Here is a 115,343-nt window from a genome sequence, read left to right as displayed (position 1 = left end):
ATTGCCGCGCAGGAACTGCGCGCCCCGCACTTCCAGTGTTGATCGCGTCATGATGATTTCAGATTCAAAATATTGAGAATAGCGTCTGCCGGCAAGGTGTTATTCGGTACCCAGGTAGTTTCTCCCTGAACAGGCCAGCCTGTCCACCTCATCGAGTTGAGCTCGGCTTTCCAGCCGGCAGTTGCTGTGGCGATGAACGGGGCCTCCTCAGCCAGGATCTCCTGTGCTTCGACAGCCAGCTTCTTGAATTCATCATCCGTGCTTCCCGGTGGGAATTCTCCAAGCTTGACGCCGATCTCATCGAGACGCTCGTTCTTGAAGAACATCTCGTTGCCGTCATTCTTTTCTCCAGGCGTTCCGACGCGCGCCGAGTCAAAGTGCGTAACGACGTCCGTGATCTGCAGACCCTGCGTCGGGCTCGAGGACATCATGCCGTAGTCGCCCGATTCGACCAGCTGAGAAAATGGCTGGTCAGCCAGCTGGTTGATTCCCACTGTCAGGCCGAGGTTCTGCTTCCACTGGTCAGCTAGGATCTGCGCCGTCAGCACCCATTCGGTGTAGGGCTGGTAGACATCATATTGCAGCGTGTAGGACTGTCCGTCTTTCACCAGATTGCCGTCGACAACCTCCCATCCGGCGTCAGCCAGATCTTTCTTGGCGGCTTCGACATCCAGCTTTGCTTCCTGACCACTCGCGAGGATATCTCCGTACACGCGGGGGTCAAGACCAGCCTTCGTCGGCACTGAGTATCCAACGTTGACAGCCTTCGCGGCAGCTTCCAGGTCAATCGAATCGCGCAGCGCACGCCTGACTGCGGGATCGTCGTACGGTGCTTTCATCGTGTTGAAGACGATTCCGTCGCTGGTGCCCACCGGGTAGAAGGTATAGCTGAAGTGCTCGGGGTCCTTGCTGACGTATTCTTCATCAGCGTTTTCCCACCCGGCCGTGCCGTAGTCAATTGTCCCCTTCTTCAGGGCGTCCTTAGCGGCGTCAGCACTCATGGCCATGATCTTCACGGTCTTGACGTCAGTGGATGTGTCACCCCAGTAGTCGTCGCGCATCTTCAGTGTCAGCTGCTGAGGCGAGAAGGAATCAAGGACGAGGGGACCCGTCCCGATCGGCTCAGGGTTGGTGAAGGTAGCCGGATCCTCGTCTTTCCACACGTGCTCCGGAATGATCTGGCGCTTTGCGAATGAAACCAGGTCAGCGAACGCCGGTTCGTCGTACACGACCTTCACATGAGTGTCGTCGATAGCGCTGACTTCCTTGAATGGGTAGTACGCCTTGGTCTTTCCGTCGATCACGAGCTGCCAGGTGAACGCCACATCCTTCGCGGTGAATGGTTCACCGTCGCTCCACGTCGCATCGTTACGCAGGGTGAATGTCAGTTCTGTTCCATCCTCATTGAATTCCCATGATTCAGCAAGGAAGGGAAGAACCTCACCGGCCTTGGTGCGATCAAGACGAACCAACGGCTCGTAAAAGAACGCTGTGCCCGGCGTAACCGCAGTTGCTGTCGGGGAGAACAGGTTGAAGTTCTGACTCCAGGTGGTTCCGCCCCAGCCGGCAATCTTGACCTCGGAGCTCGATGCGTCTCCGGAGGCACTCGACGATGCCCCGTCTCCCTTGTCGAAGGAGCACCCGACGCCGGTCAGCGTCACCGCTGACAACAGGCCGACTGCCAGTGCTCGTCTCCATCTCCTCATCATTGTGTGACCTTTCTGGTACGTAGTTGGATTTCTTTCATCGCTTTTTCGTTCTCTTGACTCGCCTGCTCGGATCCGGTGCAGCGCCAATCAGAACCCGCGTATAGTCGTGCTCAGGTTCGTGCACAATCTGTTCGGTCTGGCCCACTTCAACCAGCTTCCCGTGGTACATCACGGCCATCCGGTCAGACAGGTATCGCGCACTGGCAATGTCGTGCGTGATGTAGAGGATGGACACGCCACGTTCATGACGCAGCTCATCGAGCAGATTCAGCACACCGATTCGTATCGACACGTCCAGCATCGACGTGGGTTCATCTGCCAGCAGCACAGACGGCTCCACAGCCAACGATCGCGCGATCGAGACGCGTTGCCGTTGCCCACCGGACATGGAACTGGGATACCGGTCGATGAACTCTGAGGCAGGAGTCAGATGCACGATCTCCAGCAGTTCCAACGTTCGCTGCTCAACTTCCTGCCGACTAGTGGCGCGGCCATGCAGTTTCAACGCTCTGCCGATGATGTGACGCACCGTCTTCAGGTTGTTGAGCGAGGCAAACGGGTCCTGGAAGATCATCTGCACCTGCCCGTAGTACTCAATAGGCCTGATGCGGTTCGGCCCGCTGAGGTTCACCGTCTTGCCGTGCAGCAAAATCTGCCCGGAATCGATGTCACCGAGGAGGGCAAGGGCACGCGCCAGCGTCGTTTTTCCAGAACCCGATTCACCGACGAGGGCGACCACTTCGCCCTTGTGCAGCTCGAGGCTGACATGATCGCAGGCAGTGACAGTGCTGCGTCCACCTGATTGTGCCTTGCCTTCAAAGGTGACGGTCACATCTTCAGCGGCGAGAACCACTTCAGTTTCGGGCATGGTCGTTCCTCCTCTCCACCATGACGGGGCAGGCCACTGAGCGTCCGCCTCCAAGATCAATCAGAACTGGCGGCTTTTCCTCGCACCGCGCTTCTCTGAATTCACAGCGCGGCGCAAAGGGGCAGCCTGGTGGCAGATTCAACAGGTCGGGAGGGGTGCCAGGAATCTCGTGGAACTTCCGCTTGGGCTGGGTCAACGAGGGGAAAGCATCCCGCAGACCACGCGAATACGGGTGGATCGGGTCATCTGCCAAGTCCTCGCCATCAGCAATTTCAATGAGCTTGCCGGCATACATGATTGCGATGCGATCAGCGATCTCGAGGAGCAACGACAGGTCGTGCGTCACGAAAATGACCGAGAATCCCAGCTTTTCCTGAAGTGCCAGAATCTCGTCGAGGATCTGGCGCTGCATGACGACATCGACGGCAGTGGTCGGCTCATCCATCACGATCAGTTCTGGATCGCATGCCAGCGCCAGCGCGATCAGTGAGCGCTGCCGCATCCCTCCGGACAATTCATGCGGGTAACGTGTCATGGCGTCAGGGCCAATGCCAACATCTTCCAGCAGCGACACTGCGCGTTCCTGGCGAGCCTTCTTATCCATCCTGGGATTATGGACTGCCAGCACGTCATCGAACTGTTTGCCCAGACGCATCACCGGGTTCAGGCAGGCCATCGCCGACTGCATCACGATTGACAGATCAACCCACCTCAGGGGGCGGATCTGGTCCTCACTGGCACGCGCCAGATCGATGGCCTTTCCGTCTGGGGAATAGTAGCGAATTGCGCCAGATGCGATAACGGCGGGCGGTTTTTGCAACCTCATTATCGCTGTCAGAAGCGTCGATTTTCCGGAAGCTGATTCACCAGCCACGCCCAGGATCTCGCCTCGATGCAGCGTGAAGCTGACGTCGTTGCATGCCCGCGCATCGGCGTCAACACCAAGATAGTCGACGCACAGGCTGTCAACTTCCAGCAGTTTCACTGGCTCTGTCATGAGGTCACCGTCCCTGTATCTGCGCTCCACATCACGGGCTGATCGCTGGATCGAATCTCTCGGTCACGTTTCCTGTTGAACTTGCGGGTGATGCTCGTCAATCGTGCGTTCAGTGAGGGGTTCGTGATTTCATCCAGACCGAAGTTCACCATTGCCGTCGCAAAGCCGATCAGGGCGATACAGATACCTGGAGGCAGGAACCACCACCACATGCCGCGCAGCAATGCGCCCTGCTGTTGTGCCTGCCCGATCTGCATGCCCCAGGACATTCCGTTTGTATTTCCAATACCTAGGAATGCGAGGGAGGATTCAGCGAAAATGCCAGCCACCAGAGCACGCAGGAACATTGCCGAAATGATGCCGCCCAGGTGAGGCACGATTTCGACCATGACGATTCGCCACCTCTTTTCTCCGATTGAACGCAGAGCCGCAGTGAAGTCTCTGTTGCGAAGAGAAAGCGTTTGCGAACGGATGACTCGCGCACCACCGGGCCACTCCAGGAAGCCGATAATCAGGGCGATCATGACGATCCCGGCATTGTTGATGTAGCCGGCGATGATGAACATCAGTGCAAGGCTTGGGAGGGTCATCAGCACGTTCACGAAAGCCATCGTCACCTTGTCGATCAGGCCGACTGAGTATCCCGACCATGTTCCGACCAGGACAGCGATCACCGTTGCCAGAAGACCGGAAATCAAACCGACGAATACCGATCCGCGCGCGCCTTTCACCGTCTGCGCAAATACGTCCTGTCCGGCAAGGTTCGTGCCCAGAAGGTGCTCGCTGCTTGGCGCTGACCCCATGTTTTCGTAGTCAACGGCTGCCGGGTCCAGGTTCATCACTGTGGTAATGAACAGTTCACCGAAGATCGCAACGATCAGGAAGAAGATCAGGATAGAAATTCCGACCTGTACTTTGCGGCTTGAGAGAAATTGCTTGAGCATCAGTTCTCCCTCGTTCGAGGATCGAGAACCACGTACAGGGAATCTGCAACGAAGTTAGCGATCAGGACGGCAAAAACAATCATGAGGAAGATGTTCTGCATGACTGGATAATCCTTCGCGAGGATCGACTGCAGCAGCAGGTAACCGATCCCGGGGTAGGTGAAGACGATTTCACTGAGGACGACACCACCCACGATGCCTCCCATTGCCATGGCCAGATTCGTAATATTCGGCAGGAGCGCGTTACGCGCCGCGTAGCGGAACAGCACGGTTCGCTCGGGCAATCCCTTTGCTTTTGCCAGCGTGACGTAGTCTTCCGAAATCGTGGTCACCATCATGTTTCTCATCGAGAAAAGCCATCCGGCAAAACCGATCAGGATGAGGGTGAATGCGGGCAGTGCGCCATACCGCAGCACGCTCATAACGAAGTAGAAGTTATTGATGTCGAAAGGAACATCGGGGTCATATCCACCTGCACCAGGGAACCAGTTCAGCTGGAAGGAAAAGACCCACAGCACGACCATCGATACCCAGAATGCTGGGAATGATGAGAACAACGTTGAAGCGGGAGTGAGGATGTTGTCGAGGCGCGATCCCGGGTTCCAGCCGACGATGGCTCCCAGAGCAGTTCCCACGAGCCAGGCGAGTAAAGTTGTCACACCTACCAGCAGGACGGTCCACGGCAACGCACCACTGATGAGTTCTCCCACGCTGGTCGGGTATCGCATGACGGAGATACCGAATTCGCCGTGCAGGACGTCCCAGATGTAGGTCAGGAACTGTTCCACGATGTTCTTCTGCGGATCACCGTAGAGGGAATACATCGACTGAACCTGTTCTGCACTGAGCTTGGTTCCCGTTTGTTGTTCGATCTGGCGGGTCAACGTGACCACCGGATCGCCGGGCATGAAGCGCGGAATGGCAAAGTTCAAGACGACTGCCACAAAAGCAGTGACGACATAGAATCCCAGGCGTTTGAGCAGATAGACCAGCCCGGTTGGACTGTGTCGTTGCCGTGTCTTTTCCGCAGCGGCAACTTCTTCCACGGAAGCGACTCCTTCTAGAGACATCGGCACCCTCCCTTGGGATACGTAGTCGATTCTTCACGCTACAAGTTGTGAATATTACTTATATAAGATCTTGAGATAATAGCGCGGCTCAGTTCAGTAGCCGTTATTTCACCTGGTTGTGATTGAAATAAGCAACAAGGTGTTCAGGAAGTTCGGGGATGTGGCGCGGCTCGTTCCCCTCGCGCAACGAACTCGTTGCCTGGATGCCGGCAGCCACCGCGTACCATGCTCCCAAAGGCGATGTGTCGGTCACCGCGTCGTGGGCAACGAATCGGAGGAACTCGTCAACAATCAGCTTGTCGGCATCTCCATGCCCCTTCTCATCACCGATGATGGGGAACTGCTCGTCACCATCAGGGTTATAGATCGTGCGCTTATTCCACAAGCTGATGTGCCCGCCCTCGCCGTCACCGAAGTTTTCCAGACGCCCTTCGGTGCCGATCACCGTGTAGTTTCGCCAGTAATCGGGCGAGAAGTGGCATTGCTCGTATGAGGCCAGGACACCAGATTCCATTCGCATCAGCATCATGGACACGTCTTCGACATCGATAACGGCGTTCAAGCCCTTTTGGGTCATGGGCGGCCAATTGTCGAGGGAATACCAGTCGTGCATGAGCTCGTTGGAATGATCGCCGCGGTCGGTGATCTTGTCGTATACCATCAGGTCGCCCATTGCGACGACGTCTGTCGTGTGAGAGTCGGCCAGCCAGTGCATCACGTCAATGTCGTGTGCGGCTTTCTGCAGCAGCAGCCCCGTGCCGTGCTCACGCGTGGCGTGCCAGTCCTTGAAGTAGAAGTCGCCGCCTGCGCCCACGAAGTGTCGGCACCAGATCGTCTTGACTTCACCGATTCGCCCCGCGCGGATCAGATCACGCATGGTGCGCACGACGTTCATGTGGCGCATATTGTGACCGACGTACAGCTTCGATCCAGTTTCATATGCCGTCTCCAGGATGCGTGTGGCATCGTCAAGGTGGATGGCGAGCGGCTTTTCAACGTACACGTCGATTCCTGCCTTGAGCAGTTGACACGCGATGTCGGCATGGGTGTCATCTGGTGATGTCACAAATGCAACGTCAACGTCGCATTCAATGAGCTCGTCGACTGCTTCGCATACGGCAATCGAGTCCGGGTCCCGCTTGAGCTGTTTCTCGACGCGTTCGCGGCGCTGCGGATGCGGTTCACATGCTGCGACGATCTGCGCCGGAACACTGGCATTTTCGGCTCCCAGAGCCAGAGGGGCGCGGGCCCCGATCCCCACAACGCCGACTCTCAGTGGCGCAGATGAACTGGATGTGTGCTGAGTCGTCAACGTCGTATGCCTCCTGTTGAGTTGAGCTGACAGAATTGAGTGAAGGTGATGGAGCGTGGGCAGCTGCGAGGACCCTTCCCCGAAGAGGTGGCGATCTGCGTCCAGCAGTGCCCATGCGACGGCGCCAATTGAGGCGCAGGCCGTGCCGTAGGGAGATTCTTCGATTCGAAGATCCGGTGCGGATTCAGGGCGCAGACTGGCAAGTTTCCCCTTGATTGCTGCCATGACTTGCGTGGAGTTGGCGGGAAGGCCTGCAATGACGATGGTTCGCGGATCGACCACCACCCCCAGCGGTCCGATTATGCCGGCCAGTCGTTCGCCCCATTGGGCGTAGGCACGTTCGAGGGAGGCTCTGTCCTGCGGTGAATCCTGGGTGCCGACCTGATTGCGGGCAACGGATTCCTCCACGAGGGGCGCGTCCACCACGTCTGTGATTTCACCGGCATTGAATGAACAGCCTCGGTGGAGTTGTCCTTTGAGGATCAGCCCCGTGTGGATGCCCAACTGGCAGTTCACGAACAGCAGGTCATCATCGGCGGCAAGTTTTCCGTCGCTGACGCGAGTCACAAATTCACCCATTGCCGCAGCGTTGATATCATTTTCGATTCGAACCGGGCATCCCAGATCGCGGCGCAGGGCATCACCGAATGGAAAACCAGCCCACGATGGGATCAGGTCTGAACGAACAATCGTGCCCTGGGCATCAATGACACCTGTGGTGGAGACGACGCAGGCGTGAACGGGTCCCCATTGGGGCCGCAGCTTTTCAATGAAGCGGGTGATGAGCGCCTCTACCTCGCGGTAGCGTTCCTGCCCGCTTTGCGCCTTCAGCTGAGCCACGCGCGATTGGATGATGGAGCCGGACATGGAGATCGCGCTGATGGCCATTGTCCGTTGAAGCAGATCCACGCCCACAGCGAATCCTGCGTGGGGCGCCAGAGTGAATACGCGTGCCGGCCTGCCACCGTCAACGACGCTGCTTTGCTCAACGATCATTCCGCGTGCTGCCAGGCCTTCCAGGATCGGCGTCACGGTCGGTCGCGTCACGCTGCAGGCTTGAGCGAGCTGGGAATGGGTGGCGCCGCCTTGACGCAGCACGTTGATTACGTCCAGGGCACGCCGGTCTCCGCGCTCTGAACTACGCCGAGTGCTCATACTGCGTCCTCACTGCCTCATTGCCACGTCTTTCATGGGCATTATTGCGATGGACGTTCGCCCATCTCCCTTATGAAAGCCACTAATAAAAGTGAATATTAGAACGTGGGACCCATCGTGTCAATCCCACGACGCCTCGAGCGTGCACCTGCCCCGGATACGTTTGAACGCTCAGCGATCAGACAGATAATGCACTCAGAGGCCTTTGCAGGCATCCGGGCGACGAGTCCCGCGCAAGTGAGCCGCTGCCACCAGCTGCAAAGAGGAGGACATATGTCTCACGTTCAGCACATCGCCGGCCGGTACGCCGATATTCACAAATGGCAAGAAGACCTGCGTGCTGACCTTCACCGCCATCCCGAAGTGTCGATGGAAGAAGAACGCACCAGTCAGACGATCATTGACGAGGTAACCGCCCTGGGCCTTGATGCCACCCGAGTGGGCCCGACCGGCGTGGTGAGCGTCGTTGCCAACGGTGACGGGCAACCCGTGCTGGCACGCGCACACATGGATGCGCTACCCGCGCGCCCCTGAATCTGAGTACTACGACCAGTTCCCTCTGACCGTCAACGACCGCGACACGCATGATCGCGTCCGAACACCGTTCGACGCGTTCTTTGAGGACGGCGTTGTGGGTGATGGCGATCCGGTGACAGCGTCGGAGGACTTCTCCCGCATTCCCGGCGCCTGGGATGCGTCGTACCTGTACTGGAATGTGACGGGAACCGTGGATCCGAGCACCAGCACGCATGCCCTGCGCTGCCTCAACCGCGCTGTGACACCTCAAGCGTGGGATAGAACGACTCCCATCCGCCGCAGGATCGAGCCTTCTTGCCTGCTTCAACAATGAGCCCATGAAAGTGGGCCAGTTCAGGTGTCGTGAAGTCACCCTCGTCAATGAGGGGCTGAAGAGTGCGACGCGCGGCTTCATAGCTGCGAGGCACGGCCCACCCGGCGGCGCTCAGGAACCGGCGCGCATACAGGTCCCAGATGAATACGGGACGCTCATAGCCGTACAGCACGATGTCGTCGGCGGTTTCAGGGCCGATCCCCTTCACGTCGATGAGGCTCGCGCGCAGTTCGTCGGTCGGCAACCGCGTGTGGGACGCGTCGTCGAGGAACCAGCGTGCTGCACGGATGAGGGTTTCGGACTTGGCGCGCATGAAGCCGCTGGGACGGATCAGGCGCTGCAGGTCGGCAGATGCAGTGGTCGCCAGTTTCTGCGCCTCGAGCAGGCCGGCTTCGCGCAGATTTGCCAGAGAATACTCCACATTGCGCCACGCCACATTCTGCGTCAGGACAGCACCCACCACGATCTCGAAGCGGGTGTCGGCCGGCCACCACTGACCGGCGTCAATGCGCCTGCACAGCGCGTCAAAAAGCGCTCGCGCCGAGGGAGCGGCCGATGTCACTGCTCCTCCGTTGCATGAGAGACAGGTGCGACCAGTGAGCTGATCAGGTCAGCAATGGTGGTGTTGAGCTCGTCCAGCGGGCTGGATCGACGCCATACCAGGTTGATGGAGCGGTAGGGGCGCGGCGGGCAGAACTCGCGAAGAACCAGACCGTCGGGTTGCGCGATCGGAGGGATCGTCGCCAGCCGAGGCAGCAGCGTCACTCCGCTTCCGGCTGCGACCATGTAGCGCAGCGTCTCGAGCGACGTGGCGCGGAAGGCTGACTGGCGGGCACCGACTTTTTCGCAGATGCTGACCGTGCTGCGACGCATGCAGTGTCCTTCTTCAAGCAGAATCACCTCGTGACCGGCCAAATCGCCCAAGTCAACGGGCGTGGTTTGCTCGCCTAGGGCTGACGTGCTCGAGGTTGCCAGCACGAAATCCTCGTCAAAAAGGTGCGCCACGGTCAGGCCCGACTCCGCAGACGTATCCGCCAGAACAGCCGCGTCAATTCTGCCGGATGCAAGCGCGTCCATGAGTGCGAGGGATTTTTCCTCGACGAAATGGGCGGTCAGGTCTGGCAACGCTTTCCCAAGTTCGGGCGCAAAGCGCGGCAAAAGGTAGGGTGCAATCGTCGGGAATACGCCGATGGTGACGGTGGCGGCCAGAGAATTCGATCCGCTGCGACCGACCTGCTCAATGTGGTCCAGGTCAGTGAGGATGCGACGCGCATAGTAGACAACGTCACGGCCAACCGGGGTGATCAGCACCTGCTGCGTTCCGCGTTCAACCAGCTGGGCTCCCAATTCCTCCTCCAGCTTCTTGACCTGCGCTGACAGCGTCGGCTGCGAAACGTGAGCACGCTGAGCAGCACGCGTGAAGTTCCGCTCCTCATCCAACGCGACAAGATACTCCAGGGCCCGAACGTTCCTCACCTTGACGCACTCCTTCCTGATGTGTGATCCGCTGAGCAGGCGGTGGATCCCCATCACCAACATGGCGAGCCCGAATCGCCTGGCTCAGTTCCTGCTCAGCGTGATCACATTTTTCGCTGCCGCCTGGTCGCGACCTAGTCGTGGTGCGGGGCGCGAATCAGGTAGTTGAACGCACTCAGTGCGGCGGTGGCGCCGGAGCCGAATGCCGTCACGATCTGCTTGTATGGTTCATCTGTGCAGTCACCGGCAGCAAAAATCCCGAGCACGTTGGTCTTTCCTTCGCGATCTGTCACAACCTCACGCCGGTCGCTCAGTTCCACCTCTTCGGGAAGCCACTGCGTGTTCGGAACCAGGCCGATCTGGATAAAAATGCCGTCCGTGTCGACCGAGCGCGTCTCGCCGCTTGCACGATCTTCATATGCCAGGGCAGTCACTTTCTGACCGTCACCGATCACTTCAGTGGAGCGTGCTCCGACAATGACATCAACATTGTCGAGGGCGTCCATCGCATCCAGTAGCACTCGGTCAGCTTTGAGCTGATCCAGGAATTCGACTACGGTGACGTGGCGCGCGACGCCGGCCAGGTCGATAGCCGCTTCGATACCGGAGTTTCCGCCGCCGATCACAACGACGTCCTTGTTCTTGAACAGTGGACCATCGCAGTGCGGGCAGAAGGACACGCCCTTATTGCGGTATTCCTCTTCGCCGGGTACACCCAGAGTTCGCCACGTCGCACCGCTGGCCACGATGACGCTCCTGGCGCGCAGGTGCCCGCCTGAACGTGTCACCACGGTATGCAGCGGATAGTCTCGCGAGTTGTCGTCAGCACTGACCGCAGCGATTTCAAGGCGATCCGCCCACTGCGGCACGTACACATCGATGTCGTACTGGTTGATGTGTTCAGTCAGATCGGCAGCCAGCTGAGAACCTGTTGTGTGCACCTGAGAGATGGCGTTTTCAATACTCTCGGTTTCCACCACCTGGCCACCGCGGTGATCCATCACCATTGCGGTGCGGATACCCTTGCGAGCGGTGTAGATGGCAGCTGACGAGGCGGCCGGCCCTCCGCCGACAATCACCACGTCGTAGGGTTCTTCCTGATTCATCTGGTCAACCGCGGCCTGGGCGCCGCCCTCGTCCAGCATGGAAACGAAGTCGTCGAGTGTCGTGCGACCGGAGGAAAACATCTCGTCGCCCTCGAATGTGACGGGCACACTCATGATTCCGTGGTTTTCGACCTCGCTTTGGAAAGCGCCGCCTTCAACTGCGGTGTGGCGAATCGAGGGATTGATGATGGAGATCGTGTTCAGTGCCTGCACGACTTCCGGGCAGTTTTGGCACGTGAGCGACATGTAGGTCACGAACTCGCGCGGGCCTTTGATGCGCTGAATGGCCTGGCGTTGCTCGTCGGAGATCTTGGCGGGGTGACCGCCGACCTGCAGAAGCGCCAGGACAAGTGAGGAGAATTCGTGACCCAGTGGCAGTCCCGCGAACCTCACCTCGACATCCGTACCGATGCGGCGAACGGCGAAGGATGGTGTGCGAGGGTTTGCCTCGTCGGTGAGGGTAATGTTCTCACTCTTGGCAGCTATTTCCTCCAGCAGCTCCCGTACCTGCGCCGACAGATCGGAGTTATCCAGGCTTGCAGCGAGTTCAATCGGCGCTACTACTTTGGTCAGCAGCTGCGACAGTTGGGCGGAAAGCTGGTCATTCAAAACTGGCATGGCGTTACGTGCCTTTCACAAAATTGCGGACGCGGGAGGGCAGGTGTCGCCCTCGTGATGCGCCAATCCCGCACCGACGCGTTCTCACGTGCGGCGAGAACTTACGTGTGCGGGATGGCGTGACGTTCAGTGATGCGGGTCAGATCTTGCCGACGAGGTCCAGGGACGGAGCCAGCGTCTCTTCGCCTTCTTCCCACTTCGCGGGGCACACTTCGCCCGGATGCGCGGCGACATACTGAGCTGCCTTGACCTTGCGGATCAGTTCGGCTGCGTTGCGGCCGATTCCCTCCGAGGAGACCTCGAAGAACTGGATAACGCCGTCTGGATCGATGAGGAAGGTGGCGCGGTCAGCCAGGCCGACGCCTTCGCGCATGTTCTCGAAGTTGTTGGTCAGTTCACCTGACGGATCACCGATCATGTAGTACTTGATCTTGGCGATTGTGTCGGATGCTTCGTGCCATGCCTTGTGCGTGAAGTGCGTGTCGGTGGACACGGAATAGACCTCAACGCCCAGTTTCTGCAGCTCGTCGTAGTAGTCCGCCAGGTCGCCCAGCTCGGTCGGACACACGAAGGAAAAGTCAGCTGGGTAGAAGAAGAAAATGGCCCATTTGCCGAGGACATCCTGTTCGGTCAGTTCAACGAATTCGCCCTCTTTGAACGCTGTGGCCTTGAAGGGGCGGATCTGGGTGTTCATCAAGTTCATGGTTCTCCTATCCGAGTTTCGCCAACCGCTCACGCACATGACGAGCATGTCGAACGGTTTCTCACAACACTCTCAGTATAGACCAAACCAATGCAACTTACCACTTCAATAGATTTCCTCTATCACATGGTGTACGACCGCTAGTGCGGGAGGTCTGATTAGCTGCAATGCAGCGACGGGATAGCGTAACGCTGTACAGGAATGGCGCGATGCACCGCCAGGATGGATACGTCCGTATAAGACAAGCAGGCGTCTGCGCACATTCCCCTAGATCTTCGGGATCTTCGTGCACATACCCCTAGATCTTCCGCCAATTGTGCACATACCCCTAGTTCTAAAGCCCACCACGCCTCTCGAAATTTCCATCATGCGTCCTGACCAGCGAAAACAGAAAACAGTACGCAGACGGGAGGCTTAGATCTAGGGCTTCGTGCAAAAAGAAGCGTAGATCTAGGGGATTGTGCAGCTGGAAAGTTTAGATCCAGGGGGTTGTGCACGCTGAGCGTGATTTTCAGACCCGCAAACTCACCAGGCTTTGCCGGGTCGGCGACTCTGCCGGGCACACTGCACTGCCGAATCGGCAACTCCATCGGACGCGACGCGCTACCAGGACGACATCAACATGAGCGATGCAGCGCCGAAGCAGCACCGTTATTGGGCGCGACGAGACTCCAGAACCGCGTCCAGATCGAACGCGACATCCGCCTGAGCGGCGACCTCTTCAGTCGAACGCATCTGCTGACCGGAAGATGAGCTCGCGTGGATAGGACGCCCTCGGACATCGGAAGGAACCTGAGGGATGCCTCGCAAATCAGTATCGGCGTGCACCACTCGGCCAGTAATCTCCTGGCGTGATGCGTAGGTCGGTGCAGGGATGCGCTGGACGGACCATGCGCGCTGCGTCTGGGCGACATCGCGGGTCGCCTGGTCGAGTCGTGCGTCCTCGTCATCAACACTGTGAGACGCCTGCGCCTCGTCGTCGACACGTTGGATTTCGGTCGACGCGTCGGCTCCAAGGGCTTCATCCGGCCCCTCGTCGGTTGCCGTTTCAGACGCAGGAGCATGCTCCACAGTCTCGGAGGCGACGGGCGAAGGCGAGGAATTGCGGCGTGCCGAGGTGCCACGCGTCAGCTCCATAATCCGCTTTTCTTCGGCTTCACCAACGCGCTGGGAACGAATGGCGCTCCAGCGTGACACGCCAAGGCCAGCAGCAAGTGCCGCCGCGGGAATCAAAACCCATGCCCATGACATCGTGGTCAGCGCTGCAATCAGCATCATCAGCACAGTGATTGCTGCACACACCCCACTGAGGATCATTCGGCGCTGACCTGCTGCCTTCTCACTGGCAATACGTGCCGCGCGGCGTGCACGCAGGCGCGACAGTTCGCGGGTGCGCACATAGTCTCGTTGCGCGTGGGTCGTCCCGTCGGGTCGACGTGCGGATCGCGATTCGTCAGCCATGGTGTCTCCTCGATGACCACGAAGGTGAGCAGGTTGTTGGGTGGCCGGCAGCGCCGGGCGCGCGTGGTAGTCATCCGCTCCAGCAGCATCATCGGATTGCAGCGCCTGATGCGCCAACAACGGTGTCGAGCCGCAGTGCGAATTGGCGGTGGATGAAGTATCGCCACTGTGATGGCGCAGTGCCGATTCCTCATCAATCAGACGCATCCTGGGCGAGAATCGGTCAGCCTCGCGGGACTGAGTGATCGCCGTGCGTCGGTCAACAAGGTGCGGCACAATCACGACGATCGTGATCGCGATTGCCATCACAACAATGATTCCACCGTACTCCACGTATTAACGCTACGGCACGGGCTGCCAAAAACAGGTTCTGACGCGCGCGCCGGCGCCAAATGAGAGGCGAATCAGGTCAGCGTCAGCGGCATTTTCCACACGGATTGGACGATGCCGCCCTCGGGCCAGGATTCCGTATCCAAAGCGAAGCTGACGTGATCAGCCCACCTGCCCGCAATGCACATGTAACGCTTCTTGTAGCCCTCTTCACGCAACCCGATTTTTCGGCACAATCCCAAAGATCGATCATTTTCCGGCCGGACGTTGACCTCCACCCGGTGCAAGCCCAGCTCACCGATCATCAGGTCGATGACGCCAGCCACGCACAGCGCACCCAGCCCCACCCCAGCGGCTTTCCTGACCATCCAATAGCCGAGGACGCCCTGACACATCGCCCCCCACTGAACATTGGAGACGGTGATCAAACCCAGCGGTTGACGGTCGCATTCGACCATCATGACAAGGCTCGTTCCGCGCTTTTGCTGCCTGTCGACCTGGCGCTGATAGGTCCAGATGTCGGGGAGTTCCTCTGTCGATCCGACCGGCAGCGTCGCCTCCCAGGGTTTGAGCCACGCAGAATTCTCGGCACGCGCTTTCTCGATGCGAAGATGATCGCTACCGTAGGCCGGACGGATCACAACACTGTCCCCGAGCTTCACGGCGCTATCACGCCCCGTTCGCGCAGCGCTCCCCGTCGCCCCGATTCTCGAGGCACTGCCATGCGGCCTGATCAGAGCGCGACCCACAGGATCGTCGATGCGAATCGTCAGCTCATCGGGGTGGCGTCCCCAGATCCGCGGCCTGCCGAACAGCATTAATCAAGCACCATGCACTGCAGGGCGTCACCGGCACGCACATTCGTGACCTCTTCGGGCACGACCGCCAGTGCGTTCGATTCAGCCAGTGCGGACAGCAATAGCGCTGCAGGTGATCCCATGATTTTGGCCTGGTATCCGGTTCGAGGCGACCCCGTCAGGCGCACGCGGACAAATTCGCGTCGCCCTCGTGGTGAATACCATGAGCGATCCACGCGAGCCTGCACGCTCGGCCTGCTCAGTGTCGTCCATCCCTGCATCTGTCGAAGGGCAGGACGCACATATACTTCGAAACACACCTGCGCGGATACAGGGTCACCGGGCAGGCAGAAGATCGGAGTCGCGTCATCTTCGTCACCGACGGTTCCAACTCCGAGGATATGCCCGGGCCATGCGGCCACATTGTCAAAGCGCACCGTGCCCAGCGCGCCGAGCACTTCGCGCACCGTATCGCCTGAGCCATACGAGATGCCGCCGGTCGTGATGATGAGGTCAGCGCGAACCAGCTGGTCCTGGATCGTTTCGCGCAGTGCCTGACGGCCATCAGGAACGGCTGCCACGCGGAAGGTTTGAGCACCCGCATCCGCCACAGCGGTGGAAAGGGCATGCCCGTTGGCATCGAACACCGTGCCGGGTCGTGCCTGTTCACCCGGCTCCACAAGCTCGTCACCAATCGACAGGATCACCACTCGTGGGCGTGGATGCACTGTCACTCGTGAGCGCCCCACGCCGGCCAGAAGCGCTACCTGGCGTGCACCTACACGCGTGCCGTGACGCAGAACCACGTCCCCCTCGACCACGTCTTCGGCGCGACGCCGGATGTTCTCACCGCGCGCCGGCTGGGTGCGCACGGTCACTTTAGCCATACCGCGATCCGTAAAATCCAGTGCGATCACCGCATCTGCACCTGTGGGCACCGGCGCTCCCGATGCAATGCGGATGGCAGTTCCCGGCACCAGCGCGGCCGGGTCAACATCTCCAGCCTTGACTTCCTCGGTGACCGGCAGGGTCACCATACTGTCCGGGCGCGCCCCTTCGAGGTCAGACGATCGCACGGCGTACCCGTCGCATCCGGCCAGATCCGCTACGGGAAGGTCGAAGCGGGCCTGCACGTCTTCAGCCAGCACGCACGACACGGCATCAGCGAGCTGGACATCCAGCGGCGGCTGCTGGCCAACAGTTGACAGGCAGTCTTGGTAAAACTCTGCGACCGAACGCATTCAAGTTGTCCCTTTCAGTGATGCTTGGGTGACGTGCTGTCAGACTTGTCGAGGGCGTCCCCCGGCTGTGTTGCCATGAGCTCTTCCAGGAACGAGCGTACTCCGGGTCCCAGTTCCGGGTCCTCCAGCGCCAGTTCAATGGAGGCGGTGAGGTAGCCGAGTTTGTCTCCGGTGTCGAAGCGGCGGTCATCCAGAACCAGGCCAACTACGCCACCTCCTTCTTCGGCTGGCACGTCGATGAGTCGGGCATATGCGTCGGTGAGCTGGTATTCACCACCGTGACCGGGTTCGATATTTTCCAGTTCCGTGAAGATACGCGGATTGAAGACGTAGCGGCCCACCACGGCGTATTCGCTGAGCACCTCATCGACCGGGGGCTTTTCGACAACCTTGTTGAGGCGGAACAATGTGCCTTCCTCAATGTCGATGGGCAGGCCTTCCGGAATCGGCATCGGGGTGACGTCAACAGAAGCATAAGCGGTTGCCTGTTCGGGTGTGACACGCATGAGTGCGACAACCGATCCGCCGATCGCCGTGCGGATCGCGAGCATTTTCTCCAGCAGGCGGGACTTTGGGTGCATCAAATCGTCCGGCAGCATGACGGCAAAAGGATTGTTACCAACGTGGAAGCGTGACTGAAGGACGGCATGTCCCAGCCCCAGCGGATGTCCCTGGCGCACAGAGTGCATGCGCGCGAGGTGCTCATATTCGCGCACGATCTTGAGCAGTGATTCCTTGTGAGAGGCCTCCAGTGCCGCCTCCAGGCCGGGATCTGCGTCGAAGTATTCCTCGATGGCATCTTTGCCGGTGCGAGTGATGATCAGCATGTCTTCAATGCCGGCTCGAGTGGCTTCGCGCGCAATATATTCAATGGATGGTCGGTCAACGACCGGCAGCATTTCTTTGGGCACAGACTTCGTTGCCGGCAAGAATCTCGTTCCGCGTCCAGCTGCTGGGATCACGGCGTGACGCACGCGCGCGTGACGAGTGGGCTCAGTTTCGCTCATGTCTGCCACAGTATCCTAAGTAGGAGATGTTCAGTGCTCAGGAGGGGCCATGTTGCACGAAAAAGCTCCACTTCGCGCCAGAATTCGCGCCCAGCGGCGTGACAGGCGCGCCCGGTGGGATGCACTCCCTGCCCGCGAAGCCGATGAGTTGCGCCGGCGGGAGCAACGCGGACTGGTCCGCTCGTGGCTGCAGGCCTGTCACGCGCTCGGAGTGGGGTGTCCTCACCTCCCGGCACTGTTTGTTCCAACCACCACCGAGCCGGATGTCTCAGCCATCGTCACTGAATCGGGTCACTGCTTCCTGCCTGTTGTCGTTAACCGGCAGGGGCGTGCACTGGACGAACCTGCGTGGGGCTGTATTGATTTTCCTGATGCCAGCACATCTGCCTGGTCATCATTGACGACTGACCGTCTGGCAGCAGTCCTCGACCAGCCTTCTGCACGCTGGCCTGCCCAGCCTCATCTCTCCGATGCGCCCTATGCCGAACTTCCTGACAGCGTCGACATTGTATTGCTTGCGGGCCTGGCCGCCGACCTTTCGGGCACGCGCCTGGGCCAGGGCGGCGGGTGGTATGACCGGGCCTTAAGTAGGTGGAACACGGATCACGCTGAGAGATCGCCGCAGGAAAGCGCACTGCCTGTGAGGCGCCGCGCTCCACTGGTCATCGCACTGTTCGATGAAGAGGTGTGGGATACAGGCACCTTGCCTGTCGATCCTCACGATGTCGCCGTAGACGCGATTGTGACACCCACACGCATGGTGATGCTGACTCGCTGACGTCCGCGACACAGCCCCACCTGTCAGTTCACATACCTGATGACGACGCAGAGCAGGCATCAAAAGTGGCACAATCAGCCTATGAGCTTCCACCCACTCAGCAGTGAGCCGGCGCCTGCCTCGTCCCCCCTGCCCAAGCGCGCCGATATCCGGCCTCGCGACGTGGAAGCTTGCTACGCGCACCTGGTTGACGTGCTCGACGGTGAGGTTGATCGTACGACAGGCGCCCGCGCGCGCTATTCCACAGACGCCGGCAACTATCGCGTTCCGCCGCAGTTCGTTGTCTTCCCTCGTTCAACCGAGGACGTCCTGGCGGTGTGCGAGGCGTCGCGACGCTTCTCCATTCCGTTGACCAACCGTGGGGGTGGCACGTCATGTGCTGGCAATGCGTGTGGACCGGGCATCGTCATTGACTTTTCGCGCCACCTGAACCGAGTGCTGTCGATCGATCCGCAGGCGCGCACGGCCGTGGTGGAGCCGGGCTGCGTGGAATCCACCCTGCAGGAAGCTGCCCGCAAGTACGGACTGCGTTTCGGTCCGGATCCGTCCAGCCAGAACCGGGCAACGATCGGCGGCATGGTGGGCAACAATGCGTGCGGGCCTCACGCAACCGCCTGGGGACGCACGTCAGACAACATCGTCTCCCTCGACGTCATCGATGGACGAGGCAGACGCTTCACCGCTTCCACCAGCCACTCTGACCTCTCACAGGTGCCTGGACTGGACACGCTGATTGATTCCAATCTGGCGCTCATCCGCACGGAACTGGGGCGTTTCGGCAGGCAGGTGTCGGGTTATTCGCTTGAGCATCTGACCCCTGAGAAGCATCGCAATCTGGCGGCGATGCTGGTGGGCACCGAGGGGACGCTGACCACAATCGTGTCGATCACCGTCAAGTTGGTGGAGATTCCGCGAGCGCCCGTGCTGGTGGCGTTAGGGTATCCGGACATGATTGCTGCAGCTGACGATGTACCCACAATTGTGCGCTGTGAGCCGCTGGCTGTCGAAGGGATGGATTCGCGCCTGGTGGACGTGGTACGAGCTCACCGCGGACCCGGAGCCGTGCCGGCGCTTCCCAAGGGTGACGGGTGGCTGATGTGCGAGGTGTCGGCCGGAAACGAAGAGGAATCGCTGGCACAGGCTCGCAGACTTGCGGCCGCATCTCATGCGGTCGATGCGGCGATCTATCCTCCGGGGGATGATGCCACGCGACTGTGGCGCATCCGCGCTGATGGTGCGGGATTGGGTGGGCGCACTCCCCCATCTGAGACGTCAGCGACCGGTGAACAGGCATGGCCCGGTTTTGAAGATGCTGCGGTGCCACCGGACCGCCTCGGAGCCTACTTGCGTGATTTCACGGCACTGATGGATGAGTATGACATTGACGGGCTGCTGTACGGGCATTTCGGAGATGGCTGCGTGCATGTGCGTCTGAACATGCCACTCGAGACCGGGGCTGGGGTGGCGCATTCGAGGCGTTTCCTGGAGGAGGCGGCTCAGGTGTGCGCCAGGCATGGCGGCTCAGTTTCCGGTGAACATGGGGATGGGCGTGCACGCACGGAACTGCTGCGCTTCATGTACTCCCCGGAACTGATTGACCTGTTCAACAACGTCAAGGCCCTGTTCGACCCCGATGACCTGCTCAATCCCGGTGTTTTGGCCTCACCGACCAACCAGATCGACAAGCTCGATGATTTCCTGCGGCGCCCTCGTGCACGCTCGTTGCCAGCGGCGGGAGGCTTCGCCTTCGGGGAAGACCACGGTGATTTCACTCAGGCGGTTCATCGCTGCACAGGTGTGGGCAAGTGTCGCGCGACGATTGACGGCACGTTTATGTGCCCGTCGTGGAAGGCGTCGCATCTGGAAAAGGACGTGACCCGAGGGCGGGCGCGCACACTCCAGGACGCTGCCAATGGGCAACTGGTCCAGTCAATCACCTCACCGGAGGTGCTCGAAGCGCTCGACCTGTGTCTGTCATGTAAGGCCTGTTCGTCGGATTGCCCGGCAGGTGTGGACATGGCCAGGTACCGCTCTGAGGTGCTCTTCCGTAAGTACCGTGGGCACCTGCGTCCGCTGTCCCACTATGCGCTGGGCCGCCTGCCCCTGTGGACGGGCCTGAGCGCCCGCATTCCGGGTGCATCCGCCCTGGCCAACGCAGTGATGGGAGTAGATGCGATTCGCCGGGCTGCATTCGCACTGCTGGGCATGGATGCACGCAGACCGATGCCCGCCCTTCAGTCCGGAACTTTCCAGCGATGGGCCAGGCGGCGGCACCTGGTTGCAGATGCGCCTCCGTCAGCAGTGCCGCCGAGTGCCGAGCGGCTTGCTGAGACAGCATCGCCTGCTTCCTCGTCCGCTTCTGAAGCCCGACGCTTCGCAGTGGTGTGGGCCGATTCGTTTTCACAGACGCTTGACGACCGGGGCGCGCGTGCAACGGTTGCGGTGTTGCGTCAGAACGGTTTCGAGGTGATTATTCCTCCCCATGCGTGCTGCGGCCTGACGTGGATCACGACGGGGCAGCTGACTGGGGCGAAGAAGAAACTGACGGCTTTGCTGGACGTTCTGGCACCGTTCGCTGTAGCCGGCATTCCAATCGTTGGTGTGGAACCGTCATGTACGGCAGTCCTGCGTGATGATCTGCTGGATCTGCTGCCAGATGACCGGCGCTCAGTGCCGGTGTCGCGCGCTGTGCATACTCTGGCTGAAGTGCTGGCCACTGTTCCGAAGGAGGAGCGTGTTCTGCCTGATTTACATGGCACGACAATTGTGGCGCAGCCGCACTGCCACCATCATTCGGTGATGACGTGGAGCGCAGATCGGGCGCTGCTGGATTCACTGGGTGCCACCGTTGTCCAGCTAGATGGCTGTTGCGGTCTGGCCGGTAATTTCGGCATGGAAAAGGGGCACTACGATATGTCGGTCGAGGTGGCGCGCACCTCACTGCTCCCTGCCCTCAATGCGTATCCAGATGCCGTGTATCTGGCGGATGGTTTCTCGTGCCGCACTCAGGCCCAGCAGCTCGCTGACCGAGGCGGCATGCATCTGGCAAGCTTGCTGGCATCGCAGATCTAAAACCGCCTTGCGCCTCGCCACTCAGCGTCACGTTAACTGAACCAATCAGCACATGTGCCGTCCTGCCACCACACCCATTGACATGCCGATCATCGGTAAATTATTATCGTTTATCGATAACTATGTGATGCTTGAAGGAGGCACACTCATGAAACCGCATACCATCATTGCCCGCGTGGTTCTGGTGATCTTCGGCCTCGGCATTGTCTTAAGTTGGCTGCTGCTCTGGTCAGAAAGCGACTACAGCGCCGCCTACTGGCCGGAAATGGCACACCTGCAGTACCCGATCCTCGTCGGCTCGATCATCGCCACGCTTCCATTCCTCGCCATCCTGATCATCGCCTACCAGTTCCTATTGCTCGTTGAGCGCCGCACAGTCTTCACGCACCGGGCATTAACGCTGATTGGCCGCGCGCAGTGGGTGTGCATCGCCGCCACGATCTACTACGTGAGCGCGACCATCTGGTTCATGTGCGTCAGCCCGCTCCAGCACATCTCGATCCTTCTGATGGCGATCTTCATGGTGACGCTCAGCGCAGGCGGCACTGTTTTCTTCCTGGTCACCGGACACATTTTCCGCGCTGCGATTGCTGCGTGGGATGAGAATCAGCTGACGGTGTAGCCATGAGTATTCACGTCACGTTGGACCGCATCTTGCTGGAACGCCGCATCACGCTCACCGACCTGTCGAAACGCGTCGGCATCACATTGGCGAACCTGTCGAACCTGAAAACCGGCAAGGCCCGCGCCATCCGCTTTTCCACTCTGAACGCACTGTGCGAGGCGCTCGACTGTCAGGTGAGTGACGTGCTCGAATACTGCCCCGACACACCCGCCCCACCATCAGATTCCGACAATTCCTGACGCGGATGCCAGATCTGCGCGGGCCTGGCATCGACGCGAATCCCGCCTGCCATCACTCCCCGCTCGCCGCCGACAATGATTGACGAGGGCGACGCTGCCACATCACCATCTGCTGTGTGTGGCAGGACAACCGCCTGCCGTCCGCCGATGAGCATGCCGGTGGACAGCGCTTCAGCCGTCATGCCGTCTGCGCAGATCACCGTTGCCGAACGGGCAAGGATCCGGGCGGGCATGCCGCTGCGCGGGTCGATGACATGGTTGAAACGCTGCGCATGGTCGGGCGCCACGTCCACGAGCGCTCCTAGGTTGTCACCCGAAGTGGACAGTGACATGCGGTCAGGCAGTTCCACGTATCCAAGCCACGATGATTCACTGCTGCGCGGGTCGCGTATCCCCACGCGCCACGGTGTGCCGTCGGAGCGCCTTCCCAAGGCGGCAATGGAGGATGTTCCGATCGACACGAGCGCGGCACGGGCACCAAGTCGCGCACACAGATCCCGAGCCTGATCAGCACTGGCACCTTTCGCAATCGCGCCCAGGTCAATGCGTGCGCCGCCCTTCAGGCGTGCCCGCGATGCCGCCGGGTCAACGTCAAGCATCCCCGGTGAGCACAGTGGCAACACCTCGGCCAGCGCGTCGCTGCCCGGAGTGGTTGCGCTCTCCGTGCTCGTGGCAGCACCTGCGCCGGCGACAAGAGCTGCCAGCGCACCTGCCGGGTCCCACAGCTGACGCACCGGCTCAATCAGCGGGTTGAAACAGCCTGACGTGACGTCGATCAGGTCCTTGACGCGTGCCAGTAATGCGCACGTCGCCGGATCCACATCCACCCACTGTCCGCACGCAGTGTTCAACCGTGTCACATCGGAGTGCGCCGAAAAACGCGACCAGAGCCGCTCATGGCGTGCAACAAGTTCGCAGACAGCTTCCGTCATCTGCCTGGCGGAGCCGCCCTCGACAATGAGATCGACGCGCGTGCCCATCGCGGGAAAGGACATGCGCCACGATGAGTCGCGCAGATCAACAAGCAGCTCGGGGCCGGGTGAATCAGTTGGAGAACTCGTCGAGCTGGTCATCGTCGCTGAAGTCCAGGCCCGGCACGTCGATCTGGTCGGCCGCATCCTCCCCGGACTGGGTTTCCACTCCCTGAGCGGTCTGGATGGCTCGGATTGCCGCCTGCATGAACTGACTGTGCGCAACAGTGGCGCCTGAAATGACATCAACTTCGTTGGGGTCGTTCGTGGCCGTCAGCTCGTCGGAATACTTGTTGAACGCCTCCACCGCTTTCTGGGCGCGCTTATAGTAATCCTTGTTGCCCACTTCACCGGCGCTGGTCGTCCCGTAGTTCTGGTCCTTGAGCTCGCCGTCCTTCATGCGGGTTTCATAAGAGGTGGAGGTGATCTTGCCCCCTTCCACCGTGATATGAACAGTGCCGATGGCTCCCTGTTCGTCAGGATTGGATTCCCCGGTGTACTCTCCGTCATTCATGGGAAGTGACATGTCCACCGGTGGGATCGACGGGCCGCACGCGCTCAGAATCATCATGCCGAGCCCGCCGAGCGACCCCATGGTGACAAGTCGTGAAAACTGTGAAGACGTCATGTTAGTCATCTGCGATTCATCTCATTGCTGACAGTGTTCGGGCGCCTCAGGACGCATCGTCACGGGGTTCAGGGGTTGGAACCTTTTCTTTCACGTCGCGACCCGTTGCCAGGTTCCCCGACGCCGCGCCTGCAGCTTCCGCATTGTCCCGGTCGTGGTCGTGCCACGTTTCCCTGGCGACTTTACCGTGATCCAGGCGGATTTCCCGCTGGCCACACGAAGCGACGAGGGCGTCGTGAGTCACCACGATCAGCGTGGTTCCATCGGCATGAAGCTGACGGAAAATATCCAGCACGATCTGTTCATTGTGCTCATCGAGGTTACCGGTCGGCTCATCAGCCAGCACCAGTTTCGGGTAGTTGATCAGGGCCCTGGCCACGCACACGCGCTGCTGCTCGCCGCCGGACAGCTGTCGCGGCAGGTGGGTGGCGCGATCGGCCAGTCCCACCCGGTCCAGTGCCGCCAGCGCTTCCTTTTCGTTGGGCACCGAGTGGTAGTACTGGGCGACCATGACATTTTCGAGGGCGGTCAGGTGCGGAATCAGGTGGAACTGCTGGAAAATCAGGCCGATGGTCTGGCAGCGCACGGTCGTCAGTTCGGAGGCGGTCAGCTCGGAAATGTCGCGCCCGTCGAGCGTCACGGTGCCTTTGGTGGGGCGGTCCATGCATCCCACGATGTTCATCATCGTGGTCTTGCCTGACCCGGACGGGCCCACAATCGACAGCCACTGCCCTGTCGGCACGCTCAGCGACACGTCATCCAGTGCGTGCAGGTCGCCGTAGATTTTCGAGACGTGCTCAAGTCTGAGCAGGTCGTCCTTCACCTGTGATGTCATTGTTTCTCCTTATTCTCCGCGCAGCACCAGTGCAGGGTCAACGTCGAGGGCGCGACGCACTGGAATCAGACATGCCAGCGTCGCGATGATCACTGATGCGAGCACAGTAACCACTCCCATCAGCGGGTGGAATGCGATTGTCCGGTGGAAGACGTTCAGACAGATCACGATCGCCAGAAGGTAGCCGAGCACCGCGCCGATCGCACCGCCCAGAATGCCGAGCATGATGCCTTCACCAAGAAATTCACGCACGATTGATTTCGAGTGAGCTCCCAGAGCTTTGCGCAGGCCGATTTCATTGCGTCGTTCCGCAACCACAGCCATCATCGTGGTGGACACGCCGATCATCGTCAAAGCCAGCACGATGATCGTGATCATTCCCATCAGCGAGCGCAGCATCGTCAGGACGCCCTCGTCAGAATGGGTCAGTCGGGTCACTGTCGAGGCCTTCACGCCGTCGACTGCGTCATTGATTTGCTTGGCGAGGGCGGAGACGGCTTCCGCCTGCCCGGCAACCGAATATTCAGATACGCCGTAGCTTGTGTCCTTGCCGGTCAGCTGCGACATGTCGGCGGTGCTCATGAACAGGAAGCCGTCTTCTGATCCACCTGTTTCAAGGATTCCGGACACTGTCAGTGAGATGTCGCGTGTGTCGACCGGATCGGGCGCCTGCCCCTTGCCGTTGCCTGGGGCGACCGGAGCGGTCGGCTTGTTCTGCGTCAGCTGTTCGATCGCGTCCTTCTTTGTGGTCGGCGCACCGGACTGAGCGCTTTGCGGCTGGTCTCCAACGTAGATTCCGTCCACGTTCTTCGACGGGTCGTATCCGGGCATCTCGCTGTTCTTCATGATCGTGCCGTCGGGCATCATGTGGGAGCCTTCGGGGATCTCAGGGGCCCCGCTCATCGCTGTGGTGCCCGGAGCGGTCGATGCGTCCTGCCCGCCGGACTGGGGGGCAGCCGAGGAGGCGCCTTCGGCGAGCTGCGACACGGTGATCGAGTCGCCCACTTTGGCATCAATGGTGGAGGCGATTTCACGGCCGATGAGCACCTGCCCGTCGGCTGAGGGCCATTCACCTTCGATGTACCAGTACGGGTTGATTGCCTTGACAGCATCAATGTCGGTTCCTGCCGCCACGTACGGCTGGTCGTTGATGGACACCGGCTGGTAGTCGAAAGCAGCTGAGCCAACGAGCGTTGAATCCGACGATTTCACCACTTCGTCAATGCGGTTGATGGTCTGGTCAGTCAGGTTGTCGTTCTTCTCGGAGGGGACGACCACGAGGTTCGCGCCGTACAGGCGCATTTCCTGCGCCATCTGGCTGGGCACGTCAATGGCGATGGCAGCCAGTCCCGACAGGGTCGTGGCGCCGATGGCAACAGCAAGAACTGCGATCAGCACGCGGGATCGACGACGCAGGATCGAGGATGTGACCATGCGCCAGTACATTTTTCTCTTATTCACCGACTATCACCTTCCGTGAAGCACTTCTGCCGGCCGCAGCCCCAGCAGGAAGCGTATGGCAGGAATCGAGCCTGCCAGCACCACGATCGTCACAAGCACTGCAACGATTCCGGCCACTACGGGCGCAACTGCGATGGAGGAGGAAAAGACGGTTCGGCCGATGATCTGGGCGAATCCGATGCCGGCGAAGTATCCGGCGACGCCGCCCACCAGGCCGACGATCGTGATTTCTGCCAGCAGCATGCGCACAACGGCGTTGTCTTTCGCTCCCACTGCTTTGAGCAAGCCGATTTCGGGAGCCCGTTCCATCACGTTGGCAGTCACCAGGTTCGCGATCGCCAGTGCCGATCCGGCCAGTGACAGAACCGTCACCAGCAGCATCAGCATCTGGGTCTTCTCCATGATGATGCCTTCAGATTCTGAGACCTGACGCACCGGCCGCGCCACGGCATCTGTCATGGCTTCTTCGATCTGGTAGGCAATGGAGGACACGTAGGCGGTGCAGTACCAGGTTTCCCTCTCAGTCAGCGACAGGGATGCAGGGTTCTTGGCGGCTTTTCGTGCCAGGTCGTTGTCAGGGGTGGTCAGAGCCGACACTTCAACAGATCCGACGGCGCCGGGCTTGTCCAGGAATGTCTGAGCCAGATGCAGGGGCGCGTAAATCTGGGAGTCTTCATCTCCATCTGAGGTGAAGATACCGGAAATGGTGACGTCCTGGCTGTGTCCGCGTGCTGACAGCGGGATTGTCTGCCCGACGCTCCATCCTTGAGTCTGCGCCAGTTTCGAGCCGACGATGACGGAGTTGTCGTCTCCGTCCTGGGGCCACGCGCCGTCCATTGTCCACCATCCACGCAGGTTGGTCAGGCCGGTTGTCACCGTGTCGCCTGTGGGGAGTTTGAGATCGTGACTGAACCATGTGCCGGTCAGTTCAATGCTGTCATCGGTGGATGACTGGCCGGTTGTTGTCACCGGTACGGACAGCAGCGGCGAAAAGTCAACGATGTTGTAGGTCCAGAAGATGGTCTTGATGTTGCCGAGCTCGTCTTCCTGAAGGAATGCTTCCTGTTCAACCGGAGTGTCAAACTGATACAGATCCTGGACCACGGCCGCGCCTTTGGGGCGCACCACAATGTTGGCGCCGTAGTTTTTCAGCTCCTGGTTGATCTTGTCGCCCACGTCGAACATGACTGACAGCATGGATGTCGCAACCGACGCGCCGAGCGCGACAGTCAAGGCAATCATGAGGTGGCGGCCACGCTGACGGAACAGTGCTCCTTTGAGCATTCTCAGAAACATGTTGTCACATCCTGACTTCGTTCACCGTGATGTCGAATTATGTGCACGCAATGGGGCGCTGAACAGCAGATCATGCGAAGACGCTCGCTGCAGCTTCAAGTTGGGCGATGGGCACCGACAGCGTGCCGTTCGACACTTCATAGTCAATCGGGATCGGGTTGCATCCACCCTTGAATCCGATCGTGGCGATGTTCATGGCCACTTCGCACAGCTTGCAGATGACTTTGCCGTCTTTTTCGTAATACCCGGTCGGGCCGCAGATCTCGCACGCATCCAGGCCCACCCCGAAGGAGGATCCGGCTTTCTGGATGACGATGAAACGCACTTCAATGCCTGTTGACGTGGTGTAGGCGAATCGGTGCAAATGCCCATCTGAGACTTTATCGAGCTGCACGACTGCCTGGTCACCTGACACTTCAAACGGTTCAGGTTGGGACAGTTCAACGGTTGCCGAACTGATTGCAGCCCCAATAGTCAGCACGGCACCTGCTGCCGCACATGCCAAGAGGGAGCCGGCAGACAGGCGGCGCCACGACTTTGCTTCAGCCAGGCGGAGGCGACGCACAGCAGGGTTCGGACCGTCCTTGGGCAACGATCGCGACCGGATCCACACCAGGATTGAGGCCACTGCGACCAGTGCGGTGGCCACCAGGGTGATGGCATCTTCGTGGTTGATGGTCCACGCGATGGATTCGAAGATCGCGCCGGGCAGGTGAATGATCCGCTTGGCCTGCAGGATGCGGACGATAAGGATCACGTGTGTCAGTGTCAGGATACCGACACCCACTGTTGACATGATCGGTGCCAGCAGGGCACCGCGTTCGCACAGTTTGCGCACACCCACGGCCAGCAGGGCGACCAGGGCGACGCCGATGAGGTATCCGACGATGTTCTTGACGGTGTCGGTGGACACCAGGGACGTGTTGGGAGAGACGAAGGTTCGGATCTGAAGGAGCGCGGTGGGGGCCACCCGGAAGGTCGCCATGGCTGCATATGCTGCAGCAACCCACAGCGCTGCGCGGCGCTGCGTTGAGCTTGCCTCAACGCCTTTTCGAGCACGACCCCGTACCCGCCACACCATCACGAGGGTCACAGCGGCCAGGATGACTGTGGGAATCAGCGCCCAGAACGTGATGTCCTGGCGGTTGATCTGACGCGGAATCAGCAGGTGCACGATGGTCAGTACACCGCCGAGGGCGACTCCCGCAAGCGCACCCCAGATAATGGAGCGGTATCCAGGTTTGCGGCCTTTTTGGCCTCCCCCCATGCTGGGTACTGCCGCGCTGAGAGCACCAAGGGCGAGTGCCAGCAAGAGAGTGGTGGAGACTATTTCAACAATCTGCTGAATCATCAATCAACCTTTCATTGACGCACCAAGCTGGGGCCGGGTGCGCAAGCACCCTGCCCCAGCTCATACGTTTAACAAATGGTGCAGGTCAGGCTCACCATTCGACAGCGGTTGGATCCCACTGGAAGTTCTTGAACGTTGCAACCAGCGGCTCAGTCCAGTAGCGGCCGGTCACACCAGTGGTCTTGTCGACGTGCAGCATCCAGCCGTCCTTTTCAGGAGACTCGATGGTGATTTCAACGTCGTAGGTGCCTGCATCCAGCTTGGGCAGGTTCAGGCCGTAGTGCGGGCCGTCGTTGGCAACCATCGGCATGAAGGCGCCTTCCTGCACGACATCCTTGGTGCCTGCCTTGTACAGCTTGTAGGTCACGGTCAGGCCGGGGATGAAGTCGCCGACGCCGTAGCCCAGGTCGTTTTCACCAGCTGCAATGTCAGCTTCGAGGTGCATGGATGATTCCTCTTTGGGAACACCCATCTGAGGCTCCATGTCAACGGGCTGGAAGTAGACGCCGCCGACCTTCACGCGGTCGTTGTCCAGGTAAATGTCATCGCCGAGCGGGTTTTCCTGGAAGCCTGCGTCTTCACCTGGGGCAGCCGCTGCGTCGCCACCAGCGCTTTCAGCAGCGTCGCCTGCAGCGGACTGAGTGGTGGAGTTGTCAGAGGCGCCGCTCTCATTGGTTGATCCCTGCTGTGAGCAGGCACCGAGCGTACCGGCAACAACGAGTGCAGTCAGAGCAGCACCGACTTGACGTAAACGAATTTTCATTGAACTGTCTCCGTTTTATCTTCAGATGGGGTGGCATTATCGGCTGCAGCCTGCGCCCGATTACGTCGGGAGCCCCAAACGAACAGGCCGATAATGATCAGGAGAACGAGACCTTGAGCAGCCAGGTTCTCGACTCTGGGATAGATTCCCAGAAGATCTATGGTGGGCGCCCCGTTGATTGGTGTCAGCGGGAACACGTCAGCTTCCTGTAGCTCCTTGATACCGGAGCCGGTGAATGTGATCGCCATGATCGCCAGCAGAATCGATGTGACGATGAAGAATGGTCGCAGCGGGATTCTGACAGCCAGCAGTCGGATCATCAGGTAGACGATAACCAGGCACACAGCGCCTACGCCCAGACCGACCCACACGTAATGCACCTGGTTGCCAGCTTGGGCGATGACAGGAAGGTAGAACAGGATTGTTTCTGCGCCTTCACGGAAAACCGCGAGGAATGCGATGAAGGCCAGTGAGAACAGGGAGCCCTGCGACAAGGAGCGCTCCGTCTTCGACTTGATGAACCGATCCCAGGCCGCCTGGCTTGACTTGCCGATCATCCAGTTGGACACCCAGATGAGCATGGCCACAGCCAGCAGTGCTGTGAGGCCTTCGATGAGTTCTTGGTTATGTCCGGCAAGTGCCGTGATGTTGCTCAGCAGCACAGCCAGCACAATGGAGCACACGATGGCGACTCCGGTGCCGGCCCACACGACTTTGGTCTTGTCACCGTGGCCCGCTTTGATCAGGTAGGCGATGACAGCGCCGACAACAAGGATTGCCTCGAAGCCTTCACGCAAGATGATGAGGAAGGCGGGCAGGAATGCGGACAGCCACGGGCTGCTTTCGGTCGCACCTGTTCCTTCGTACCCATCGAGGGTGTTGGCATCTTCACGAATGTAGTTCTTCAGCGTGGTGGCGTGCTGGTCGACAACGTCAGCATTGCCATCGTTCATCGCCTTTTTCAGCAGCGAGAATTCCATCTCCACTGTCGACACGCGAGTGCCGGAGATACGCGCCATGACCTGCTTTTCAAATCCGAGAGTTTCGTATCGCTGGTAGTACGCCACGTTCACGGTGTCCTTGCCAGCTTCAATGTCACCGTTCTTGAAGTGGTCCACGGCCTCATCGAGGATGCCGTTCATTTCCTTGGCGACCTGGCCCCACGGTCCGGGGCTGTATGACTCGCCGTCGGCTGAGCCGCCGTCAAGGGTTGCCGCGTCTTCAACCAGCATGGTCTTGAGGGTGTCGGCGTGCTGAGTCACTCCCGCATCGTCACCGTCACTCATGGCTTTCTTCAGCAGCGAGAATTCCATCTCCACTGTCGACACGCGTGCACCGGAGATACGCGCCATGACCTGCTTTTCAAAGCCAAGCGTCTCATAGCGCTGGTAGTACGCCACATTGACGGTGTCTTTACCGCCTTTTGCGTCGCCTCCCTGGTATTTCTCCACTGCGTCGTCCAGAATCGAGCCCATCTCTTTGGCCACGGAGCTCCATGAGTCGTGTGCCGGTTGTTCTGCTGAGATGAGTGTGGATGCTGGGGCTGGTTGCGCATGAGCGGGCAGTGCCAGCATTGCCATAAGGATTGCCATTAACGCTACGACGCATGCCACACCGACTAGGCGCTGTGGCTCAATGCGATGCTCGAGTCGAGCTGTGCTCACGATGTGAGCCTCCCTTATTTCGTAAGTTAAGCTTCCGACCGCTGGCGACAAGACCAATCGACGTGCCTGACTTTTCTTCTTTGCTGCTCAACGCAGTATAACTTAGGTGCCACTAACTTTACTAGCATCGTGCTCAGTCTCATTGGTTCCGTTTTGGCAACAGAACAGCCATTTTTGCGACACTTCAGGATTTTTTGTCTTTTCGTCACACCGGCATGACTTCGCTCACCATTGAGCAGTCGAAGCACATCGACGAGGGCGCCCGCTGGCCCCGCCCCCGGCCATGTCACTCCAGGACAAGGAGCGCACCATGCCCTGGATTCAGCCTTCACACGTGCACAACTCACTAAATCTTCTGCGCCCACATACACGACTTACTTAATCCTCTGCGTACACATGCACAACTCACTAAAAAGTCTCCAATTTTTGCACAATCCCCTTGATCAACAGTGGATAGGGACGCCCTCGATAATCCAAATACCCCGTGACCTGCGTGTTTGAAAATCGGCCGAAATGGCGAGGCGTTAAATTTAGTGAGTCGTGCAGGCCAAAGGGCCAATTTTGGTGAGTCGTGCAGGCCAAAGGGCCAATTTTAGTGAGTCGTGCATCTGGGGCGCTTAGTTTTAGTAAGTCGTGCACCCCGGCGGCCCGCCACACCACCGGCCCGCCACACCGCCACGCGAAAACGCGAAGGGCTGTACCCGGCAGTGATACCAGGTACAGCCCTTGCAGCTGATGCACCGACAGACAGCTCATCGACGCGGCCGACGCGGCCGGCGTGACGGCGCTGCCTGAACAGGTGCGGCGCGGATCAGTTCTCTTCGGAGGCCACCGCGGCGCGGCCTGCTTCCAGACGCGCAACGGGGACGCGGAACGGGGAGCACGACACGTAGTTCAAGCCCACTTTCGAGAAGAAGTGGATGGAGGCCGGGTCGCCGCCATGCTCGCCACACACGCCGAGCTTGATTTCCGGCTTGGTGGAACGGGCACGCTCAACGCCTTCACGCACCAGGGCACCCACACCGTGCTGGTCGATTGTCTCGAACGGAGAGACGCCGAAGATGCCGGCATCGATGTACTCGGGGAAGAACACGCCTTCCACGTCATCGCGCGAGAAGCCCCAGGCGGTCTGGGTCAGGTCGTTCGTGCCGAATGAGAAGAAGTCGGCTGCGTGTGCCAGATCCTCAGCGGTCATGGCTGCGCGAGGCAGCTCAATCATGGCGCCGATTGTCACACCCGACAGGTCAACGTTCTTGTCCTTGGACACCGCTGCGATAATCTCTTCAGCCGATTCGCGGATCAGCTGAAGTTCACGCTCGGATGCGACCAGCGGAACCATGACCTCCGGATGCGGGTGCAGCCCGCGTGCAACAAGTTCGGCGGCAGCTTCGCACAGTGCGCGGATCTGCAATTCGAACAGGCCTGGCAGGTAAATGCCCAGGCGGACGCCACGCAGACCCAGCATCGGGTTGTCCTCATGCATACGGCGCACGGTGGCCAGCATCTTCTCATCAGCTGGATCAACCGTCTCGCCCTTGGCCTTGGCCACGGCAAACTTGATTTCCATGCTGGTCAAATCCGGCAGGAACTCATGCAGCGGCGGGTCAATCAGACGCACCGTCATCGACTTGTCATCCATAACCTCGAGCATCTCGAGGAAGTCCTGCTTCTGCAGTTTCTCCAGCTCATCGAACGCATCCTGACGATCCTTCGATCCGGCTTCAGACAGGATGGCGCGCTCAACCAGCGGGCGACGATCACCCAGGAACATATGCTCGGTGCGGCACAAGCCGATACCTTCCGCTCCGAACTCGAGCGCGCGACGTGAGTCTTCAGGAGTATCCGCATTGGCGCGCACATGCAGGCGACGTACCTCGTCAGCGTGCACCAGAATTCGGTCAACAGCTGCAATCAGCTCACGCATATCCGCATCATCGCCAGCAACCTCCAGGCCCGCCTCCAGTCCGTGCGACAGATAGGTCGTCACAGGTGAATCCGAAACCGGAACGTCACCAAGGAAAATTTCACCGGTGGATCCGTCGATGCCGATCGTGTCTTCAGAGGTGAGAACATGACCATCCACCTTGACGGTTCCGGCGGCGGCATCAATATCCAGCGCGTCAGCGCCCACCACAGCGGTCTTGCCCATGCCACGTGCCACAACAGCTGCGTGAGAGGTCTTGCCACCACGGGCGGTCAGGACACCCTCGGCAGCAACCATACCGGGAAGGTCATCAGGGTTCGTCTCACGACGAACCAGCACACACTTCACTCCATCGCGGGCCGCAGCTTCAGCCTGAGCGTTGTCAAAGACAATCTTTCCGACTGCCGCACCGGGAGATGCAGGCATGCCGCGGGCGATCAGTTCCTTCTGTGCGCTCGCATCAAACTGCGGGAACATCAACTGAGTGAGCTGGTCACCGGTAACGCGGCCGAGGGCTTCGTCGCGGGTAATCATCTTCTCGTCAACCAGCTGGGTGGCAACACGGAAGGCGGCGGCGGCAGTGCGCTTGCCAACGCGGGTCTGCAGCATCCACAGCTTGCCGCGCTCGATGGTGAACTCAATGTCACACAGGTCGCGGTAGTGAGTTTCAAGCTTGCGCATGATGGCACGCAGTTCCTGGTACGACTTGGGATCGCGCTCTTCCAGGGCTGACAGCTGCAGAGTGTTACGAATGCCGGCCACGACGTCTTCGCCCTGAGCGTTCGGCAGGTAGTCGCCGTACACGCCTGAGTGTCCGGTGGAAGGGTCGCGGGTGAAGCACACGCCCGTACCGGAGGTGTCACCCATGTTGCCGAACACCATGGTGCAGATGTTGACGGCGGTGCCCAGATCATCCGGAATGCGCTCGCGACGACGGTAGATGCGTGCACGCTCCGTGTTCCATGAACGGAAAACAGCCTCGGTGGCCATGTCCATCTGAGTGCGAGGGTCCTGTGGGAAGTCTTCGCCGGTGGCGTCACGCACGATCTTCTTGAATGTGTCAACCAGCGTGCGCATGTCCTCTGCGGTCAGGTCAACGTCGGCCTCAACGCCGCGTTCCTTCTTCAGTGAATCCAACGCGTCGGAGAACAGATCACCATCGATGTCCAGCACCGTCTTGCCGAACATCTGGATCAGGCGGCGGTAGGAGTCCCATGCGAAACGCTCTGATCCGGAAACTTTCGTCAGGCCTTCGACTGATTCATCGTTCAAGCCAATGTTCAGTACTGTTTCCATCATGCCGGGCATGGAGAATTTCGCGCCTGACCGGACCGAGACGAGCAGCGGGTCATCGCCTGCTCCGAGTTGGCGGCCCATGGTGTCTTCAACGCTGCGCAGTGCTGCGGTCACCTCGGTCTCGAGGGTGTCTGGCACGCTTCCATCTTTCAGGTAAGCCCGGCAGGCTTCGGTGGAAATCGTGAATCCAGGCGGAACAGGCAAACCCAGTCGCGTCATCTCAGCGAGGTTTGCGCCCTTACCCCCGAGCAAATCCTTCATGGACTTGTTGCCCTCGGAGAAATCGTAAACATACTTGACCATCGAGGTCCTCATCTCTCGTTTCTCTCGTGACGCACCCGTCCTCGGGCGCCTTCGTGCCAACTCTACCAAAACTGGGACCTTGGTCACCGCGCGCAGGCCTTGAAAGCGCTGAAAGCTTCCACAATTCGCCAGAAGAATAATTCCGTCCGCTCACCGCCTCGCCCACCGGCTCCTCATTGGCGAGGGCGACCGCGCATCTGCGAAGGGGCTGCCAGGGCGAAAGTGGACGAATGCTCGGGTGCCTCAGGGAGATCTCAGGGCTTTCCCCGATAGCGCTCAATGCCTGTTATCAGGTGGAATGGTTCCATGAATGAACAGGTCACAACGGGTTACTCTCGCAGGGTTTTCAGCCGAGACACTCAGCATCGTTTTCTCGGAGGTGTATGCGCTGGTATCGCCCGATACCTTGGTTGGGATCTGATCCTTGTGCGCCTGCTGTTTATCGCAACGCTGCCGCTTCCGGGGTCAGGCATCATGCTCTACCTCATATTGTGGTTCGTCATGCCTGCCGATGATGAGGGCGTCGCTTACCCGAGTGACATTCCTGTCACTGCCGATGCTCCCCACTAGAGCCATCACTGTTGACTGTGGGGCGAGTTGATGGTGATCGACCGTTCTCCAGCACGAAGTGTTGCGCCAATTGGGACAGCCTGACGATTTCCTCGCTCCAGTTCAAACACTGAACCGTCAGGTAACGTGACCGACGTGCCGTTCGCAGAAAAAGCATCCTCCACCCACACTCCGCCGGGAGCAGGACCCAAGCGCAGATGAGTGCGAGACAGTGAGCGTGTTGAGTCCTCGACAGTGACAGCACGTTCACTCGGTGACATCGTGACAGGTGCGCGTCCAATGACTGTCGTACCAATCACTGCTTCTTTCTCACCTGAATCGAATACCAGCCATATTTCAGCGTTCTTCTGATCATGCTGCGTGTTAGGCTTCGGCGTGCCGGCTCGATCCGGCTGCTCCTCCGGTGCAGGTGCAGGTGCAGAAGTGTCGTCACTATTCTCTGGCTTCTCGACTCCGGCGGCAGACTGGCTAGCCAGCGGAACTGCAGCCGAATTTGAAGCAATCGGCTCCGGATGAGCCACGTCAGGAGCAGGTTGCGCTGGCGCTGCTGGTGGAACGATAACGGAGAAGCCATCGGGCTGGGCTGGCTGGGCCGGTGTCACCTCAGGCTGTGCCAGTGGGTCGGGTGCTTCCTGGGGATGAGCCTGGCGCGGAGCCAACGACGGTTCGGGCTGTGACGGAACGGCAAAGGATCCCGCACCTGTCGGTTTCAGCCCGGGAGATGACAGGCTCGGCATCCACATGCCAAACGAGCGCTGGCTCTGCTGTGAACCAGCCTGCTCCTGTGGTTGCGGCTGAGGTGCCGGTGGCATCGACGGTCCGGGGACTCGCGCGTCACCCTCGTCCATCGGGTGCGACGAGGGCGAGGCTGGCCCAGTCCAACCGGTGTTCTCCGATGTCAGTGTGTGAGTAGTCTGCCGGCCATAGGCGTCGGGGGCCGTTGTCGGGCGCCTGAGCGGTGAGCGCAAATCAAGTGTCGCCGTACCCGCGAGCGAATCAACCCAATCGCGGCCATCTTTGCCCAGCCACACCACGATCACAGGCCCGATAACCGTGACGTGCAGTAAACCGATGATGGCGCTGCGAATTCCCTGACGTTTAAGTCCCGGTGCGTGATCCGTACCCGCTGCGACCGCGACGGTACGTGTGGCCAGTGCTCCCAAGGTGCGTCCGGTACGGGCGCGCACAAGCGTCAGAACCAAGAACAGTTCCAGCACGATAGTGCCGACGAAGATAAGAGACGGTCGGATGAACCAGGCAAGCGCTGCACATGCCCAGATTGCCAGCAGGTCGATCATGTACGAGCCGACCCGCAGGTTTCGCGACGCCGGGTTACCACTGGAGGTGGGGGCGCTTCTTTGCGAGGAGGGACGTGATTGCGTTCCGCGCGGTATCTGCGCGCGCATCGGACTTTGAGCTGGTGCAGTGGAAGGAATAGACGTCATAGTTACGATGCCACCTGTCGAATCACGTCAAATAAACCGGTAGAGAATACGGCGCACGGCAAGATGAACACCAGTGAAATTGACTGGGCAATGTCTCCGACCCGGCCGAGGAAAGCGGCGCCCTCGTCACGGCGTGAGACCAGCATGGCCGCACATACCACTGCGATGCCGCTGATTGCCAGCATCCCGCCAACGCCAAGAGGTCCTGCCACCTGCTGCCCCGTCGGGGACATGATGAGCGCGCCCGCCAGAGCCGTTGCGCATACGCGCGGGCCGATGCGAAATGCCTTCGAACGCGTATTGCGGGGCGTAAGTGAGAGGGCAAGAATTGCGCACACAACCGTCGCAGTGCCGACGCGTCCGTGCCACGAGGTCAGGTCAACTCGACTCGCCACCATCGGAATCGTGACACAAACCGCCACACAACAGATGATGACCAGCGTATCCAGAATCCCGGATGCCTCCCGCACGGTGCGCTCCACACGCGCATGCGTGATCCGCGAGGGTGATGCCACTTTCGCTTGACGCACCGCAGGCGCTGACGTGGTGACCAGTGGGAGGTCCAGGAGCTGCGTTTCAGGAATCCGCACCGCTGTCTGAGGCACAATCGCCAGGGCCAACACCAGCAACGCCAAGCCGATCGGCATGATCGTGGACCACGGAATCTGGAACGCCGTGGTCATGGACAGCACAGCAGCTAACACACCGAAAGCAACAGCGCTGGCCGCCGCCGAAGGCAGGCGAGTCGTCAGCCAATACAGAAGCGATACTCCAAACGCAACCCAGCACAGCATCGGGGGCGCAAGAACGATGGAAACGGGGGCCTGCGGAGGAAGCAACGCCAGGGATGCCACGCCGATGAAGAAACTCAGCGCCAGGCAGGCTGCGGTTCCCGCGTGCAGACGCCCTCGGAAAATCAGGGGAAGAGTCAGGAGGATCGACACGATGCCGGCACCGATGCGCACGCCCTGTGGAATCATGGCCGACCGTGCCACCAGGGGGGCGATAATGCAGGCCGCTTCAAGCCCAACGACGGCAATCATGATGCCCACGATGCCCAGCAGTCTGTTGAACCAGGGGGCCTCGGCGTATTCACGGGCCCTGACTTGCGCCCGGTCGGACGCTAGTCCACTGGCGACCGACAGAATGGTGCCGGACGGAAGATCTCGTCCCAGCGCTTGAGAAGGGGACACCAACCTGCCGCTCGGCAGCGTGATGCGGACGTCGCCCGTCGACGTATCCACATTCATCATCGCAAGCAAGCCTGACACCGTCGTGCCGACAGGGACGGCGACATCTGACCGGGTACCAGCCTGCTCGATAGTGGCCTGCGCAACCGATGTCATAGGCTGTCCTGTCCTTCGAGCTGGTGAACCTCTCGTTCTATCCCCACAATCAAGATAATATGAGATGCGCATGTATTTCATGTCAAGACCACCATTTGAGGTGAAAATATGGCAGAAGAGGACGCATCCCCAGACCGGGTCAGCTCGCCGGAGCTGCCTACGGGTACGATCCCGATCGAGGGGCCTCCGGATCAGGTTGAACCGCCTGGTATGGGAAATGTCCTGATGACGGTTGTCCCGATGTTCGGATCGATGGGTGTCATGATCTTTATGGTCATGAGTGCGAACAACAACCCGCGCATGCTCATGATGGGCGGCGCCATGGTTTTCGCGATGCTGTCCATGGTCGGTTTCAATATCTACCGCCAGATCGGCGGGCATCGCCAAAAAGTGGTGACAACACGCCGGGAATACCTCGCCTACTTGTCGGAGATGCGCCAAACCGTCCGCACTGCTGAGCGCAAACAGCGCGCCTATATCCGCTGGCACTTACCCGACCCGCTGGCTTTAACGCTGATTGCGCAGGACCGCGCCCGCCTGTGGGAACGAGCCCCAGGGGATGCTGACGCGCTCAACATGCGGATTGGCTCATCGACACAAGCACTCTCAATGGATCTTGACGTGCCTGAGCTTCCTCCGATGGCCAACCCCGATATCGTCTGTCATAGTGCGCTCAACCGGTTCGTGGAGACGTTTTCCAACATTGATCATGTGCCTTTCGGCGTCATGATCGGAGAATTCTCCCATATTGAGGTTGCAGGGCGGCACGATGTGGCCCGCGCGCAGGCACGTGCCATGCTGTGTCACCTGCTGACATTCATCGGTCCAGGCGCCCTGAAAGTCGCCGTCTTGTGCTCCGAGGAGGCACGCCCGCAGTGGGAGTGGGTCAAGTGGGCCCCGCATGCGCGTTCATCAGAGGAGCGGGACGCCCTCGGCCCTGCACGAATGATCACCAGCGACTACGCCGAACTGGAAAACCTGCTGGGTGAGGAGTTCACCACGCGTGGCACGTTCCGACCACGTGACGAAAACGTGCAGTGGCCGCACCTCGTGCTGATCGTCGACGATGCGAACATGCCGTCACAAACGCGCCTCGGGTCACTCGAAGGATGTCTGGGCGTCACCGTTATCAAGGTTCTCGAAAAGTGGGGACCGCTCGTCTCACGCAGCACGATGCGCCTGCTGATTCACCCGTACGAACACAAGGATCCTGCCGATCGGCGAGTCATGGAAGTCGTGCTGATGGATCAGCGCCCCATCGTTGCCCGACCCGATGAGATGAGCATCGAGCAGGCTGAAGCACTGAGCCGACGCACCGCATTTTGGAGCGAAGGCGAGAAACGTTCCGCCGACAAACCTGCCGGCCGCTCAGACCCCGCACGTTCGGAAGATCTGATGACGCTGCTGCACCTGCCGGACGTGCGCGACTTCGATCCAGATAAGGAATGGAAGTACCGCACCGGGCGCGACTTGCTGCGTGTTCCGTTCGGTGTGACGCCCGAGGGGATCCCCGTCCTGCTGGACATCAAGGAATCAGCTCAGCAAGGTATGGGCCCGCATGGCCTGCTGATCGGTGCGACTGGTTCAGGTAAGTCCGAGGTGCTCAGGACCCTGGTGCTGGCAATGGCGCTGACCCACTCCCCTGAGCAGCTCAACTTCGTGTTGGTTGACTTCAAGGGTGGCGCGACGTTCTGGGGAATGGGCAAGCTGCCGCACGTGTCGGCCGTCATTTCCAACCTGGAGTCGGAACTGTTCCTGGTTGACCGTATGCAGGAGGCCCTGCGCGGCGAAATGGTGCGACGCCAGGAGCTGCTGCGAAAGGCCGGCAACTACGCCAACGTCACGGATTACGAGGCAGATCGGCGCGCCGGTAAACACGAGTATCCGCCGATGCCGGCACTGTTCATCATCCTCGACGAGTTTTCCGAACTGTTGTCGGCCAAACCTGACTTCATTGATCTGTTCGTACAAATCGGTCGTCTGGGGCGATCCATGTCGATCCACTTGCTGCTGGCCTCTCAGCGCCTGGAAGAAGGCCGTCTGCGCGGGCTGGATTCGCACCTGTCCTATCGCATGGGCTTGCGTACATTCTCCGGTCAGGAGTCACGTTCCGTGCTGGGTGTGACGGATGCGTATGAGCTGCCATCGATTCCAGGTGTCGGATATCTGAAGACCGGTACTGATCAGATGGTGCGTTTCCGCGCCTCGTATGTTGCCGCTCCCCCGCCGGCACGTTCCCACGCTCCACGCTCAGGCGAGCAGGCCGGCTCCCCCGAGTCGGCGCTCACGATCCTTCCGTTCACCTCCACTCCTCAGCTTTCGCTTGACGAGGATAACTCTGACCAGGATTCTGATCGCGAGCAGGAAGAAGCTCGCAACGAATATGTCGCCCCTGAGGACCGTCAGTGGGCGGATATGACACAGATGGATATTGCGGTTGCCAAGATGGTGGGTCACGGACCTGAAGCTCACCAGGTGTGGCTGCCGCCCCTGGATATCCCGGATACGTTGGACGCCCTCATGCCGGATCTGGATGCTGATCCGCGCCTGGGATTGGTTTCACAATCGTGGCGTGCGAAAGGCCGTCTGCGTGTCCCGATGGGCACCACTGACATTCCGCTGGAACAGCGCCGTGAGACACTGGAATATGACCTGTCCGGCGCGGGTGGTCACATGGCCATTGTGGGTGGTCCACTGTCAGGTAAGTCCACCGCGCTGCGCACACTGGTCATGGCACTGTCGTTGACGCACACACCGCAGGAAGTCCAGTTCTACATCATTGATCTGGGCGGCGGCACCTTCTCAGCCTTTGCGGACGCACCCCACATCGCTGGCGTGGCGACGCGTGATACCCCCGACGTCCTCAACCGTATGCTTGCCGAGATCGAGTCCATCATCGTCGACCGTGAACGCTATTTCCGCGCGAATCGAATCGACTCCATCTCCACGTACCGGCAGGGACGCGCTGAGGGGCGTTTCGACGACGGATACGGTGATGTGTTCCTGGTCGTTGACGGGTGGGCGATCCTGCGCAGCGACTTCGAGGATCTCGATATGCGAATCCAGGCGATGTTGCCGCGAGCTCTGTCGTTCGGCGTCCACCTGATAGTCGCGACATCACGCTGGATGGATATGCGTCAGCAGGTACGTGACGTCATGGGATCAAAGCTGGAGCTGCGGCTGGGCGACGTCACCGATTCTGAAGTCAACCGCAAGGTTGCGGCTACGGTGCCGGAGGGTCGTCCTGGGCGCGGCTTGGAAATGGGCGGCCACCACGTCCTCGTCGCGTTGCCGAGGGCGGACGGTGACCACGACGTATCGTCCATGTCAGCCGGCATTACCGCAACGCTTGAGCGCATCGCAAAGGCTGCTCCCGCACCGGGTCCGAAACTGCGCCTGTTGCCCGAACGCATCACGGTGGAGGAAGTCCAGCAACTGGAGGGCGCGCAGGACCGCGAGGGATTGCTGCTCGGCGTGGAAGAATCCCGACTGGGCCCATGGGTCTTCGATCCTGCCCACGAATCGCACCTGTACCTGTATGGCGATTCCAAGTCCGGCAAGACCACATTCCTGCGCACTGTCGCTCGTGAAATCATGCGCACGAGTACACCGAAACAGGCCCAGATCTTCCTGGTTGACTACCGCCGCACCCTGCTCGGGGAGGTTCCCGAGGAGTACCTTGCGGGTTACATGACCACGCGTGATGATGCGACAGCGACGATCAATGATCTGGCTGAGTATCTGCGCACCCGACTGCCCAGTGACTCTGTGACAACTGAGCAGCTCCGTAACCGCTCCTGGTGGCAGGGCGCCGAGGCGTGGCTGCTGGTCGATGACTACGATCTGGTTGCCACACAGTCAGGTAACCCGCTGATCGCCCTCCAGCCGTTACTTGCTCAGGCTGTGGATGTGGGTCTTCACGTCATCGTGAGCAGACGAATGGGCGGTGCTTCGCGCGCTGCCTTCGAACCTGTCCTTCAGGCACTGTCTGAACTCGGTACCACTGGTTTGATGCTGTCCGGCAGCCCTGATGAGGGCGCGGTCATTGGCCGCATCAAGCCGAAGCGCCTGGTAGCCGGTCGTGCCCAGATCGTGTCACGCGACGCGGGACTCGTGATGGGTCAATTGGCGTGGACGGATCCGATCGCGTGACCTGGGTCTGCTGCGCCGACCCGATTGCAGTGCCGGCCCGGTTGCAGGTGCGCGACTGGGTTCTAGCCAGATGATCTGAGCGTGACGCAAAAACGCGGGGTGTCGACTGCTGCCCGGCTGGTCAGCCCTGTGGCGGGGCGTAACGCATCGCCGGTGTTTCAACGACGCGGAACTCCACGCTGAGACCCTCGCCCAGGTCGATGCGATCGCGGTCGAATAGGACTACTGGATCCCACGTGGCGACACGGCTGACTTGCCCGTTTTCGTGTACGACTGTCGTGCCGTTAGCAGATCCCAGATCCATCACGGCCCACCGTTCAGGGCCTTGCGGCATGACGATGCAGTGTGACCGAGATATTTCCCCCTGCGGGCTGGGCACGCGAAGTGTTGTGGCAGGTGGGCGTCCTGTAATGACGCGCGAGTTCGGATCTCGACCAATGACCACATCTCGGGTGAGTTCAACAGGCGCTCCACCGGCATAGACGAGGTAAGCACTGAGTCGCGTGTGCGGTGTCTCAGATGGGAGTGGAGGCGGCGGAGGACCCGGGTATCCGTTCGGGGCCGCAGAATCATAGGGGCGTCCCTGAAAGGGACTGTCAGCAAATTGGGTGCCGCTGCTCGCACTGTCGGGGCTCTGCGACCTGGCTGATGGTTGAGCGGTGGGCGCTGCTGGCTGCGCAGCATAACGCACGGTGTGAGGTGCCTGGGGGCCCTGGCCCGAATCCTGTGAGTCCTGCGAGCCGCGATGTGGCTGGTTTTGTTCGCGTTGACGGCGCATCTGTTCGAGCATTTCAGGCGTCATCGTTTTTTCGAGCGATTCAGGGTTGAATCCTTCGGGAACGTCACTCGGAGCGGGTCCAGACGGCGTTGCCGGCTTGGCAGGGCCGTCAGGCACGTCACTGGCAGCAGGCGCAGCAGGGGTGACTGGTGCAGCAACCCCGGCAGGTCCGACAGGCGGTGCCGGGTCACCTGGAGGTGTGGAATCGGCCAGCGGTGCTGGCTCAGTTGAAGGTGTCGGCTCAGCATCCACGCTGCTCGCGGTATTTTCACCATCGACGAGAGGTTTCTCGTTCGGCTCAGGTGACACGTCATGAGGTGACGCGTCGCGATCTGAGGCATCGTCACGATCTACTGCATCGAGAGGCGAGGACACCGGATCGAAGTAACCGATGCGCACTCGGCGAGCCTGAGCCGCGCCTGTGACAAGCGGCAGCCACGGATCACGGCGCTGCCCATCAGCGATGCCATCTGCCTGGTCCGTGTCATTCCTGTCAGCATCAGGCTGATCCAGTTCGCCAGAGCCGAACTCGATCTCGATAGCGTCCCAGTGTGAAGAATCGGCCTGCACACCTTCGGACGTGATGCGCGAGGAGCGAACCTGCGGTTGGCCTGCTGCTTCAGAATCCGTCATCGGGCTCGCGCTCCAGATCCGAATCGAACATTCGGGATGCGCATAGAGCTGCACCTGGTCCCCGCGAGTATCAGCGACGAAAACGCGTCCGCCTTGTGCACGAATCGATTCGAGCAGCTCGCCGGGGTCCCCCTCGTTCATGACACACGTCAGTGCGGCGTTCAGGCATTCAGAGGACACCAATGCCGTGCCGAACGGGCCGTTGACGGCGACAACCCCATGCCCTTGGGTGGATACGCGTCCAAGCTGCCACATCAGATGGTTTCCTCCGCGGACGAAGGAACCTCGTCGCCCGCTTGTTCGGCCGCATCACTGCCTGGCTGACGGCGAATCGTCTGCGTGGAGGAAGGACGCGCAATGCCGACGGTACGTTCAAACGGATTGACGGAATCGTCAGCTGGCCACGGCGGGTTCACGGATTCAACGAAAATCGTCACAACCGTCGCGTTGTCGCGTGTCTGCCGCTCCAGCGCCGCATCCACCAGCGCATTTGCCGCGCGTTGAGCATCATCTGACTGAGTAACGATGCGAACCATCTCCGCGTCGTCAATCGCCGAGTGCACTCCATCTGAGCAGATCACCACCCTGTCCCCAGGCGCGATCGTCGTCACGGTGAAGTCCGCCTGGGGCAGGCCCGGCATTCCGCCACCCAGGGCGCGTGTGATGATATTGGCTGCGGGGAGTTCGTCTGGTGACCATTGAGCGTCACGCGCTTCCTGCCGGGCCGAATGGTCTTTCGTCATGGCCCGGATCTGCCCATCGTTTATAAGGTACGTACGCGAATCGCCTACATTGAAGACAAGCCATTGGGGCCGCTCCTCGTGACTGGCGATGAGAACCCCCGTCAGGGTCGTGCCCGGCGCACCGGCCAGCACAATATTCGCCAGGTCTTTGTCCTCGTCGGACATGGACGAGGGGGTAGCCAGGGCCATCACTGCCTGCGCGGCGACGGAAATGGCATGATCAAGGTCGTTCACATCGGCTTCGCGGCCATTGAGAGCATCGCCGGACAGTGCGCCAGTGAAAGCCTGGATCGCCACTTCGGAGGCACGTCCGCCACCTGCATGTCCACCCATACCGTCTGCTACTGCGTAGAGAGGGGGCTGTGCTGCCCAATGGTCCTCATTGTCGGGGCGCGGACCCTGATCGGTTGCTGCTCCCCACCGCGTGCGTACAACGCTACCGAGACGAGATAGGTCCATGGCATACCTCTTCCTGTCGGATGTTCACTCCGAGTTTTTCACGTCCGGGCTCAAATTCATAGAGTTTGTGTGCCAGGAAGATCGATTGCCGCATCGACTGCGCCTCAGCTGCGTCCCTGGCTGCTCTTAGAATGGCTGCTGACGTGGAGTGCCGGTCCGAGGCGAACGCGCGCGGGCAACAAGCACGACGACCACAATTATGACGACAAGGACGACTGCACCTACTGCAATCCAGATGCCAAGCGGTATGCCATTGGACTGGCCGGCCCCGTCTGATGGTGCGGACTGAGGCAGTTGGCTGGCGTCAGACTGGCTGGCACCTGACTGCCCCGATTGGGTAAAGCGCGGTGAGGTGCCGGGCTGCCATTGATCGCCGTATTCGGGACGTGCAAAAGCGTCGTCTGCGCGCCCGCGATACACGTAGTCCTTGTCTCCGACATCTATCGTGAAGAAGGGGTCAATGAGGCCGTCGCGGTAATCGGCTCGCAGCTGATCATCAGGGCCGTGATCTGATTTGTGCAGCAGGGGGTTTTCGTCCTTGAAACGGGTTGGATCGGCGTTGAGGAACTCATGCAGCTGCGGAACTCCGAAACCGATCTGCTCATCCCAGTCTTCACGACCTGTTGACCACGAAAAAGCGTTGAGCACTTCGTACGGCGTTGCCTCGGGCCACTTCTGCATACCCAATGCCAGCATGCCGGCAGCCATTGGAGCTGAAAACGAGGTTCCCCATGCATCAGGTGTAATGACCGTGAGGTTGCCGTCAGGGTCCGGGTCGCGAAGCGTGATCTGTTCACCGGGAAGGACCACGTCCAATCCCTCGCCGTGGGAAGAAAACGTTGAGCGGTTGCCTTCAAAGTCAGATGAGCCCACAGCCAGGACACCGTTATCTGCGGCGATGTTGATAGGGAAATCCTCTTTATTGCCGGCAGCTGCCACCAGCAACACCTCGTGCAGCTCGGCGCGCATCGAGACATATTGGAGCAGCGAAGCGCTGCCACCGATCGTGATCACCACGATATCGGCGCCCGCATTGATGGCGGCATTGATTGCACTGACCACGTCGTCCTGGGCAGCGCACTGCGTGGACAGGCCGTCACTGGACTTATTGAACGTCGACGTCACCGCAAAGTTCACGATTGTCGCACCGGGTGCCACGCCGTAATCCGGCGAGGCGACTACTGACGTGACGGCGGTTGCGTGTGACACTTCAATAGGTTCGAATGCGGCGTCAGAGCACATTGCCTCGTGAGCGGCGATGTCGGCACCGGCCAGTTCCGGCACTCCCGTATCGGCCAGTCCGTCCACGATTCCGATCGTGATGCCGGACCCATCCAGCCCCTGCGAGCGCGCCTCGTCCAACCCCAGATAGTCCTCGTAGGCCTGGTCGCGAATTGTGTCATCGCCGTGGGCGGGGACGCCCACCATGCACAGCAGAGCGATGAGCACTGCTGACAGGCAGAGGCTGAGACTTCTGAGGGGGCGAGTTGATCGAATCGGGAAACTACTCACCAACGATCCTCGATTTCGCTTTCACTGGCATGTAGATCCTCCGCTGAACCTGCTCCTGACTGCTCTGATTCGTATGGTTCTGAAGCTGCGTCGTCTTCCAAACGGAATACATCGTATCCCACGAGCGCGGATTTTCTCTCGCTGTTGTCAGAGCCGGCACCGGTACCGCCCATGGGTGCCATAAAGCCTCGTCCCATTCCGCCTCGACCTGCGGCAGCCGCAGCTGAAGAGTTGGCCGCACCACCTGCACCCTGAGCTCCAAAGCCTGTCGCGCCCCGGGCAGCCATTCCTCCAGCGCCACCTGTTGTGCCTTGCGCGGACATTCCTGCTGCACTTCCTCCAGCACCACCTGTTGTGCCTTGCGCGGACATTCCTGCTGCACTTCCTCCAGCACCACCCGAGGTGGACGATGACACGATTCCGCTGGCGGGAACTCCCCGCGAAAATGCGGCCGCTGCGTTCGGTCCGGCCAATGACAGTCCTGACAGACCTGATCCGCCGGCCCGGGCAGCCAAAGTGGCAGCTCCTGCTCCCAGCAGACCTCCTGCCATGACAGCCGTCGAGCCGCCTACTCCCAGACGACTTCCCTCCGCAGCGATTCCCTGATCGAGGAATGCACCGATACCCTTAGGGCGTGTTCCCTCCGGCAGATATCCCTTCAGGGGGCCGTCAGGTCTGATCGCACCATCAGGGGAGGAGCCTGACAGCGTTGCCTCATTGCGAGTTCCGCTTTCAAATGCCGTGGCACCTGAGTTGACGTCTCCGATGGACGCGCTCGACTCGCCTCGCATGTTCGACATCCACGAACCCAGTCCGTGACGTGTCTCAGATCCGGAGATCAACGGTATTCCTGCGCTTTGCCCGCGTCCACGAGAGCCAGTTCCATTTGGGTAGTCGTAATTCGCGTAGCCGACGCCCGATCCTGACCGTGAAGAATTATTCCCTGTGGAGGAGCCTCCTGACCTGTTCACTTGCTGGCCGCTGGAGATCACTTTCATACCTGTTCGAGATGCCGCGCGCAGGCCCGCATTCATTTTCGAAAGGATCTGGGCGGCTTCCGAATCGAGCTGGCTGATATCTTCAGGACGCTTGGGGCCTGCGCGGTGATACTCCGCGACAACCATCTCACCCTCACGTGCCGCCTGTCGGATAGCAACCTGCGCCTGAGAATAAGCCTTCGAATACGTCCTGACCGCGGCCGAGTAATCCTCCACTTTACTCTGGCACCGCGATAGCCAACTCACAATGGCGTCATTGGTTTCGCCAGAAATATTCGTCCTGGCCTTATACGTGCTAATGATCTCGTTGCACTCATCGAGTTTTTCTGAAATCTTCTCGATCAACTCCGGCGTCTCCGCGCCTCGCACCGGAAGCTGCTGCACCGCTTCCAGTCGTTGGACGATTTCTCCAGCCATGATTCACCTATTCACTCCAGTAGTTCAACATGTGGAATCTCTCAGGGGCTTACTCGGGGTCTTCGGACTCCGAATTCCTGCGCTCGTTTCCATCTTCGGATTCCGAGTTCGTACGCTCGGTCGCGCCTTCTGAGCCCTGCTCACTCGTATCTGCCTCTTCGCCGCTTTGCTCGCGAAGGCGTTCCTGCTCCTGCGGGCGCTCGGCATTTCGGGCAGATTCTGCTTCCTTGACCTTCAACTCTGCTTCAGAGTCCGTATCGGAGCGTATGAATGCATTGATCGCATCGTCAACACCACCGGAGAAGGCAGTCAAGTCTGAATGAAGCAGATCGATGAGGATCTCCAGTTCATTCAAATTTTCAACGAGACGCTCACGGAACATCACCGCTCCGCTTTCAACTCCCCACTTCGCGCTGGTCTCACCCCTGGCAATGCTGCCAGTGGAAGTCTTCGCCGCTGTAACGTGAGTCAACCCGTCGTGGCGCAGCTTATTCAGCTCCGTCCGCGCAGCATCAACATCTACTTCCCAGCCTCCAGACACTGTTTCTCCTCTACACCTGTCGTGGTCGAACGATCGTTGTGTCCATGTCGTGAATCAGATCGAAATAGTGAACCGGCGAAAGGGACGCTGCCGCGAGAAACCGCCTGCAGCGTCCCTTTCGACAAGCACAAGGCTCAGACTACTGGAACAGTCCTGCGTTGTGGTGGTCAGTTGAGTTGTAATCCTGGTTAGCCTGCTCGACGAGAACGCTGATGCGAGCCAGGACGTCACGCATACCGGTCATGCCCTCGGTCCACTTTGCCTTGGCAACCTGGTAGGCCTGCTGTGCATCGCCTTCCCAGTTGGTCTGCAGCTGCTGGAGCTCAGAATCCATCTGATCCAAGGTGTTTTGAATGCCGGTAGCACCAGTGTTGATATCTGCTGAGGCGGTTGACAGAGCCCCGTAGTTTACTTTCAGATCCATTTCAGCTTAGTCCTCTCACATTCCAAGACGGCCGGCGACGGAGTTCATCGCAGCCTGGTGGTCGGCATCGGTCGTGTCGTAAGCCTGCTGCGATGAACGCAGGTTGGCTTCGAATTCGTTCAACGCACTGGTGATCTTGCGTGCATCCTCATCCCACTGAACCATCAGCTGCTGGAAAGCGGTAGATGCGTTGCCGACCCACTGTGAGCCGATGCTTGAAAGGTTGGAGCGCAAGGTGCTCAGGCGGCCCTCAAGATCCTGACGTGTAGAAGAAACAGTTTGAGCGCCTTTGAGGATTGCACCCTCTGCGGCGGAAACCTGTCCAGCCATGTTTTATCCTCCATAATCGGTAGGCTGCCGAGCACTCACTTCGAACACTCGGAAGATGACACACTTACTGAAACATACCCGCCCCCCGTTTGGCAATAGTCTGAAGTAAACTGTAAACGTTTCGTCACCGACGTGTTACTTGAAAGAATCGGCAAAAAAATCGAGATTTTTGCCCGTTTACGCTCGAAAGAAACGGTAGTTAACGCTGGTCGTCCGCGGATTCGCAGTATGCGGGGTGTTCACCCATCGAACCGTCAGCATGCCCTTCACGGTTTCCCTCTTTCATACTTATTGTTTGTTGATGTTCCAATAAATGAAATACCGTTTAGTCTTAGATGGGGCCCGAATTCCACGGGCGACGCATCCGAGAGGACCGTTCATGCCACAGAGCGTCAAATCACGCACCGGAACACTCATGCCAATCTCCGTCATGTGCGCTGGTCAAAAGCTCGATATGTCCGTACCGTCATCGTTGATCGTGGCGGAGCTGCTGCCGGGCATGGTTGAAGCACTTGGCCGCCTCGATCCAGAAACGGCAACTCAGGGATACCGACTCCTGACTCCGTCAGGGCGCGTACTCGACCATTCTCAAACCCTGCGCGCCCAACACGTCACTCCCGGCACACTTCTTACCCTTGAGTCCGAGGGTGGCAGCACAGTAGACCAGCGCTATGACGATCTGGTTGAAGCTATCGGCACATCCGTCAACAAACATCAGGACGCATGGACCAAAGGCGACAGTGCACAGTTGTCATCACACTGCGGAGTCATCCTGATCCTGACTGCCGCGGTGCTGCTCGCAATTCGCGGTGGACACACGATGGCCACCGCCATCATCGCAGCTGTCGGAGCCGCCCTCGTGTGCGCCACTGCAGCGATCGTGGCACGAGGAAGCAGCACTGCAGGAGCCGTTTCGCTCAGCTTGACCGTTCCCGTTCTTCTTGGTGTCGCAGGATTTGCCCTCATCGCTGATGGGAACCTGGCGCACTGTTTCATGGCCATCGGCGTCGGCATCATGTTCGGCTCCCTTGCCACGATGGTGCTTCCCCCGGGGTTACGCATCATTGCCGGCGGCCCATTGCTCGCAGGATTTTCGTATATGGTCGTCGGCGCACTGACTGCCTACGCCACAGTTTCGCTGCAACGGTCAGCGACGGTGGTGGTGGCCCTCCTGACGCTGGTCGTGCTGTCGACTCCGTGGATCGGGCTGGCACAGATGCCCTCGCGGATTCCCGCTCTTAACATCCAATCAACAGAGTCATTCTCAGGTGCAGCAGTCGATGAACAGGTAGTGACCGGACAGGCGCTGGCTTTATCAGTGAAGATCGCATCGTTCATGGTGATCATTACCTGCGTTCCGATGGTGGTTGCGACCGTCGAGGGTGTCCTGCTCATGGCATGCGTGGGGGCGGCATTCATGCTGGGGACGCGGTCGCTTCACGGCCGAATTGACGTCTTTATCGGGGTTGTCGCCGGCATGTTGATCACGCTCGCCACCGGGATTCTGGCAACTCTGGCGGTATCGTGGCTGCTTCCCTGGACGGTAGGCCTGACGGTCCTGGTCGCGATCCTGATCCTGGCGGCCAACGTCGTTAATTCGCGGCTGCGCCCGTGGCTCACTCGCCTGGCAGATGGAGCCAACGTCATCGCTCTGATCGCGATCATTCCGTTGACGTGCCTGGTGTGGGGGATCATTTAATGGCTTCCAATAAAGATATTCTCAATGCGCAACGGTTTAATCGCCGCCGACTCGTCACGGCGTTCATCTCCGGCACGCCTGGAGGCCGGGAACTGGAATCCAAATCGTTCGTGCCGCCCCTGATCGGCGGGATCGTCATTTCACTGCTGATGCTCGGCATTGCCTTCGCGATGGGAAAGTTCTCCCCCACCCTGCCGGATAACTGGCAGAACAACACGCTGATTATCGTCAAGGGAACAGGTGCGCGCTACTACTCCGTTCAAGGAGTGCTGCACCCGATCTACAATGTCACCTCAGCGCGTATGCGCACCCCGGCTGGCTCTCTGCAGACCGTTTCCGTGGGAGAAAAAGTGATCGCGGGTATTCCTCGCGGCGATGCGATCGGAGAACCTGAAGCACCCGATAATGTCCCCGCTCCCGCCGACCTGAAAGCAACCGAGTGGAACGCATGCGTCATGGAAAACGCCTCGACCCACACATGGGTGTCAATCCGACCCGACGGCCTCGAACCCGTGACGACAACGCTGGTCAAACAGGGCGACACCCTCTACGTCATTGCAGAGAATGTGCGTCACCGCATCGAACCCGAACATCTCGAAGTCCTTAAGAACACCCTCAACATCAACGATTCACCTGTCTTTGACGTGCCGGCTGACTGGCTCAATCTCTTCAATAACGGCACACCATTCACCCCCATCAGTCTCGACAACAGCGGTACGCCCGTCAGCGGGATGCCCTCGTCCGTCCACGATGCCGTCGTCGGCACGATCATCAACGTCAAATTTCCCGAGGGAGACCACCACTACCTCGTCATAGGCGATGGTCAGCTGGTCCAGCTCTCCGACGTGTCGTATGCAATGTACCAGGCCTCTTCCACCGGCAACCCGTACACAATTGACCCACCGACAGTGTCCGTCGGTGAAATAGCCAATATTCATGTCGTCACTGAAGGCGGTCCTGTTCCTGCGGACTGGCCTGACACCCTCGGCACGATTACCAATGAGCAGGCTCGGCCGTGTGCTCACCTCGACGTCAGTGACATCGAGAAAGGAAGCGTCCTGTCAGCCATACCCGCTGATTCACCAGATCTGGCATCCGCACAGTCGGGTATGGGCACGTCCGCCTCCCCCGCGGCCTCGAATTCTCCTCACCCGCCGGCCGTGGGGTCAACATCCGTTCTGGGCGGAAGCGGTGTTCTGGCACGTTCCACTTCCGGCGGCTCCCTGGGTGCCGTCATGCTGATCTCTGATACAGGTCTGTCGCACGGTCTGGGCCTGAACTACTCCGAAGCCATGCAGCGATTGGGGTATGACGAAAATTCCATTACGCCGATTCCCGGGCCGTGGATCGCGCTGATCCCTGAAGGCATCGACCTCAAACCCATCGATCCTGCCACAGGTTCAGCCTCATGAGCGAACAACGGACACACATTGTCAGGTGGGCACACACCGCCCTCCTGACATGCGTATGCGCCCTGCTTCCACTGTCGCTCCTCCCTCATGCATCTCACGCTCAAGCCCCGGTTGGCACTTCTCACAGCCAGCCTGCGCGAGTCGATCACCGGGCGCGCATCCCCCTCGCCAATGGGGACGAACCGCAGGCATGCCAGGTAGGCAAGACGCAGTACGTTCCGATTGAACCGCCCGTCTTTGAACGACTGGGAATCCAGCAGGCGTGGGAACTGTCCACCGGCGGAGTGCTCGTCGCTGTTGTGGACTCAGGGGTGAGCAGCGCTAATGAGCACCTGAAGGAAGCTGTTCAGCCAGGAACCGATTTTGTTGATTCGGGTGGCGATGGGCGCACCGATGTCGACGGACACGGTACGGCGGTCGCCGGTCAGATCGCGTCGCGGCCAGTTGAGGGATCCGGACTGGTCGGCATCGCCAAGTCAGCACAGATTCTGCCTGTGCGCGTATATGCTTCCACGCGACCCGAGGATACCGACAATGGGCGCGGTCCGAACGTGAAGCGCACAGCAGCGGGCATACGGTGGGCGGCCGATCACGGTGCCAAAATCATTGCTGTTCCGGCATCGTCACCGTCTGACCATGCTGAGTTGGCTCAGGCAGTCGCCTATGCTACGAACGCCGGTGCGCTCATTGTCGCCTCGGCGGGTAACGCCGATCCGAACGGGGAAAATTCAGGGGTACGTTTTCCTGCCAACTATGAGCAGGTGCTCTCAGTCAGTGCGGTAACGCTTCAGGGACAGCCTTCTGACAGCGTCGTGCACGGCATTCACGTGGAAGTGGCAGCTCCCGGTTCCGATGTGCTGACCACGTTCCTCCAGTGGGGTGATTGTGTCCTGTCAGGCGAGCAGCCCTCCACGTCGTACTCAACGGGGTACGTCGCCGGCATTGCCGCCCTCGTCGCTGCTGCTCATCCAGAGGAGACTCCTGCTGACTGGAAGTACAGGATTCTTGCAACAGCATTACGCTCCACGCCCTCTGAACGCAATGAGATTGTCGGGTGGGGAATTGTTGCACCCAAGGATGCGATCAACTTCGTGAACGACGGTACGCAGGATGGTCCGCCTAACCCTCGCTACCAGCGGGCAGACCGGCCGATTCCTCCACCTGTGCGCCTGGTCAAGCCCGAAGAGGATCTGACAAAAAGCCGCACGCAATACCTGACAATCGCTGCAGGCATCGGGGTGGCTGTGCTTCTCGGAAGCCTCGTGGCTGCCACACTGATCGATCAGCGCCGACAAACCAGGAAACGTGCCAGGAAGAGCTCCGTGACGACACGCCACGTGTCGAACCCGTTTTCACCTCGCGTTCCGCGCACTGAGTCAGGTCAAAAGTAGGGAGGTCTCAGCGGGGCATCCGGCCAGCGTGGCATCCGGCGCGGACGAGGCGGCAGAACGTCCTACGGCACATCGACGCAGGCCTTGGCTGAATCGGACTGACGGCCTCCCCTGATGGCGGCTGTCACCTCCAGGCAGTTCTCTCCCGACAATGCGTGCGTATCCAGTGACTGCACCTGAGTCTTGCCCGACTGGTTGAGATTTTCAGGGCCGCTCATCACATAGAAGAATTCGATGACCTGTTCGTCGCCGGATTGGCCGCCAGAATCAGACTGCATGGCGCTGTCCTGCTGGCCTGCATCATCCTGAGCGCCCGACTGGCCGGACGAATCTGCGGACATGTGGTGGCGCCACGACCAGTGGATGACATCGCCGTCGACAACGCCGCTTACTGACGTGGGCGAGGGCGGAGTCTGACCGATGGGGTCCACCGGGGCGGGAGGTGCGGGTGTCGGGTTATTGATCGGGCCTGGCGCAGGTGATAGACCGTTCCACGATATTGTGCCTCCCCCGCCGGTGAGCAGGGCAACCACCAGCCCGGCACACGCCAGCACACACACGCATGCGATGACGATAATGACGGGAAGCGACAGGCGTCGTGCCGGCCGCACGGTATCGGAGGAAAAAGCCGCGTTCTCGCGTTCAATCTGAGCCAGTCTGTCCTCTTCAGAGACCCATTGGTCGGGCTCGACAGCATACGACTGTGAATCAGCGAAGACAAAGGATTCAGATGCTGCCTGCTCGGACGCATCGTCTCTGGCGTCGCCGCGAGCGGTGCCTGCAGTGTGCCCTCCAGGCACCACTGTGCTCCAGCCGCCGTCCGTTGTTCGTCCCTCTACCGACGTCGTTGCTCGGCGGTTATCTGCACCTGACATCGACGGATCAATGGTGCGAATGGCACGCACCCTGGTCTGATCTGAATCAATAGACGTGTCCTGCACGGCTGTCAGGTCATCGTGCGGCCCGGCGCTGTGAAGCTCCATGCGCGTCATCGGCTGATGCATGACTTCCTGGGCGCGCTGGAACTGCCGGCCCAGCTCTGCTGCTGAGGCAGGGCGTTGGCGTGGATCCACTGACAGCGCCTGACGCAACGCAGCTTCCAATACCTGTGGCACGTCAGAGCGGTTCAGCGAGCCGATGCGCCCTTCCTGGACGCGGCCAGCCACAGCCACGGCCGAATTGTCGCCCACCGGGTCCTCAAAGGGTGAACGCCCAGTCAGGAACGTCCACGCGGTCGTGGCCAGCGCCCAGATATCCATCGAGGGGTGGGCGGGCGTGCCAGACACCTGCTGCTCAGGTGGCGCCCACAGCACCGAGAAGCCGTCAGCGGAATGGGAAGCGGGAGCACCCAACTTGGCGGCAACCCCAAAATCAGTGAGCATCGGGTGACCATATGCATTCATCATGACGTTGGATGGTTTGATATCGCGGTGGACGTATCCTGCCCGGTGCACCATTTCCGCTGCGCCGCACAGCTGGATCATGACGTCCAGGGCACGCCGCACGGACATCGGTTGGGAACGCACCTGTTGCAACACATTGGTCACGGGACAGTACTCCATGATCAGGTAGGAATCTCCCTGAGCAGTGGTGCCCACGTCATACAGTGATGGGATCGACGGGTGAGCCGATGTCGCCGCCATCGCATCAGCTTCCCGGATCACTGCCTCGTCTGCGTCAGTGCCTTCATGGTTGCGCGCCACTTTGACGGCAACGTCGCGCGAGGGAACATGCTGCTGGTAGAGGTAGACATCCGCAAAGCCACCGTGACCCAATGCGCGTCTGAACGTGTATCCCTCAAGCTGTGGGCATTGGTTGTTCTGACTTGTCATGGTCTTCCTTTAGGTGAGGACGTGCGGACAGAATGATCGGAGTGTGCCTTTTGACGATGATCGCGGCGCGAGCGCCGTTTCCAGAAGCGCCACCGGGGTTCTGTGCGGGGCTTTTCGGCATGGGTGGAGCCTCCGCGGCGGTGCCGGTGCCGCCTCAGCGACCTGACGGACAGCGCGGTCAGTGCCCGCTGGAACCAGGACTGCCTGGATCGCAGTTCTGCCTTCAACTGCGAATAGTAACCCCAGGCTCGGTTGGCATCATCCTTCGTCACGACGTCCTGTCCAAACTGCGCGCGGTCGGCAATAGATGCCAGGAGCACCGTCGCCGGTGCTGTCTGCCCGGCAACGCGCCAGTCAGCTGACGCTTCCGTCGACTCATCAACGACAGGCGAGGGCGACTCTGTGTCCTCGTGAGTGTCCTGCCACACGCTGTCCGCAAGGCTCCACGCTGCTTCTGCACGTGTCATGTCGCGAGGAAGCCGGGTTCCGGCATCAGCCGCAAGATCGACCGTCTGGTTCCATGAGCCTTCCACTGATGGCAGCGGAGAACTGTGACGCCGCTTGTAGAGGCGTCGAGCCTTCCACAGCAGAATTGCTGCAATTGGCACGATGATGAGCAACGCTATACCGACCGAGGTGAGGATCACGCCCCATGGGACAGGGACAGGTGCTTCCGAATCGGATGGCGTGTTCTTCTCTGTTATCGCCGGCGGAAGCTCCGGTGGCTCTTCCGGCGGATTCGGTGGCTGCAGAACCTGCGGGCGCGGAGTAGGAGTCGGATCCGGGATCGGATCGGAAAAGATGTTGTCGCGTGGGGGTGTGGGATCAAAAATCGCCCATCCGACATCGACAAATTCAGCCTCCACCCACACGTGCAGATCCGCACCTTTGAGACCAACTGAACGCGCCGGCGCTTCACTGGCCGCATTCCCCTGCAGTTGATCCAGTGCAGCCCCTGTGACGGGGTCACTGGGATAGGCACCCATCACGACGCGCGCCGACATACCCAGAGAGTGCAGCATCAGAGCCATCAGAGTTGCGTACTGTTCGTCATCGCCCACCATCTGATCGTCATCGATCATGCGTGCCAGTCGGTCTGCCCGGTGTCCTGACCGCGAGCTCTTATCCATCCCGTTGGAAAAATACCCGTTCTGCGCCAAGGTACGTTCAATGGCCCGGGCTTTCTTGATCGGAGTCGATTCAATCGCTGACATTGAGACGGCAAGTTCTTTGACACCGTCAGGAACGTTCGTGTCAGGCTGTCCTTCCACCGACACTGCGCCGGCACCTGCGAGTTGCGAATCAGACCAGCGCGGTGGCACATCAGCGACCAGGTGATAGCTCAGATCATCCCCGTCCGACCCGGTGGTCAGCGCAGCGTCTGCCCACCTGTTCCAGTGCAGGCCATCCTGGTATCGCTGCGCCTGGTCGCCTGAAAACTCGATGACTTCGGCCTGACCCATCGTTGGAACCCATGGCCCCATCAGGCCAGACGTTGTCACCCTCGTATCTGCGCGCACTGAACCGATCGGAGAGGGCCACACCGGCAGTTGACTGCCCACTGAAATGTAGCTACCGACAGGGCTTTCCTCAGGATCGGACATGCCGAATGTGATGCCGTTATACGTGTCCATGACTGCCAGGCGCACGCGCGCCCCATGAGGCAGTTGCGACACCGATATCAGCGTCTCGTCACGTTCCTCGGTTGTCAGATGCCGGAAGGCCGCAAGCGGACTGGGATAGTCATGCAGGTCCAGCGGCGGCTCCACAAGATCACGCAGGACTGTGCGTTCATCCCACGATCCGACGTAAAAAGTGACAGGAAATGCGAGCGCGGTCGTACATGCCGTGATGACGAGGGCGACCACAGCCTGCTGCAGCACGTGGGCGCGAACTGGCCGCACCGACCGTGTCGAGGTGTTATGTCCGGTTGTCGTCATGCCTGCCGCACGACGAGCCCGCCGGCCGATGAGGATGTCGAAATCAGAATGGAGGCGCAGATGCTGAACGGACCACATCCACCACATGATGATCGCCAGGAACCACACCATGACTGCCCACACCGGCGGCTGCATGCCGCTGGGGCCCCACGCCACGGCGATGATGCCCATCAGCGCCAACGGAATGGTACCGACAACAACCCAGCCGCGCCGCATGGTCATCACCCCGGTCGCGAATGCGCACAGCAATCCGCAGATCCACGGCATAACCGACGGGCCGACATATGATGACGCGGGTGGTGCCAGTGTCAGCAGGTCACGCCACGCGACAACGGGCTGCATGACCAGGAACTGAACGGTGCGCCCGGTGGGAATGACGTGTGCGTACAGCGTCTCAGGTAGTGAGCCGATACCGCCGAGCAGCAGGTGCGTCGCGAACAGTGCCGCCACGCTCGTGATCACGTCCCAGCGCCAGTAGGTGCACAGTGCCGCAAGGATCAGACCTGCCGCAACACCGCTACCCGCAGCGCGCAATCCCAGGCCGTGGCCAAACAGTGGTTCGTGCGCTGCAATCACCGGAATGAACAGTACCGCCAAAACGATCCATGACCAGACAGGCAACGGGCTTCGTGTCAGTCGCCCTCGTCCATTACGCACACGAAAACGGCGTGGACGCTGTGCACCTGCAGGCGGGCGGTCGAACGTGTTCGCACTCATCGCAGCCCTCCGCGTGCCAGCATGCGGGGAAGCGACTCCAGTGTCGGACAGGTGGCGACGACTGCTCGTGACGAACTGGATCGAGATGAGGGCGCGTCCGGGTCCACGCGGATCACGCCGACGATGACGTCAACGCTCGGCAGATGGCACAGGCGCGCGATCTCGTCATATGACACGCTTGCCGGAACAATCAGCGTGAGAACGGACGCGTTGGGATACGACGTGAGGACTTCACGCAGACGCTCACTCAGGTCCTGGTCCTCCACTCGCCAGCTTTCTTCAGTGAGTTCATCGAGCATACGGGTCGCTGACAGTGTGGAAACAGGGCGTGACGAGGTTGCCATCGAAACCTGGTGCGACGCGGTGATGCCCGTCAGAGCCAGTGAAGCGGCGATGGACAGCGCCGTCTCAAACGGTTCTTCTTCCCAGTGATCACGCAACGTATCGATGAAAATCACGTGATGGGAGCGGCGGGTTTCCTCAAACTGACGCACAACCAGGCGACCCGTGCGGGCAGTGGTCGGCCAGTGAACGTTTCGCCGGTCATCGCCGGGCTGGTAATCCCGCAACGCATGGAACGACACGTCGGAGGAGGACAGTTTAGCTGTCACCACGCCTTCGATGTCTGCCTGGAAGCCTGTCGCGTCGAAAGGAACGCGCACTGTACGCGGGTGGACGTAGACGCGAATCGGTTTCGTCCATGCTCTGACTCTGCGGAACAGACCCACCGGATCGGAGCGCACTGAACTGGGCGGACCGACCGTGACGATACCGCGCCTGCGGGTGGGAACTGCGAATACTTCCGACCACGAGCTCCTGCCCGCCAGATTAGGGACGACGAACTGGGCGGCACCTGATCCGACCGGCAGTTCAATGACGTGGGAGCGGGACGGTCGGGCATGGTCGTTGCGCACGCGCAGCTCTCCAATGATGGTGCGTCCGGCCACGGTTCGTGTCTGAGGAAGCTCCACGCTGACGATCTGGGGAGCGCGCCCAATGATCCAGATCAGCGCGACGATCAGGGATAATCCGCACGCAACGGCAACGATCCCTGCTTCGCGCCAATGCGCGGTGAAGGCAAGGATAGTCGCCACGATGCCACCACACAGCAGTCCGACACCACTGATGGTGATCGTGGAAATGGCGATGTCCCATGCACGACGTACTCCACCTATGATGGATATTCGACGCTGAGCCTCCTGCGGCATTTAGGCACCCGTGATCGGAGCGGGAACGGAAGTCAGTGCACGCGAGACAACACCGGCCGGCGTTGCGCCAGCGAAAGCGGCGTCCGGATCCACGATGATGCGGTGCTCCCACACAGGTCCTGCGAGCGCTTTCACGTCGTCAGGCAGCACGAAGTGACGTCCCTGTGCTGCGGCCCATACACGTGCGCATCGAGTCATGCCGATGGCGGCTCGCGTGGACACGCCCAACATGGAGGACTCGTCTTCGCGGGTGGCTTCGGCCAGTGCGGCAATGTAGTCCAAAACCGCGCGGTCGGTGTGGTTGTCGGCGGCCATCGCCTGGAACGTGTCGACTTCATGGGCTGAGACGACGGGGTGCAGGTGACGTGACCGGTCCGGTGCAGCCGCGCCGTCAAGGACTTCGATCATGGCTGCACGCGAGGGATACCCCAGTGACGTTTTCATGAGGAATCGGTCCAGTTGCGCTTCAGGCAGCGGGTAGGTGCCGGCCTGTTCGACCGGGTTCTGGGTAGCAATGACCATGAAGGGTTCGCCAGCCGGGTAGGAAACGCCGTCGATCGTCACGTGCGCTTCTTCCATCACTTCCAGCAGAGCCGACTGCGTCTTGGGCGATGCACGGTTGATTTCGTCGGCCAGCACAATCTGGGCGAAGATTGGGCCGCGGTGGAATACCCACTCGTGTTTTTGCTGGTCGTACATGTTCACGCCCGTGATGTCAGAGGGGAGCATGTCAGGTGTGAACTGGATGCGCGAGTGTGACCCGTCAATAGTTGCCGCCAGCGCGCGCGCAAGAGCCGTTTTTCCTGTTCCGGGCGCGTCCTCGAGCAGCAGGTGCCCGCCAGCGAACAGTGTCGTCAACGTCAGTCGAATGGCCTGTTTCTTGTCCAGCACTGCCAGCGAAATCGCGTCGACCAACGCGGCGAACATTTCGGCGAACTCTGTGGCATCGCGTTCATTGAGTGACATACATGCTCCTTACTGTGCGTTGGTTGCTGGCCAGTCGTTGGCAGCTCATTGACGAGGGTGGTTCAGGTACTGCCATGCGTACTATTCCCGTCCAGTTCCACTGCTCACCTGTTATTGTGACGTTTCGCATGTGAGGGTGCCATCCTGTAGCCAGTTCTTCATGGTTTCCCGGTCTGTGACATGGGTAGGCGCATTCGACGGCTTAATCACCACGTTCGAGTCAATCTGAAATTGGTACGTCTGGTTGTCTACATCCGACCTGAACTCGCATCGCAATGGCAGGAAACTACCATCCCATCCATCCGCGTCCACTTTGAAGGTGTGACAATCATCGAACTTGTCCGACATCTCAGCATTGCACGTGGACGGTACAGGCGTAATCGTGCCTCGCGCCGGGCTCGTCGCCTCCTTGGTGATGTCCCGATCAAACTTTTCAGCTCGCACGACCAGTTTGAATTTCACGTTCGTACTGGTGTCCACATCGATGTGCCGGCTCGTTTCCGAAACGGGGATGTCCTCGCTCTTTCCGTTGTACTTCACGGTGATCGATGTGATGGGAGCTCCGGCGTTGTGAGTGATGGCCCACGACAGGTCGACTCCGTCCGGCGTACTGGTTGCCGTGAAGCTGTCAATCGTCGGCTGTCCGTACGTCATCACCACTACTTCTTCAGTCGCTGGCCCGTCGGCGCGGCCGGGAGCAACCTGCCTGAATGTAATCCGCGCCTCCTGCCCGTCAGGCAGTCCCGTGATGGTCTTGCCCTGCAACGGTGTCCACTGACCTGCATTCACCGAATACTGAAGCTCAAGTTCTCCGCGATTGTAACCGTTACCTTTTTTCGTTTCAGCCGTCACCTTCGCGGTACCTGCTTCTCCGGTTGCTGTAACCGTCGGAAGATCGATCGCAACCGGCGTCGAGAACACAGTGAAACGCTTGGATTTGACCTCACGTGACGATCCTGCCGCATTGTCAACCCACACGGTGGCTACCACGCCTTCCTGCGGCTGCGCCTGCAACGTGATTTCCCCAGACAGCTCACCGTTCAACGCGACGTCGCCCTTTCCGCCACCGCTCAATGTGACGTGCGCAGCGGTCAGCGGGCTGCCGTTGTCCGACTCGACTGCCCAGCTGACAGTGACCGCAGCAAGGTTTGGATCATCGGCAGAAGGTGTTGACCGAATGTCCGTGATCGACACTTTCAGGGGCGGTCCAAAGGGCGCGACCTGGGCAGATGGCTCGGATGGTTGTGAGGGTGACGGCGAGGAGTTCAATGCCACAACGGAGGCATAGTAGGGCTGACCGTTCGTCAGGTTGGTGAATGTCACTGATGTCGTTGCGCCGTCTACTCGCTGCGTCTGGCCGTCAGAGAGCGTCACTTCGTACGCGGTGATCGGTGATCCTTCATTTGCCGGTGGATTCCACGTCACCGTCACCGACCCGTCGCCAGCAGCAAGCGTCGGGGCGGCAGGCTGGGATGGTTGAACGTCGACCAGGACAGGCTCGGATGCAGGAGATGAATCGGATGCGCCAACATCATTGTGTGCCACGACTGAGAACGAATGCTTCAGGCCGTTCGCCAGACCGCTAAGCGGGCAGGACGCAACATCGCAAGTGAACTCCTGACCGGTCGTGACATCCGTCAAGGTGAAGGAGGTAATAGCAGCACCATTGTCCGCTCCGGGCTGGAATGTCACAGTTGCTCTGCCAGGGCCCGTGGCCATCACCGACACGTTGGATGGTGGTTCGGGCCGATCACGCACGACTAACCGCACGTTACCTTCCACGATGCGCCCCGGATCATTGGTGGCATCAATCAGGCGATAGTTGACCGTCATTTGCCCGTGGAAACCAACAGCTGGCGTGATGTGGAGGACTGTGCCCTGCGGATCCACGGTGCCTTCACCGATTTCAATCTGGCTTGACACGATCCGTATCGGCGTTTCCGGGAACGGGTTGATTGTGTACTTCGTCAGATCGATCGTTTCCGTACCGCCAGCGTTCGCAGCGTCGATGAGCGCGTCCGACACCTGAATGAGTGGCCGCGTGGAGGCGACAACCGTCACCGGGATCTCACCGACTACCGGCCCTGACCCGTCATCAACACTGATCGTGACCTGGTCCGTGGTGCCGGTGGCCTGATCAACGCCGGCCTGAAGGGACAGCATATGCCCATCAAGTTTCGCGCTGACAACACGAGGACTCTTCACCAGCGCATACTTGAATCCTTGAGGGTCAGCGTCGTCCGGGTCATCGACCATCGCCGACAGGTCCAACGTGATGGGTTCTTCACCTGCAGCCACACGCGCACTCGTCGGGATGAAAGCCGGTGGCTGGTTCTTCACTGCCTGCACCACAATCGGCAGGGAGAGCACAGCTGATAAGGCTGATGTATCCGATGCAACACCGTCACGTACTTCAAAGGAAACGGATGTCTTACCGGAAAATTCCGGGTCGGTGTGCAGGGTGAGGCGATGCTGGTCCTCCAGCACGATCTTCGGATCCAGCCCCCATGATGCTTTGAGCCTGGATTCGTCCGTGATCATCGCGGTACGGCCCGCCCTCGTAATGACGTGGTCCCGAATGTCGATGACGACGTCACTGCCGGCACGTGCCTTGATCGGCAGGTGCGACTGGTCCAGGCGCGGTCTGGTCTGATCGGTTCCCGGAATCGACACCACTGCGGAGGATGAGAGGCCGTCCTGATCGGTAATCGTGTAGACCAAGAGCCGTCGCGTCTCGTATGCCTTCGCTTCAATGATTCCGCCCTTGACTTCAGCGTCTGGAGCGCGTGTGGACACAACCAGGTCTGCGACGGTTCCGTCGGGATCCTCATCGTTTTCCACCACGTTAATCGGCACAATCTCACTGTCAGGCATATCAGCCAGCGCCACAACGTCATCGCGAGCGATCGGAGGCATCAGGGGCGCATCGTTCTTCGCATTGATCGTCAACGTCCCGTTGTCCACACCGCCACGCGAGTCGGTGACCTGGTAGGACATGACGTATGTTCCGGCAGCTTCTGGAACCTCAACCTGGATCCCGGTTCCCACAATTTCAGCTTCGAGGGCGTCGTCCAGCACGCTGAGCGAATCGGGAACCAGCGAGATTGAATCCCCGTCAGGGTCAATGTCGTTGGCTAGAACGTTCACCATGATCGTGCGCCCAGGTTTGACCAACAGAACGTCTTTAACAGCAGTGGGTGGCTGATTACTACCCGCCGGTGGCGCAATACCGACGCGCACACGTGCGGTTGCCTGCTTGCCCTGACGGTCCTCAACGATGTAGGTGAATACGTCCGTGCCGGTGGTCTTGCGCGCAGGCGTGTATTCGATCCAGTCAGTGCCCAATTCAATCGTTCCCTTGGACGGTGCCTGCTCGATACCCACCAGTGTCACGGAGTCGCCGTCAGGGTCGATCGTGGACAGTGGGACAGGGATTCGAGTCGTCTGCCCTGACACGGCCCACGCTGTCAGAGGGCGAGGTTGCGGTGCCGCGTTGGCACCTTCGAGGGCGACCACTTCGAACACGACTGTCGATGTCGCCATGTTGCCGACCATGTCGTGCACCGTGTACGACACATGCATCACACCTGGCGTTGTGCCTGCTTCCAAGCGCACCAGGTTACCTGTTACAAAGGGGGTTCCGACCTGCGAGTTTTCCTCGAACTGCAGTTTCGGATCGACTTTCATTGCCAGGCCGGCCGGCGAGCGATCGTTTTCCAGCACGGGGACCGAAGCGACGTCTCCGACACGCACTTTGGCATGGTCGGGCTGCAAAACGGGTGGTTTCTTGTCGTCGAGCGCTCGTGACGGGACGACTGTGATCCGCGCTTGGGCAGTATGGGACCCGTTGGAAACGGAATACTGGAAGCTGACGGCTTCATCGAGGCCGCCAGGTGCCGTGATGCGCAGGAGGTGGCGATCGACCAGTGTGACGCGCAGGCCCAGTTTGTCCGTCGGCTCCACCTGCTGAATGACCAGGACGCCGCCGGCTGGATCGGAATCATTATTCAACGGTGCGGCAAGTGCTTCACCGCCAGCAGGCAGGACAACCAGGTCATCGTCAGCAACGGGGACTGCATTGGAGTCAGCTTCCACCACGTCAATGCGAATGATGCCCAACACGGTCGAAGGGCCATCTGAAATGGTGTAGGTGAACTGGTAGGTACCCGGTGCCTGTGCTTTGAACGTGATGGATCCGAGAGCCAGGTCGGGCGTGAGCTGTGTTCCGGCTGGAGCTTCAGACACACCAACCAGCGTCAGGCCGTCACCGTTGGGATCCGTATCGTTGGTCAGCGGTTCAATTTCGAGGGCTTCGCCGGCTCTCGCCACATAGAAATCGGCGTGCGCAACAGGTGGAATGTTGCCTGGTGGCTGTACGACGATGGGTACGACACCTTGCGTTTCGGCACGCCCGTCAGAGACTACGACGTTCACCTCGTACTGGCCGGGCGCTGCGCCCAGATCCCGGATATTCAGGGTTCCTTCTTCACGGTACTGCACCTGGATACCGTCAGGAGCACTGGCGGACTGCAGGAAGATCGGGTCGCCGTCCGGATCGTTCCAATCCGGCAGCACGTTGTACTCAATGGCAGCTCCCGCTCCCAGTTTCTGCGGGTTCTTGCGGATCTGCACCGGGCCGGCGTTCTGATCCCAGGGGTGCACACTGATCGTCACCGTCGCACTGTCAGATGCCTGCCCGTCGTATGCCTCGTACACAAAAGTGGTGCTGCCCGACGCATCATCGGGCACGTCCGTCATCTGCAACGCCTGGCCGCCACGCGTCGGTGTCACCGCTCCGATCTGAGGCTGGCTGATCGGTCTGGCTGTCAGAACATCACCATCGATGTCCGTGTCATTTTGCAGTACAGGCAGCGTGGTGGCTCGGCCTGGCCTGACACCGAACTCATCATCAACGGCGTCAGGTGGAGTGTTCTTGTCCTTGCGCTGAGGGTCGATAATTTCGTCGGTGTATTCAGGCGATTCCTCTTCTTCTTTTTCCTTGTCGATCTCCTGGTCGATCTCATCCCAATCATCCATGAACGCCATGTTCATGTCGGGTAGCCAGATGCCACCCTCGTTAATTTCGTTGAGGACGATGAGCTTACGGTTGGTTCTAAACGAGATGTTGCGCGCAGACTTGAGGGTGTCAACATCCATCGACGTGTCATTGGCCGCGTCGTCACACAGACGCACATAGGAGCCCGAGCCTGCCCACGCGCCGTACGAGCATCCTTCGTGTCGTGTGGGAGCCGCCGGCTTTCCTGAACGGTTCTGCTCATTCGCGGGGGTGATCGTCACGGGATCGCCGTTGAGGGGAACGCTGATCAGGGAATTCGGGTTGGCCAGTACAACCGCGTCATGGTCGGGGCCGGGATTTTGCAGGATGGCATCTGTTGGGACGCCTTCATCGGACAGGGATCGTGCGGACCCGTCAGGGAGGAACAGCGTGTTGGTTGACTGGTCGAGGGCGACTGGTTGTTCACCGACCGCCGTGATCTGCAGCAATGCGTCGGCGCGCATATCAGGGATGTCGACACTGTGTTTCTGATCGACATAGCCGCGGCGCGTGACTGTCACGAACTGGCCGGTTGCTGCCGACACCGCCATGACGGTTCCATTGACGCTGGTTGTCACCACACCTGAGGTAAGGCCTGTTTCGATCGCGCTGTCGTCTCCCATCGGCACGGTCGAGGGCTCGGATGCCGGCAGGACCCACAGGTTTCCTTCCGCGCCGTCCAGCACACCGATCCGTTCTCCGCCTTGCACTGCCTGGGCGCGTTCAGTCAGCGACGTTGTGGCACCCATGCGCACGCCGGCCACGTCGATAGGGGCGATCGAGTTGGTGCTCTCATCAGAAAACGTGACGGTATCTGCTGCCTGGCCGATGTCGAATTGGGCGGCGTCTGTGCGCAATGCGGCATCGAGGCGCCGAGTCTGGTAGTTGAGGTGACCGACCAGTTGGCGCGAGGAGTTTGTCACCCATATGCCACCGTCATTCACGTCGATCTGGGATGTTGGCACGCCCGGATGAAGCAGCGCCAGCGTGGTGACAATCAGGCAGAACACCAACACGATAATGGCTGGGATTTTGCGTCGATTTTTCGCGAGTTGCTTCTTGAGTTGTCGTCCCCGTCGACTCAGGTGAAGCCGACGCGACAGCGTGTTACCGCCCTGATTGGCGGGCGAGTACTCGTCGCCGGGAGGCATCGGGGGTGCAGAAAGAAAAGGGGAAACGTTGTTGCCGTTCACTGACTTGGATCCGGTAGCGGGTTGGGTGCCTGATTCGGATTGCCCAACGGGTTCAGGTCGACTCTGCGGAAAATCAGACGTCGTCCTCACTCTCGCCTCCTTCATCACGGTCTCATTGAAACAATGATCAGCATGTGACGGCTCTGCGCATCAGATGATCCACCTGGCGGCGGGCAGGCTCACGTCCTCTCAAAGAAGTGGAGTCGCATACGCAGAAACAACTGCAACCGCAGTAAGTCTGACACGAAAATCCGAATAAAGACAGAGGCAGGCGAAAATTCGTTCCTATTTCTCACGTGTATCGCGCTCAGTTGTCGGTTCCCACGCGGGCGAGGGATGGAGTCCCCACGACCCGGGCAGAGGCGCCGACAATGCGACGCTTCTGCGCGGGCACGAGGGGGTTCACGGTAGCTTAGCTGCGCGGTGCGCACCAGATGGTTGTCTCACCAGGCAGGACACCGTCGGTCAGCGGCTCACTGGTCAGGATGGCTGTGCTGGTGTCGAATGGGATCGGCTCGGTGCTGAAGTTCGTGATCACGTCCCAGCCACCGGGACGGCGCAGATGCAGCACCTGGTCGCTGTGCGGTGCCTCGATGCTGTCGTCGACCCATTCCATTTCTTCGGCGCCCTGCAGTGTGCGGCGCAGATGCAGTGCACGCCGGTACAGAGACAGCGTCGAGTCTTCGCGGGCAGATTCCACGTCGACTGCGCTGTCTGCGAACCATGAGGGTTGCGGCAGGTGGGCCGGTCCTCCAAATCCGAAGTTCGCGGCGTCATGGACCCACGGCAAGGGGACGCGGCAGCCGTCGCGACCGATTTCTTTCTGATTGGTGCGGAAGAACGTCGGGTCCTGACGCTGATCGGCCGGGATTTCCGCCACTTCATGCAAGCCGAGCTCTTCACCTTGATAGATGTAGGACGATCCGGGCAGTGCCAGCATGAGCATGGTGGCGGCGCGCGCACGACGCAATCCCTGTTCACGATGAAGCTCCGGCTCGGTACCACCTGTCAGCAGCCAGTCCTGACCCACCGGCTTGTCGGGCCTCGGACCATGAGTGCGCACTGCATCGGGCAGGCCGTAGCGCGTGGCATGGCGGACAACATCGTGGTTCGACAACACCCATGTGCTCGAGGAACCTGACGAACTGGCCAGCTCCAAATTGTCGGTGATAATCGTGCGGAACTGGTCGGCGTTGAAGTCGGCTTCAAGCAGGTCGAAGTTGAAGGACTGTCCCAGGCTGTTCGGGTTTGCGTACCGAGGCACCCGGTCAGGATTCACCCACGCCTCGGCAACCGCTGTGCGCGGCGGATCGTAGGAGTTGAAGACCTCACGCCAGGTAGCGTAAATGTCCTGAACCTCGTCGCGGTCAAAGATGCGGTGGTGTCCATCCATCGGCATAGCGTCGAGTTCTGCCTGGCTGGGCAGCGGTTCGCTGAGGTCTTTCGCCAGTCCGTGGGCGACATCAATGCGGAAACCATCGACACCGCGGTCAGACCAGAAGCGCAGTGTTGTCAGGAAGTCCTCGCGCACATCGGGGTGATCCCAGTTCAGATCCGGCTGCTCGCGGGCAAAGAAGTGGTAGTACCACTGTCCGTCTTCAACCTGTTCCCATGCGGCACCGCCGAACGTGGAGGTCCAGTCCGTCGGGGGCTGCGAGCCGTCACGGCCAGTGCCTTCACGGAAGATGTAACGTTCACGCGCCGCTGACCCGCGGCCCGCTGCCAGAGCTTCCTGGAACCAGGGGTGCATGCGTGAGGTGTGGTTGGGCACGATGTCAACGATGACGCGGATGCCTCGTCCATGCAGGGCCCCGATCATTTCGTCAAAATCGTCAAGCGTTCCCAGGCGTGGATCCACGTTGCGGTAGTCGGCCACGTCGTATCCGCCGTCAGCCAGCTCGGAAGGATAGAAGGGGCTGAGCCACACAGCATCCACACCGAGGTCAGCCAGGTAGTCTGCCCGTGAGGTCACACCCTTGATGTCACCGAGCCCGTCGCCGTTCGAGTCAGCGAAGCTGCGCGGGTAGATCTGGTACACAACCGCCTGGCGCCACCACAGTGGGTCTGTGCTGAGCGTCGTGTCGGCGTCAACGCGTGCGTGCGACTCGGGCGTAGGTGCTGCAGGCATCAGGGTCTCCTTCGTATGTTGGTTGTCGTGATCATGATCGTTTATTTTTCCTCATCGCACACCACTGTGCTAGTAAGTTCCGCAATGGCTTCGATGACTGATTCTGGAAGCTCCAGCGTCATGAGTTCCTGGATAAATTCGAGCTTATGTTGAGCAGAGCCTGACAGATAGCGCTGCGCAGCCTTCCACGCAAGTCCCTTCATGGTGTACTGGATGTGTGCCCGGTCAAGCACAGCGAATATCGCCTGGGCAATATCAATCTGTTTCTCAACGCCGCACAGTCGTATCTCGACTGGCTGGTCGAGGCTGACCACCCCAAGATCCATGCGCATGGCAGGAGCCAGAAGGTCATCAACTCTGTGCAGGTGCGGCGAGACGTCGACGTGCGTGCAGTTGATGCTGACTTCACCGATTCCAATAACTCCCGCCAGATCAAGAATGATTCTGCGCGGACGTGGCGTCGCGTATTCCGCCGCACTTGCAATTCGCACCTTCATTGACGAAGACGACCGCGCGTCCTCACTGACTGAAACAACAGTGCGATAGCGTTGATCAGGACCAGGTTCCAGCGAGCCGTCGTCTTCGTCCACGATGCTCTCGCACGTTCCGGGAATTACCCGTAACACGATGGTTTCCGGATTGGCACCGGCATCACTCATGGGGTCATCGTTGAGCGTCAGCGCCGCTCCGGCTCTGACAAGAACCGGGATCTGTTCGATGGGGCGGTACATTGTCAAAGTCCGGTTCCCCTCGTAGGTGATTCCCGTGAAAAGATCCGTCCAGGTGCCATGTGGCAACCAGACCTTGACTGAAGCCAGACGGCTGGCTGCATCACGCGGAGCGGTGATCGGCGCAACAATCATGTCTGGTCCGAACATGTACTGGTTGGGAACGCCGAACGCTTCTGGCTTAGTTGGATAGTCCTGATACATCGGACGCACGATGCCGATGCCGTGAGAATGCGCGGCCCACATCGCTGTGTACAGATAGGGCACAAGGCGGTGCCTCAGACGCAGGAAGTCAATCAGTGTCTGACGGACTTCCAGGCCGAAACGCATCGGCTCCTTCGAATTGAACGGATCAGCCGAGGAATGCAGCCGGTTGATGGGCGAGAACGCGCCGAACTGGAACCATCGGGCAGTCAGTTCTTCATCCTTCGTGCCGAGCATGTGACCGCCGATGTCGTGGCTCCACCAGAAGTAGCCAATGTTGGCTGCAGTGGCTGTGAACCGTGGCTGAAATTCCAACGAATCCCACGACGTGACGGTGTCGCCGGAAAAACCAACTGGGTAGCGATGCGACCCAGGTCCGCAGTAGCGCGACAAAATCATAGGACGCTTACCGGTACGAGCTGAGTCAATGGTGTGAATGTGGTTGAGCATCCACAGGGGGTCAAGACCTGCAATCCGTGTTGATGTCCCTTGCTGCCAGTCCAGCCACCAGAAGTCCACTCCCTGCTCTTCAAGCGGATGGTGGAGGTGCTCAAGGTATGGGCCCACGAAACAGGGGTTGGCGATGTCGAACGGGATTTCCGCTCCACTGTCAGGGTCAATTCCCATGTCGTGTGCCATTGCTTCATAGGCGTCTTCATGACGCCGCACTCCGTCTGCCGGATGCAGGTTCAAAGAGGTCAGCATGCCGCGTCGATGCAGATTCTCAAGGAGCGCCGGCGGATCGGGAATGAGATCACGATTCCATGAGTATCCCGTCCATCCGCTGCCTATTGCAGGGTCAATATCGACCTTGTGCCAGTCCATGTCGAGAATTCCCACCGAGAAAGGCATCTGCGCGTGAGCAAAGCGCTCCATCAGCGCCAAGTATTCGTCTGAGGTGTACGGCCAGTATCTGCTCCACCAGTTACCAAGTGCGCGCCGGGGAAGCAGCGGGACCTGACCCGTGAGGGCGAAAAAGTCCTGCAGAGCCGCATGGAAATCGCGCCCGTAACCGAAAAAGTAGAGATCCTGATGCCCCTCCGGCCGCGGCTTTACCCATGTCGGGTATCCAGAGCCCTCTGCCACATCGGCATCGTCGCCGTAAATAACTGACTCAGAGTCGTCAAGAACAGAAAATCCGTCAGTCGCCAAAATTCCCGGGCCTATTTCGGTGGCACCATCGACGTCGTCGAGAGTCCGCGCCGTTCCGCCCATGTTTCCGCCCCATTTTGTCTGGACCGGCTGAGGGTCACCAAAACGCCACGTTGTGTGGTGTCCGCTCTGAGCACGGTGGCGCAGCGAGATGGACAGTCCTGAAGGGGAGAAGGCTTGCCTGTCGTATCGAAGCAGCAGGTGCTCAGTCCGAAGTGTCAGGATCCCCTCATCGCCCTCGTCGTCGATGGAAAAATCGGGAACGTCGAAATGCCGCGTGAGCACCATGGGGGTCTCCGCGTCGACGAATTCGCCGCTGGGCGACCATTCAAGTCGGATCAGTCGGCTCGTCAGAACACTGATGCGCCAGTGGTCTCCTTGAACGATGGCTGCCGGGTCTGTCGCGGCGGAAGAGTGGTGCTGGAAGAATTGAAGCGTCAATTCGTAACTCCGATGTGCCTAGTTAGATGCTCATACGTGGATCATGTTCGCGTTGTTTGCCGCCATAGGCAACGGGACGCGTCGATAACGCTCCATCGCCAATAGTTGAACGCTAAACATGTAGCGCTCACTTTAGTAAGAGTGGCACCTTCAGAGCAAGGCATTTGCGATTGTTTTTCCAAAGCCACCCCCGATGCTGCAACTCTGCTAAATTCCTGCGGCTCGTCGTATGATGGTGCCGGCAACCTGGCGTCCGGATAACCGGATCAGTGATGTCATCATTACGCGGAAACTTTGCACGGCTACTGCTCTCCAACCGATACCGCAGAGGCTGTGTACGACCACACGATCAAGGGAGAGACTCATGGTACGTCTGCAGGACATCGCAGACGCAGCAGGCGTCTCCGTCATGACGGTGTCCAATGTGCTCAACGGTCGCCGCAACAAAGTCTCCCCTGAAAAGTTCGAGAAGATCGAACAGCTGATTACTGAACTTGGCTATGTCAGGAGCGCGGCTGCCCGCTCGCTGTCAACAAACTCGTCGGGAATCGTCACCATTGTCTACGCGGCGGATACGCATCCGCTGGACTCAACTCACGACGCACTTCTGATTGGAGCGCTTGAGCAGCGGCTGACACAGGCGGGAAAGACCGTCATGATTCGCTCTGCCTACCGACCCAGTGACGTGGCAGGCGCTCTTTTGTCATGGCATTCCGATGGGGCAATTTTCGTGGGCACATTCGCAGACGAGGCACATGAACTCAGACGAGCCGCAAATATACCGATGGTTTTTATCGACTGCCCGCCTCGGCACGGCCTTGACACCGTTGGTATCGACGACCAGCAAGGTGGCAGACTTGCAACACGTTTCCTGCTTAAGCAGGGGCACACTCGAATCGCATTTATTGGGCCACCACTGAAGCGAGATGGCGTGGTGCGAAGACGCTACGAAGGGTTCTGTCAAGCCTTCAGTGATCACAATGTCCCCCTCAGTACCCACCGCGAGCATGTCATCACCTGCGAGACTGATTACGACCAGGCGATCCATACCGCTAGGAATCATCTCACTAGCGGCGCGTTCACTGCTGTGGTTGCGACGGCGGACAGTATTGCTGTGGGCCTAATGAAGGGTCTGGATGAGTGTGGACTTCAGGTTCCCCACGACCTGTCAATCGTTGGTTTTGACGATCTGCCGATTGCCCGTGTCATGAATCCCGGTTTGACGACTGTTCGTCAGGACATCACAGCTAAGGCAGATGCGGCTGCACAGCTGTTGCTCGACCTGGAAGCCAGTGGTTCAGACGCTCAATCGGACAAGACCGCATCCGACGAAGGAGCGCACATGACAATTGGCGTGTCGCTGGTACAGCGAGAATCCGTCATCCCCCTGACGGCCCCCTAACCGCGTCGCTCCTGATCCCCTTTCATTCATCACGCCCCCGTTAGCCCCGTAACCTTCCTGTCCCCTTCACAAACTCACACGCCCTTCATGCATCTCCGAAGAACTCGATTTTTCCTCTTTATTTTGCGGAAAAATCAATGAGCAGCCGGCATCGGTATCTCACCACGCACCACGCAACGCGTTCAGGCGGCTATTATATGTTTAACGCTTAACCCGACAGGTCCGACCAGGCATTGACGCCTGTGGCGCCTACGACTTCAAAGCGCTGCGCGAACCTCATTACCCGGGTGCGCGCAATAGGCAATCAATAAGGAGAATGCGGTGAATTTGATGCTACGACGTAAAATGCCGCTGCAGAATGAGGCGACTGCCAGGAAGGCACGCCCCTCAGGGCGCATGCGTATGGGAATTGCGTGCGCTGCGGCATCACTGGTCTTGCCTCTGCTGTCGTCATGCGCCGGCGGCACACGCGAACCCGTGCATTTCGCGTTTAACAAACCTGAAGCTATTCCCATCATGCGGGAGATGGTGGCGGACTACAACGCTTCGCAGGACAAATACCAGGTGAATCTCGATACCTCAGGTGTTGACGCCACCTCTGCAAGTTTCGTCCGAGGAACACCACCCGACATTGCCCTAGCGAACTACAACTACGAAACCGCACGATTCATCCAGCGCTGCACACTGTCCGATCTGTCGGACACCCCCGAAGCATCCCGCATCAACCCGGACCTTGACCCTCTGATGAATCAGTACGGGTCATGCGAAGGGCGCACCAGCGCTCTGCCTTATTCAGTCATGGCTGCAGGTGTTATCTACAACAAAGACATCTTTGCTGAAAACGGTTTGAAGGTTCCCACCACCTGGGATGAGCTCATCGAGGTGTGCGAGACTCTGAAAGCCGCCGGAATCACACCGTTCTACGGCACCTTCTACGATCCGTGGACTGTCGGCCAGGGCTGGTTTGACTACACAACAGGCGGAATGGTCGACATCCTCGATTTCTACGACATGATGTGGGATCTGGGATCCGAGGTCGGGCCTGATTCTGAAGTCTCCTTCCAGAAGACATTTGCTGAACCCATGGAGAAAATGTCGGAATTGCTTCAGTACGTCAACGACGATGCAAATTCACGTGCCTACACAGACGGGAATCTCGCCTTCGCAAACGGAGAAGCTGCGATGTACCTGCAAGGCCCTTGGGCACTGGGCGAAATCACTGCTCACAACGAGGACATTCAGATCGGCACGTTCCCACTGCCAATGACGAACGATCCTCAGGATCTCAAAATCCGTGTGAATACCGACCTTGCAGTATGGATCCCGGAAGCATCAACTCACCAGGAAGCTGCTCGCGATTTCCTTCATTACCTGTATGACCCGGAGGTTCATCGCGCGTACAACGAGTCTCAGCGCGGTATCACTCCTACCGTTGATGCTGCACTGCCCTCTGACCCGGCTCTTGAGGGAGTGATCCCCTTCTACGACAATGCGCAGTTCTATCAAGGTGCATCAGTGCTCATACCGAAATCAATTCCGGTGTTCAACTATGCCCAATCAGTTGCTCTTGGAGCTGACGCCGATGAGCTCCTAAGCACTTTGGATGCGGACTGGGCACGACTTGCCCGTCGCCAGTGAGGAAGCGAAGGAACCGTTATGACATCATTAACAAGCTCCAATATCGCGCCCGGCGCACCCGCTGAAACAGGCGCGAACACGCCACAGCGGTCGAAGCACCGTGCAGGCCGTCAGCCCTCCCAGCGTGCCACAAGCAAACGTAAAGTAGACCCCATCTACCACCTGATGCTGACCCCGACGCTCATTCTGTTCACGTTGGCGATTACGATACCGGCAATAATCGGCTTCCTGTACTCGTTTACCAACTCAATCGGCATCGGCGACTGGGAGATCATCGGGATCACCAACTACGTCGAAGCGTTCCGGGATCCTGCGATCCGCGAATCGTACGTCTTCACCATCATTTTCGCGTTCGTCACTGTCATCACTGTCAATGCCATCGCTTTTCTTCTTGCAGTGGGGCTGACGTCCAAGATCCGTTTCAAAGCGGGACTTCGCACCATCTTCGTCATCCCGATGGTCATTTCCGGAATCGTCATCGCGTTCGTGTTCCGCTTCATCTTCAACACAACGCTGACCAGCTTCGGAAACGCAGCGAACATTTCCTGGCTTCGGGAAAGCTTCCTGTCTGATCCGCTGCTTGCCGCTCTCGCCCTCGTCATTGTGACGGCTTGGCAGGCAATTCCAGGTACGCTGCTGATCTACATTGCTGGAATCCTGTCGATACCTTCCGATGTCTATGAGGCAGCCGCCATTGATGGCGCCAACAAGTTCCAGCAGCTGATTCGCATCACGATCCCTCTTGTGTTTGGCTACGTGGTGATCAACATGATCATCGGTTTCAAGAACTTCCTGAACTCCTACGACATCATCAAGGGTTTGACCGAGGGCGGGCCAGGCACATCAACACGAAGCATTGCAATGACAATCGTGACTGGCTTTACAAGTGGTGACTACGCCTACCAGATGGCGAACGCGACGATCTTCTTCGTCATCGTCATTCTCATATCGTTGCTCCAGCTCTCTCTCATGCGCGGAAGGAATTCAATCTGATGAGTGCACCAATGACATCAACAACCATAAAAGCACCAGCAGATGGGGTCTCCGATCGCGATCGCGGGTCTGCGAAGGTCAGGAAACGTCACGTCAAACCAGAACGAGTGTCTTGGTCGACAACCATTGTCCTCATGCTGTGCACACTCACTGTGTTTGTCCCTCTCTACATCACAGTGTCCATGGCATTCAAGACGCGAGCGCAGGCAATCGACGGACGTTCGTTCTCATTGCCGAACCCTGTGAGCATCGAGGGATTCATCGAAGCCTGGAAAGTGACAAACTTTCCGAAAGGCTTCCTTGTCTCACTGTTCATTACGGCAGGCACAGTCGCGGCCACGATCTTTCTCGCCGCATTCGCGTCCTATGCCATTGCGCGGAACTGGGAGCGCCGCTATTTCCGCTGGTCGTTCTACTACCTGCTGTCGGCAATGTTTCTTCCCTTCACCGTTGTCGCACTGCCGCAGATTCAGCTGACCGGGCGACTTCACCTAGATAATCCGGTTGGGGTCATCATCCTGACGACGATGTTCCAGCTCAGTTTCTCAACACTGCTGTTTACGGCTTTCCTCCGTTCGATTCCCATTGAGCTTGAGGAGAGTGCCCGTATCGATGGGGCAACGACGTGGCAGGCGTTCTGGAAACTGATCTTCCCGTTGCTGGCACCCATGAGCGCAACAATTGGAGTGTTTGCGTTCCTAGCGTCATGGAACGACTACATGCTGCCTGCGTTGATCATCGCTGATCCTGATATGCAGACTCTGCCCGTGCGGCAGTACCTGTTTACCGGGCAGTTCATGAATAACTACAATGTCTCCTTTGCGTCATATCTGATGGCTATGGCTCCGGCAATCATCGCGTATCTGTTCACTCAGCGCTGGGTGATGGAGTCTGTGACTCAGGGGGCGGTCAAGGGATAGCGCCATCGCTCGTTGCGTGCCGGCGTCTGCGGTCAGTTCTTAACGTGTTGGTCCCCCATCATTGACGAGGGCGGCCGCAGGCGCCGCTGCTATATGCGGCACATCAACAATGACTGTGGCCTCGCTCTGCTGCCAGAGCGAGGCCACACGCCGCACACTATATGTCACACACTGAGGGGACACAACCCCCTCAGTGAAGATCGGTTAATCTGTCAGATCCCAGTGAACGTAAATTCACGCTGGTCGCCCTCGCCGGCAACATCGACGGTGACAACCTGACCCGGCATGATCTCACCGAACAGGATCCGCTCGGACAAGGCGTCCTCAATATCGCGCTGGATGGCGCGGCGCAGCGGCCTGGCACCCAGAACAGGGTCGTATCCGCGGTCGGCCAGCAGTTCACGCGCAGCATCGCTGATCTGCAGTTTCATATTCTGGTCCTCCATGCGCTCCGCCAGACGACCGATCATCAGGTCAACGATCTGCGTGATCTGCTCCTTCGTGAGCGGCGGGAAGACGATGACGTCGTCAACACGGTTGAGGAACTCGGGGCGGAAATGCTGCTTGAGCTCCTCATTCACCTTCGACTTCATGCGCGAGTAGTCGTGCGTGAGGTTGTCGGCGGACTGGAAGCCGGTCAGCACACCCTTGTTGATGTCGCGCGTGCCCAGGTTGGTGGTCATGATGATCACCGTGTTCTTGAAGTCCACCTTGCGTCCCTGTGAATCGGTCAGATGACCTTCTTCCAGGATCTGCAGCAAGGAGTTGAAGATATCGGGGTGAGCCTTTTCAACCTCGTCAAACAGGACAACGGAGAACGGACGGCGACGGACCTTTTCAGTGAGCTGGCCACCCTCGTCGTATCCAACGTACCCGGGAGGTGCACCGAACAGGCGTGATGCCGTGTGCTTCTCGGAGAACTCGCTCATATCCATCTGGATCAGCGCATCTTCATCACCGAACAGGAACTCCGCGAGAGCCTTGGCCAGCTCAGTCTTACCGACACCGGTCGGTCCGGCAAAAATGAACGAACCACCGGGGCGTTTCGGATCTTTCAGGCCCGAACGTGTGCGTCGAATCGACTGCGACAGTGCTTTGACAGCCTCTTCCTGGCCGATGACGCGCTTATGCAGCTCATCTTCCATCTTCAGCAGCTTGGCCGATTCGGTCTGAGTCAGCTTCACCACCGGGATGCCGGTCGACATGGCGAGCACTTCAGCGATTTCCTCTTCAGTGACCTCCGCGATTTCTTCGCGTTCGCCACCCTTCCACGCATCTTCCTTCTCGCGACGTTCCTCGCCCAGTTTCTTTTCCTCATCACGCAGGGAGGCGGCACGCTCAAAGTCCTGATCATCGATCGCGGCTTCCTTGGCCTTGCGCACATCAGCGATCTTCTCGTCGATTTCACGCAACTCGGGCGGTGCCGTCATACGGGCGATGCGCAGGCGGGCACCGGCTTCATCCATCAGGTCAATGGCCTTGTCAGGCAGGAAACGGTCAGAAATGTAGCGGTCTGCCAGCTCGGCTGCGGCGCGGATCGCCTCATCGGTGATGATGACGCGGTGATGCGCCTCGTAGCGGTCACGCAGCCCCTTCAAGATCCCAACTGTCTCATCCACAGAGGGTTCCTCGACACGCACCGGCTGGAAACGACGCTCCAACGCGGCATCCTTTTCCACGTGCTTGCGGTACTCGTCAAGCGTGGTGGCACCGATGGTCTGGATTTCGCCGCGAGCCAGCATTGGCTTGAGCATCTGAGCGGCATCAATGGAGCCTTCAGCAGCGCCGGCGCCGACCAGCGTGTGGATCTCATCGATAAACAAGATAATGTCACCGCGCGTGCGGATCTCTTTAAGGACTTTCTTCAAGCGTTCTTCGAAATCGCCGCGATAGCGCGACCCGGCGACCAGGGATCCCATATCCAGTGAGTAAATCTGGCGGTCTTTAATCGTCTCCGGCACGTCGCCATGCACGATCGCCTGAGCCAGGCCTTCGACAACAGCGGTCTTACCGACACCGGGTTCACCGATCAGCACCGGGTTGTTCTTCGTGCGACGCGACAGTACCTGCATGACGCGTTCCATCTCCGTCTTACGACCGATCACCGGATCAAGCTTGCCTTCACGTGCAGCCTGAGTCAGGTTGCGACCGAACTGCTCCAAAATAGCGGAGTTCGTCTGACCGGGGTCGCGCACAGGGTTGCCCGATACGCCCACCGCCTCGCGGTTGTCCCCATCGCTCTGGTAACCCGACAGCAGCTGGATAACGGCTTGACGCACCTGCGACAAGTCAGCTCCCAGCTTCGTCAGCACCTGAGCTGCAACGCCCTCGCCCTCTTTGAGCAAACCGAGCAGCAGGTGCTCAGTGCCAATGTAGTTGTGACCCAACTGCAGTGCTTCACGCAGCGACAGCTCAAAGATTCTCTTGGCACGCGGCGTGAACGGAATGTGACCTTCGACAGGCTTTTCGCCCTCGCCAATAATGTCGATGACCGCTTCACGCACCTGGTCGCGCTCAATGTTCATCATGTCGAGGGCTTTTGCTGCGACGCCCTCGCCCTCGGTAATGAGGCCCAGCAGCAGGTGCTCAGTGCCGATGTAGTTGTGGTTGAGGTTCCTGGCTTCGTCCTGTGCGAGGACGACGACTCGCCGAGCTCGGTCGGTGAACCGTTCGAACATGGCTCCTCCTGATGTTCACGAATGGGATGGCGCAGACACGGGTGCCTGGCGTTTTCAACTGGTTCCACCCTACGGGCTGATTGGCGCGGCCGCTTCAATGTTCACTACAGGCGAGCGGAAACACTGCCAGTTGTCTGCCTCGCGTGCGCACACAAGCACGTCAACACGCTGCCTACAATCAGAGCAAACCGCGCCGCGACAGGAAGGACTGCCATGAAAATCGTCTGCGCTCCTGACAGTTTCAAAGGGTCGATGACAGCGATGCAGGCGGCGCGTGCACTTGCCGACGGTGTTCGTGCAGTCGTCCCCGATGCGCAATGCGAGGTGGTTCCGCTGGCTGACGGCGGAGAAGGCTTCGCGCAGGCCATCGCGGATGCCCTGGGGGCGCAGTACCACATCGTCGAGGTTCACGACTCGCTCGGCCGCCCTCGTGAGGCAGGGTTCTGGACGGCAGGTGGCAGCGCGGTCATCGAAGTTGCCGAGGCTGTCGGGCTGGGATTGGTCGCGGCTTGCGACCGGCGAATTTGTTCCATGACCAGCGCTGGAGTGGGTGAGCTGATCTCGGCAGCACTGGACCTTGGTGTTGAGGAGATCCTCATCGGGCTGGGCGGGTCCGGCACGAACGACGGCGGAGCGGGAATGCTGCGCGCCTTGGGTATGAGCTTCATTGACGAGGGTGGCCGTGACGTCGACGGTTCGCCGGAGTGCCTGGGAAAGGTTCGACGTATTGACGTGTCTGGCCTGGATGGGAGGCTGAGGGATGTGCGCGTGCGCGCCGCATGCGATGTGGACAATCCGCTGTGTGGGCCTCGGGGCGCATCCGCTGTATACGGGCCTCAAAAGGGTGCGACACCTCGCGACGTCAAGGTGCTGGATCGTGCGTTGGCAACCTTCGCGCACGCTGACCCGGCAGCGAGCGCCCATGCCGACAAGGCGGGAGCTGGAGCGGCAGGTGGGCTGGGGTTTGCGCTGTCAGCTTTCCTGGGCGCTTCGTTGGAATCAGGGGTGGATCTGGTGATGGAAGGCGTCGGGCTGGCGGAAGTGCTGCGCGGAGCTGACCTTGTGCTGACCGGCGAGGGGTCGATCGACCGGCAAAGTGTCATGGGCAAAACCATCTCCGGGGTGGCGCGCCTGGCACGCGAGGCCGGCAGCGTTCCTGTCATCGCGTGCGCCGGCAGAATTGAACAGGGGCAGGCACTGACTGATGAGCTGTTGCGATGCGGAATCATTGCCGCTGTCCCGATCGTGCCCGGGCCGTGTTCAACGGATGAGGCGGTGTCATCGGGCGAAAGGAACCTGCGTGCCACCGCTTCGCGTGTCATGCGGATCTGGATGGCCCGCGCAGGCAAATCCCCATGGTGTAGCCGCTGACGGCGCCATCACTGCCTCGGTCTTCACGCAGCACCTCAAGACCATTTTTGGCATAAAAGCCGATGGCACGTGAATTGTCCGCGTCAACCCCGATGGCGATGCCGTGTGCGTGCGAGCGCGTGGTCACCGCCTCGGTGAATCTGCCAAGAAGCTGCGTACCGAGCCCACGTCCCTGCACATCGGACAGCAGGTCGATGTGAAATTCGGCCTCATAGGTGCGGCGAAGATCCGACCACATGGAATCAGGGTTGAGGCCGCGTTCAAGCAGTTCACGCTCGCCCTCTGGCCACAGCTCCGTGCCGCCGAAACGCTCGCGCAGCACCGGCACCCAGTGGTCGCGCCACCAGTTCACAAAGGAAGCAACATCGGGGACACCCACGATATATCCACTGATGCGTGAGCCAGTATCAACCACAAACGACCAGCTCGGAGCGTAACTGACGTACGGCAGTGCGTAAATGTAGGGCAGAATTTCATCATCGGTGAGCCTGCCCCGCGCTCCCCTGCCACTGTCGGCCGTATCAATGCAGATTGAGATCAGATCAGCTGCGTCCGTTAACCGGTACGGGCGAATATGCACCTCCGCCATGGTTCCGTCTACGCCTCAACCAGCACAGTAAAGGGCCCGTCGTTGACCAGTTCAACCTCCATGTGGGCGCCAAACTGGCCGGTCGCCACTTCCAGCCCACGCTCACGCAGCCCCTGAGCCACGGCATCAATCAGCGGTTCAGCCACAGGGCCCGGCGCAGCTGCCGACCACGAGGGTCGCCGGCCTTTACGGGTACTGCCATAGAGTGTGAACTGCGAGACGACCAGGACCGCGCCGCCAATGTCGCTCACCGATTGTTCATCGTCCATGATCCGCAGCTCCGCAATTTTGCGCACCACCGTGTCGACCTGGTCGGGGCCGTCCTCGTGAGTGGCGGCGACGAGGGCGAGGATGCCGGGGCCACTGATTTCTCCGACAACTTCACCATCGACGCGCACGCATGCGCGGGTAACCCGCTGAAGTACTGCTCGCACTGTTATGCCTTCCTTCCACCTGACATGTGCGGTGATCCTGCCGGCGGAATATCCAGCCTGCGCAGGTCCTTGTTCGTCAGGTCCTTGCCGGGGCGCTCATCGGGTGAATCTTCACTGCGACCGTCACGCGGCACGATGATTTCCTGCGCAGCGCTGACCCCATCAATGTCAAAGACCGTGTCTTCTGGGACGTTGCGCGAAATGAGCGCCAGCGCAACGGGGCCAAGTTCGTAGTGCCGTGCAGCTGATGTCACCACACCCACCTGCCGGTTTCCACGCATCAGTCTGGCTCCACTTTCCGGCAGATCTCCGCGTGAGCCATCGAGTTGCAGGAAGGTCAAGCGCCTGGGCGGTTTACCAAGGTTCACCACACGTGCCACAGACTCCTGCCCGCGGTAGCAGCCTTTATGCAGATGAACGGCGGTGCGCATCCAGTCGAGTTCAGCCGGGATGGATCGAGCGTCCGTGTCCCGTCCGATAAGAGGACGCCATGCCGCAATGCGCAGTGCGTCCCAGGCAAGCATTCCGGCAGGCGTCATGCCGTCGCTGTCACCCGCCACACTCATCATGTCGGTGATGGCGCCGTCGCCCTCGACAATGTGGAGGTGGAAACGCGTGTCAGATCCCGGGTGCTTGCTGCCTGCAAAGTAACGCGTGCCGCCTTCCACGACTCCTGGCCACGGGTCATCCCACGTGAACAGGTATCCCGGCAGATGACGTGCTGTTTCAGCAAGCGGGTCTGTCTGGGCGGCAGAACTGACGGTGCCGATCACGCGAATGTCGTGGCGCGCCGCCACTTCGACGCGCAGCATGAATTTCATGGACTCGAGCCACTGGGCCAGTGCGCCGACGCGGTTACGCACAGTTACCAGCCACGTCGTTTCACCGTCATCGTGGACTGCTGCGGCGTGCTCGATGCGGCCGTTGGCATCCAACACCAGCAGTTCCTTTGATTCTGCAGGCATCATGCCGTTGATGATCTGCGAGGTCATGTTTGTGAGCCATGACTGACGATCAGGCCCGCTGACGCACACGGCTGCCAGAGTGGACAGATCCGTGAAGCCCCGCAACTCGGCCAGTGCCCACTGCTCCCCGATCGGGTCGCCATAGTGGATCGGCAGGCCGACCCACTCGCCCTCACCTGCAACAGCTTTCGGCCAGGTCAACAGTGGCGAATGCAGCTGATCAGTCATCGCTGTCCTGCGCATCGACGCCACCATGGTTCGCCGCAGCGTTGCTCGGCGTTCTTGCAGAATCTGATGTGACAGCGTCCCCCTCGTCAATTCGCATGAGACGACCGGAAATCGAGGTAATCGACTCGCCTGCACCCACCATTGTGACGTCCTGAGCCCACATGAGTTCACCTGCGACCAGGCCGAACATGCGGGAGGCTTCCTCAACGGGTTGAGCGTGTGGGCTGCGTGCGATCGCGTCGGAAATCATGCGTACGCGCGGCCCCATCGACACTCCCGCCCACAGCGTCGCCAGACCTTTCTGATCCGCGCCACTGGCAGTGAGCTCTCGGGTCTGGAACTGTCCGGGAGGGGGCAGCTCCTGCGTCGTCGGCATGACGCTGACGTACACGGTTTCCTCATTGATCAGGTCCTGTTCGACGAGGGCGGCCAGGCCTTCCTCGGTCGAGGCACTCGGGTCAAGCGACTGAACGCGCGAGCTTGCCAAGTAGATGCGGGTCACCATGCGCATCTGTGTGCCCACGGCTTCGCACGTGATCTCTTCAATGACCATCTGATCGGGCACATCGTCACTGTCGGCCGAGGTGGCGGGGGTGTTCTGGTCGGATTCTCCGGACGAATCGGGGGTGGCGGCCGCCGCGTGCGATCCGGCAATCACGCCCCAGCCGCGCCACTGTCCCAGCATCCACGCCAGGGGTGCAATTTCTCGAGGAGTGTTCTCATCAAGTACAAACATGCTTCTTACTGTACGGGCCTTCACGACGATTCACGAGGGCGACCAGCAATTCTCTGGTCTTGTTCGCCATCACCGAAGCGGGCAACACTGCGCACTGCCGGCAAGGACGGCGCCGACGGAACCTGAAGTTGGCAAGGTCACTGAGCGTCAGTGTGGGTGGCAATGTTAGGCTGAACGCGGCATCGGGCCGCTAAGCCCCGGGCTCCAACTATTGCCGCTACGAGCGGCCTTCGCGCCGACAGGCGCTTTCGGTCCGGTGCCACTTTCACCCCCGCCTCATTTCCAGCACCTTGCGATGATCAAGGACAGATTGTTGGGGCCGGAGATATTGATGTGTGGCAGTGCGACATGGCACGGTAGTACTCAAGTACATGAGACTGATCTAGTCGTGCTGGTGAGCTGCGTTCTCGTGATCGCTCTGGTTGCGGCCGGCGTTCTTTTCATCACCTCACGTCACTCTGATCCACTCTCTGCAAGTGAAGCCACAGAGACACTCCGAAATGTCGCGATCAGTGGCATTGGCCCCGTTGATGAAGTCGAGGGCCCCATCCGCTATACCGACGTTGAGCCGCTGCAGTTCAAGAGCACTCAATGCCAGAAGCTTTTTGACAGCCTGCCGTCACCGGATTACATGAGTCACACGTCATTGATTGAGGGAGTGACCTCTGTGGCCTTCATTGAGCTGTCACTCTTCCCCAGTAAGGCCAACGCGCAGGAATTCTACAATCTCCACTTGGAGAGAAATCGGAAAGGATGCGATGGTGAGGCAATTGATGCGGCGGTCACCGGCCTGGACTTCAGAGAGGACGGCAGGGTCAGCGGCGCGCAGTACGTCACCTTCACGGCTGATCTTGCCGATCCTGATCCACATGAGACGTATACGTTTACTCGTATCGCGTACTCCAACCTCGTGTTGGGAATCTACTTCACCAGCGCAGGCGAACCAGTAAGCGCTGAAGCGATCCATGAAACAGTGACGTCGATTATCGATGCGGTTCGATGAGGATCTGACCACCAGGCACTGACAGCCGGTTGAGCGCCGGGCACAGCAGCTCACCGTACGAGATAGAAAGATGGCTTAGTTCGAGGCCCTTTCACGTCGCCTTGCTCACTTTTTAACGGTTCGCACCACAGGTCCACACCTCCTGCGCTCTCGCCGTTGGCGCTATTCTGCGGTTTCCATCCACTCCTCACCGATTAGGTAAGGTTTGCCTTTCTTATTTTACGCTGTCATAATAACAGCGTTTCTTGAGAGACGGACTGATCCGGCAGAAGCGTCGTCGAGCACCTGTGAAAGGGTTATCATGACAAACAAACTGATCTCATCGATTCCAGCAATCATTCTGGGACTTCTCATCGCATTCGCGCCCAAGACTCTCGCGCAGCCATGCCCTCCGACGGAAGATGGGCACTTCATGAAGTGCCACTGGTCAGCTCAGGCCGCCCTCGGCATCGGTCTGGTTATCGCAGTCATCGGCGTCATTGCGTTCTTCGTTGACACCCGCATCCAGACAGGACTGGCAATTGCAGCTGGCCTCAACGGCGCTTTGACTATCGCCATCGTCAAGGTTCTCATTGGCGGATGCATGAAGGCCGACATGCACTGCAACATGATCATGGTCCCCACGCTGATGGTTCTGGGCATCCTGACCATTGTCTACGCGGTGGTTGTGGTGTACGTGAACAGTCGCGTCAAGACAATCGCACCCGCCTCACAGAAGTAAGTTCTGCAGGCAGACCGTGACACGTCACAACCTACTGCGACGGCTACCGCTGAAGAACTTATCGAGCAGACCACTGCGCACCTTCGCGCTGATATTCATCGTCAGCGTTCTGTCCGGTACCTTCTTCGGCGGTACCGTCTTGTCGTTCAACCTTAAGACCGGTCTGGCGAGTATGCAGGAACGCATGGGTGCCGACCTCATGGTTGTTCCTCAGGTTTCCCGTCCGCAGGCGGAAGCACTGCTGACCAATACCGGTTCCTCCACCTTCTACTTCATCAACAACATCGCCGAGTTGGTGGCCAAGGCCAACGGGATCGAAAAGCTCACCGCGCAGACTTATATTGCGTCGTTGACGGCAAGTTGCTGTGACGACCAGGTTCAGATCATCGGTTTCAATCCACAGACCGATTTCATTATTGAGCCTTGGGTGTCCTCGCAATACGACAAACAGCTTGCTGACGGTGACGTCATTGCAGGCTCGAAGATCAAAGTGTCTGCAAGCGGTGACATCAAACTTTTCGGCCACCACTTCCCTGTCGCAGCACAGCTCGCACCCACCGGCACCTCATTGGACAGCTCAGTGTTCGTCAATCCGGCAACCGTTCCTCAAGTCGTGAAGTACTCGGCGGAAGTGGGCCATCCGGCCATTCCGGAAGAACATGCGGGCAATGCGATCTCCGCCGTCCTGCTCACAGTCAAAGATGGAGTCGACCCGCACGAGGTGGCAGACAACATCACCAAGGCGACGGGGATGGGAAGCCTCGGCTTCGTCTATCCCGGAGGAATTACGGCGACCACCAAAGCTCACCTGAACGTGATCACGGGATATGCCTACGCATTCGTGGGCGCGGTATGGGTGCTGGGCGCGATCGTGCTGTTCGCTGTGTTCTTAACCTCGGTCAATGAGCGGAAGAAAGAATTTGCCTCACTGCGCATCATGGGAATGCGCAAGTCCCACCTCGTTCGCGTGTACCTCACTGAATCAGCGCTGATCGGCCTGGCTGGCGGTGTGATCGGAATCGGCCTGGCTTCCCTCGTCGTTTTCCCATACAGCACGCTGATTACAGACGCCCTGGCACTGCCCTATCTTCAGATCAGCATCGCGCAAGTGTTGGGTCTGGCAGTGGGGAGCGTGTTGGCAGCCACCCTCGTCGGTATGGCAGCCTCAAGCTTGTCAGCATGGAAGTTGTCGCGAGCCGAGACGTATACGACTTTCCAGAGGGGGCAGTAATGACACTCGTGACCACTCGGGACCTCACCCGGGAATTCACGCGACGCGGCACAGTGTTCGCGGCGGTTGATCATGTGAACCTGACGGTCGATGCCGGTGAGTTCATTGCGATTGTCGGCCGGAGCGGCAATGGGAAGACCACGCTGTTAAATCTGATCGCTGGCCTGTTGGCTCCCACATCGGGTGTTGTTCTCATTGACAACAAAGCAGTCTCGCACCTCAGCGACCATGAGCTATGCAATCTTCGGGCGCGCACCCTCGGTTTCATTACGCAGCACCATTCACTGCTTCCCAGCCTGAACATCCTCGACAATGTTCTGCTGCCTGGAGAGATCGCCGGCGAGGCAGACCTGGCCGGCCTTGAAGAGCGCGGCCGCGAACTGCTGGAGCGGATGGATATTGCGCCACTTGCTGACGCCTACCCCTCGGAACTGTCAGGTGGAGAACTGCGGCGGGCCAGCGTTGCGCGCGCAGTCATTAACTCCCCTGCGATCATCATTGCTGACGAACCGACCGGCGATCTTGATGCGGACAGCACGGCGCTGGTACTTGAGCTATTGCGCGACAGTGCCGCGACAGGCGCAGCGGTCATCATGGTCACGCACGACCAACAGGCTCTGAGCGCGACCGATACGACCTACACCATTGACAACGGAGTGCTGAGCGCCGGCTCGGAACACAGCTAAGCGGAAGCTCCGAGCAAAGCTGAGCTCCAACTCCATCAAAGCTGAGCGGCAGCTCGGCGCAGGGGCGCGCAGCCTCGTCGACATTCAAGCTGCGCGCACCGACTGCAGATCAGAGCGCGTGGCGCACAATGATGGCTTCGCGTCCTGCTCCCACACCGATCGAGGAGATGCGGCACTTGGACAGCTCCTCCAGGCGCAGCACGTACTCCTGAGCCTTTTGAGGCAGGTCCTCGAAGGTGCGCACGCCGGAGATGTCGTCACTCCATCCGGGCATCTCTTCATAGATGGGTGTTGCAGCCTCGAAGTCTGACTGATTCATTGGCATCTCATCCAAACGCTGCCCGTTCACCTCATAGGCCACGCACACCGGAATCGTGTCATATCCAGTCAGGACATCCAGCTTCGTCAGGCACAGGTCAGTCAACCCGTTGACGCGCGAAGCGTATCGCACGACCACAGCATCGAACCATCCAGTACGACGCGGCCGCCCCGTCGTCACACCGAATTCGCCGCCGCGTTTACGCAGTTCATCACCGACTTCGTCAGTAAGCTCCGTTGGGAAAGGCCCTTCACCTACGCGCGTCGTGTACGCCTTGGCAACACCCACCACACGGTCGATGCGGGTAGGCCCGACACCTGTTCCGGTCAGTGCACCACCGGCCGTCGGATTTGATGAGGTCACAAACGGGTAGGTTCCATGATCGATGTCGAGCATTGTGGCCTGGCCACCCTCGAACAAGACGGTCTTGCCTTCATCCAATGCATCGTTGACCAGCAATGACGCATCCACCACCATGGGGCGCACGCGGTCAGCGTACGACAGCAGTTCGCGCGTGACCTCCTCCGGATCGAGCGTTTCCATACCAACAGATTCAAGTAGCGGGTTCTTCTGAGCCAGGGCGCTGCGCACCTTCTGCTCAAGGGTCGGCGGATCGAACAGATCCTGAATGCGGATGCCGATGCGGTTCATCTTGTCCGCATATGTCGGCCCGATGCCTCGGCCAGTGGTGCCGATCTGCTTGTCGCCCAGCAACTTCTCACTGGCGTTGTCCACCAGGCGGTTGTAAGGCGGGATGATGTGCGCGGCCGCCGAAATCTTCAGTTTCGAGCAGTCCACACCGCGAGCGCTAATCTGTTCCATCTCATCGAAAAGAACGCTCAGGTCGACCACCACACCGTTGCCAATCAGCGGTGTGACACCTTTGGACAGGATACCTGCGGGCAGCAGGTGCAGCGCGTACTTTTCTCCGTCGACGACGACGGTATGGCCGGCGTTGTTCCCGCCGTTGAACTTGACGACGACGTCGGTGCGCTGACCCAGCTGGTCAGTGGCCTTGCCCTTCCCTTCGTCGCCCCATTGTGCGCCCAAAACGATCACGGCTGGCATTCGGTTATGCTCCCCTACTTGGTGGCTCGCCTGTCTTCTTGATGGACGAGGGTGTCTCACGGTCACCTGGCTGAAACACCACCGTCCAGTCTATCGCCATTGGCGCATTCTCATCACCAGTGTCCAGTTCGTGCGGGCAGTGCGCCGGGAAATACCCGGCGTACCCGTCAGCGCCCGACAACCGTCGAATGCACAAGTGACAATCTCACGTGATTGGGGGGCGCTTGAATGAAGCAACCCCCCAATCAACATGGTGCTAGGCGGATGTCCTAGCGCCTTTTCAGCTCCTCCATAATCATCGGAAGCTTCTTGTCGATGTCATAGAAGTAAAGAATCACCGCTTGAAGAACAAAAGTGATGATCGGAATATAAATGAATGACCACAAAATCGCACTTAACGCGCCACCACTCTGAACCGACGCAGCACCGTCGTACCCTCCCATGGCAAGAATCCAACTCATCAGAGCCGCTCCGATTCCGATACCGAGCTTCTGCGCAAAGCTACCTGAGCTGTAGAGCAAACCTTCCGAGCGAATACCCGTCTTCCACTCGCCGTACTCGATCGTATCGGGGAACAGGGCCCAGACGATTCCTAGAAGTGGAACTTGACCAACACCCTTAACGATTTGAGCCCCCATTGCAACAGCAAAGCTGGCAGGAGCAATTGCCATTACTACGAGGCCAACAACTGAGACCAAAATGCCAACCATCATCAATTTGGTCTTACCAAATCGTTTGATCAGTTCTGGCAGGAACAAGAATCCGACCATCACTGGGACTAGATATGCCCAAGTCAAAACTGAAACCAGTTGCTCGTTTCCAAGAACCCACTTGCAGTAGTAAACCAATGCAGACTGATTCAGCGCGTAACCGATACTAAAGACGAGGAAAAACACTGTTGCCAGAATCCAATACTTATTGGCAAACATTGCTTTCAAACGCGCATTAAAAGGCACATTTTCGTTCCCTTCATCACGTAGCGCTCTGATCTCGCGCGTTCCTGCGACAGTGAACCAAAACAAAAGCACCGATAGACTCGTCAAGATCGCGAACGCGATGACCCATGCGCGTTGATCGTCACCAAGGCGCTTCACCAAAGGAAGGGTTACCGTCGTGACCAGCAGGAAGCCTATCTGAGCCATGAACATCCGGAAAACATTCAGCTTAGCCCGTTCATTAACGTCGCGAGTCATCAGCGCGTTAATTGTGCCGTAAGGAATACAAACGGCAGTAAAGGCAATTGTCATTAGTAGGTAGGTAACGTAAGCGTATATCAGCTTTCCCGAAATTGACGTATCAGGCACGGCGAAAAGGAGAGTTGAACAAGCAGCAAACGGTATCGCTCCGAATAACACCCACGGGCGCGCTTTCCCCCACCTTGTATCAGTCTTATCAACCAAAGCACCGACGATCACGTCCGTGACCCCGTCGAAAATTCTCCCAAACAGCATCAAGGTGCCGACCGCAGCAGCTGGAATTAGCGCAACGTCAGTGTAGAAATAAATGATGAACATTCCCAAGGCTGCCCACGTAATGTTGACAGCCATATCTCCTGCACCATATGCTATCCGGTTCCAGGTTTTTATCTCACCCTTAAAACCGTAAATCCTAGCGGAATTATTACCGATAGTTTCGGTCATTTTGCCACCTCAACTGTGACTACAGAGAAAGAGGCCGGAGGAAGTTCAAGGACGGAAGAGTCAAAGTCTTTTAGCTCCTCCATCGAAATTTCCTCCGGGTTATCAAAGGTATTAACGCTCGTTAAATTCTTTCCTACAAGCCTACGCACACTCTTGATTGCAAATTTGCTACCGCTAACTTCAATTTCAAGTGGCTCCGATTTCTCGAGGTTCGAATTCAACACGAACAGTGTCATTTCACGATTGTCAGAGTCGTACACAACGGCCGAATAGACTGATGGGATTTCCCGTCCCTTAACCAAGCTCTTAGAGCACTCTAAGCGATGAGAGAGAACCTCTCCATGGCCACGCTCGGTAAGCTCATGAAGCGGATACCAAATAGCCTGTCGAAGAATTCCCCCGTCATTCTTGGTAGTGATAGGAGCGATCGCGTTAACTAGCTGCGCAAGACAAGCAATCTCAACTCGATCAGCGTGGTTTATCAAGGTCATGCCCAAGCCAGCAAAGGTTACAGCATCAAGAAGAGAGTATTTCTCTTGAAGAATAGGCGGAGCTTCTTCCCATCTCTCTGCAGAAGTTACCTCGAGTTCTGTTGCACCAAGAAGATCACTCGGACCGTTGATTTTGAGATCTGAGAAATTCCAAACATTCCATTCATCAAGACAGATGGGGATTTCCTTATCCTCGTCACGCTTACCCTTCACAAAATCTAAGACAGCCTCAGAGTTTTTCAGATGCTGATGCAGTTCGTGCCATGAGTGGATGAATTCTTCGGCACTACTATCGCTTCTCGATGCGTAAAAGTGAGTAGAGATGTAGTCGATATGCGGGTAGAGCTTACTCAGAACAATCTTGTCCCATTCGAGGTATTCTGGCAGCACATGATACGAACTACCACAAGCAACGAGCTTAATGTCGTGATCTACCCACCGCATCATCTTCGCCGTCTCAAGTGCTTTATCCGCATAGTTATCTGCACTAAGATGGCCGGCTTGCCAATCTCCTTCCATTTCATTTCCTAGGCACCAGTATTTGATACCGTAGGGCTCTTCATGACCATTCTGTCTGCGAAGGTCACTCCAGTATGTGCCACCAGGATGATTGCAGTATTCTACGAGCTCTGCAGCTTCCTTAGGAGTGCCGGTTCCGAGATTCACGGCTATCATCGGCTCTACGTTTGCTTTTCGCGCCCAATCAATAAAGTCATCAATTCCAAATTGATTGCTTTCTACGGTTGCCCATGCAAATTCAAGTCGTCTCGGACGCTTTTCCTTAGGTCCAATACCATCTTTCCAGTTGTAATTCGAAACGTAGTTTCCACCAGGATAGCGAACAAGGCTTATATCAAGTTCCTTTACCTCATCGATCACGTCTTGCCGCAGGCCATTGTCATCTGCGGTCGCATGATCGGGCTGATAAAGTCCCCCATAGATGCATCGGCCCAGGTGCTCGGTGAACGATCCCCATATCAATTCATTGATGTTAGCGTTCACATACTTAGGATCAACATGTAGTCGCGCCATTGAAGCCTCCCATGATTTACGAAGTGAGCTAGATTCTCGAGTCATACACTGCGGAGATCTACATTGTTCCGCCAGTGAAGTTAACGATAACATGCCCGTGCAGATAAATCCAGCAGGCCCCTCCCCTCTCGACGATCCTCGAGTTGAGGATGGATAACTACGGGATTCCGTACAGGTCTAACCACCTTTGTCAGATGAGTCCCGACTGGTCAACGATGTCGATCGCTGAATCAGCGAATCGCAAGCGAGGCGACGCATCCCCTGCCCAAGCAGCACTTCGGGACGCACTCCTGCTCAGTTGGAGATTAACCGGTATTGGTGATCTCGCCAAAAACGTACGAAGGTTATTCTAGGCAGCGACATCACCGCATAACCTCGGCGTACCTGTCAGCGAGCGTCGGCGCGCGTGGCCGCCACCTCGTACAACGCGATGCCCGTGGCAACCGACGCGTTCAAAGACTCAACGGTGGAGCTGATCGGAATCGACACGATCTGGTCGCAGGTGTCGCGCACCAGGCGTGACAGTCCAGCCCCTTCCGCACCCGTGACAATAACCAGTGGCTCGGTCGACAAGGGCAGGCGGCGGATCGACTGGTCACCCCCGCCGTCCAATCCGACCACGAAGTACCCGGCCTTTTTGGCGACACGCAGAAACTGTACAAGGTTGGACACCTGCGCAACCGGGACGCGCGCGGCTGCACCAGCGGACACCTTCCACACGGTGGCGTTCACACCTGCCGAGCGGCGCTGCGGAATCACCACGCCTCCCGCGCCAAATGCGCCAGCAGCACGCAACGTCGCACCCAGATTGTGCGGGTCCGTCACCTGGTCAAGTGCCACCACCATGGGCGGCTCACTCTGCTGAAGCAGGTCACCAAGCAGTTCGTCTGCATCCGCATAGTCGTAGGCGTCCACCTCGGCAGCTACTCCCTGATGCACGGCACCATCCGTTGCAACGTCCAGGTCGCGCCTGGTCACTTCAATCACCGGCGCTCCCAGAGAGGATGCTGTGCGGATCACGGATTCGAGTCGCTCATCGGCCGTTGTGGTCGGTGAAATGAAGACGCGCAGAATCGGCACGCCTGCCTGAGCTGCTTCGGCAACGGGGTTACGCCCACAGATTAGCTCGTGGCCTTCGGGAATCTTGATAGAGGTCCTGGAGCGGGCACGTGCCAGCGCTGCTTCCTGTTGCTCACGCTTTTCACGGGCAACTTTGCGCTTGTGGGCGGCGTGGTAGACGCGATCCTCAGCTTTCGGAGTGGGGCCCTTACCCTCCAGACCCCGGCGTGAATGGCCGCCGGTTCCTACGCGTGGCCCCTTCTTGGAGTTAGGTTTGCGGATGGCTCCACGTCGACCGTAATTACTTGCCATCTGTTGACTCCTGCCTTCTTATGCTGATCGCGGGCTTGAGCACGGCTGCACATACGGATGCTACGTGAGGTGCTCAATGGATGCTTCCAGCCGCCTCACCTGGTGATGTGGCGATTCGCGCCGTGCAAGTCCTTCACTTTATCGTACGGCCCGCCCCACATTCGAGTGCATTTTCGTGGATCCTTGCCACATTTGTGCCGCTAGGCGCCGGCGTCGCTGTGTGAACCCGCAGCACGACGCTCCGCGTGCCATCTAGTCTTGCCGTCTTAGCTGTGCCGACCAAGCTGTGCTGGCGAGAGCTGGTGTGCGCGGCGAGAAGGTTTAGTCGGCTGCCAGGTGCCAGGTCGCACCGTCTTTGCCGTCCTCCACCGTGATGCCGGCTTCGGTCAGCGTGTCTCGCAGCTGGTCGGCTCGCGTCCAGTCTTTATCTGCTCGGGCTTGCGCACGCTCGTTCAAAATACCGGTCACAAGATTGTCGAGGGCGTCCATTGCGCCGTTTGATCCGCTGCCGTTCGTGCCTGTCGTTGCTCCAGTTTCCCCGCGAGTGGTGGCCTTCCACTGATCGGACAGGGGATCCACGCCCAGCAGATCCAGCATGGATCGCACGAGGACGTGTTCGCGGCGAATCGCCTCTGTGTCGCCGCTGGCCAGGGCCTGGTTACCGACTTTGAGGTGTTCGTAAATCACGGCGAGGGCGCCGGCGACGTTCAGGTCATCGTTCAAAGCATTGACGAACCCTTCAGGCAGATCTTTCTCCCCCAGCTGCAGTTCTTCGACGGTTGCTTCGCCTGCAGCTTCCGCACTCTTGAGAGCAAAGGTAATGAACTTTTCAGATGCCGCTTGAGCCGCCGGCAGCGTGTCGGGTCCCCACTCCAAGGCTGAACGGTAATGCACTGTTGACAATGCCCAGCGCACAGCCAGAGCGGGTGCCTGCTGCGTCAGCGCATCCACGGACAGAACGTTGCCCACGGATTTCGCCATCTTCTCACCCTTAATGGTGACCCAGGCATTATGAACCCACATGCGGGCAAATCCCCATCCGGCTCCGTGTGACTGTGCCTGCTCGTTTTCGTGGTGCGGGAATCGCAGGTCAATGCCGCCCCCGTGGATGTCGAATTCTTCGCCCAGGTAACGCTTCGACATAGCCGAACATTCCAGGTGCCAACCCGGCCGCCCTCGTCCCCACGGAGAATCCCACGAGGCGGTGGCTGGTTCGCTGGGTTTGGCAGCCTTCCACAAGGCGAAGTCGCGCGGATCGCGTTTGCCTGCTTCGACATCCTGGTCGATCTGCGCGTCATCTTCCGTAGAACGCATATCGTCCAGTTTCTGACGGGTCAGCGAGCCGTAATCTTCTTGCGAATGAACGTCGAAATACACATTGCCCTGGCCGTCCACGTACGCATGTCCACGTTCAATCAGGCGCTCCACCAGCGCGATCTGGTCAGGGATGTGGGCAGTGGCGCGCGGCTCAAAGGTGGGTGGCAGCACGCCGAGGGTCGCATACGCATCGGCAAATTCGCGCTCGAATCGAGACGCCCACGCCCACCACTGCACTCCTGCTTCAGCTGATTTGGCGAGGATCTTGTCATCAATGTCGGTGATGTTGCGAATGTAGGTCACCTGCGTGCCGTTGCGGCGCAGCCAGCGGATCAGCGTGTCGAAGGCGACCGCGCTGCGCAGGTGCCCGATGTGCGGGGAGCCCTGCACGGTGGCACCGCACAGGTAAATCCCGACGTGTCCGGGGTGGACAGGCTCCAGCGGAGCCAGTGCGGCCTTCTTCGAATCGTGCAGATACAGCGTCATGCCTCTTATCGTAATGCGCCGCGCGCGCATTCCTCATCTTCGTCCTGCGATCCGCGCCCGCCCGAGGGTTGCCATATGCGCCACCGGCCCCTCTTCCGCCGACGCGCTGCAACCCACGCGCAATGGGGCTGCCCGCGCCCGTCAGTCTCTGGCCCTATCTGACTTCATCCACGCCCCGCCCTGCGCAGCCCGCCATCCACAGACTGTCGCCTCGACCTATTCTTGCGCGCGAGCTACTTCTATCCTGAGCACCGTAAATCCGACCATTGCAACCACATCTCACTTGGGTACACAGTCCAAACCAGAGGAGCACCGATGCCTGCTGTTGCATTCGACTTTGACAAGATCCTGATCCGATCATCTCGCGACAGACGCATCTCACAAGAAAAAGCCACCTCGATGAATCTCATCGCCTTAGGAAAAGGTTTCTACGTTGCTCGATACATACTGGAGGAGCTACCCGACAAGTGGGCAGTTATCAATTTCATTAATCGGGCGCGAGCATGGATTCTCACGCGCTACCGACACAGCAAATGCATTGTAATTGGCCACGCCGCATGCGTCGTCCACGGCATCAGCACTCTCTCCTCGCTGATAACAATCGATCTCTTGCATCCAGCGCCCCTGAATTCGACCACATCGACAAGTTTTCTGCCCCCGGTCCAGCTGTCTGAAAACGACGTTATCCCAGCGATAACCGTGCGTAGACATAACCGGCAGCTGTTAAGCGAACCGGTCACATTTCCTCATGGGATTCGTTGCTGTTCACTGAAAGACGCCGCTATTTCAACTGGAGTTCTAGACGATACGGCGAATGGCTACGTCGTCATGTGTGGAGTTCTGCGCATCCTGTCTCGCTTCGACCGGCGGGAATACGACATGTCTCGGAAACGAGAGGATGCAGTCCGCAAAGATCTACTTTTACTCGCACGCAAATTGCCTGAACGGACTCGTAACAAGAAACACCTTTCGCACATCATCGAGGGTGCAGACGCCGCGTGTGAATCCGTTGCAGAACGACACCTGTTATGGATCATGCGCGAAGGTGGCATCACGGAGGTCTGCACGCAGATGAAAGTGCTGCATGACGGCTACACGTTCTTCACAGATTTTGGAATTCCAGACCTTCGTATCGCCATCGAGTTTGATGGGCGTTCGAAACACGGAACTGATGCCGACGACATTTTCGCCAGCTTGGAAGCTCAGCAATACCGCCAGAAAAAGCTTGAGGCCGCAGGTTTCACCGTTTTGCGTTTTGTGTGGAAGGATCTGCGCTCGCCTGAACGCATCGTGGCTGAAATTCGCCTCCACATGGAGCGGGCGTACGCACGCAAAGTTCTCTTCAGCAGTTCCGCCGATCGCCAGTTTTCCTCAGCACCGCCCGGATAGTGCAGCTCTCCTCAGCAGCGGGCATACCTCCGCTTTTTCGCGCGTCGTGTCGCGCTTTGCTCTTCTCCCTGCGTCTCCGCGACCCCTTTTCTCGTGCGCTCATGCGACAAATCAGCCGCCGATGCAACACAACACCCTAGATCTTCGTGCCTGCGTTGCACATTCCCCTAAATCTTCACGGTCTTGATGCACATTCCCCTAGATTTAACGCGAAAACTGCACATACCCCTAGCTAAAGTCGGCACCCCAAAAGGACAAAACCTATTTCCACAGGTCAGCCGTCAGTAGCTTCCGGCGGCCTCGAGCCTCACGCGTTAAATCTAGGGGATTGTGCATTTTTACAAGACTTTTTAGGGGTATGTGCACGCGGAGGGTTTAAATCTAGGGGTATGTGCACGCGAAGGGTTTAAATCTAGGGGTATGTGCACGCGGAAGGCCCAATTTCACGAGTATGTGCACGCGGCGAAGTTAAATCCAGAGTATGCGCTGGCGCCAGGGCGGAAGGGCAAACGACGGGCACCGCCCATACCTCGTGACAGCTGCAACTCATCCCGCAGGCGAGGGTGGATACTAAGCTGACCTTATGAGCACCGCGCACCGGACCAATTATTCTCGCAACGCCGCAGCAAGCAACACGGCAGCAAGCAACGCCGCAGCAAGCAACACGGCAGCAAGCAACGCCGCAGCAAGTAACGCCGCAGCAGGCAACGCGCAGGCGCCGCAGGCGTGCCCATTCCGCATCGGCCACGCCATTGACGTTCACGCGTTCGCTGAGAATCCGCACCCTGGCGGCAGCCAGCCGGGACAGGCTGCAGAAAGCTCGCAGGTGCGCAGAAATGATAGCCAGCGAGGACAGACCAGTGACGCTCAGCAAGCGCGCGGAACCGACACCCAGCACATTCACGGAAGTGGCAACGAGCAGCCGCATACCGACGTCTTGATGCTGGCGTGCATGGAATGGCCAGGTGAGCCAGTGCTGGCAGGGCACTCTGATGGAGACGTGGCGGCGCATGCCATCTGCGATGCACTGTTGTCAGCCGCACACCTGGGCGACATGGGATCCAACTTCGGCACGGACCGCCCCGAGTGGAAGGGCGCATCAGGGCGCGCATTCCTCACAGAGGTCCTGCGGATGGTCACGCAGGCCGGTTTTGCGGTTGCGAATGTGAGCCTGCAGGTGATCGGTAACCGTCCTCGGATGGCATCGCGCCTGAAGGAAGCCGAACGCACATTGTCAGATATCGTCGGCGCCCCTGTATCCGTATCGGCCACCACGACCGACGGGCTCGGGTTCACTGGACGCGGCGAAGGGCTGGCAGCGCAGGCAAGCGCACTGATCTACGCAATGTCAGCGGCTCACAGATTCGATTCGTGATTGACGAGGGTGGCCGCGGGCGCCGCGCGCACCGGCACAACCACAGCTGACTGTCATTCGGCAACGAGGGCATTTCTATGGGCACCGTCAGCGAGGGCACACCCTAGCGGCACCGTCAGCGACGATCGGCCTCAAACCGATCTGTGGCATGCTCATATCCGGCACACCTCAGCCGCACCGTCAGCGAGGGCACACCCTAGCGGCACCGTCAGCGCCGATCGGCCTCAGACCCATCGATGGCGAGGGCGAACTCCACCGACGGAGCGGCAGGGTCGACCTTCTCGAGCCTGACCTGCACGCGCTTGCCGGCCAAGGAAGGAGCATCCTCGATTCCCTGAATATCGACGCGTGAAATCACAGCCGGATCCGACACGATGATCTCTGCCCGCTCCTTGTTCACACTGGTGACCACCGCGTCAAACAGCTCGCCTTCATGACCAGCCAGCACCATCGCCTCCAGCGCGGCAACCGCTCCGTTTTCAACGGTGCGCACTTTCTGAGTCGTCTGAGCCATGATGGTGGGCAACTCAGGCAAACCGTCACGTACCCACGTCGGCACGTCAACACCGGCGCAGATCGACAGGCACACTTCCTCACCGTAGCGATCCACCAACCGGCGAAGCGGTGCAGTCACATGCGCATACGGCGCAGCGATCGCTCCGTGGATCGCTTCATCACCGGTGGGTGCCCCCCGGTCAAACGCCGTGTACCCCGCGCCGCGGAACAGTGTGCGCGCCTGGCTCATAAACGCCGCGTGAGCCGGCTCGGCCGAATCGAGCGATCGCACAAAGTCGGGATAGGTCTGCTCAGCGGGCCATTCCAGATCCAGTGCCTCGGCCACGCGCCGCAGGCGGGTAATGTCACGGTCGGTTGCAGGCGGCATGACACGCAAAATACCGATCCCTGCCCGGCGCATCATGTCAGCCGCACACATGCCGGTCAGAAGCGAGATCTGAGCATTCCATTCTTCAACGGGCAGCGTCGCGCGGTACGTCAACTCGAACTGGCCGTCGTCGCGCTCCTCAATTTCCTGCTCAGGCGCGTTCATCGAGATACCGCCGCGTTCGATTTCACGCTGCTCACGAGCCTGACCGACGTGAGCCAAGTTGTCAATAAAGTCAGCTGGAACCACATCAGGCAGGTCGCCCTTGCCGTCGACTGCGCGCTGAACACCGTCGTAGTCCAGTTGTGCCCTCGAACGGATCACGGCCCGCTCCACGTTCGCTTCCACCACGTTGCCGTCATCGTCCAGGTCAATGGTCCACAGGCACGAGGGGCGATCGGCATCCGGAATAAGTGAGGCAGCATCATGGCACAACACATCCGGATGCAATGGCGTGACCTCATCGGGCGCGTATACGGTTGATCCACGCTCACGCACAGCATGGTCCAACGCCCCGTCAGGCCACACGAATGTTGCCAGTGAGGCGATCGCATAGTAAACGCGAAAGGTGGCTCGCCCTGCCCGCGAGGCGCTGCGCTCGCCGTCATCGTCGCCGTCCAGTCGCACGCACGCCACAGCCTGATCCAGATCACGGGAGCCATGCGGGTCGATGGTGACGAACGGGATGTCACGCGCGTCGCGGGCACCCTCGGCAATGAAGCGCTCAACGCCGCTGGAATGCCAATGGGAGGCCGCAAGGTCAGCTTCGTGCTGCGCCTCGTCGGAAAACTCGGTGGGGATCCCGGTCTTGTCGCGCAGGTGGTTCAAGGCGAGCACGACTTGCGAGGGCGGCGCGCTGTACATGCGCAGACGTGGAGCGGACATGTATTTTCCCTTCGTTGACGAGGGCGCCTTCACCGCGCGGCTTCCAGGAACGTGCCTCCAGTATCACCCTTGTGACGGCGTGCTGTCCTGATAAATGTTCAGATGCGCGGATTCCTGGCGAATCGGAATGAGCAGCAGAAGGCCAGCCAGCAGTACCACGACGATGCCGAGAATGCCCCAGTGAGTGGCGTCCACGTCCGGTGGTGTGACGGCGCGCCCCAGTTTGATGGCCAGGTAGTACAGGGCAGGTGAGAGGAAGGAGACGGCTCGGCCGGTCGTGGCGTACAGGCCGAATACTTCGCCTTCGCGACCTGCCGGGATCATGCGCGCCAGGAAGGAGCGCGAGGCCGACTGTGCCGGGCCGACAAAGACGCACAGGATCAGGCCCAGGACCCAGAAGATCGGCTTGCCGAATGAGTGGAAGAAGAACACCAGCAACCCGGAGGTCACCATGCACACCAGGGACAGGATGATGACGCGCTTGGGGCCGATCCAGTCGTCAAGCGCACCGAAGCCAATGGTTGCCAGGCCGGCGACAACGTTGGCGGCAATGGCAAAGAGGATGACTTCGGAGGCGGAAAAGCCGAACACGGACCCTGCCAGGATTGCGCCAAATGTGAACACCCCAGCCAGGCCATCGCGGAAAACAGCCGACGCGATCAGGAACATCAAGGTGTGGCGTGATGTGCGCGCCAGAGACTTCACTGTTGACCACAGCAGCTTGTAGGAATCGATCAGAGACTCATGGGTATCGCTGGTGGACACATTCTTCGGTTTGGGCGGGTTAAGGACGACCGGCAGAGAGAAGACGGCGAACCAGATGGCTGAGACCACCATTGCGACGCGAATATTCAGCCCGTTTTCACCTGTCACGCCGAACCAGCCGACTTCAGGGTTGATGAAACCGACGAAGAGGATCAGCAGCAACACGATGCCGCCCACGTATCCGAGGCCCCAGCCGAATCCGGAGATTCGTCCCATCGCTGACTTATCAGCCAGGTGGTTGAGCATCGCGTTGTAGTTGACGGAGGCGAACTCGAAGAACACGTTACCCAAGCCGAGCAGACCGATTCCCAGCCACAGCGCGCCGGTTGGGCCGAGCGAGGAATTAGGTGCCACGAAGAACATGGCGAGCATGCACAGCACCACCATGGCGGTGAACCAGCCGAGCCACACTCCCCCTTTACCGCGCCGATCAGCACGCTGCCCCGTGATGGGAGCTAGCAGAGCGATCACGATGCCGGCAAGGGTCAGTCCCAGTGACAGGTTCTCGTTGGCAACAACTTTGGGGGCGAACACCCCGTCAGTTGTCAGGTAGACAGAGAAGACGAACGTTGTTGCCACGGCGTTGAATGCGGCTGAGCCCCAGTCCCACAAAGCCCATGAGACCACTTTCTTGTTCCACAGAACCCAGTGGTGGCGTGACCCTGACGGAGGCGTGGAACCTGTCGAGTGTGACGAAGTGGAAGAAGGAGTGGGAGCATGCTCGAAGGACTGCTCGTGTTGTGACATGGGATCTCCTTATGCAAGGGTGCGGCGCGCGCCGCAGACAGATACCTGCGATTGCAAGGTATCACGCATCGGGCGCGTACCCGTGATCTAGACAGGCTTGCGCCAGGGCAATGTCCAACTCGGTGGTCACTTTGAATGCCATCGTGTCGCCCGCAATCGACATCACCGTCAGTCCCAGTGCTTCCACCAGCCCTGCATCATCGGTGGCGGCGCTCGATTCGTCGGCTGCTCTGCTGGCTCCGTACTCGTGAGCACGGCATATGACGTCCCACGTGAAGCCTTGCGGAGTTTGAACAGCGCGCAGGCGTGAGCGGTCAATACTCGGGTCGAGGGGCGATAGCGCATCGTCTCCCTCGTCGATGTGCGTGCCGGTGGCAAGCGGTTTGATCGTGTCAGTTACTGGCAAGGTTGGGATGACGGCATTGGCACCGTTTTCAATGGCTCGGGCTACGCGGCCGATGAGCGCCGGCGGTGTCAGGCAGCGCGCCGCGTCGTGGATCAGGACAGGTGTGCGCGCGTCAGGACGGAACTGTTCAAGGGATCGCAAACCTGCGGCCACAGACGCCTGACGCGACGCTCCTCCCGCGACGACTCGCACGGTGGCAGATAGGTCGGGCAGCGCACTCCCGATGAGTTGTTCAAAATCGACGAGGGCGTCTGTCGGAGCGGTGACCGCAATGTGCGTGATTCCCGCAGCGTCAAGGCCGCGAAGGGCGCGCAGTACCATCGGTACACCGCCAACTTCGACGAGGGCTTTGGGCATGTGCCGTCCCAGTCGGGTGCCCGAGCCAGCTGCGGCCAGGACAGACAGGCGCCTCTTGACAGGTGCAGGTTCTGCTCGAGCAGATTCAGTTGACACAGATTCAGTGAGCGCAGGTTCAGCTGACACGATGCCAGCGTGGTGGGATCCAGGCGCCTGCAATGGCGTCGTTGACTGGGATCGCAGCTGGCTCATGTCAGGATGGTCGCAATTCAGGCGCCGCGCCACTGCCGGGAGGGGCGCGGTGCTGACGGCACTACTTGTCGTCGCCTGATTCGCGAGTGTCGGTGCCGGCGTCGTCGGCACTGTCATCCGTTTCGGCCGATTCAGCCAGGATCGAGTCGAGGCGATCCGATGCTGCTGACTTGTCGATGTCGCGGGCCAGAGCAAGCTCAGAAGTCAGGATCTGGCGGGCTTTCGTCAGCATGCGCTTTTCGCCCGTGGAAAGCTTCTTGCTGGCGTCGCGGCGAGTCAGATCACGAACAACTTCGGAGACTTTGACGATGTCGCCGGTTGCGATTTTTTCCTGATTGGCCTTGAAGCGTCGTGACCAGTTCGTCGGCTCTTCGACATAGGGTGCTCGCAAAACGGAGACGACTTCTTCCAGCCCGTCTTCATCGACGACATCTCGAACGCCAACGAGGTCGACGTTGTCAGCTGGCACTTGAATCTTGAGGTCACCTTGCGTGACGCGCAGTGTTAAGTAAGTTTTTTCCTCACCGCGTATCTTTCGGGTGGCGATCTCCTCGATCGTGGCTGCTCCGTGATGGGGGTAGACGACCGTTTGACCGATGGTGAACGTCATAAAAGAAACTCCTGCTGGTATTAAACAATACCGCCATTCTACCAGTAATCGTGCACACACAGTCAGTGGGGGTGTTATGCTAGCGCTTCGCTCGCTCCACGCCCCTTCGCACGGGGATGCCGGCACACACCTGCGCGCCGTTTTTACTTGCTTTCGTCGCGCGGATTCGACACCAGTTTGTAGCCCAGTCCGCGAACGGTCACCAGGCGGACGGGGTGGGATGGATCCGGCTCGATCCGAGCGCGCAGACGTTTGACATGCACGTCCAGGGTCTTTGAATCACCGATCGTTCCGACTCCCCACACACGATCCATCAGCTGCGAGCGCGTCAGGACTCGATCGGGGTTGCGGGCGAGGAATTCCAGCAGTTCAAATTCACGCAGCGGCATCGACACGGATGTGTCGTCCACCGTGACTTCGTGCCGGTCTACCCACAGGCGGATTGTTCCCACTTCGAGGACTTCTTCTTCATCCTCCAGTGTTCCAGCCTGGCGCCGCAATACTGCACGGATGCGGGCCAGCAATTCACGGTAGGAATACGGCTTCGTGATGTAGTCGTCGGCACCCATCTCCAGGCCGACGATGCGTTCGACCACTTCGTCTTTCGCGGTCACCATGATGACAGGAACGTTGGATACTTTTCTGAGTTTCCTGCACACTTCGGTGCCCGACATTCCCGGCAACATCAGGTCAAGCAAGATCAGATCCCATTTCGGATCGATCGCTTTTTCGAGTCCAGCATTTCCGTCGGATGCTTCGCCCACATCAAAGCCGTCCCGACGCAGGTTGTAGGCGAGTGGCTCACGGTAGGAGGCTTCATCTTCGATTATCAAAATTGCCGTCATGATTATCTTGCGTCCTTGTCTTTACGCTCGTCTCCATTTTCACCGATCTCTGCTTCAGGTAACACTAGCGTGAACGTTGATCCGCGACCCGGGAGGGATGCAACGGTCACTGTTCCGCCGTGATCACTGGCAACATGTTTGACGATTGACAATCCCAGTCCTGTCCCCCCTGTTTCACGTGAGCGTGCCGTGTCGACTCTAAAGAAGCGTTCAAAGATGCGTTGCTGATGCTCAGATGAGATGCCGATACCGGTGTCGATGACGCGAATGCAGATTCGTTCCTGGTTGCGTACCGCGTCGACACGCACCCATGAATCCGGATGCGAGTACCGCACAGCGTTATCGACGAGGTTTCGGACCGCCATCACCAGCATGTCCTTATCTCCCCACACGTAGGCCTCGAGCGCAGGATCCGGTCCGCGTAACTCGATGCGTGCCTGCTCGGCGGGGAATTCTTCCTGATGGAGCGCTTCGCTGATCACTTGCTTGACGCTGACGAGGTCGGGCGAATCCAGAGCATCAGGTGATTGCAGGCGCGACAGGTCGATAATGTCCTGCACCAGTGTGGACAGTCGTTCCGATTCTTTCGACAGTCGGCTCGCGAAGTAGGCAACTGCTTCAGAATCGTCAGAGTTTTCAGCGATCGTTTCGGCCAGAAGTCGCACAGCTCCGACAGGTGTTTTCAGCTCGTGCGACACGTTCGCAGTAAAATCGCGGCGCGCAGCCTCGTTGCGTCGTTGGATCGTCAGATCCTCTGCCACGATCAAGAGGAGGTCACCGGGCAGCGGGGCCACCCGTACTCGGAAGAACAGTTCCGCTGCTTCAGGAAGGTCGGAGCGTGGCAGCGTCATCTCAGTGGTCAGCGGGACTCCCTCGGCCCGCACGCGTGCGGCAACTTCAATGAGGGCAGGGTGCGTCAGTTCCTGGTGACGCGCCAGGCCTTTGGCATACGCTTTGGCATCAGCGCGGACAATCTTGTTGTCCGCGTCAACGACGATCACGATGCCGGGCAGAGCGGAAGTCATGGCGAGCAGATCGACAGGCGGCTGGGTGTACTGCGGATCCACTCCATTTTCGACGTCCTGTTGACGCTGAGACAGCCGGAAGGCTCCTACGCCGACAGCGCCGACGAGGACACCCAGCAGCGCGACAACGATGAGAGTGATAGCGTCCAACACAGACATAACTGTATCGATCTGTTTGCCTCTTCGTCACCACTCGTGACGGGCCATCTGCAGATTTCCTGCAACAATACCCGAAAAGCAAGCAGGAGTTAACCAAAAATTAACCCGATATGCACACACTTGGCACTTATCTTTGGTGGACTTAAACAGTTACAGTGGATTTTTCGTGAAGGAGACATTGTGCGCACTGTATATCGACAGGAACTGACGCAGCTTGGACTCGATTTGGAGAGGATGAGCTCCGGTGTCACCGTCGCGATTGAACGCGCAACGCAGGCCCTGCGCGAAGGTGACATGATCAAGGCGGAGCAGACAGGCGACGCTGATGACCGCCTCGACCAACTGTCCCGTCACATCGACGAAACCTGTGTGAGCCTTCTGCTGCTACAGGGCCCCGTTGCATCCGATCTTCGCCTGATTGTTGCGGGCCTGAGACTGACTCAGACGATGGAGCGTCAGGGCGACCTTGCGGCCCACCTGGCTTTGATCGCACGCAACCCCCACCAGGAGCCGGGGATTTGCCCACAGGCTCGACCGCTCATCACCAAGATGACGGACGCGGCCGTGCAGATGGCACACTCGATGGAGAAGGTTGTCCAGACCCAGGATCTGAACCTGGCCCGTCGTATGCATCGCGATGACGACATTCTCGATGACCTGCAGATCGAGGCTCGCCGCATGGCAACCGATGACGACAATGATCTGACTCGCGCTCAGGTGATCGACGTGACGCTCGCGGCCCGCTTCCTGGAGCGCTTCGGTGATCACGCTGTTTCCGTTGCAGACCAGGTGATGTACATCGTGGAAGGCGCACAAACCGCCTAAGCGGAACTGCCGAATCTATATCCGGCGAACGCGGAGCTCACACACCGTATTACCCCGCTGACGCCTTCAACATGCGCATAAAGGCTGGTGCCCCACCTCCTTGGGAGGTGGGGCACCAGCCTTGAGGGTGGGAACCCTCGTGAATGAAACTTACTTGCCCTGGTTTGCTACGGCCGCGATCTTGGCCTCAGCATCGGGATCAAGGTATGTGCCGCCCTTCTTGACGGGTTTGAGGGTTTCCTCGTCAAGCTCGTAGACCAGCGGAATGCCGGTCGGGATATTCAGGCCGGCGATGTCGTCGTCGGAGATATCATCGAGGTGCTTGACGATGGCGCGCAGTGAGTTGCCGTGGGCTGCAACCATCACGGTCTTGCCGGAGCGAATCGCGGGAACGATGGTGTCATTCCAGTACGGCAGCAAACGGGCCAGCACGTCCTTGAGGCATTCGGTCAACGGAATCGGCTCGCCTGCATAGCGCGGGTCGGCGTCCTGCGAGAATTCCGAGCCCTTTTCGATCTCCGGCGGCGGCACATCGTAGGAACGGCGCCACTGCATGAACTGTTCCTCGCCGAACTCGTCGCGGATTTCCTTCTTGTTCTTGCCTTGCAGAGCGCCATAGTGACGCTCGTTAAGGCGCCATGAACGCTCCACGGGAATCCAGTGACGGTCCGCGGCATCCAGGGCCAGGTTGGCGGTCTGGATGGCGCGACGCAGCATCGAGGTGAACAGCAGGTCAGGCAGGATGCCGGCTTCCTTGAGAAGCTCTCCTCCGTGCGTTGCCTCTGAGCGACCCTTTTCTGACAGGGGTACGTCAACCCAGCCGGTGAAAAGGTTCTTTGCATTCCATTCGCTCTCGCCATGGCGGAGCAATACCAGTTTGTATGTCATAGTCCTATTCTCACAAAGATCGTGCCCGCTGTCACGGGACCCTTCGACATCACTTCACAGCGTCGGCAATACGAGCCACTCAACAACGGCCGGTCGCCGCCTGAGCGGTTGTCCTTCACCTCATCGGCAGCTCTTACTGATGCGCCTGACGGTACTGCTCGACAATGCTGGCGGGGATACGTCCGCGCTGTGACACCTCAAGACCCTCATCCTGCGCCCACTGGCGAATCTTCGCTGAATCGGACGCACCGGCGGTTGCACCGCTGCGGCGAGTGACAGCCCGGCCACCGGTCCGGCGCGCATGGCGAATCCACTGCGCGAAATCGTCTTCGATCTTGTTCGCGTGTTCAGCATTCAGATCGATTTGGTAGGAAATGCCGTTGAAGGCAAAACTAATCGTCCGTTCAGCTTCAGAGCCATCGATGTCGTCGACCAAGAAAACCTTTGTCTTTTTCATTGAAAGTATTCCTTCTGCAGAATCCAATTCCGACAATAAAAAGAGTAGCACTTCAATCGGTTTTCATTTATTTGAATTCATCTGGCAATGTGGCGTGAACCGTTTTCTCACATCAACCGTTCTCTCGTATCAGCCGTTTTCTCGTATCAGCCGCTTCCTCACATTAGGCACTTTCTCAGATCGCTGACAAGTTCATGGTGAACACCAAAATCGGGCAGAACCTGCTACCAGGTTCAGGGACTGTTCAGGGGATTCCCCTATGGCGTTTAACTTCCATTCCGTGCGATGATCACCATGTGAATTCATTGAAGCACCGGCCTGCGCCAGACTGTTCGACGTTGTCGCATTCCCTGAGCTTTTCAGGCCTGTCGCAATGAGCTCCTTTTGGTCCTTTATCAGCGGCATCGAAGCCGCCATCGTTTCATTTTCCGATCAGCCGCTTTCCCTCGTTCTGTGCGTCCTGGCATGCTGGGGTGACGGGTTCTTCCCCGTCCTTCCCTCTGGTTCGGTTATCAGCGCCCTGTCGGCAACTCCGGCATACCGTGAACCTGTGTTCCTGACATTCCTCATTGTGTGCTGTGCCTGCGCGGCACTTGTAGGCGACCTTACAATGGCGACGATCGGTCGACTCTTTCCTGAAAAGTCCCGTCGTCTACCGAAACTCAATATGAGGTTAAGTGCAGTAACAGAGCGCCAATGGAGAATTCTCCTGTCGACGGGTCGATTCGTCCCCATTGTGCGAATTGCGATTTTTTTCAGCGCGGGGAAAATGCGCATACCTTTCCGCCATATTGCGTTACTCGATGCACCCGCCTGCCTTATCTGGTCTTGCATCTACGGCCTGAGCGGAACAATCGGTGCACGTATTTCGACTTCACCACTGATATCGATGGCATGCGGAATTGTCTTAGGAGCTTTGTGCGCAGCAATTCTGACCCGGATTGCTCAATACCTCCATTCCCGCCACGCGAAGGTTACTAATCAGTCCTGACAGTACGCGCCTGTGCCCCGCCCGCCTCACCGCGTCCCTGCTGGCGCACCGAAGCGCAGCCAACGTACGGTAGATAGGTGCACGTACCGTCAGACGGTGAAAGCTCTCACCGCACTCCGCTCGTTCGCCTCATCGTGGCCGTCATTTTCACGGCCGCAATTGCCGGCATTACCGGATGGTTCTTTTCGCATCTGCTTCACCTGATCGAAAGACTCGCCTACGGTGAGAGCGCAACCTTCATCGAGGCTGTCCTGTCAACCGATTCGTCCAGACGCGTCATATTTCTTGCTCTGGCAGGTGCGATCGGCGGGATTTCCTGGGCACTGCTGCACCACACCAGACGAGGGATCGTCACCGTCACCCAGGGTGTCAACGGGGCGAAAATGCCGCTCTTGACCACATTCACGCACGCGACCACACAGGTTGTCATTGTGGCGCTCGGTGCGTCCATCGGCCGGGAAGTGGCACCGCGTGAAGTATCCGCAGCCCTGTCAGGATGGTGCTGTGACCGGTTGGGACTGAGCGCGCAGGATCGCCGCCTGATCGTCGCATGCGGCGCAGGCGCAGGGCTGGCCGCTGTGTATTCAATTCCCATTTCAGGAGCAATTTTCGCCCTGGAAGTTCTGATCGTTTCTCTGACCCCGCGGGCATTGTGGTGTGCATGCCTGATCTCGGGCCTGTCTGTCCTGGTCGCCCAAGGCCCCATCCGGCCCGAACCGTTCTACACGGTCACCGCACCCACTTCAACACCATCACTGCTGCTGTGGGCACTCATCGCCGGCCCGATCTTAGGTACAGCAGGCTGGGGTTTCAGTCGCCTGGTGAAACGCGCTGAAGACCTGCGCCCGACAACCCCGCTGCTTCTAGTCACCTTGCCTGTAATCTTCACACTCGTCGGGCTCATCGCCGTGTGGATTCCGCAGGTCATGGGTAATGGTCAGGCCACTGCTCAGGCGGGATTCGACGCGCATTCCCTGGCCGCCCTCGTCCCTGTCCTGATCATCACGTGTGCCAAGGCCATCACAACGCTGGGCACAATCGCATCAGGGGCATGGGGTGGCACGCTGACACCGGGTATCGCACTGGGAGCCGGATTCGGCGCCGTCGGTGGACTGGCGTGGTCGACGATGTTCCCCGACATTTCAATCACTGCCTGCGCGCTGATCGGAGCGATGTCATTCCTGGGCTCATCGATGCGTGCGCCGCTCACCGCACTCGCCCTTGTGCTGGAGTTTACGCATCAAGGGGCAACTATCCTGGTTCCGGCACTCATTGCACTCGGATTGTCGTGGGCCATCACCTGCGCATTCACGCGCCTGAGCGAGGCGTCACACCCGACCGCATAGTCGACGAGGTTCACACTCAAACGGGTAGCCGACGAGGCTTACACCCAGCCGGCCAAGCCGGTGCGGGCGACCTCCTCGAACGTGTCGATACATCCGGGCAGATCGTTGCCCCATGGCACGTAGTGGAACTGCGAACCGCCAGCTTCGATGAAGGCATCACGGTTCAGGCGTGCGATCTCATCAAGCGTTTCGATGCAGTCTGCGACAAACCCGGGGCAGATCACGTCCACTCTGGTGGTGCCCACTGCGCCAAGTTCCCCCATCGTGTCGATGGTGGCGGGCCCAATCCACTTGGCCGGCCCAAAGACGGACTGGTAGCGGGTGAGTACCCACTGTGGATCCAAGTTGAGGCGCGATCGCAGCAGTTCAGCCGTCGTTTCACACTCGTCGCGGTACACGTCTCCGTCGCGGTGCATCGCCTCGGGTATCGAGTGGAAGGACAGGACGAGTTTGTCGCCACCTTCAAAATCGGGCCGGCCGCGCGCATCCCAGTGATTAACGAGGGCGGCCGCGAGCGCCTCGATATACACCGGGGCGTCATGGAAGGAGCGAATGGTGCGGATCTCCAGTTGATTGCGAGCGTTCAGCATGTCGCGGGCAACTTCATCGATGACAGGCGCGGTAGATGAGGAGGCGTACTGCGGGTAGGCGGGAATGATGAGGACGCGCTGCACTCCCTGATCACGCAGCTGATCAAGCACGCTGCGGATCGATGGTTCGCCGTAGCGCATGGCCAGGTGCACGTCGGCAACATGGTCGAGGCGCGCAGCCAGTTCGTCGCGCTGACGCAGCGACCAGTACATCAGTGGTGAGGAGTTCGACTCGGTGTGCCAGATCGACTCGTAGAGTTTTGCAGACCGTGCAGGGCGCACCCGCAAGATGATGCCTTCGAGGATCGGTCGCCAGATTGCTGGAGGCATTTCAATGATGCGCCGGTCGGAGAGGAATTCACGCAAGAAGGGGCGCACAGCCCGGGCTGTGGGTGCCTGCGGCGTTCCGAGGTTGGCCAGGATCACTGCGGGTCGTTCGGCTCGAGCGTTTTCTGACACAGCTAAAGATTTCGTCACGATGTGTACTGTACGGGAAAAACTATGTTCAATGCGAACTCACGCGCCCCACAGTAGGCTGACGACCATGACCCCCACAGCCCCGGCTTTTCTCTCACGCTACCGTTCACCCATCGGCACCTGGACACTGGCTTTCATAGGTGGTGACCTCGTCGGACTGTGGTGTGAGGGGGCGAAGCATTTCGGCTCCACCATCGCCGGCATGACGCACACCGATGACATCAGTGAGCTGGAGCCACCCTCGTCAATCAAGACGCAGAACAACCTGACCTGCACAACGCGCTGGCTGGACACCTACTTTGCCGGCCACATTCCCGACGAGGTGCCTGCGCTGCGCCTGGTCGGCACTGATTTCCAGGTCAGTGTGTGGCGCGAGCTCCTCGCAATTCCCTACGGGCAGACGACCACGTACGGTGACCTGGCCGATGCTGTTGCTGATCAGCGAGCCAGCGGGCTGGCACGTCAGGCTGGTCAACTGACCTGTCAGGCTGGCCGGCCGGCACCTCAGGCTGTCGGGCAGGCTGTCGGGCGCAATCCCATCTCCCTCATCGTCCCGTGTCACCGTGTCGTGGCGGCAGATGGTTCGTTGACGGGATACGCTGCGGGAACTGACCGCAAGGCGTGGCTCCTTGAGCTGGAAGACGCTCAAATCGCTTCATGAGCGGCGAGCCAGCGTACGGCCGCATCGGCCAGTCGCTCAGCATGGTCGCGTGATTCCTGGGTCCGCAAGTTAATGATCGAACGCTCGATCTGGCGTGTGCGTGAAAGGTCATCACTGTGAGAATCAAGTTCGTATGTACGCGGGCTGCGCACACCGGGGAAGAGGAGAGGCCGATACCACCTGCCCGGATAGAAGCCCTGTGACTGCAGCGCACTGAACATGTCTTCTGGGTCGATAGGCTGACCGGACCCATCGCGCTGGAGGATCACAGGGAAGCGGATCAGCGGCATCGATGCGGTGACAGAAGCCGGGACCGTTGCGGCGGTGTGGATTGCTGACAATGCACGCAGGTAGTGGCCGGTTCGCTCGGCCAGTTCACGTTCAATGGCATCCACACCCGCGAGTGCTTCGCTCATGTGGTCGAGCACCCAGCGTGAGGGTGCGTACGGTCTTCCGTTGGATCCGCCCTGCCATTGCGTGTCAGCAACTGGCGGGTAGAAAAGGTGTGCGGCCTGAGCCGCACTTCGCAACCTGCCTGAGAGCCCTGATGGCAGGTGAGAGTAGGCGCGATCTTGCAGGCGATAGGTCCGAATTGCCGTGTCGAGAGTAACTCGAGGCTGAGGCAGGTTCGTCAGTGCACGGACGAGGAGCTGGCGCACAGGCACATCAACCGTGTCGGGATTGAGCCACAGTGCGGCACCGAATTTCGTGGGCAAAACCTTTTCCGCGCCGAAAGAGTGAATCGAAATATCCGCGAGGGGACGCCGCGTCTGCGGATCGGTGGCCATGCGTCCGACGCAATGTGCGCTGTCTTCAACAACAAAGGCGTCCGCTGCGTGCGCCTGATCCACGATCACCTTGGATGCGCCATCGTCCACGATACCGAAGGTGTGCTGGAGGACGATCGCCCCCGTCGAGGGCGGGAACGTCAAGGTCTGTGGGTCGATCGAGAGCGTGTCGGGCGAAATATCGGCGTACCGCGGGAGCATACCCGCGGACACAATCGGGTTAATTGCCGTGACGCGCGTGAACGCCTGCGTCACGACGTAGCGGGCGCGCCGCGCCTGCCGGATCGCATCAAAGGCCAGGTGCATGACGTGGCGTGCGGGCGCACCTGCATGACGCTGGGCAGTACGGTCACGCCGTATGAAGTCAAGCACTGAAGGGGTCAGCAGATTCTCACCGAATTCTCCCCGTGTTTGCACCTGAGATGGGGCTCCGGCCGGCCTCCCTCGTCAATTAAGTGAGGCGCGAATGGCGGTCAGGCGTTTTCGACGTCCTCATCTACCCAATTGAAGGTGCGTGTGACGGCTTTCTTCCACAGGCGGTAGTTGCGGTCGTACTCGTCGCGATCATCGCCTGGTTCCCAGCGCTTTCCTTCCGACCAGTTGTCGATGACGTCCTGCTCGCCCTCCCAGTAGCCCACGGCAATGCCTGCTGCGTATGCGGCGCCTAGCGCTGTTGTCTCCAGGACTTTCGGGCGAACGATCGGCACACCCAGCTGATCGGCCTGGAACTGCATAAGCAAATTGTCATTCGTCATGCCACCGTCGACGCGCAGCTCCTTCAACGCAACACCCGAGTCCGCTTCCATCGCGTCAAAGACTTCGCGGGACTGGAAAGCGGTGGCTTCTTCAACTGCACGGGCCAGGTGTCCCTTGTTGTTGTATCGCGTCAGCCCCACGATCGCGCCACGTGCATCGTCCTTCCAGTACGGTGCGAACAGGCCGGAAAATGCGGGTACGAAGTACACGCCACCATTGTCATCAACTGTTTTCGCCAGGTCTTCAATGTCTCTGGAGTCCTTGATGATTCCCAGATTGTCGCGCATCCATTGAACCAGTGAGCCTGTTACGGCAATCGAGCCTTCCAGGGCGTAGACCGGCTTGTTGTCACCGATCTTGTAGCACACGGTGGTGAGCAGACCGTTTTCTGAAAAGACCGGCTCCTCACCGGTGTTCATGATGACGAAACAGCCCGTACCGTACGTGTTCTTTGCCATGCCTTTGTCGAAGCACGCTTGCCCAAAGGTGGCGGCCTGCTGGTCACCAAGGATTCCAGCGATCGGAGTGTCAATCAGCAGCCCGTTCTTGCGACCGTATCCGTAGATTTCAGAAGAGGAGCAGATTTCAGGAAGCATCGACATAGGGATGCCGAAGTCCTCGCACACGTCTTCTCGCCACTGGAGTGTGCGAATATCCATCAGCATGGTGCGCGACGCGTTGGTGACGTCAGTCTTGTGAGCACCTCCGTTGACGCCGCCGGTCAGGTTCCACAGTGTCCAGGTGTCGGTGGTGCCGAACAGGAGGTCACCAGCTTCGGCGCGTTCGCGGACTCCCTCGACGTTGTCGAGGATCCATTTGATCTCAGGGCCTGCGTAGTAGGTCGACAGGTCGAGACCGCAGATGTCGCGGTACTTTGACTTCCCTTCGTCACCTGCAAGCTCACGAATGATTTGCGATGTGCGCGCGTCTTGCCACACGATCGCGTTGTAGACGGGTTCGCCGGTGTTCTTATCCCACACGACAACGGTTTCGCGCTGGTTCGTGATGCCGACGGCTGCGATCGCGTGCCTGTTGATTTCGGCTTTTTGCAGGACGTCCGCGACGCAGATGCGAATGTTGCTCCATATTTCGAGTGGATCGTGTTCAACCCATCCGGGCTTCGGGAAGATCTGCTCGTGTTCCTTCTGACTGACGGCCACGATCTGCCCATCGTGGTTGAAGATAATGGCTCGTGAGGACGTCGTGCCCTGATCGATGGCAAGTACGTAGTGTTCTTCCGCGGTCTTCTCAGTCATTGCGTCTCTTCCTGTCGTCCCTTTCCTATCAGTGACAGCCTCAGGCCTCACTGCCTGCACATACATGATAGAGCGCATCTCGCGTGCAATCAGCCCGTACTGCGACGAGGGAGGCCGCGTCTGGTCAGTTTTACCGACGAGGGCGGCTGGCCAAAACCGTCTTGCCAACGAGGAACGGGCGCACGCTGAAGCACAGAGTCTTCCAGCGCGCGCCCGTCTGACACGGAGATTCAACAGCTCAGAACTGATGCACCTCCTGAGTTCAGTGGATTCCTCGGCGGCGGTACCAGAGCAGGCCAGCGCCCAGGGTGATCATCAAAATGCTCGCTCCTACAGCACCTCCAGCCGTCGCCCCCGTGTTCACGATGGTCGGCGGTGACGGTGGTGTACCCGGCGGAGGCGGATTCTTCGAGTTCGTGATGGTGAATCCGTCAGTCGCAGTTCCTGTGATGCGGGCACTGAAGCCGTCAACTGGTGTTTCCTTGACTGTATAGACGATGGGCGCGGAGCCGTCTGCATTGAACATTTCAAGGTCGGCAAATGTGCCTGACCAGGAGTTGTCTGCTGAGAGAGTGAGTTTCTGTCCAGTTGGCTCACCGTCAGCCACAAGTTCAACGTCAATGGACTGTGGGATATCGTCACTGAGCGCTGCGCCGTCGTGGTTCACCCATTTCTTCGTCACGGGAACAGCTGTGAGGGCTCTGTTTGTGATCGTGAAGCCGTCCACGGCGTTACCAGCCACTACCGACCGATACCCAGGAACCTCAACCTCACGCACCGAATACTCAACCAAGACGCCATGGTCAAACTTCGGCAAATCCTTAAACACACCGGACCACGAATTATCCGCCGACAAAGTCAACGTCGTGCCAGTCGGCTCCCCACCAGTCAACAACTCAACCACAACACTGCCAGGACGTTCACCCAACGCATCCTCACCATCAAGCCACGACTTCGACACACCCACAGAGGTGAGGATCCGGTTCGTCAGCGCAACACTGTAGGTCTTCTGCTTGTCATCCGAAGTTTCTGAGACCTTCATGGTGTAACCGTCCGCGCCGCTTTCCTTGAACTTAAGCGGGATGCGTTCACCTGTTGCGGCATCGACTAAGGTCTGAGGATTGGGGAAGTTATCGATAGTTGTTTCCCAGTTATTTGCCTCCGACAGCTCGATACCTTTGACGACCTCTACATCATCAACGAGGACGTCCAGCGTAATTCTGTCTGGGCGCACACCCGGGTCATCGTTGCTCCAAGATTTCTTGATCTTGAGTTTCCAGGCATCTTCACCAAAGAACAATTGTCCGTTGTTGGCAATGCCTCCACCGCTAAATCCCATGTCAGTGGCGAGGTTATTTTCGATTCTGACAGTGGCAAGACGTTCAGCCAGTCGCTTTGCCTGATCACTCGGAACCGACTTAAAGGCCTTATTCACTGTGTAGAGTTTGTTATTCTCCACCCGCTTGTTGTCGCCGCCTTGCACGTATCGCGGTTCTTGCTGCTCTTGCGGCCAGTTCAAGCGCTTACCGAAAATCGAGCCATCCTGGTACCACATTCTCTCTGCACCACCAAGCATGCGCTCGCCTATGAAGACAGGGTGGCCTTTCTCCGGCTCAGCCGCGCCAAAAGTATGCTCAGCGACGCTTGCAAAATCGTCTCCTGCACCTTTGTATTCCTTATTACGCCCAACATCTGGGGCAGAATTATCGAAAATCGCGACGCCCTTGGTGATGTTCAAGGTGGTTGTGCCCGTTGCGCAGTTCCACACACCGCCACCCTGCGTGCTGGGAAGGTGATTTCCTGCCCCGATAAGGAATGCGTCTTTGGTTGCATTGCCGCGGATCAGAGAGTTCTCAATGGTAAGAATCGAATCGGAATCGTTGTAGATACCGCCACCGCCCCAAAAGCCCTTCGCAACGTTGTCGTGTACGTAGCCGGCTTTCATCGTTACCTTAGCTTCACCGTAGAACGCGAGTCCGCCTCCAGCTTTCAGGGCCACGTTGTGCGCAAATTCTCCTCCGCTGATCGTGGCTTCGCCACCACCGAGAGCGATTCCTCCTCCGTGACCACTAGCAGTATTGCCTTC

At 59.2% G+C, this 115,343-nt stretch carries 87 protein-coding genes (2 of these 87 running past the window's edge); 25 read left to right on the top strand and 62 right to left on the bottom strand.

The genetic code is table 11. The features are described 5' to 3' along the window. The 7 genes from BN3002_RS10615 to BN3002_RS11445 form a co-directional block, all read right to left on the bottom strand. Positions 1-51, bottom strand: the start of a protein-coding gene (locus tag BN3002_RS10615; RefSeq protein ID WP_058237807.1) for a glycoside hydrolase family 35 protein. It extends 1,791 nt beyond the left edge of the window; 51 of the gene's 1,842 nt are visible here — the first part of the coding sequence; the start codon lies at positions 49-51; its stop codon lies off the left edge, out of view. Beyond that, positions 48-1,709 (bottom strand): ABC transporter substrate-binding protein, encoded by a 1,662-nt coding sequence (locus BN3002_RS10610; protein ID WP_082628665.1) that lies wholly within the window; start codon positions 1,707-1,709, stop codon positions 48-50. Before BN3002_RS10610 ends, BN3002_RS10615 begins: the two co-directional genes overlap by 4 nt. Positions 1,710-1,743: 34 nt before the next feature. Further along, positions 1,744-2,577 carry an ABC transporter ATP-binding protein gene (locus BN3002_RS10605; RefSeq protein ID WP_058237805.1) on the bottom strand — a complete coding sequence of 278 codons (834 nt, stop codon included), beginning with the start codon at positions 2,575-2,577 and terminating at the stop codon, positions 1,744-1,746. Continuing rightward, positions 2,564-3,574: an ABC transporter ATP-binding protein gene (locus BN3002_RS10600; protein ID WP_058237804.1), complete on the bottom strand. Its 1,011-nt coding sequence runs from the start codon at positions 3,572-3,574 to the stop codon at positions 2,564-2,566. The genes BN3002_RS10605 and BN3002_RS10600 overlap by 14 nt, the downstream gene beginning before the upstream one ends. After that, the gene (locus tag BN3002_RS10595; RefSeq protein ID WP_074026244.1) at positions 3,571-4,518 is read right to left on the bottom strand and encodes an ABC transporter permease; all 948 of its coding nucleotides are present in this window, start codon (positions 4,516-4,518) and stop codon (positions 3,571-3,573) included. Before BN3002_RS10595 ends, BN3002_RS10600 begins: the two co-directional genes overlap by 4 nt. Continuing rightward, positions 4,518-5,588, bottom strand: coding sequence for an ABC transporter permease (locus BN3002_RS10590; RefSeq protein WP_092648220.1), 1,071 nt, complete (start codon positions 5,586-5,588; stop codon positions 4,518-4,520). Before BN3002_RS10590 ends, BN3002_RS10595 begins: the two co-directional genes overlap by 1 nt. A 103-nt stretch (positions 5,589-5,691) precedes the next feature. After that, on the bottom strand, positions 5,692-8,055 hold the full coding sequence (locus BN3002_RS11445; RefSeq protein WP_058237803.1) for an ROK family protein: 2,364 nt from the start codon (positions 8,053-8,055) through the stop codon (positions 5,692-5,694). A gap of 273 nt (positions 8,056-8,328) precedes the next feature. On the opposite strand from BN3002_RS11445, the gene BN3002_RS10580 reads away from it, so the two are divergent. Further along, positions 8,329-8,589, top strand: a complete 261-nt coding sequence (locus BN3002_RS10580) for a hypothetical protein (RefSeq protein WP_058237802.1) — start codon at positions 8,329-8,331, stop codon at positions 8,587-8,589. A gap of 230 nt (positions 8,590-8,819) precedes the next feature. Here BN3002_RS10580 and BN3002_RS10575 read toward each other — a convergent pair whose 3' ends face one another. From BN3002_RS10575 to BN3002_RS10540, 8 genes are all read right to left on the bottom strand, one after another. Continuing rightward, positions 8,820-9,467 (bottom strand): endonuclease III domain-containing protein, encoded by a 648-nt coding sequence (locus BN3002_RS10575; RefSeq protein ID WP_058237801.1) that lies wholly within the window; start codon positions 9,465-9,467, stop codon positions 8,820-8,822. After that, positions 9,464-10,381, bottom strand: coding sequence for a LysR substrate-binding domain-containing protein (locus BN3002_RS10570; RefSeq protein WP_257525660.1), 918 nt, complete (start codon positions 10,379-10,381; stop codon positions 9,464-9,466). The genes BN3002_RS10575 and BN3002_RS10570 overlap by 4 nt, the downstream gene beginning before the upstream one ends. A 134-nt stretch (positions 10,382-10,515) precedes the next feature. After that, positions 10,516-12,105, bottom strand: a complete 1,590-nt coding sequence (gene ahpF, locus BN3002_RS10565) for an alkyl hydroperoxide reductase subunit F (RefSeq protein WP_058237800.1) — start codon at positions 12,103-12,105, stop codon at positions 10,516-10,518. Positions 12,106-12,244: 139 nt separating this feature from the next. Continuing rightward, positions 12,245-12,808, bottom strand: a complete 564-nt coding sequence (gene ahpC / locus BN3002_RS10560) for an alkyl hydroperoxide reductase subunit C (protein ID WP_058237799.1) — start codon at positions 12,806-12,808, stop codon at positions 12,245-12,247. 651 nt (positions 12,809-13,459) lie between these two features. Further along, complete coding sequence (locus BN3002_RS10555) at positions 13,460-14,575, bottom strand: hypothetical protein (RefSeq protein ID WP_058237798.1); 1,116 nt, start codon at positions 14,573-14,575, stop codon at positions 13,460-13,462. Positions 14,576-14,673: 98 nt separating this feature from the next. Next, positions 14,674-15,417, bottom strand: coding sequence for a GNAT family N-acetyltransferase (locus BN3002_RS10550; RefSeq protein ID WP_058237797.1), 744 nt, complete (start codon positions 15,415-15,417; stop codon positions 14,674-14,676). Further along, positions 15,417-16,637 (bottom strand): molybdopterin molybdotransferase MoeA, encoded by a 1,221-nt coding sequence (locus tag BN3002_RS10545; RefSeq protein ID WP_058237796.1) that lies wholly within the window; start codon positions 16,635-16,637, stop codon positions 15,417-15,419. The genes BN3002_RS10550 and BN3002_RS10545 overlap by 1 nt, the downstream gene beginning before the upstream one ends. A 14-nt stretch (positions 16,638-16,651) precedes the next feature. Continuing rightward, positions 16,652-17,644: a UTP--glucose-1-phosphate uridylyltransferase gene (locus tag BN3002_RS10540; RefSeq protein WP_058237795.1), complete on the bottom strand. Its 993-nt coding sequence runs from the start codon at positions 17,642-17,644 to the stop codon at positions 16,652-16,654. 49 nt (positions 17,645-17,693) lie between these two features. Between BN3002_RS10540 and BN3002_RS10535 the strand changes: the two genes are divergently transcribed. The 4 genes from BN3002_RS10535 (at position 17,694) to BN3002_RS10845 (ending at position 22,358) form a co-directional block, all read left to right on the top strand. Further along, complete coding sequence (locus tag BN3002_RS10535) at positions 17,694-18,422, top strand: 5-formyltetrahydrofolate cyclo-ligase (protein WP_058237794.1); 729 nt, start codon at positions 17,694-17,696, stop codon at positions 18,420-18,422. 81 nt (positions 18,423-18,503) lie between these two features. Then, on the top strand, positions 18,504-21,494 hold the full coding sequence (locus tag BN3002_RS10530) for an FAD-binding and (Fe-S)-binding domain-containing protein (protein ID WP_082628663.1): 2,991 nt from the start codon (positions 18,504-18,506) through the stop codon (positions 21,492-21,494). Positions 21,495-21,642: 148 nt separating this feature from the next. Further along, positions 21,643-22,116, top strand: a complete 474-nt coding sequence (locus tag BN3002_RS10525) for a DUF2975 domain-containing protein (protein ID WP_157843534.1) — start codon at positions 21,643-21,645, stop codon at positions 22,114-22,116. A 2-nt stretch (positions 22,117-22,118) separates the two neighbouring features. Further along, positions 22,119-22,358, top strand: coding sequence for a helix-turn-helix domain-containing protein (locus tag BN3002_RS10845; protein ID WP_074026243.1), 240 nt, complete (start codon positions 22,119-22,121; stop codon positions 22,356-22,358). On the opposite strand, the gene BN3002_RS10520 is transcribed toward BN3002_RS10845, so the two are convergent. The 9 genes from BN3002_RS10520 to ppdK all read right to left on the bottom strand — a co-directional run bounded on the left by BN3002_RS10520 (position 22,289) and on the right by ppdK (position 34,850). Next, positions 22,289-23,431: an FAD:protein FMN transferase gene (locus BN3002_RS10520; protein WP_058237792.1), complete on the bottom strand. Its 1,143-nt coding sequence runs from the start codon at positions 23,429-23,431 to the stop codon at positions 22,289-22,291. The genes BN3002_RS10845 and BN3002_RS10520 overlap by 70 nt on opposite strands. After that, complete coding sequence (locus tag BN3002_RS10515; RefSeq protein ID WP_058237791.1) at positions 23,403-23,966, bottom strand: FMN-binding protein; 564 nt, start codon at positions 23,964-23,966, stop codon at positions 23,403-23,405. The genes BN3002_RS10520 and BN3002_RS10515 overlap by 29 nt, the downstream gene beginning before the upstream one ends. A 37-nt stretch (positions 23,967-24,003) precedes the next feature. After that, positions 24,004-24,792 (bottom strand): ABC transporter ATP-binding protein, encoded by a 789-nt coding sequence (locus tag BN3002_RS10510; protein WP_058237790.1) that lies wholly within the window; start codon positions 24,790-24,792, stop codon positions 24,004-24,006. 9 nt (positions 24,793-24,801) lie between these two features. Further along, positions 24,802-26,238: an ABC transporter permease gene (locus BN3002_RS10505; protein ID WP_074026242.1), complete on the bottom strand. Its 1,437-nt coding sequence runs from the start codon at positions 26,236-26,238 to the stop codon at positions 24,802-24,804. A gap of 21 nt (positions 26,239-26,259) precedes the next feature. Further along, positions 26,260-27,549, bottom strand: coding sequence for an ABC transporter permease (locus BN3002_RS10500; RefSeq protein ID WP_082628661.1), 1,290 nt, complete (start codon positions 27,547-27,549; stop codon positions 26,260-26,262). Positions 27,550-27,619: 70 nt separating this feature from the next. Then, positions 27,620-28,900 (bottom strand): Fe-S-containing protein, encoded by a 1,281-nt coding sequence (locus BN3002_RS10495; protein WP_058237787.1) that lies wholly within the window; start codon positions 28,898-28,900, stop codon positions 27,620-27,622. A 91-nt stretch (positions 28,901-28,991) separates the two neighbouring features. After that, positions 28,992-29,663 carry an iron transporter gene (locus BN3002_RS10490; protein ID WP_058237786.1) on the bottom strand — a complete coding sequence of 224 codons (672 nt, stop codon included), beginning with the start codon at positions 29,661-29,663 and terminating at the stop codon, positions 28,992-28,994. Beyond that, entirely contained in the window at positions 29,660-31,327 is a 1,668-nt protein-coding gene (locus BN3002_RS10485; RefSeq protein WP_443592065.1) for an FTR1 family iron permease, read from the bottom strand. The genes BN3002_RS10490 and BN3002_RS10485 overlap by 4 nt, the downstream gene beginning before the upstream one ends. Before the next feature lie 811 nt (positions 31,328-32,138). Beyond that, positions 32,139-34,850 carry a pyruvate, phosphate dikinase gene (ppdK, locus tag BN3002_RS10480; RefSeq protein WP_058237785.1) on the bottom strand — a complete coding sequence of 904 codons (2,712 nt, stop codon included), beginning with the start codon at positions 34,848-34,850 and terminating at the stop codon, positions 32,139-32,141. Between the two features lie 306 nt (positions 34,851-35,156). On the opposite strand from ppdK, the gene BN3002_RS10475 reads away from it, so the two are divergent. Next, positions 35,157-35,420: a PspC domain-containing protein gene (locus tag BN3002_RS10475; protein ID WP_058237784.1), complete on the top strand. Its 264-nt coding sequence runs from the start codon at positions 35,157-35,159 to the stop codon at positions 35,418-35,420. 5 nt (positions 35,421-35,425) lie between these two features. Here BN3002_RS10475 and BN3002_RS10470 read toward each other — a convergent pair whose 3' ends face one another. Next, positions 35,426-36,865: an FHA domain-containing protein gene (locus BN3002_RS10470; protein WP_154955741.1), complete on the bottom strand. Its 1,440-nt coding sequence runs from the start codon at positions 36,863-36,865 to the stop codon at positions 35,426-35,428. 2 nt (positions 36,866-36,867) lie between these two features. Continuing rightward, positions 36,868-38,211 (bottom strand): hypothetical protein, encoded by a 1,344-nt coding sequence (locus BN3002_RS10465; protein WP_058237782.1) that lies wholly within the window; start codon positions 38,209-38,211, stop codon positions 36,868-36,870. Positions 38,212-38,319: 108 nt separating this feature from the next. Between BN3002_RS10465 and eccCa the strand changes: the two genes are divergently transcribed. After that, positions 38,320-42,363: a type VII secretion protein EccCa gene (gene eccCa / locus BN3002_RS10460; RefSeq protein WP_058237781.1), complete on the top strand. Its 4,044-nt coding sequence runs from the start codon at positions 38,320-38,322 to the stop codon at positions 42,361-42,363. Between the two features lie 121 nt (positions 42,364-42,484). Here the strand turns inward: eccCa and BN3002_RS10455 are convergent, their stop codons facing one another. The 7 genes from BN3002_RS10455 to BN3002_RS10425 form a co-directional block, all read right to left on the bottom strand. Next, positions 42,485-44,029 carry an FHA domain-containing protein gene (locus BN3002_RS10455; RefSeq protein ID WP_058237780.1) on the bottom strand — a complete coding sequence of 515 codons (1,545 nt, stop codon included), beginning with the start codon at positions 44,027-44,029 and terminating at the stop codon, positions 42,485-42,487. Further along, complete coding sequence (locus tag BN3002_RS10450; RefSeq protein WP_074026241.1) at positions 44,029-44,976, bottom strand: PP2C family protein-serine/threonine phosphatase; 948 nt, start codon at positions 44,974-44,976, stop codon at positions 44,029-44,031. The genes BN3002_RS10455 and BN3002_RS10450 overlap by 1 nt, the downstream gene beginning before the upstream one ends. Positions 44,977-45,102: 126 nt before the next feature. Continuing rightward, positions 45,103-46,488, bottom strand: a complete 1,386-nt coding sequence (locus BN3002_RS10445) for a S8 family peptidase (protein WP_154955740.1) — start codon at positions 46,486-46,488, stop codon at positions 45,103-45,105. Then, the gene (locus BN3002_RS11440) at positions 46,485-47,903 is read right to left on the bottom strand and encodes a hypothetical protein (protein ID WP_058237778.1); all 1,419 of its coding nucleotides are present in this window, start codon (positions 47,901-47,903) and stop codon (positions 46,485-46,487) included. The genes BN3002_RS10445 and BN3002_RS11440 overlap by 4 nt, the downstream gene beginning before the upstream one ends. Positions 47,904-47,952: 49 nt before the next feature. Next, the gene (locus tag BN3002_RS10435; protein WP_058237777.1) at positions 47,953-48,444 is read right to left on the bottom strand and encodes a hypothetical protein; all 492 of its coding nucleotides are present in this window, start codon (positions 48,442-48,444) and stop codon (positions 47,953-47,955) included. 139 nt (positions 48,445-48,583) lie between these two features. Beyond that, positions 48,584-48,868, bottom strand: a complete 285-nt coding sequence (locus tag BN3002_RS10430; RefSeq protein WP_058237776.1) for a WXG100 family type VII secretion target — start codon at positions 48,866-48,868, stop codon at positions 48,584-48,586. Between the two features lie 15 nt (positions 48,869-48,883). Further along, a complete protein-coding gene (locus BN3002_RS10425; RefSeq protein ID WP_058237775.1) occupies positions 48,884-49,198 on the bottom strand; it encodes a WXG100 family type VII secretion target in 315 nt (104 codons plus the stop codon). Between the two features lie 379 nt (positions 49,199-49,577). Between BN3002_RS10425 and BN3002_RS10420 the strand changes: the two genes are divergently transcribed. From BN3002_RS10420 to BN3002_RS10410, 3 genes are read left to right on the top strand one after another with little or no spacing between them, the layout of a single operon-like run. After that, positions 49,578-50,897, top strand: coding sequence for an EsaB/YukD family protein (locus BN3002_RS10420; protein ID WP_058237774.1), 1,320 nt, complete (start codon positions 49,578-49,580; stop codon positions 50,895-50,897). After that, on the top strand, positions 50,897-52,309 hold the full coding sequence (gene eccB, locus BN3002_RS10415) for a type VII secretion protein EccB (RefSeq protein ID WP_058237773.1): 1,413 nt from the start codon (positions 50,897-50,899) through the stop codon (positions 52,307-52,309). The genes BN3002_RS10420 and eccB overlap by 1 nt, the downstream gene beginning before the upstream one ends. Then, positions 52,306-53,700 (top strand): S8 family serine peptidase, encoded by a 1,395-nt coding sequence (locus tag BN3002_RS10410; RefSeq protein ID WP_058237772.1) that lies wholly within the window; start codon positions 52,306-52,308, stop codon positions 53,698-53,700. The genes eccB and BN3002_RS10410 overlap by 4 nt, the downstream gene beginning before the upstream one ends. 62 nt (positions 53,701-53,762) lie before the next feature. Here BN3002_RS10410 and BN3002_RS10405 read toward each other — a convergent pair whose 3' ends face one another. From BN3002_RS10405 to BN3002_RS10375, 7 genes are all read right to left on the bottom strand, one after another. Beyond that, complete coding sequence (locus BN3002_RS10405; RefSeq protein ID WP_058237771.1) at positions 53,763-55,532, bottom strand: serine/threonine-protein kinase; 1,770 nt, start codon at positions 55,530-55,532, stop codon at positions 53,763-53,765. Then, the gene (locus BN3002_RS10400; RefSeq protein ID WP_058237770.1) at positions 55,529-58,189 is read right to left on the bottom strand and encodes a transglutaminase TgpA family protein; all 2,661 of its coding nucleotides are present in this window, start codon (positions 58,187-58,189) and stop codon (positions 55,529-55,531) included. The genes BN3002_RS10405 and BN3002_RS10400 overlap by 4 nt, the downstream gene beginning before the upstream one ends. Further along, a complete protein-coding gene (locus BN3002_RS10395; protein ID WP_058237769.1) occupies positions 58,186-59,397 on the bottom strand; it encodes a DUF58 domain-containing protein in 1,212 nt (403 codons plus the stop codon). Before BN3002_RS10395 ends, BN3002_RS10400 begins: the two co-directional genes overlap by 4 nt. Beyond that, entirely contained in the window at positions 59,398-60,363 is a 966-nt protein-coding gene (locus tag BN3002_RS10390; protein ID WP_058237768.1) for an AAA family ATPase, read from the bottom strand. A gap of 111 nt (positions 60,364-60,474) precedes the next feature. Continuing rightward, positions 60,475-66,702 carry an Ig-like domain-containing protein gene (locus BN3002_RS10385; RefSeq protein ID WP_257525650.1) on the bottom strand — a complete coding sequence of 2,076 codons (6,228 nt, stop codon included), beginning with the start codon at positions 66,700-66,702 and terminating at the stop codon, positions 60,475-60,477. 322 nt (positions 66,703-67,024) lie between these two features. Continuing rightward, complete coding sequence (locus BN3002_RS10380) at positions 67,025-68,740, bottom strand: glycoside hydrolase family 13 protein (RefSeq protein WP_058237766.1); 1,716 nt, start codon at positions 68,738-68,740, stop codon at positions 67,025-67,027. Between the two features lie 41 nt (positions 68,741-68,781). Then, positions 68,782-71,265 carry a glycoside hydrolase family 31 protein gene (locus BN3002_RS10375; protein WP_058237765.1) on the bottom strand — a complete coding sequence of 828 codons (2,484 nt, stop codon included), beginning with the start codon at positions 71,263-71,265 and terminating at the stop codon, positions 68,782-68,784. A 364-nt stretch (positions 71,266-71,629) separates the two neighbouring features. On the opposite strand from BN3002_RS10375, the gene BN3002_RS10370 reads away from it, so the two are divergent. The 4 genes from BN3002_RS10370 to BN3002_RS10355 all read left to right on the top strand — a co-directional run bounded on the left by BN3002_RS10370 (position 71,630) and on the right by BN3002_RS10355 (position 76,218). Further along, complete coding sequence (locus BN3002_RS10370; RefSeq protein WP_058237764.1) at positions 71,630-72,667, top strand: LacI family DNA-binding transcriptional regulator; 1,038 nt, start codon at positions 71,630-71,632, stop codon at positions 72,665-72,667. Positions 72,668-72,997: 330 nt separating this feature from the next. Continuing rightward, on the top strand, positions 72,998-74,305 hold the full coding sequence (locus BN3002_RS10365; RefSeq protein ID WP_257525702.1) for an ABC transporter substrate-binding protein: 1,308 nt from the start codon (positions 72,998-73,000) through the stop codon (positions 74,303-74,305). A gap of 18 nt (positions 74,306-74,323) precedes the next feature. Further along, on the top strand, positions 74,324-75,298 hold the full coding sequence (locus BN3002_RS10360; protein ID WP_058237763.1) for a carbohydrate ABC transporter permease: 975 nt from the start codon (positions 74,324-74,326) through the stop codon (positions 75,296-75,298). Between the two features lie 11 nt (positions 75,299-75,309). After that, positions 75,310-76,218 carry a carbohydrate ABC transporter permease gene (locus tag BN3002_RS10355; protein ID WP_082628712.1) on the top strand — a complete coding sequence of 303 codons (909 nt, stop codon included), beginning with the start codon at positions 75,310-75,312 and terminating at the stop codon, positions 76,216-76,218. 212 nt (positions 76,219-76,430) lie between these two features. Here BN3002_RS10355 and BN3002_RS10350 read toward each other — a convergent pair whose 3' ends face one another. Next, positions 76,431-78,896: an ATP-dependent Clp protease ATP-binding subunit gene (locus tag BN3002_RS10350; RefSeq protein WP_058237762.1), complete on the bottom strand. Its 2,466-nt coding sequence runs from the start codon at positions 78,894-78,896 to the stop codon at positions 76,431-76,433. 213 nt (positions 78,897-79,109) lie between these two features. Between BN3002_RS10350 and BN3002_RS10345 the strand changes: the two genes are divergently transcribed. Then, the gene (locus BN3002_RS10345; protein WP_058237761.1) at positions 79,110-80,267 is read left to right on the top strand and encodes a glycerate kinase family protein; all 1,158 of its coding nucleotides are present in this window, start codon (positions 79,110-79,112) and stop codon (positions 80,265-80,267) included. Here the strand turns inward: BN3002_RS10345 and BN3002_RS10340 are convergent. The 4 genes from BN3002_RS10340 to BN3002_RS10325 are packed head-to-tail and all read right to left on the bottom strand — an operon-like array spanning position 80,215 to position 83,219. Beyond that, positions 80,215-80,856, bottom strand: coding sequence for a GNAT family N-acetyltransferase (locus BN3002_RS10340; protein WP_058237760.1), 642 nt, complete (start codon positions 80,854-80,856; stop codon positions 80,215-80,217). The two genes, BN3002_RS10345 and BN3002_RS10340, sit on opposite strands and share 53 nt — an antisense overlap. Positions 80,857-80,864: 8 nt before the next feature. Beyond that, positions 80,865-81,290: a D-aminoacyl-tRNA deacylase gene (gene dtd, locus BN3002_RS10335; protein ID WP_058237759.1), complete on the bottom strand. Its 426-nt coding sequence runs from the start codon at positions 81,288-81,290 to the stop codon at positions 80,865-80,867. Between the two features lie 2 nt (positions 81,291-81,292). Further along, positions 81,293-82,483, bottom strand: coding sequence for a CAF17-like 4Fe-4S cluster assembly/insertion protein YgfZ (gene ygfZ, locus BN3002_RS10330; RefSeq protein WP_058237758.1), 1,191 nt, complete (start codon positions 82,481-82,483; stop codon positions 81,293-81,295). Then, positions 82,476-83,219: a heme-binding beta-barrel domain-containing protein gene (locus BN3002_RS10325; RefSeq protein WP_074026240.1), complete on the bottom strand. Its 744-nt coding sequence runs from the start codon at positions 83,217-83,219 to the stop codon at positions 82,476-82,478. Before BN3002_RS10325 ends, ygfZ begins: the two co-directional genes overlap by 8 nt. A 394-nt stretch (positions 83,220-83,613) precedes the next feature. On the opposite strand from BN3002_RS10325, the gene BN3002_RS10320 reads away from it, so the two are divergent. From BN3002_RS10320 to BN3002_RS10305, 4 genes are all read left to right on the top strand, one after another. Continuing rightward, entirely contained in the window at positions 83,614-84,222 is a 609-nt protein-coding gene (locus tag BN3002_RS10320) for a hypothetical protein (protein WP_154955739.1), read from the top strand. Between the two features lie 301 nt (positions 84,223-84,523). After that, complete coding sequence (locus BN3002_RS10315) at positions 84,524-84,943, top strand: DUF4418 family protein (RefSeq protein ID WP_058237756.1); 420 nt, start codon at positions 84,524-84,526, stop codon at positions 84,941-84,943. A gap of 16 nt (positions 84,944-84,959) precedes the next feature. Next, positions 84,960-86,174, top strand: a complete 1,215-nt coding sequence (locus tag BN3002_RS10310) for an ABC transporter permease (RefSeq protein ID WP_058237755.1) — start codon at positions 84,960-84,962, stop codon at positions 86,172-86,174. Further along, positions 86,174-86,860 carry an ABC transporter ATP-binding protein gene (locus BN3002_RS10305; RefSeq protein WP_058237754.1) on the top strand — a complete coding sequence of 229 codons (687 nt, stop codon included), beginning with the start codon at positions 86,174-86,176 and terminating at the stop codon, positions 86,858-86,860. Before BN3002_RS10310 ends, BN3002_RS10305 begins: the two co-directional genes overlap by 1 nt. Before the next feature lie 109 nt (positions 86,861-86,969). Here BN3002_RS10305 and BN3002_RS10300 read toward each other — a convergent pair whose 3' ends face one another. From BN3002_RS10300 to cysS, 5 genes are all read right to left on the bottom strand, one after another. Then, the gene (locus BN3002_RS10300; protein ID WP_058237753.1) at positions 86,970-88,247 is read right to left on the bottom strand and encodes an adenylosuccinate synthase; all 1,278 of its coding nucleotides are present in this window, start codon (positions 88,245-88,247) and stop codon (positions 86,970-86,972) included. A 269-nt stretch (positions 88,248-88,516) separates the two neighbouring features. Then, positions 88,517-89,887, bottom strand: coding sequence for an MFS transporter (locus BN3002_RS10295; protein WP_058237752.1), 1,371 nt, complete (start codon positions 89,885-89,887; stop codon positions 88,517-88,519). Beyond that, entirely contained in the window at positions 89,884-91,410 is a 1,527-nt protein-coding gene (locus BN3002_RS10290) for an alpha-N-arabinofuranosidase (RefSeq protein ID WP_058237751.1), read from the bottom strand. The genes BN3002_RS10295 and BN3002_RS10290 overlap by 4 nt, the downstream gene beginning before the upstream one ends. Positions 91,411-91,797: 387 nt before the next feature. Then, positions 91,798-92,781 carry a 23S rRNA (guanosine(2251)-2'-O)-methyltransferase RlmB gene (gene rlmB / locus BN3002_RS10285; RefSeq protein ID WP_058237750.1) on the bottom strand — a complete coding sequence of 328 codons (984 nt, stop codon included), beginning with the start codon at positions 92,779-92,781 and terminating at the stop codon, positions 91,798-91,800. Positions 92,782-93,102: 321 nt separating this feature from the next. Next, positions 93,103-94,584 carry a cysteine--tRNA ligase gene (cysS, locus tag BN3002_RS10280; protein ID WP_058237749.1) on the bottom strand — a complete coding sequence of 494 codons (1,482 nt, stop codon included), beginning with the start codon at positions 94,582-94,584 and terminating at the stop codon, positions 93,103-93,105. 315 nt (positions 94,585-94,899) lie between these two features. On the opposite strand from cysS, the gene BN3002_RS10275 reads away from it, so the two are divergent. Next, on the top strand, positions 94,900-95,973 hold the full coding sequence (locus tag BN3002_RS10275; protein WP_058237748.1) for an endonuclease domain-containing protein: 1,074 nt from the start codon (positions 94,900-94,902) through the stop codon (positions 95,971-95,973). A gap of 583 nt (positions 95,974-96,556) precedes the next feature. After that, positions 96,557-97,348 carry a 2-C-methyl-D-erythritol 2,4-cyclodiphosphate synthase gene (gene ispF / locus BN3002_RS10270; RefSeq protein WP_082628656.1) on the top strand — a complete coding sequence of 264 codons (792 nt, stop codon included), beginning with the start codon at positions 96,557-96,559 and terminating at the stop codon, positions 97,346-97,348. Positions 97,349-97,556: 208 nt separating this feature from the next. On the opposite strand, the gene BN3002_RS10265 is transcribed toward ispF, so the two are convergent. The 6 genes from BN3002_RS10265 to BN3002_RS10240 form a co-directional block, all read right to left on the bottom strand. Then, positions 97,557-99,116: an RNB domain-containing ribonuclease gene (locus tag BN3002_RS10265; RefSeq protein WP_058237747.1), complete on the bottom strand. Its 1,560-nt coding sequence runs from the start codon at positions 99,114-99,116 to the stop codon at positions 97,557-97,559. A gap of 63 nt (positions 99,117-99,179) precedes the next feature. Then, entirely contained in the window at positions 99,180-100,628 is a 1,449-nt protein-coding gene (locus BN3002_RS10260; RefSeq protein WP_082628655.1) for an MFS transporter, read from the bottom strand. Between the two features lie 61 nt (positions 100,629-100,689). Continuing rightward, positions 100,690-101,583, bottom strand: a complete 894-nt coding sequence (locus BN3002_RS10255; RefSeq protein WP_082628654.1) for an IspD/TarI family cytidylyltransferase — start codon at positions 101,581-101,583, stop codon at positions 100,690-100,692. Between the two features lie 61 nt (positions 101,584-101,644). Then, positions 101,645-102,193 carry a CarD family transcriptional regulator gene (locus BN3002_RS10250; protein ID WP_058237746.1) on the bottom strand — a complete coding sequence of 183 codons (549 nt, stop codon included), beginning with the start codon at positions 102,191-102,193 and terminating at the stop codon, positions 101,645-101,647. A 143-nt stretch (positions 102,194-102,336) separates the two neighbouring features. Continuing rightward, the gene (locus BN3002_RS10245; protein WP_058237745.1) at positions 102,337-103,038 is read right to left on the bottom strand and encodes a response regulator transcription factor; all 702 of its coding nucleotides are present in this window, start codon (positions 103,036-103,038) and stop codon (positions 102,337-102,339) included. Between the two features lie 2 nt (positions 103,039-103,040). Then, positions 103,041-104,222 (bottom strand): sensor histidine kinase, encoded by a 1,182-nt coding sequence (locus BN3002_RS10240; RefSeq protein WP_058237744.1) that lies wholly within the window; start codon positions 104,220-104,222, stop codon positions 103,041-103,043. 180 nt (positions 104,223-104,402) lie between these two features. Here BN3002_RS10240 and phoU point away from each other — a divergent pair, with 180 nt between their 5' ends. Beyond that, positions 104,403-105,047, top strand: coding sequence for a phosphate signaling complex protein PhoU (gene phoU / locus BN3002_RS10235; RefSeq protein ID WP_058237743.1), 645 nt, complete (start codon positions 104,403-104,405; stop codon positions 105,045-105,047). 150 nt (positions 105,048-105,197) lie between these two features. Here phoU and BN3002_RS10230 read toward each other — a convergent pair whose 3' ends face one another. After that, a complete protein-coding gene (locus BN3002_RS10230; RefSeq protein WP_058237742.1) occupies positions 105,198-105,935 on the bottom strand; it encodes a phosphoglyceromutase in 738 nt (245 codons plus the stop codon). A 133-nt stretch (positions 105,936-106,068) separates the two neighbouring features. Continuing rightward, positions 106,069-106,392, bottom strand: a complete 324-nt coding sequence (locus tag BN3002_RS10225) for a histone-like nucleoid-structuring protein Lsr2 (protein WP_058237741.1) — start codon at positions 106,390-106,392, stop codon at positions 106,069-106,071. Positions 106,393-106,765: 373 nt separating this feature from the next. Here BN3002_RS10225 and BN3002_RS11040 point away from each other — a divergent pair, with 373 nt between their 5' ends. Together BN3002_RS11040 and BN3002_RS10220 are read left to right on the top strand one after the other, a co-directional pair. Next, on the top strand, positions 106,766-107,383 hold the full coding sequence (locus BN3002_RS11040; RefSeq protein ID WP_074026239.1) for a DedA family protein: 618 nt from the start codon (positions 106,766-106,768) through the stop codon (positions 107,381-107,383). 77 nt (positions 107,384-107,460) lie between these two features. Then, entirely contained in the window at positions 107,461-108,729 is a 1,269-nt protein-coding gene (locus BN3002_RS10220; protein WP_082628653.1) for a chloride channel protein, read from the top strand. Between the two features lie 38 nt (positions 108,730-108,767). Here BN3002_RS10220 and hemH read toward each other — a convergent pair whose 3' ends face one another. Beyond that, positions 108,768-109,799 (bottom strand): ferrochelatase, encoded by a 1,032-nt coding sequence (gene hemH / locus BN3002_RS10215; RefSeq protein WP_058237740.1) that lies wholly within the window; start codon positions 109,797-109,799, stop codon positions 108,768-108,770. Between the two features lie 64 nt (positions 109,800-109,863). Between hemH and BN3002_RS10210 the strand changes: the two genes are divergently transcribed. Next, positions 109,864-110,457: a methylated-DNA--[protein]-cysteine S-methyltransferase gene (locus BN3002_RS10210; RefSeq protein WP_058237739.1), complete on the top strand. Its 594-nt coding sequence runs from the start codon at positions 109,864-109,866 to the stop codon at positions 110,455-110,457. On the opposite strand, the gene BN3002_RS10205 is transcribed toward BN3002_RS10210, so the two are convergent. The 3 genes from BN3002_RS10205 to BN3002_RS10195 form a co-directional block, all read right to left on the bottom strand. Next, a complete protein-coding gene (locus tag BN3002_RS10205) occupies positions 110,442-111,662 on the bottom strand; it encodes a DegT/DnrJ/EryC1/StrS family aminotransferase (RefSeq protein ID WP_058237738.1) in 1,221 nt (406 codons plus the stop codon). The two genes, BN3002_RS10210 and BN3002_RS10205, sit on opposite strands and share 16 nt — an antisense overlap. Positions 111,663-111,718: 56 nt before the next feature. Then, positions 111,719-113,257 (bottom strand): glycerol kinase GlpK, encoded by a 1,539-nt coding sequence (glpK, locus tag BN3002_RS10200; RefSeq protein ID WP_058237737.1) that lies wholly within the window; start codon positions 113,255-113,257, stop codon positions 111,719-111,721. 262 nt (positions 113,258-113,519) lie between these two features. Further along, on the bottom strand, positions 113,520-115,343 hold the 3' portion of the coding sequence (locus BN3002_RS10195; RefSeq protein WP_058237736.1) for a Cna B-type domain-containing protein. 978 nt of this gene lie beyond the right edge of the window; only the last 1,824 of its 2,802 coding nucleotides appear in the window; its start codon lies off the right edge, out of view; it ends in the stop codon at positions 113,520-113,522.

The sequence above is a fragment of the Actinomyces ihuae genome (assembly GCF_001457875.1).
Classification (GTDB): Bacteria; Actinomycetota; Actinomycetes; order Actinomycetales; family Actinomycetaceae; genus Pauljensenia; species Pauljensenia radingae_A.
The sequence above is the reverse complement of the archived record's forward strand: the minus strand, read 5'-3'. Positions and strand labels throughout refer to the sequence as shown.

Coding starts and splice junctions, on each gene's coding strand:
- BN3002_RS10495 (WP_058237787.1), bottom strand. CDS start 28,900: ATGATTCAGCAGATTGTTGAAATAGTCTCCACCACTCTCTTGCTGGCA.
- BN3002_RS10355 (WP_082628712.1), top strand. CDS start 75,310: ATGACATCAACAACCATAAAAGCACCAGCAGATGGGGTCTCCGATCGC.
- BN3002_RS10465 (WP_058237782.1), bottom strand. CDS start 38,211: ATGACATCGGTTGCGCAGGCCACTATCGAGCAGGCTGGTACCCGGTCA.
- BN3002_RS10430 (WP_058237776.1), bottom strand. CDS start 48,868: ATGGATCTGAAAGTAAACTACGGGGCTCTGTCAACCGCCTCAGCAGAT.
- BN3002_RS10515 (WP_058237791.1), bottom strand. CDS start 23,966: ATGACTAACATGACGTCTTCACAGTTTTCACGACTTGTCACCATGGGG.
- BN3002_RS10555 (WP_058237798.1), bottom strand. CDS start 14,575: ATGGCAATCGCGATCACGATCGTCGTGATTGTGCCGCACCTTGTTGAC.
- BN3002_RS10535 (WP_058237794.1), top strand. CDS start 17,694: ATGTTGCACGAAAAAGCTCCACTTCGCGCCAGAATTCGCGCCCAGCGG.
- BN3002_RS10845 (WP_074026243.1), top strand. CDS start 22,119: ATGAGTATTCACGTCACGTTGGACCGCATCTTGCTGGAACGCCGCATC.
- ppdK (WP_058237785.1), bottom strand. CDS start 34,850: ATGGTCAAGTATGTTTACGATTTCTCCGAGGGCAACAAGTCCATGAAG.
- eccB (WP_058237773.1), top strand. CDS start 50,897: ATGGCTTCCAATAAAGATATTCTCAATGCGCAACGGTTTAATCGCCGC.
- ahpC (WP_058237799.1), bottom strand. CDS start 12,808: ATGAACTTGATGAACACCCAGATCCGCCCCTTCAAGGCCACAGCGTTC.
- BN3002_RS10500 (WP_082628661.1), bottom strand. CDS start 27,549: ATGTTTCTGAGAATGCTCAAAGGAGCACTGTTCCGTCAGCGTGGCCGC.
- BN3002_RS10545 (WP_058237796.1), bottom strand. CDS start 16,637: ATGCGTTCGGTCGCAGAGTTTTACCAAGACTGCCTGTCAACTGTTGGC.
- BN3002_RS10455 (WP_058237780.1), bottom strand. CDS start 44,029: ATGTGGCAGCTTGGACGCGTATCCACCCAAGGGCATGGGGTTGTCGCC.
- BN3002_RS10400 (WP_058237770.1), bottom strand. CDS start 58,189: ATGAGTGCGAACACGTTCGACCGCCCGCCTGCAGGTGCACAGCGTCCA.
- glpK (WP_058237737.1), bottom strand. CDS start 113,257: ATGACTGAGAAGACCGCGGAAGAACACTACGTACTTGCCATCGATCAG.
- BN3002_RS10260 (WP_082628655.1), bottom strand. CDS start 100,628: ATGTCACAACACGAGCAGTCCTTCGAGCATGCTCCCACTCCTTCTTCC.
- eccCa (WP_058237781.1), top strand. CDS start 38,320: ATGGCAGAAGAGGACGCATCCCCAGACCGGGTCAGCTCGCCGGAGCTG.
- BN3002_RS10380 (WP_058237766.1), bottom strand. CDS start 68,740: ATGCCTGCAGCACCTACGCCCGAGTCGCACGCACGCGTTGACGCCGAC.
- BN3002_RS10225 (WP_058237741.1), bottom strand. CDS start 106,392: ATGAAAAAGACAAAGGTTTTCTTGGTCGACGACATCGATGGCTCTGAA.
- BN3002_RS10240 (WP_058237744.1), bottom strand. CDS start 104,222: ATGTCTGTGTTGGACGCTATCACTCTCATCGTTGTCGCGCTGCTGGGT.
- BN3002_RS10530 (WP_082628663.1), top strand. CDS start 18,504: ATGAGCTTCCACCCACTCAGCAGTGAGCCGGCGCCTGCCTCGTCCCCC.
- BN3002_RS11445 (WP_058237803.1), bottom strand. CDS start 8,055: ATGAGCACTCGGCGTAGTTCAGAGCGCGGAGACCGGCGTGCCCTGGAC.
- BN3002_RS10245 (WP_058237745.1), bottom strand. CDS start 103,038: ATGACGGCAATTTTGATAATCGAAGATGAAGCCTCCTACCGTGAGCCA.
- BN3002_RS10210 (WP_058237739.1), top strand. CDS start 109,864: ATGACCCCCACAGCCCCGGCTTTTCTCTCACGCTACCGTTCACCCATC.
- BN3002_RS10255 (WP_082628654.1), bottom strand. CDS start 101,583: ATGAGCCAGCTGCGATCCCAGTCAACGACGCCATTGCAGGCGCCTGGA.
- BN3002_RS10325 (WP_074026240.1), bottom strand. CDS start 83,219: ATGTTTGTACTTGATGAGAACACTCCTCGAGAAATTGCACCCCTGGCG.
- BN3002_RS10405 (WP_058237771.1), bottom strand. CDS start 55,532: ATGACAAGTCAGAACAACCAATGCCCACAGCTTGAGGGATACACGTTC.
- BN3002_RS10420 (WP_058237774.1), top strand. CDS start 49,578: ATGCCACAGAGCGTCAAATCACGCACCGGAACACTCATGCCAATCTCC.
- BN3002_RS10290 (WP_058237751.1), bottom strand. CDS start 91,410: ATGGCGCGACTACATGTTGATCCTAAGTATGTGAACGCTAACATCAAT.
- BN3002_RS10275 (WP_058237748.1), top strand. CDS start 94,900: ATGCCTGCTGTTGCATTCGACTTTGACAAGATCCTGATCCGATCATCT.
- BN3002_RS10510 (WP_058237790.1), bottom strand. CDS start 24,792: ATGACATCACAGGTGAAGGACGACCTGCTCAGACTTGAGCACGTCTCG.
- BN3002_RS10520 (WP_058237792.1), bottom strand. CDS start 23,431: ATGACCAGCTCGACGAGTTCTCCAACTGATTCACCCGGCCCCGAGCTG.
- BN3002_RS10395 (WP_058237769.1), bottom strand. CDS start 59,397: ATGCCGCAGGAGGCTCAGCGTCGAATATCCATCATAGGTGGAGTACGT.
- BN3002_RS11040 (WP_074026239.1), top strand. CDS start 106,766: ATGAGCTCCTTTTGGTCCTTTATCAGCGGCATCGAAGCCGCCATCGTT.
- BN3002_RS10470 (WP_154955741.1), bottom strand. CDS start 36,865: ATGACGTCTATTCCTTCCACTGCACCAGCTCAAAGTCCGATGCGCGCG.
- BN3002_RS10505 (WP_074026242.1), bottom strand. CDS start 26,238: ATGTACTGGCGCATGGTCACATCCTCGATCCTGCGTCGTCGATCCCGC.
- BN3002_RS10265 (WP_058237747.1), bottom strand. CDS start 99,116: ATGTCCGCTCCACGTCTGCGCATGTACAGCGCGCCGCCCTCGCAAGTC.
- ygfZ (WP_058237758.1), bottom strand. CDS start 82,483: ATGACTGATCAGCTGCATTCGCCACTGTTGACCTGGCCGAAAGCTGTT.
- BN3002_RS10365 (WP_257525702.1), top strand. CDS start 72,998: ATGCTACGACGTAAAATGCCGCTGCAGAATGAGGCGACTGCCAGGAAG.
- BN3002_RS10315 (WP_058237756.1), top strand. CDS start 84,524: ATGACAAACAAACTGATCTCATCGATTCCAGCAATCATTCTGGGACTT.
- cysS (WP_058237749.1), bottom strand. CDS start 94,584: ATGACGCTGTATCTGCACGATTCGAAGAAGGCCGCACTGGCTCCGCTG.
- BN3002_RS10390 (WP_058237768.1), bottom strand. CDS start 60,363: ATGTCACTCAATGAACGCGATGCCACAGAGTTCGCCGAAATGTTCGCC.
- rlmB (WP_058237750.1), bottom strand. CDS start 92,781: ATGGCAAGTAATTACGGTCGACGTGGAGCCATCCGCAAACCTAACTCC.
- BN3002_RS10550 (WP_058237797.1), bottom strand. CDS start 15,417: ATGCTGTTCGGCAGGCCGCGGATCTGGGGACGCCACCCCGATGAGCTG.
- ahpF (WP_058237800.1), bottom strand. CDS start 12,105: ATGCCAGTTTTGAATGACCAGCTTTCCGCCCAACTGTCGCAGCTGCTG.
- BN3002_RS10250 (WP_058237746.1), bottom strand. CDS start 102,193: ATGACGTTCACCATCGGTCAAACGGTCGTCTACCCCCATCACGGAGCA.
- BN3002_RS10595 (WP_074026244.1), bottom strand. CDS start 4,518: ATGCTCAAGCAATTTCTCTCAAGCCGCAAAGTACAGGTCGGAATTTCT.
- BN3002_RS10360 (WP_058237763.1), top strand. CDS start 74,324: ATGACATCATTAACAAGCTCCAATATCGCGCCCGGCGCACCCGCTGAA.
- BN3002_RS10600 (WP_058237804.1), bottom strand. CDS start 3,574: ATGACAGAGCCAGTGAAACTGCTGGAAGTTGACAGCCTGTGCGTCGAC.
- BN3002_RS10410 (WP_058237772.1), top strand. CDS start 52,306: ATGAGCGAACAACGGACACACATTGTCAGGTGGGCACACACCGCCCTC.
- BN3002_RS10370 (WP_058237764.1), top strand. CDS start 71,630: ATGGTACGTCTGCAGGACATCGCAGACGCAGCAGGCGTCTCCGTCATG.
- BN3002_RS10350 (WP_058237762.1), bottom strand. CDS start 78,896: ATGTTCGAACGGTTCACCGACCGAGCTCGGCGAGTCGTCGTCCTCGCA.
- BN3002_RS10340 (WP_058237760.1), bottom strand. CDS start 80,856: ATGGCGGAGGTGCATATTCGCCCGTACCGGTTAACGGACGCAGCTGAT.
- BN3002_RS10450 (WP_074026241.1), bottom strand. CDS start 44,976: ATGGACCTATCTCGTCTCGGTAGCGTTGTACGCACGCGGTGGGGAGCA.
- BN3002_RS10580 (WP_058237802.1), top strand. CDS start 8,329: ATGTCTCACGTTCAGCACATCGCCGGCCGGTACGCCGATATTCACAAA.
- BN3002_RS10230 (WP_058237742.1), bottom strand. CDS start 105,935: ATGACATACAAACTGGTATTGCTCCGCCATGGCGAGAGCGAATGGAAT.
- BN3002_RS10345 (WP_058237761.1), top strand. CDS start 79,110: ATGAAAATCGTCTGCGCTCCTGACAGTTTCAAAGGGTCGATGACAGCG.
- BN3002_RS10605 (WP_058237805.1), bottom strand. CDS start 2,577: ATGCCCGAAACTGAAGTGGTTCTCGCCGCTGAAGATGTGACCGTCACC.
- BN3002_RS10425 (WP_058237775.1), bottom strand. CDS start 49,198: ATGGCTGGACAGGTTTCCGCCGCAGAGGGTGCAATCCTCAAAGGCGCT.
- BN3002_RS11440 (WP_058237778.1), bottom strand. CDS start 47,903: ATGGCTGGAGAAATCGTCCAACGACTGGAAGCGGTGCAGCAGCTTCCG.
- BN3002_RS10590 (WP_092648220.1), bottom strand. CDS start 5,588: ATGTCTCTAGAAGGAGTCGCTTCCGTGGAAGAAGTTGCCGCTGCGGAA.
- BN3002_RS10490 (WP_058237786.1), bottom strand. CDS start 29,663: ATGAAAATTCGTTTACGTCAAGTCGGTGCTGCTCTGACTGCACTCGTT.
- BN3002_RS10540 (WP_058237795.1), bottom strand. CDS start 17,644: ATGAGCGAAACTGAGCCCACTCGTCACGCGCGCGTGCGTCACGCCGTG.
- BN3002_RS10475 (WP_058237784.1), top strand. CDS start 35,157: ATGAATGAACAGGTCACAACGGGTTACTCTCGCAGGGTTTTCAGCCGA.
- ispF (WP_082628656.1), top strand. CDS start 96,557: ATGAGCACCGCGCACCGGACCAATTATTCTCGCAACGCCGCAGCAAGC.
- BN3002_RS10610 (WP_082628665.1), bottom strand. CDS start 1,709: ATGATGAGGAGATGGAGACGAGCACTGGCAGTCGGCCTGTTGTCAGCG.
- BN3002_RS10305 (WP_058237754.1), top strand. CDS start 86,174: ATGACACTCGTGACCACTCGGGACCTCACCCGGGAATTCACGCGACGC.
- BN3002_RS10300 (WP_058237753.1), bottom strand. CDS start 88,247: ATGCCAGCCGTGATCGTTTTGGGCGCACAATGGGGCGACGAAGGGAAG.
- BN3002_RS10525 (WP_157843534.1), top strand. CDS start 21,643: ATGAAACCGCATACCATCATTGCCCGCGTGGTTCTGGTGATCTTCGGC.
- BN3002_RS10295 (WP_058237752.1), bottom strand. CDS start 89,887: ATGACCGAAACTATCGGTAATAATTCCGCTAGGATTTACGGTTTTAAG.